This window comes from Actinomycetes bacterium (assembly GCA_022599915.1).
GTDB lineage: Bacteria > Actinomycetota > Actinomycetes > S36-B12.
Genome location: JAHZLH010000048.1, coordinates 1 through 94,928, shown reverse-complemented (window position 1 = coordinate 94,928; position 94,928 = coordinate 1). Strand labels below are relative to the sequence as shown.

Genomic DNA, 94,928 nt, shown 5'->3' with positions numbered 1-94,928 from the left:
TATTCAAACGGATGCTGCCATCAACCCCGGAAACTCCGGTGGCCCGTTGGTCGATGGCGCCGGTCGCGTGATCGGGGTGAACTCGGCGATCGCCAGCCTCGGAGGGGGGGCTGGCGGTCAAGCCGGTTCGATCGGTCTAGGCTTCGCTATTCCCATCGATACTGCGCAGCGGATTGCGGATGAACTCATCACCACGGGTAGTTCCAGCACTCCGATCATCGGGGCGCAGATCGATTCCGCCGGTGACACCGAAGGGGCCCGGATCGCTGAAGTTACGGCTGGTGGGCCAGCTGACGAAGCAGGGCTGCGTAGTGGCGATGTCATCACGGAGCTGGATGGCCGGGTGATCGCGGATTACACCGAACTGGTGGTAGCCATTCGAGATAAGGCAGTGGGCGAGGAAGTCGTGCTCACGGTGGAACGCGGATCGGGCACTGAGCAGGTCACCGTGACGCTGGGCGCTGCTGGCGAGTGACCAACCACATAGCTGGGTTGGGGAAAAGAGCCCCCGGGGGCATCGAAAGCCTCCGGGGGTTCCCTTACTCTGAGTGATCAGCCCAGGAACCGGCGGTGGGAAATGGGCTCAAACTCCGCGCTGTGCGGACTATCCTGGAGGAAAATCATGTCAGAAACCGTTCAGGCGACTCGGCTCCCGTTGATCGGGGATGAAGCGCCAGACTTCAATGTGGAGTCCACCCACGGACACATCAAGTTGTCGGACTATCGCGGCAAGTGGGTTGTACTGTTCAGCCACCCGGCCGACTTCACCCCGGTATGCACTACCGAGTTCATTGAGTTCGCTCGCCGTAACGATGAGTTCGAACAGCGCAACATTCAGTTGATCGGTAACTCGGTTGATTCAATCTTCAGCCACATCGGTTGGATCCGGTCCATCGAGGAGAACACTGGCCTGGAGGTCAAGTTCCCGGTCGTGGCTGATATCGAGATGGAGGTTGCCAGCGCCTACGGAATGATCCACACGGAGAGCAACGGCACTAACGCGGTTCGCGCTGTGTTCGTCATCGACGACAAGGGCATCATCCGCGCCCTGGTGTACTACCCGCTGAATGCCGGTCGCAATATCGACGAGATCCTGCGGTTGGTGGACGCGCTCCAAACGGTTGACCGCGAAGGGGTTTCTTGCCCGGCGAACTGGACCCCGGGTGACGACGTCGTCGTTGGTGCTCCCCGCACGACCGCTGACCTGCGTGCCCGTCTCGAGGACGACAATGTCAACCTGACTGACTGGTATTTGGCCAAGAAGCAACTGGCCAAGTAACGGGGCAGTAGGTCCGATACGAAGGGCGTCGCCAACTGTGGTGGCGCCCTTCGGGCATTTCTGCGCATGAGAGCGTCACCGTGGCTGAGGAAACTATTCGCTGGGTGGGACCACCGCTACTGCCCCATCTCGGCGAGAGTCGCCCACGGCAGTCACGCTGCCATCAGCATGCCGAGTCACGGCGTGGATGCCTCCGAAGAACAGATTGCGTTGGGTCCAACTGTTGACCTGAGCAACGTCAGCCAGAGCAGCCACCGTTTCGGCTGGCCAATCCGGCTCGAGTTGGATATCCCCCGGATTGGGGTGAATTCGGGGTGCGCCCACGGCCGTGACCACGTCTTGGTTGAGATCGATGAGGCGCAGCAAGGCCGCCAGCATTGCGGAGCGGATTCGTTCACTGCCGCCGCTACCGAGCCCCGTGACCGCGCCGTCGGCGTGAGTCACGATGGTGGGGTTCATCATCGATCCCAGCCGACTGCCTGCTGGCAGCGCGTGGAAACCACCGGGATGCAGGTCCTCTTCGCCCAGCATGTTGTTGAGGTAGATGCCGGTGCCGGGAATCACGATTCCGGAGCCGGAGCCGTTGGAGGTGGTCATCGTGGCGACCATGCCGTCACTGTCCACCACACTGATGTGCGTGGTTCCCTTGCTGACTTGGCCGATGCCAGCTGCTTCGTTTGCCCGCCGGACCTGCAGAGTTGCGTCGTTGAGCGCGGTTGCTGCGCGAACCCAGGAACCGGATGATTCATCCATGGGTGCCAGTTGTGCCAGGGCCGCAGCGACGATGGCACCGCCGAATGCCGGGGGTGAGTTGAGCGCGATACGGGCTCCCTGCCGTTCTACGACGAGCGGATCTCGTTCGGAGACCGTGTAACTGCTTAGATCTTCGGCGGTAATGTGCCCGGCCGTGTGTTCCATGAGGTCCAGCAGTGGGCTCGCATAAGCTGGCGAGTTGATTGAGGTAACGACTCCTTCACCGACTAAGTGCAAGAAGTCGCCCAGGGCGGGATTGTCGACGGTGTCGCCACTTGCAGCGTCCCCGTCGGCTGTGCGGATCAACTCATGACTCTCCGGCGTGAGTGACAGGATTTCGCGGACAAGATCCATGACCTCGGCCTGTACTGGCTCCACAACAGTGCCGCGCCGGGCCAATACTGTTGCTGGTGCAGTCACGGTCGCCAGCGGCGCGCGGCCATAGTCTTGGTGCGCAGTCAGGTAACCAGCAAGCGCTCCCGGTACCGCTACCGATCCAGGTCCCACGTGGAACTCCTGGGTGGCACCCAGGAACTCCACCACGACCGGGGTGAAATCAGCTGCTCCCGGTTCTTTCGATCCCAGTCCGGGTGCGTTTACGAAAAAGTCCAGAACTTTGACCGTCCCGTCGGGAAGTTGCAGATTGAGGAAGCCACCACCGCCGAGCGAAGTAAAGACCAGTTCGCTCACCGAGGCTGCCAACATGCCTCCGATGGCCGCGTCGACGGCGTTGCCGCCAGCCCGCAAAACCGCGACCGCAGCCAACGCGGTATCGCGGGAGCCGGCGGCCACTGCTGCACATCCGGGCGGCCCAGTGGCGATGGCCGGTTCGGCGGCCGCGGGGCTAGGCGACATTTCCGGAAGGCTGGTCACGAGCGCAAGGCTACTGACAAGAGCGCTTCGCTGCCCCGCACCACTCCCGTTGACCGACATCTACCTAGTACCGACCACTAGGCTGATCAGCGGCAGATTGATGCGGCGGGAGCTGTGATGGGATTCGAGTTCACGCCTTCGGCGGGGCGCAGCCGCGGAGTTGCGGTCAGGATCGCGGCTGGCAAGATCAGGGATCTCCGGATGGACAGGGTCGGTGGCTGAGATGACGGATTACGGTGATGTCCGCCCTCGGGGTAGCGACGACTCGGGGGCGCCAGCTCCACCTATTCCTGGCCATTCCGCACCACCCGAGATCTTGAGAGCCGTCGACGATATCTCTGCTGAGCACGAAGCCGAACTTGTCGCTTTGCGGCGACGGCTGCACGCTGAACCGGAGTTGTCGTTTGCGGAAACAGTCACGACCGAGGAAGTAGCTGAGCGGCTAATAGTGGAGGGGCTGACCCTAGAACGACTTCCTAGCGGAACGGGGCTGTCTTGCGACATCGGAGATCAAGGGGAACTGGTCGCGCTGCGAGCAGAACTCGACGCGTTGGCGATGCCCGACAGCAAAGATGTCCCTTACCGCTCGCGGCGGCGCGGCATTGCGCACGCGTGCGGTCACGATGTCCACGTGGCCATCGTTGTGGGGGCCGGCATCGTGCTCAATCGACTGCATCGCGATGGCCAGTTGCCCGGTCGAGTGCGATTAATTTTTGAACCGGGGGAAGAGCAAGTTCCCGGTGGCGCTGTTGAAGTAGTCGAACTCGGGCTACTACGTGACGTGTCGGCAATTTTTGCGGTGCACTGTGATCCCAAGTTGGAGGTCGGAGTAGCCGGAACGCGTATCGGTGCCATTACCTCGGCATCGGACAAAGTGGAGATCGAACTGACTGGACCGGGCGGTCACACCGCTCGGCCGCACCTCACTGTGGACCTCGTAGCGTTGGCCGCCCGATTGATTGAGCAACTTCCGGTGGAGCTAGAGCAGCGGATGGGTGGGCCGGAAAACTGCCGGATGGTCTTTGGTGCAGTGCACGCTGGTGCCGCCGCCAACGTCATTCCCGCCCGAGCGGAACTGGCAGGTTCGCTGCGTACTCCTGATGTCGCTGCGTGGAACGAGGCGCTGCCGGCCTTGACGGAGGCGCTGGCGGTCATTCTTGGCGATACCGGGGCCGCCTGGGATGTCAACTATGTCCGAGGGGTGCCGCCAGTCGTGAACGACGAATGGGCGGCTCGCACAGCCGCTCGATGTGTGCGCAATCTGCTCGGCGAAGAGGCATTGGTGGAGACCGAGCATTCGTGGGGTGGTGACTCGTTTGGCTGGATGACGGGTGAGGTGCCTGGCGCTTTTCTCCGGCTGGGGACGCATAACCCAGAACGTGGCGACATGCTGGATCTCCATCACAGTCGCTTCGACGTTGACGAGCGAGTAATCCTAATCGGAGTTCGGCTGTTGGTTCGTGCGGTGCTCGGCGCACTCGCTGATTTGCCCCGCTAGCGATGTCCTGAGAGCACCACCTAGGTGCGAAATAGTTAGACATCCAACATTTGGACATGCAATAGTTGGACCCAGAAGAGTCATTGGCTAGGGATAGTCGGCCGAGCTCCAGCTCCGGCTCCAGCAAGGCCAACGTCGGCACAGCTATCGCACTGCCCACGACAGCGGCCGTGAGTAGCGCGATGCAGGAGGTGGGTAGTGATGACGCTGCATCAGCCACGACAACCGATTCGAATTGTGACAGCGGCGAGCCTGTTTGACGGTCACGATGCCGCCATCAATGTCATGCGACGCATCCTGCAGGATCAGGGCGCGGAAGTGATTCATCTGGGTCACGATCGGTCAGTGCACGAGGTAGTAGTCGCTGCACTGCAGGAGGATGCGACTGCTGTTGCGATTTCCTCCTATCAGGGTGGCCATGTCGAATACTTCAGCTATCTGCGTGAGGAACTCAATCGCAGCGGTGCTGAGCACATTCGCGTCTACGGTGGCGGTGGTGGTGTCATCGTCCCGGCTGAAGTTGAGCTCCTCGCCAGCAAGGGGGTGCGCATCTTCACACCGGCGGATGGCCAGCAGTTGGGGCTACCGGTGATGATCAACAGCATCATCGTTGACTGCGACCACCCAACGAATCCTCACTTCGATCTGGAGTTGGTGCGGCAGAACCACCATCGAGACCTCGCCCGGGCCATTACTGCAGTGGAGCAGGGGCAGCCAGTCTCACTACCGCCAGCAGCTAACTCCGCTCCGGTAGTGGGCATCACTGGCACTGGCGGAGCTGGCAAGTCCTCGGTGACCGATGAACTGCTGCGTCGGCTTCAGATCGATGACGAAAACAAGTTACGGATCGCGGTGTTGGCGGTGGATCCCAGCCGACGCCGTGGCGGCGGAGCACTGTTGGGTGATCGAATCAGGTTCAACGCACTGCGGGATCAGCGGATCTACTTCCGATCAGTAGCGACTCGGAACTCAGGGGCCTCGGTGACTGACACCCTGCCAGACGTCATCGATCTGGTGAGTGGCTGTGGCTTCGATCTGGTGATCGTCGAAACACCTGGTCTCGGTCAAGGAGATACCGGGCTAGTTGATCTGGTTGACCTGTCGCTGTACGTGATGACGGCTGAATATGGTGCGGCCAGCCAACTAGAAAAGATTGGGATGTTGGACTGTGCTGATGCCGTACTGATTAACAAGTACGAGCGCTCCGGCTCTGAGGATGCCCGCCGTGACGTTGCGCGACAACTGGTGCGCAATCGCCAAGCGTTCGGTACCGACTGGCAAGAGATGCCAGTCTTTGGCACGAGCGCGGCGCAGTTCGATGATTCTGGCGTCACCCACGCTTATCGCTGGCTACGAGCAGCGCTGGTGGACCATGGCCTCCCCAGCGGGGCGGGCCTGCTGCCGACAACAACGGGTAGCGCGGCAACGGAGTTGATCCCACGTGATCGCCAGCGGTATCTCTCGCAGATCGCAACCGTCGTGCGCGGGTACCACATCAGGACGAACGAGGTTGCGGACCTGATTCGTCGGCGGGAGTCGGTGCGAACCGCAGCAGCGGAACTACCCGAGAACCCAGAGGTGCGCAACGCCCTGACCTCCCGAGCAGCTGATCTCGACTTGCAAATTCCGCAATCCGACCAGCAACTGCTCGACGGTTGGACTGATATCGAGCGGGATTACCGGCGAGATGAGTTGGTTACCTCCGCAGGCGCCCGCGAAAGTACCGTACCGCTCACCATTGAAACGTTGTCCGGCACTCGGGTGCCACGAGTGGCGCTGCCGCGGTTCAGTTCGCAAGCAGATATCTACCGCTGGCTGCGACGGGAAAACCTGCCTGGCCGATACCCGTTCACCGCCGCGGTTTTCCCTTTCCGTCGCACTGACGAGGATCCTGCCCGCATGTTTGCCGGTGAGGGAGATGCTTTTCGCACTAATCGTCGATTCCATCTCCTCGCTAGTGAACAGCCCGCCACGAGACTGTCCACCGCATTTGACTCGGTCACCCTGTACGGTCGCGATCCTGCCGAGCGGCCAGACATCTACGGCAAGGTAGGCACCGCCGGGGTGTCCATTGCGACGCTGGCTGATATGAAGGAGTTATACCGAGGCTTCGATCTCACCGACTCGGGAACAAGCGTCTCGATGACCATCAATGGGCCTGCGCCCGCGGTGCTCGCGATGTTCTTTAATACCGCGATTGATCAGCAAATCGATATTTTCCGTCAGGAGCAGGGTCGCGATCCTGATGATGACGAGCGATCTGAACTCGCAGCGCGGACGGTCAATCGGGTTCGCGGCACAGTGCAAGCCGACATTCTCAAAGAAGATCAGGGGCAGAACACCTGCCTGTTCTCCACGGAGTTCTCGCTGCGGTGCATGGCTGACGTGCAGCAGTGGTTCATTGACCACGCCGTACGGAACTTCTACTCGGTGTCGATCTCGGGCTATCATATCGCCGAAGCCGGAGCTAATCCCATTTCACAGTTGGCATTTACCTTGGCTAATGCCTTCACCTACCTCGAAATCTATCGAGCCCGTGGGATGTCAGCCGATGATGTGGCCGCGAACCTGTCCTTCTTTTTCAGCAACGGCATGGACGCCGAATATGCGGTACTGGGGCGAGTCGCGCGGCGGATTTGGGCCATCGCATTGCGTGAGGTGTACGGGGCTGATGAACGGTCGCAGCGTTTGAAGTATCACGTGCAAACGTCAGGACGATCGCTGCATGCGCAAGAGATGTCTTTCAACGATATTCGCACTACTTTGCAGGCGCTGTTAGCTAGCTATGACAACTGCAATTCGCTGCACACTAACGCTTACGATGAGGCGATTACCACCCCTACGCCGGAGTCGGTACGTCGTGCATTAGCCATCCAAATGATTATCAATCGTGAGTGGGGGTTGTCGGCGAATGAGAACCCACAACAGGGCTCATTCATCGTTGAGGAACTGACTGAGTTAGTGGAGGATGCCGTGCTTGCGGAGTTTGATCGTCTCTCCGATCGTGGCGGTGTGCTCGGTGCGATGGAGACGGGCTATCAGCGGGGCCGCATCCAAGACGAATCTTTGCGCTACGAGCAGCGCAAGCACAGTGGTGCCTTGCCGATCGTGGGTGTGAATACGTTCCTGGGTTCTGGGAGTGAGGAGGCGGAAGTTGTCCCGGAACTCATGCGGGCGACAGAAGCGGAGAAGCGCTCACAGTTGAACCGGCTGGCTACCTTCACTGACGACAACCGTGAGTCAGCGGCCCTGGCCTTGGCGGAGCTACGCCGGGTGGTCATCGCCGGCGAAAATGTCTTTGCTGAACTCATGCGTACGGTTCGGGTGTGCTCACTGGGGCAGATCACCGAGGCATTTTTCGATGTCGGCGGCCAGTATCGGCGCAACACATGAGTAATGGCGCTGGATCACCAGATCCGATCGAGCAAGCCCGCCAGAACTGGGAAGCGCACGGTTGGGAAGACGCCGCTGCTGGCATGGCGGCAACCACATCGATCATGCGTGCTCAGCAAATCATGATGGGCCGAGCTGACACGGTACTCCGCCGATTTGGCCTGACTTTTGCCCGATACGAGCTGCTGATGTTGTTGCAGTTCTCCCGCAAAGGTGAGCTGCCAATGGGTGTCATCGGCAAGCGATTGCAGGTGCACCCGGCAAGCGTTACCAGCGCGACGGATCGCCTAGAGCGGGACGGGTTGGCTCAGCGGCGACCGCATCCCCAAGATCGTCGGGCGGTGCTGGTGGCGATTACTCAGGAAGGCAAGCAGCGGGCTCGAAGCGCGACAACGGCGATAAACGAGGAAGTATTTACTGACCCGCGGCTAGTTGCTCAGGCTGAGCAGATCAGTGTTGCGTTATCAGACCTCCGCGATTCAGCAGAGGCCTGATAACGCAAAGTCGTTACGGGTTCACTGCCAACTCACGGCATCATCGCGCGCCGGCAGTTACAACTACTTGGCCTTCTTGGCGGATTTCTTCGACGCTTCCTTTGCGGACTGGCTCACGTTATCGGCGGCCTCTGCCACGGCTGACTTCGCGTCAGCGCTCATCTCGTTCCAGCCCTTTTTCGCATTGCCCATAGCTTCGTTGACACCGTCGACGGTGTCTTTCGCCGCTTGGGCAGACTTGAGCTTGGAGTTGGTCAAGAGTAGTTCGTTCTCCAAGGTGGCAACGTCTGATTCGGCTTCAGCGACGTAGGCATCCATTTTGTCCTGGACGGTCTCGGTGTAATCGCCGATGAGCGGCAGCTCGCCGATCATGTCGACCACCTTGTCGCTGGCTTGCAGCGCCTTCAACTTCGCTTTGGCTCCGGCCAACTCGGCTTCGAGTTTTTTCGATTCGGCGTACCAACTGGCAACTTTCTGCTTCGCCTTGGAGGCGGTTTCTTCAAAAGGCATGTTCCTAGGCTAGCGAATCATGATCACTTTGTTCGGTAGGAGTGGTCAACAACATTGGCTACTCTGAAAAACCTGAGGGGAAATGAACGGATTTCTGGCACATTTGGGTCATGGATTCAGCGGCCAAGGGCAACCTACTCATGTTCGCAGGTGGGATGCTGGTGTTGGGAACGTTTTGGTTGCTGCTCGCGGGGTGGGCAGAAAGCGACCCACTACGGCTAGCCCTAGGAGTGGCGTGCGGTATCGGTGCGGCTGTGGTGTTTCGCGCCTACGCCGCTCACATCAAGAAGTAATCGCAGCCATCAGGAGTTCCGGATAGCCCGGTAGGGGTCGGGTGCAACAGCACGCTCTGGGGTTACGACCTTCGGCACGACGGTGTGGTCCACGCCCCACTCCGCCAATGTCTCCCGTACTCGCTGCTCAGCCTTATCGAGGTTCTCGGCGACAACGCGTCGTTCCGCCCATTCAAGCTCTCGCTCACGTAGTGCTCGCTCGATACGTTCCATCTGGGCTGGCGGCACATCAAAACTGTAGGCCAGCCGAATCATCTCGGGGATGTCCTTGCGGTAGTCATGGGCGTACGCGTCGAACTCTCCAGGCGTGACGTTGTCCGCATTGAGCAAGTCGATCCCAACCAAAATGAAACTGAAGATTGGAAACCACCGCATGTCGGCGGGAACTCCAGCTGGCCGGGGCTGCTTATCCGACAGCCAGTAGGGGCGCTGAATGGTCAGGATTGGACCGAACTTCGGAATCGGGTCGTTGCCGTGGGTAAGGAGCACCACCCGGGCGCGCTCGGCCTGATCGCTGGGTAGTTGTTCGAATTCGGCAGCCGATTGGACCTCAACGACGATCCCTTGCGGATCCACTTCTTGCGGGTTCTTGAGCCAGTCCCGACGCCATTTGGAGGCATAGGGGGTGCCAAGGAACAGCGAACTACTGATGTCGAGGATGTCGAAACCCTCTGTACCCTCCTTACGGAAAACGTCCTGAGCGGCTTGGCTGCCCAGCGATTCGCCGAACAGTAGAATCTTGGGTCGCTTGTCCACCGGGATGGAGCGGACCCGCCAGGCCAGTGCTGTGAGCAGCGCCAACGTGCTTTCCCAGGCGGTGCCCACGCGATCAAGCGACAGGAACGACGGCCGTACCGAATACTGCAAGCACACCCCAGCCACATTGCCGCCGGTCATTAACTCCACTGACTCGCTGGCCACATAATTCACGTAACCGCTACCGGTAGCGGAGTAGACAGCGATGTAGGGACGGTCAAAGGCGCCGAATTCCTCTAGCTCCTGCATGGCTAGGAAGGCGCGCGAGTTGGGTGAGGGCGCCGATTGGTACCCGACGAACACCCGGATCGGATCGGTGGCTGGCTCACCAGTGATGTCTGCGATCTCATCGGCGGTCAGCGCCATATTCACGAAACGGCGTCCCTCCCGCCCGATTGTGCTCCAATCCACCTTGCTCCGAGGGCCACCGCTGACAACGTCAGATGAAGGGCGGGATCGGTAGGCCGGTTCTACCGCACTGCCCGCTCGTTCGGTGGCAGTAGTAGCTATCGCTATCGCTCGTTCCACTGCGAGCCCGAGGCCACCGAGGGCCACGACGTGCCCAATGGCTTTCGAGACTGGTCGGGCGCTGGGAACTGCGATAGCCACCACCTCACCTACGCCGCTGGCTACCGCATCTTCGATGCGGGATAGCCCGTAGAGCAGCAGTGATACTCCGGCACCGACTGCTAGTGCTTGAGTTGGTTGAACCATGCTGGCTTGTCGTACCGGCGTCCCGTACTGATCGGTCTCAGCGGCAGTGTCCAGCAGCCGACGAGAGCGAGCCAGATGCAAAGTCGTACCGATTGCGGCACCGGTTCCCAGCACCACCGGCAAACTGACTGTGCCGGAGTCGTGGCGACCGGTCACGCTGTCTACTGCCCCGTCAACACTGACCGCGATCGCGCCAGCTGCGGCACCCGTTGCTAGCCGGAACGAAGTTGTTCGTGCTGCCGCGCGGGTGATTCCTTCATTTGGGTGCTGGCGGAGCAGCCGTCGCGCGGCAACCGCCCCTGCCAGGGCTGCCAAGTCAGCGGTCAGAACCAGAGCGCGTCGTACATGTTCGCTACTGGAGCGATCACCGATGACGCGATCAGCTACTGCCTCCACGGTGGACTGCAAGGTGGCGGTCAATCCGTAGCTAATCGCACCAGCCAAACCGGTGGCAACCGCTTGTTGAATCGTGGTCCGAGGTAACAGTGACGATTCGAAGGAGGGGCCGATCGCGATCGTGCTGTGAACCAGCCCGGCGGCTTCCACCGTCGAGATTTTCGTTCCCAATAGTCGTCGCACTCCGCTGACCGCTACTTTGCCCGACTGACGCCACTGCATAGCATCATTGTGCACCACAGCGATTTCGCTGAGCCGGCGGTTCGCAGCGCCGCCGTTGAGTTGCGGAGGAAGAGAGGGATCGTGGCGATACTTTGCGGGTCGGCTTCCCACCGCTCAGGTGATTCGGCGTGAGCGGTTACGACCGACTGAGTCAGTGGTTGTTACCAGTGGGCGTCCTATTGGCGCTACTGGCGGGTCTGACCATTCCCGATCCGGGTGCGACACTGGCGGCCGTGTCGCTCGGTCCGCTGGACGTGACCAGTATGAGCGTGATCGTCATCTTCCTAATCAGCGGAATTGCCATTCACGGCGCCACACTGCACCTGACCGGTCTGGCTCGGGTAGCGGTGATCGTGTGTGTCCTGAATCTGGTCTTGGCTCCCACTCTGGCGGGTTTGCTGCTAACGGTGGTGACGCTGCCGACGGGCCTGGTTTTTGGCCTCGCAGTCATGATTTCGGTGCCAACAACGCTCAGTTCAGCGGCTGTCTTGACTCAGGTAGCTGGTGGCGATCAGGCCTGGGGCACCGCGTTGACGGTGGTATGTGTGTTTGCTGGCTCAATCACCGCTCCGCTGGCGGTTTCGTTGCTGCTCAGTGCAGAAGTCATCGTTCCAGCGGGTCCGCTCTTGCTGCGACTAGTGCTGTTAGTACTAGTGCCACTGGCAGTGGGTAACTTGCTGGCCCGAGTCTTGGGCTGGCGGGTCAACCGGTTCTGGCGGTTAATCCCGTCGCTCGGGGTGATTGTGCTGGCCTGGGTCACGGTGTCGGAATCGGCGGAAACGGTGCACAGCACCCCAGGTCAGCAACTGTTACTCGCCGCCATGCTGGTCATCGGGGGGCACGCGGTGATGTTGCTCCTCGCCCGTATCGCCAGCGCTGGCCTACCCGCCGAGCGCGCGATTCCCGCGTTCCTCGTCACCGCGCAAAAGACCCTGCCGCTCGCCCTGACCGTCATCGCGGCTGTGGCGGCGCTGGTGCCGGAACTGCAGCCTTATGCTGCTGATGCCGTCGTGGTCGCCGTGCTCTGGCATTTCCTGCAACTTCTCGTTGACGGCACCTTGGCAGCTCGTTGGGGGCACCGGGTGGTCAGCACCCCGACCGTGGCGCCCTAGGGTGTTCTCATGCGATCTTTCTCCCACGACCGATTGGTCTTCGAGGTCAAGGACGAGGGGCCCGAGGACGGCTACCCAGTGGTGCTGTTGCACGGCTTCCCGCAGGATGCCACCTGCTGGGACGCAATCGTGGGTCCGCTACAGGAAGCCGGTTTTCGCACCTTGGCGTTGAACCAGCGAGGATATTCACCCGACGCTCGCCCGCGGGGTGCTGGTAACTACACGTCAGCTGCCTTGGTTGAGGACGTCTTGGCGGTGATGGACGCTGCCGGCATCGGTAGTGCTCACATTGTCGGGCATGACTGGGGCGGCGCGGTTGCATGGAATCTGGCTGGGTCGCACCCGGAACGGGCCCGCACGCTGACGTCATTGTCGACTCCTCACCCGGCGGCCTTTCGAACCGTTGCCTTGCGCAGCACCCAGTTACTCAACTCGTGGTACATGGGGTTGTTCCAACTGCGCTGGGCGACAGAGCAGCTGTTGCACCCGGGAGGCCCATTGTGGGCGGCGTTGATGCGGGGTCTGCCCAAGCACCAGGCCCAGCACTACACCGAACGTATGCGAGCACCGGGAGCGTTGACTGCAGCGCTGAACTGGTACCGAGCTATGCCGCGGGAGTTGATCAAGCCAACCGTCAAGGCTGGTCGGATTGAAGTGCCCACCCTGTATATGTGGGGGGATCGGGATCCGGCACTCGGTAGAGCGGCGGCCATGGCTAGCGCCGATTTCGTAGACGCCGACTACACTTTTGTCGTGCTCAAAGACGTGGGCCACTGGATCCCAGAAACCGCCCCAGATTTGGTGGTATCAGGTCTGTTGGACTTCTGGTCCTACGAGGCCGAGCAGTCTGCGATGGCCAACCGGACTTGATGCTGGACGAACTGGAACAGTTCCGTGCGGTCATCAGCCGTTGTGCTGGCGACCGGCACCCGTCGGGTTTTTCGCCTGTTGCGGTCCAACCAAAAACCACCACTACCTAGCTCGGCGGGTGGACTGACTGCGAGCCAGATGAGAGTGTCAGCGCCCTCATCACCGTTGCGGAGTACCAATCGGGTCATGCGGTAGAAACCCGGCAGCGCAGTGCGCACTCCGGGAGTGTCCACCCAGCCGGGATGCATCGCGTGGAAACTGATCTCTCGGTCTTGCCACACAGTCGCCCATTCAGCGACGAGTTCCACCTGCGCCCGCTTGGCCCGCGCGTAGGCCTTCACGCCATCGAAGGTTGCTTCTGGGTATTCCATTTGGGTGGGCCGCAACGGCTCGGAATACATGCCACCCGAGGACATCACAATGACGCGGCCCCCCGATGCTAGTTGCGGTAGCAGGCGTTCAGTCATCAGCTGGGGAGCGAGCACCTGGGCGGTGTAGGTCTGCTCGTGGCCGCTGGCAGTTCCGTAGGAGTGGACCAAGGCACCAGCGTTGTGGATGAGCACGTCGATCTGCCCCAGAGGCTCAAGTTGGTCGCACAAATCGTTGACTGCACAAAGATCAGTGAGATCAGCGATGTGGGCTGTGACCGGTGAGCCACCTGCGGATTGGGAGATGTCCTCGGCAGCAGCATGAGTCCGCACCGGGTTTCGACCCACAATGTGAAGTTCTGCGCCGAGGCGGGCCAGGGTCCGCGCGGCCGACGCACCGAGTCCCGAGGTCGCCCCGGTCAAGACCACGCGGCTGCCAGCGAAGTGCTGTTGCCGCGCGATGTCAGCAAGCGATGGCCAGTCGTATAGCCGCCGCCTCGCCTCGTAGCCAATCCGGGTGAAACTGCCGACGATGCCCGTTTCGAGCAGGGCATCGGTGAGGTCAGCGGGTCCTTTCATGCGAACCGAGTTGGGTCCGCCAGTGCGGTGATCAAGCCGTTCTCCGCCCGCCGCCCGACGATGTTGAAGGCGAGTTGCATGAAGGGATCGGCGACTTGGCGGAGTCCAGCAAGTTCCAAGGTGGCGTCGTAGACAGCGACGCAACCAGTGTCGGCAGCTGATACTTCGATGATGTCGCGACTACTGAACTCGGAAGTGGTGGCTTCCAGCAGGATGCGGCCGGGTTGCCGTGGATGGGGTGGTTCAGCGAATAGCACCCGATAGTCGAGTGGAATCTTGCGCGGGCCAAAGGCTGCTACGACCCGGTACACAGCACCTTCGGTGGCTGGTGGTCCGCTGAGCAACTCAGCGGAAGTGACGCCCGGATCCCACTCGGCGATGGTGGTGAAGTTCGCCAGATAGTTGTAGACCCGTTCGGGGGCGGCGCCGGACGGCACCCGCGCCACGTAGCGGGCCATCAGACTTTGGTCGCGGAGTCAGTGCTTCCGCTTTCGACCTGGCGGGCGAACTTCTGCAGTGAGTAGCGAACTGCCCAATGGCTGAAGGGGCTGACCAGTAGCCAGAGCAAGCGTCCGGCTGGCCCTCCTGGAATCCGCAAGTTCTCGGTCCAAGCCAGTTCGCAAGATTCCTTGCTGCGCGGCGTGACCGCGAAAGTGCCGCTTCCCTGGACTACCCGGCCGGTGTGAACCACTGTGACGGAGCGACCAGGTACCCAGTCGGCGACCACCATGGTGTCGAGGAAACCCAAGCCGCCGAGAGGGGTTTTCACTCCGGTGAACGCTTCCAGCCGATCTCCCACGGCTTTTCGCTGTGGGCCCACTGGTCTGACCGTAGTGGCCAGCATCCACGACGACTGCCGAGCCCAGTCGGTCATAGCGTCGAAGACGGTAGCCGCAGGAGCATCGATGGGGACGGTAATGGTTACGTCAGTTGCTGCCACGTGACTAGAGTGCGGTGCTCAGGTGTCCCCGGCAAGTCGAAACGGCGCAAGAAAACAAACCGCGGAGCGCCCGGGGGAGAGTCCGGGAGCGCTCCGCGACATCTCTGAGCGTGCCAGAGCGGGTCAGACACCTGTTGACACCACGCCGCGATATTGGTGGGAACTTGTGGTCGGCAAAGGCCGGCCACCGGGGGAAATACTGCATTCCGTGGTCAAGATCACACTTGGTGACTGCATGATCCACATGTCTAGTGGGCATCACTACCTCCTAGCCAGGAAGAGGTGGTCAGATGTCGAGGATTCATTCGGAGTCAATGGGGTACGTCCTGTTGAGTTCCGCTGTGGTTGGCGGAGCACTTGTCTTGGTGCCACCGAACGCGGGTGGGGCTGATGCTGAGGGAATAACACCCGAGGACATTGATCGTCCGGCCAGCGTGGTGGAGGGGCAAACCCAGCGGGTCGGTGCTGACAATACTGCTGCGGAATCTCCGGAGTTGAAGCCAGGTGAGCGGACCTTCACCAACCAGCAAAACCACTTGGCGAAGCAACGCGCTAAGCGCATTTCTGCCCGATTCCCCTTCGGCAGGCTTAAGAGTGGCCTCGCGGTGCCACTCAAGAAGTTCCGGGTTGGGCCACTGTTCGGTCGCGTTGGTGGACCGCACACCGGTGGGGTGCACAGTGGTTTGGATCTGGGAGCACCTGCAAATACTCCCGTGCGCAGTGCTTCTGACGGTCGAGTTATTGTCGCTGCCTGGCAGGGGGCTGCCGGTAAAGCAGTGACTATCAAGACCGAGACTGGACATCAAGTGTTGTACGGGCACCTGAATCAGATTGATGTGAAGCAGGGTCAAAAGGTCGCCGCCGGTGACGTCATTGGCTTGGTGGGTTCCACCGGCAACTCGACTGGGCCGCATCTTCATATCGGTGTGCACCGCAAGGACGGCAAACTCATTGACCCGATGGTGTGGATGAAGACCTCGGTCCCCGAGCTAAGCACACAGGGTCGAAACTAGGCGATTTGAGTCGAGGCACGAGAGGTGCGAGGTCTCGTGCCGTTCCTTGCGGCTGGTGAGAAGAGTAGCGTGTCGACATGCGAAAGCGTCATCGGCGACTCGTTTCGACGGCCGCTGCGGTAGTCGTGTCAGTTCTAATGGTCGGATGCTCGGTGCAAGTCGGTGGCTCAGGTGACCTGAACACCAGCAAACTCGAGAATGAACTCACTGCAGACATCGAAGCAGCTCTGCCCGGCATTCCCCTTAGCGTGCAATGCCCTAGCGATATACCGATGGCCGCTGAAACCAGTTTCACCTGCGACGCTACCGTCGCCGGTCAGAGTCTGACCTTCGACATCACCCAAACAGATGATGAGGGCAATGTCGACTCGGAGCCAGAACAAGCAGTGTTGCTGATGTCCAAGATCGATGAACAAGTAGCGCCGCAACTTTCTGATCAGTTAGGTGGACAGTGGCAGGTGACCTGCAACCCGCCGGGCTCCCAAGACGGCGTGCTCGTCGCACCTCCGGGAGCGACTTTTGAGTGTTCCTTCAGTGGCGTCGGCAGTAATGGAACGGAACTGGTCGATCAACCGATGGAGATCACCGTCGACGACCTCGCTGGCAACGTTAGTTGGCGGGCGTAGCGAAAGTAATGTGGTCGGCTAGTAGCCATGGCAGCGTTGCGGTGTAGTAACAGCTAGTCGTTCGACTTGTTGTCTGAATCGGACTTCTCGGTGTCGGATTTCTCGGCGTTGTCCTTGTCCTTGTTGCCGAGTCCGAGATCTTCGAGTGCGTCGAGTGCCTCTTCGTCGAAGAGATCCTTCATCTTCGGCACTTTGAAAGTGAATTTCTTTTCCTTCTTCAGCTGCTTGGGCGTCTTCTCAACGTCGTCGACTTTCTTACCAGGGCAGGTGTGGGTGACGTCATGCCATTCCTCGGTGACACCGTCCGGCCCTTCTACTCGGATGTAGAGTTTGGCGGTCATGCTGGTGGGAATCCCACGGAGAAGATTCGAGAAGTCGCCCTGGACCTCATACAGCGGGTAGCTCCGGATTTTGCCCTCGGCCGGGATCGTCAACCGAGCCATGCCGCGGTCGACTTGCCCCTTGACGACGAAGACGTTGATGCTGAGTTCAAAGAAGTCAGGACATAGTCCCTGTTTGGTGTCAAAGATCTGAATCGCGACTTTGGGTGGCTTCCCCTGCTTCTCGGTCTTGACCTGTTCTTTCGTACTACCGGCGGAGTCTGCACCGGGCTCATCAGTTGTCGAGGAGTCTGCATCCTGAGCCTTGCGTTTCTTCGACGATGCTTCGCCTTTTTGCTGGGCAGGTGCATTTTCGGCGTCGGGAAGCTGTGCCGCGAGATCGGCATCACTTGCCCCATCTCCGGTCACCGATAGGCCGAGTCCCCAAGCGGCCATTGCGAAGACCGCGCAGGCGGCCACCAAGCCCCCGACAACTTTCCACCAGGAAGTGCGCCGAACGGCGAGCTCGTCCTGGTTGTCGAAATTCGCTTCGTCCTCGTGATCGAAATCCTCCTCGTCGCTGTCGACGTCATCCTCGTCGGCTAACGCTTCAGTACGAAAGAGCAGAATGTCGGTGTCGGTGTCGGTGTCGGTGTCGGTGTCGGTGTCGGTGTCGGTGTCATCGAGGTTCTGGTCATCCTCGTTGGCTGTGATGGCCGAGTTTTCGTCCTCGTGGTCCGCCGGCTCATCGGATTCGTCGGTTTCGCTAGCCGCTGATGCTGCATCGGCGGGTCGAATCGGGTCATCGGCAGCCGCAGTCGCCTCGTCGCTGTTGGCCTCAATGATTTCGGTGTGGCGCGCGTCTGAATCCGAGGTCGGCAGGTCACCGTTGGCTTCCTGATCGGATGTGTGATCGAGCCCCGCGTTGTCGAGCGGCTCCAGCTCCTGCTCATCATCGTTTCGCTCGCTCACGGGTCAACAGTAGGTCTTGGGTGAAGATCGTTTGGGCTTTCTTCCCAATTGGTGAAATTCGGATATCAGCGGCTAGTTGGCCGGCAAAAGGACGATCTTTCCCTGTACCTGACGTTCCGCCAACATGCGCAACGCATCGCCCCCGCGGCTCATCGGCAGTTCGGCGGCTACCGGTGGGCGCAAGGCACCTGATTCGATACCCGGCGCGAGTGCCTCCCACTGCTCTGTCAGATATCCGGGAGTCGCAAGTGCAAAGGTTCCCCAGGAGACCCCTACTACCGCGATGTTGTTTAGCAGCAGTCGGTTGATCTTGACCGTGGGAATCTCCCCCGCGGTGAAACCAATGACGAGCAGGCGACCTTCCGGCGCAAGGCAACGTAGCGAGTCAGTGAAGCGATCGCCACCGACCGGATCGAGTACCGCATCGACACCTCTACCGTCGGTGAGATCACGTACGGCATCCCGGAACCCGTCCGCCAACACGACCTGGTCAGCGCCGGCAGCGGTCGCCACGGCTACCTTTTCTTCGGTGGACACCACCGCGATGGAACGGGCACCTCGCCACTTCAGGAACTGCAGGGCGGCAGTCCCGATACCGCCGGCGGCACCGTGCACGAGCACCTGTTCGCCTGGGCGGAGGGCGGCTCGTCGATCAAAGGCAAACTGCACGGTGAGATAGTTCATCGGCAATGCCGCACCCTCAGCGAAGGAGACATCGTCGGGCAGTCGGTACACCGCCGATAGGGGTGCGACGGCTCGTTCAGCGAAACCGTTGAGCAGGGTGAGTGCTGCGACCCGATCGCCGGGTGCAAACCCGCTGTTATCAGGGGCCGACACGACGGTTCCCGCCACCTCGGAACCGGGCACGAACGGCGGCGGCGGCTTGAGTTGGTATAGCCCCCGGCTCAGCAGTAGATCCGGAAAAGCAACGCCAGCGGCTGCCACGTCGATCAGTACTTGGTCTGAACTCGGCTGTGGTTGGTCGACGTCAGCCATTCGCAGCCCGCCGGGACCGGTGAGTTCATGAATCTGCGCAACTCGCATCTGCTACTCCTTAACGGGTAATGCTGCGGTGAATGCCGCTGGTTTTCCCGGCAAACCGCTGTGATAGACAGTCTGCAACCTAGGAGGTTCAATGTGGCGTAAAGGCGCAGTTGTGGCGTTCTCCGCGATTCTTATCGTGGGAGTTTCTGCCTGCAGTTCCAGTGACAGTGATTCAGATCAGTCGGCGAGTCCCAGCCCAACCAGTAGCCCTACGGCAGCTGGTGGCAACTCAACAGCTGAGTTCAACAAGGAGATCCAGGAAGAACTCGACGCGGTCGGTTGTATGGCCGGCCCAGTCGACGGAATCCTCGGGCCGCAATCGGATGCAGCGATCGTTCGATTCCAGGAAGCAGCGGGTATCGAGGTAGATGGCGAACTTGGTCCGCAAACGGAATCTGAGTTGAAGCGGGCAGCGGCTGCGGGTGACACCGTTTGCACGACACCCACGGCATCTCCCACCACGACACCCACCCCCACCAAGTCCCCTGCTGGCAAACCACGTTGCAACGCGACCGCATTGGGGGCCGCACTTGACGCGGATGAGAGCGTCGTCGCGTACCAGTGTGAGGATCTTGGCGACGGTGAGCGTTGGGCCGGTGGCACGGCACGCGACAGTGGCGGCGTGGAGTACCCATTCTTCGCCAAATCCAAGGGAAGCCAGTGGGAGCGAGTGTCCCCCGATGAGGTCTGTGGCACAGCTGACGCTGGTCTAGGCCCGATCTTGGACTACTGCGATACCTCGTCGGCTAGCCCGACGAGTTCGACGAGTCCGACTGGTTAATCGGGGAAGCGCCAGCCGGCGCTAACTGGGCGTACCGGGTCCGGTGCGTTGCCGCGGATATACCGCGCGCAACGGGCCGGGCCCGTTCGCTTTTCATGCCTCACCGGGCAGGGCAGGAGGTCTACGGGAAACTGACTGTTCGGGGAGTCCGAAGTATCGAGGCCATTGCTCGGGTCGGTGGCGGTGCCGGGTGCGCTTGCCGCTGGTCTACTGCTGGTGGGCGTGGGCAGTGCAACTGCCGACCCGGCTGCTGATGGCACGTTCAGTGTCTCGGGGATCGGTGCCAACAACCAAATGGTCACCTGACCTGACGGCAGTATCTGGCTGACCCGGGAATCCGCTACCGCTGATCTGGCAAAGATCACTCCCAGCGGGACCCGACAACGCGGTGTGGACTGCCAGGGGCAATAAGGTCATCAAGATCCCAGTAGCAACCCCAGCGACTTTCACCAGTTTCGCGGCTACTTGTGTGGTCGGAGCGCGTGCAGTTACGCACGAAGGTCAAAAAGACCTACAAGAAGTCGAAGGCTGACAAGAAATACCGGGTCAAAGTCCGCGCGGTCAACGGGGTGGGACCCGGTCCAGTCGTCAAGAGAAAGTTCCGAACCTCCACGAAATCCTAGAGTTCGGCGCTGCGCCAACGATCGACGGCGGGAGAGCCCCAGTATTCGTTGCGCAGACAAAAAATGAAATTTTTGCAGATCTTGTGCATCTAACCAGGACACTTGCTGCGAAGTAGAGGGTAAGAACATCTGCTACTTAGGAGGCAGCAAGTGAGAAACAAGCGTTTGATGGGAGTGGCCGGACTAGCAATGGTGGCGGCCCTGGGGCTAGCAGCCTGCAGCACGGACTCCGATACCAGTGCTGAGGATTCAATGGCGACTGCCAGCGAAATGCCAGCACCCGAAGCCACAGGGACCAATACGATCCCTGAGGTCGCAGCAGCAGCTGGCGACTTTACGGTTCTGGTCGATGCAGTGACGGCAGCGGGGCTAGCGGAGACGCTCAGCACCGGTGAATACACCGTCTTCGCGCCGACCGATGAGGCTTTCCAGCCGCTGGTGGATGACGGGACCGTCACGGAACTGTTGAAGGACCCTGAAGGTCAGTTGACCCAGATCCTCACCTACCACGTTGTTGAGGGCAAGGTGACTGCCGAAGACGTCGTCAAGCTTGACGGCCAGAAGGTCACCACGGTGAATGGCGACACGCTCAAGGTGATGGTGAGCGATTCCGGTGAGGTCATGCTTAAAGACTCATCCGGCGGCACTGTGACGGTGGTGCAGACCGACGTGGAGGCCGACAACGGAGTGATCCACGTGATCGACGGAGTCCTGATTCCTAAGTCCTAAGGAAAGGCCCGTTGGCAGCAGCGCGGGATTCGCAACATGCGGATCCCGCGCTGTTTGCTGTCGTGGCGGCGTTTATGAGTCCTAGCGGTTTGTGGCTGGGTTTCGGCGTGGTGCCCGAATGAACACGAAGATCGCACCCAGGATCGCGAAGAACGCACCAACCCGTAACGCACCACTCGCCCCGGCCACGAATGCCTCGTTGGCCGCCGACAGCAGTTGCGCACCCTGCGGCCCCAACTGCTCGGTAATACCGGCGGCTGCAGCCACGGAGGATTCGATGGCATCTCGGGTTTTTTGCGGGAGGTCGCCGTCATATTGGCTGACCTCCGAGCGGTAGATATTGTTCAACACGCTGCCCAGCACGGCGATCCCCAGCGCGCTGCCGAACTCTCGGGACGTGTCGTTCATGGCCGATGCCACACCCTGCTTCTGACGCGGCAGCGAAGCAGTAATGGCGGCGGTTGCAGGAGCACCCGCCAACGCCATCCCGGCGCCGAAGACCAGTAGTCCTGCTAGGAACCGCCAGTAGTTGAAGTCAGTGGACAGGAATGACATCAACAGCAAGCCGGTGCCTAGGCACAGCAGGCCGAGGCTGCCAACCTTGTTGTAGCCGACTCGTGCCGCAATAACGGGTGCGACTCGCGCCAACGGTAGCGTCACGATGGCCATGGGCAAGATCGACAGGGAGGCCTGCAGTGGGGAGAAACCTATGACGATCTGCAGGTACTGGATGATGGTAAAGAAGAAGCCAAAGGCTGCGAAGAACTGCAGCATGAGTGACGCTGATCCCGTTGAGAACCCCCGTAGTCGGAACAGTCGCGGGTCCAGTAGCGGGGCATCGTTACGTGCCTCCCACCACAAGAACAGCGCCATGCTCAGCACGCCGATTGTCAGGGCTGCGATGACCTCGGTTGATCCCCAGCCCGCCACTGGTCCCTCGATGATGCCGAATACCAAAGCTGCGACAGCGAGGAAGGACAGCGCAGCGCCGAACGCATCCAGCGCTGGTGGTTCGTCATCCACTGAGTTCGGAATGACGGCAACTGTTCCGATCAGTGCCAGCACTGCCAGAACTACATTCAGCGCGAAGAAGGAGCTCCACGAGAAAAACTCCAGGAGAAGACCGGACATTACCAAGCCCAAGACAGCCCCTGCTCCAGCCACACCGACCCAGATGCCAACGGCATGGGGCCTTCTCTCCTCAGGGAAGGAAGTCGTAATGATGGATAGTGTGGTGGGCATAACTGCTGCGGCACCCACCCCCATGCCGGCGCGCAGGTAGATCAGCGTCGTCGGTTCGGTAACGAAGAAGGCGACTGCGGCCAGTGTTCCAAAAAGCACCAGACCGCTGATCAGTAATCGGCGACGGCCAAACCGATCGCCGATCGCTCCGGAGATGAAGAGCAACCCAGCAAGTGCAACCGTGTAGGCGTCAACGATCCACTGCAACTCGCTTTGGGTCGCCCCGGTAGTTTTCGCTAAGTCAGGCAACGCCACGTTGAGGCCGCTCACGCTGGAGATGACCATCATCAACGCCAGCGAGACGGTGATGAGGATAAGTCGCAGTCTGCGGGGATCGTCGACGACCCCTGCATCATTCGAACTCGCAAGTCCCGCGTCGTCCGCCGGTTGGGAAGCCATCGTCTGAGGCTAGCGATAGCGACGCTCTAGAACTAGCCGAGCCGCAGCCGTACCACCTCCGAACCGTGACTGCGTCGCCGGTGAAAGCAGGTGCTGCCGAAAGGAGCGCTGTGACAGCGGGGGCGTCACCATTGCCGGTATATGCTGGTCGAGGTGCGAACAATTCGCATTATGGTGATCTTGGCGGTATTCGCGTCCGATGAGAGACGCTGTGTCGAATCGACACTCCGCCTCAGACCATGAGTATTTGCCCGGAGACTGGCCCGAGACTGTGGAGCATGACGGCCACATTGATCATGTGCATGACGGATACCTCCATCACCAGCACGGTAATCATGTCCACGAACATGGCATCCCCGATGAGCCTGAATCAGATTAATCGCTACTAGCAAAGGCGGATCGCAGGAATTCGCACAGTGGATGCAACGCGGCGGATGAAGCGAAAGTGGCTATTCTTGGGGTATGAGCACCCGGCGAGATACTGCAGCCAGGCGGGCCATAGCTGCGGAGCTTGCGGAGCAACAAAACTTTCGGACTGCACAAGAAATACATGCCGACCTTAAACTCAAAGGTGCGTCAGCAAGCCTCGCGACCGTCTATCGCAACCTAGCCGCTATGGCGGGTACCGGTGATATTGATGTGGTCCTGAAAGCTGACGGGGAGGCGCTTTACCGTCACTGTAGTCAGCCTCACCATCACCACCTGATCTGTCGTAGCTGTGGCAAGACCATCGAGGTTCGTAGCCATCACATTGAGAATTGGCTGGAAGAGCAGGCGGCAGAGCATAACTTTTACGACACCGATCATCGAGTGGAGATGATTGGTCTGTGCCAAATCTGCCATGAGACGCACAGCAGTTAACTGAGCTGGACACCGGGAACTCGTCGCAAGTTATTTCTGTTTCCAGATCGGCAACAAGTTCCTTTCGGTCGCTGGGCTGCGTGACAGGTGTGCATTAGTCTGGGCCGGTTAGATCGCGGGGCGTCGGTTCGGTTGTATGTGGCACCGACGATCAAGGATGTTGACCCCACGACTGCGACAAACCTCGACTGCCGCGCGGCTGACGTATCGGGGAACCCCTACCTAATGCTGGGGGCATTAGGTGCGGTCCGGAGTTCAGGGGTTACGCGATGAACCGTCCGCCCCGGTGGTTACTGCCGAATCGCCGGAACGCATGAGTACCGCACGGCGACAAGAGTTGGGCCTAGTTCAGCTGCTGTCGAGGCAGTCGCCCGATCATGCCCGTACCTGGTCGTGGTGACTGGCGACACATCGAGCTAGGGATATGGCCAGGCATTCGGTTTGCAGGCACCGGTGCCTTTGGTTTGTTGCATCATCACTGGAGCTGGAGCTCCAGCGGTGGGGCAGAAGTGATGGCCGAAACCGAGGCCGTGGCCGACTTCATGGTTAATCACGTAGCGGCGGTAGGTGCCTAGAGAGGTGAAGTCGCTGGCTCCATTCTCCCACCGATAGAGATTGATCATGGCTCGCTGGCCGTCCCAGCAGGAAAAGATTCCGGCAGTATTTAGTCCCACGGTGGCACAGTGAGCATCCACCTTCCCCGGAGTTGCTAGCACCACTCTGATGGTGGCTTTGGTGGCTTCACCTACCCGCCGCAGAGTTCGATCGCCAGTTGCATTCCAGCCACGCTGGGTGTCTTGCAGGGCAGCATCAGCGATCTTGGCTAGTTGTCGGGCATGGGGGCGAAGGCCAGGTTCAAACTCCACTGAGTAGGGGATGGTCCAGCCAGCAGCTTTGCGTGCGCCGCGGCCGTTGCCGGAGTTAGCCACCGGCTGGATGACCACGAAACCATCACCGGACTTGCTGGTCTGCAGCGGTGGCGGTGCCGCGGGTTTGGTCACGATGACTGGCGATTTCATTGGCGGAGTTGCAGTTATCGGCGGGTCGTCGCCAGACATGGCGGAGATACTTGCTGCGCCCCCTGCCACAAGCACAACTGTCGCGACAGCAATCATTGGCCGTCGTCGGAACAGTCGCGCAGTCACCGGATGACGGTAGCGGTCGTTCATCGTTGATCTTGGTTAACACGCGGTGGATGTGAGGGTCAACACGAAAATCGACTCCCCCTCGTGGCCTGTGCCCAAGGTTTGGCAAACATCCGCTGTTGGTATCGCGCTGGCCATCGTCGCGGCAGAAAATGTGCCTGGTAGCCACCTCCGGCGCTGCTTGGGTCGCGATAACGCGTACTAATCGGTGTCATCTTGGGGCTTGAATCAGGTACGCGGATTTTCCTGACGGATGCGGTGAGGTGATTCCGGTGATTTACCGCATTTGCGGGCCGCTGGCAGCGGCCCGCGTTCGTGAGTGCCGGGTTGGGTGCTGTCAGCCACGCCAGGATGGCGATCGACGTGGCTCTTGACGTGCTGTCGCGGCTTGCCCTCCGGTAGGCAATCGGGCTGTTCCGCAGGCGTGTCTGTTGCCTATGCAGCGTGCTTGCAGGTTGTGCAGGTGCAGTCAGCGCATGCGCAGGTCGAGCACGAGCAGTCGTTGCAGTTCTGGCAGGTGCATGTCGCGTGGTTGCAGGTAGCGCAGGTGCAATCGGAACATTCGCACTTGGCGCAGTTGTCGGAGCAGTTACTACAAGAGCACTGTCCGCACTCGTCGTAGTGGCCGTCGTGCTCGCGGTGCGCGTGGCCGTCGTGGAGGTAGTCAACGTGGTCGTGGTGGATGATGGCCTCGTGCCCGCAGTAAGGGCCGTGGGTGTGGTTGTGTGTTTCGGCCTGGGTGTGTGTCGTCATGAGTGCTCCTTCGTATGTTCGATTGCGTCTCGGACGATGTGCGAGACGTGCTCATCGGCGAGTTGGTAAGTGTGGTACTGGCCGCGAGCAGTCGAACTCACGAGTTGATGCTGACGCAACACCCGCAGGTGCTGAGACATCAGTGGTTGGCTGACCTGCAGTCGTTCCGCCAGCTCGTTCACCGTTGACGGGCGCTGCGTCAACTGCCAGAGAATCGCCAATCGCACTGGCGAACCAAGTGCCTTGAACAACTCCGCGGCCTTGCTCACTTCCGCAATGTTCTCTTGTCCGGTCATTACATTCCTATATGCGCAGATGTTTATGCAATGTAGCGCATCAAATATGCCAAGTGGCACAGAACGAGGCTGGAACCCACTCGGAGTGAGTCCCAGCCTCGTTTACTGGGTCTGGCCAGGCGAGATCGTGACCGAGAGATGGAGACCTGTCTTTCGACGACAGCTTTGCTAGTTCCGAGAACTCTCGAGTAGCCGGATCGGGGTCACCCAATTCACAAATCTCTGGCCCTTCGATGCCCGAGTAGATGCGGCGCAGGTATCGTCGGTCTAGCAACACTGTTGCGGGGTGCTACCACGGCTTTCACCGTGTCCCCGGGCCTCTAGCTCAATTGGCAGAGCTGCGGACTTTTAATCCGTAGGTTGCGGGTTCGAGTCCCGCGGGGCCTACTTATGAGCGTGAAACTGGCGCTGCCTAGGTTTTTTGACACCAACCGTGACACCAACCAGGTTCGAAAACGTGTTCGGTCGACCCGGGTTTCATCCACAACCGGTCCCAGGCTCCGACCTTCCACACCAGTCGAAACCAGCACCACAACCCCGCCAAGATGCCTTCAACTAGATGCACCTAACGCAAGACACCCTCGCCCCACTCATCCACGACCACAATGGCGGCGCCCAACTCGACCCCCTACTCGCAGGCCTGGTCCACTGACTGACGCCGCCTACGGGATCAGGATTGTTCTCACAGCGCCAAACCGATGAGAAATCTGGGAGCATCGGCGAATGGTCGACTGGTTGCGCTTCGGTGCCGATATGGAGGACCTAGCGACCCAAACACTTCGCACTGGTAAGCAGGTCACCGGCTTGCTTCGTCCGACGGTGATTCAGCCGTATCGGGGATTCGTGGCTGACGGCGTGGCCAATATTCGAGCTCGGGTTATGGAGCAGCCCGTGTTTGACGCCACTCCCAAGGGCCTGCGGATCGATGCCACACTGGCGGCTAACTTGTTGCGCTGGGTCGTGCTGGATATCGCGGGTCTTGAGGTCACCGTCACCATAGGCGACCGGAGCACCACAGTGAACAGCGATGAGAACGGCTTCGTTATTGCCAAGATTCCCATCGAAGAGAAAATGCAGCCGGGTTGGCACGAAGTGCACTTCTCGGCCAAGGACCGTGGTGAGGAGATCACCGCCAGCGGCCGAGTTGTGGTGCCCGATCCGCGTTCACGGATCGGGTTCATCAGTGACATCGATGACACGATCCTGACCACTGGCATGACTGACGGTCTCAAAGCTTTGCAGCGCACTCTGCTTCGCGATGCAGGTGGCCGTAAGCCCGTCCCAGGAACGCCAAGCCTCTATCGAGGATTGGCGCGCGGGGCTAAGGGCAATCGATCTGATTCGACCTTCTTCTATGTGTCATCAGGCCCGTGGAACTTGTACGACATGCTGATTCAATTCCTTGGTGTCCGCGGTTTTCCACGAGGTCCCATCTTCCTCACTGATTGGCGTCCCGGCGCCCCACTGAGCGAGGAGGAGCAAGCGCAAGGCGAGAAGTTGTCGGTTCGGCACAAGCGCGCTCGAATCCGACGAATCCTCGATTCCTATCCCGATCTGACCTTCGTGTTGCTGGGTGACAGTGGCGAACATGACCCGCAGGTCTACCAGGAGTTTCTGGAGTCAGATCCGGATCGAATCAAAGTGGCGTTGATCATAGATGTGTGGGCGGAACCGACGGAACTGGATGATGACAGTCTCAAGGAGACGCTGGCGACGTCCGGACTGGTGACGGTGCGGAACTCCCTCGAGATGGCGCAAGTAGTGCAGCAGTTGGGGCTGATCGATGAGTTCACTGTTGATGAGGTCATCACCGAGATTGATGCCCGTCTCTAGTGACTGACCACAGCGCTCCGCCCGCCCCGACATCGGGGATGTGCCGGGGCGGGCGGCAGAACTAGTCATCGTGGTCAGTCTGTTTCTCAGCGAACGAAGCTGCGCATCGGGCGGTTAGCTCGCTATGTAGGTCGGATCCTAAATTGTCGAGCAGGTCGTCGGTCCCGAGATAGCTACGACCCAGTCGGTAGTACCGGGTTGCGTGTGTCATATTTCTTCCTCCCTGACACTTCGGTCGAAGCGCCTTGTCGAAATGATGTCCCGTTCGGCCAGTGTCAAACCGCAGGAGGACCCGAAGCGTTTCGGCAAGCAGATGTACTGGTAGTTGCAATCGTGGGGGAGGAGACCGATCGCGGAGGTAGTTAGCGTTTCAGTTCGGCGCAACCTCGCAGCGACTCCCAGTAGGCCAGTTGCGAGCGCTTGGTGAGGTAGTCGACGCGGAACGCTGATGCCAGCCCGCGCTTGTTTGGCCCAGCGGTCCACGTGTACTCCAAGTGAGGGTCGAGGACCTGACTGGCGGTGAAGAACGCAATCCGGTGGCCTCGGACTTCAGTAATCCACGGCTTGTACGCCGTGCGTTGATTTCGACCAATACTGACTGCTGGCTGATTGATCTGGCGCTTCGCCCGCAGGGACCGGTTAGAGCCTTCCCAGCCATAGTCCATATCGTGGTTGTTGGCCATGCTGACGACATCAACACTGCCAGATGCCAAGGCAGGCAGGATCCTGAGTGGGGCAGCAAAGTTGTATGCCTTCGGCTCCGGAGAGCCGGATGTCGCGATCACAGTGTCTAGGTTCACCATCACCACGTCGGCGCGCTGCAGCATGGGCGCAAATGGACCCACAAAGGGCTTGGGGTTGTTCGCCAGCCGTACTGCTAGCGAGCCTTCGGCATGGTTGTCGCCAGCGAATGCCAGCCGCACGATGGGAGGTTGCTCATCGGTGGTGGTGGCCGAGGACTGCGGCACCTTCATCGTCAGTGACGATGAAGGTGCAGGCATCTCGACTGCGTCACCCTGTTTTGACGCAGTACTTGGGGAGGTGGTTGATGTCTAACGTGGGGCGCAACCGACCAGCGCCAGAGTGGCAAGAAGCACAACAGTCACGGCGCTAGTTTCTCGCCGCATTCCGCCCCCACAACTCCCAGGCGCATTGGTGTCACAGCAGTCGACCCAGGCCAAAGCCATAGGGTATCTCGCTGGGCAGCGGCCTGGGTCGGCTAGCGCTAGCTCTTCTACTTGGTCTTGAACTTCTTCTTGACCGCCTTGCCGTTGCCGACCTCATTAACGGCACGCACCTTGACTGGGTACTTCCGATCTGGGTTCAACTTCTTGAAGATCTTGGTGTATTTGCCCTTCTTGTTGGTTACCGGTTCGACGGTTTTCCACTTCTTCCAGTTGCCATTCTTCTTGATCTTGGCTTGGTAGTTGGTGATCGCGGCGCCACCGTTGTCGTTTGGCTCTTTCCACTTCAGTTTCAGTTTCTTGGTGTACTTCTTGGCTTTGAGATCGGTGACCTTGTCAGGTGCTGTTGACCCAGGCAGCGGCGGTAGCGGCGGCGGTGGGTCGATCGGAGGGTCGCCTTGGAAGCGGGCGAGATAGCGGGAGGGAGTAGTGAAATCTCCCCCGACGACTACGGCGCCGTCAGGCTCTTCGGTAATCCACTGCACGAGCTTGTTGAACTCGTCAGCGGAAATCCGGTCGTTGTAGGCGTTGGCAGGTTCACCGTCGTAGGTGAACGCCGTTAGATAGGGGGTGGGGGCCTCGCCGGGCCGGAAGTCGCCGCCGAGCAGGATTCCGTTGGGTAAGGCGCGCACGCTGTACGCCTGCTCGTTGGCGATCAGGTGGGGAGTGACGGCGTTGTTGAAGTTTGCATCGGGAGTGCCGTCGCTGTTGTAGCGCGCCAGCATGGGGCTAGGAGTTGAGAAATGACCAGCGACCAAGATTTTCCCGTCCGGTTGCAGCGTCACTGACTCCGTGCTGTTGTTGAATGACTGTTGCACTCGAAATGAGAAGTTGACGTCCCTAGTCCCGTCTGGGTTCACCCGAGCTAAGTAGGACGAAGTTCCCGGATCTTGGAAGAACCCCGCGAGCAGAACGCTGCCGTTCTCCTGCACGGCTATCTCCTGCACCCAATCATTGAGATTGAGGCTGAAGTCCACGTTGGCGTTGAAGTTCAGGTCGGGGGTGCCATTGGAATTCAATCGGGCAAAATACTTCGATCCCAGGGCGCCGTTGAGATTCTCAAATGCACCACCAATCAGAATCTTGCCGCTGGGCAGTACTTTGATATCCCAGACACCGCCATCGATCAAACCCCGAGTACTCTCGCGGAAGTCCCGATCGAGGTTGCCGTCGGGATTCAGCCGCAGCAGGCCTGGAGGAGCGCCGAACTGTCCACCGAGCAAGATCTTGCCGTCCGCCTGGACCGCTACCGTGAACGCGGTGGAGTTGAGATTCAGTCGTCGAGCTTGGTTATTGAAGGCGACATCGGGAGTGCCGTCGGGGTTGTAGCGGGAGATGCCATTCCCTGGGCCAGTGGTATCGCGGCCTACGGCAATGACCTTCCCGTCCGGCTGCACCGCCGTCGATGCGACCCGCTGGGCGCCGTTTTGGTTTACCGCACTGACGTTTTCATTGAACGTGGTGTCGGGGTCGCCGGCGGCGGCGTTGGCGGGTGTGCCAGCAAAGGCCACAATGCCGCTGGCCAGCATGCCGACAGCAGCGATAGCTGCCACCTGTGATGTGAGGGGGCGCATTATTTTCTCCCAGTTCTTCATCGGGTCTTGGTCTTGACTGAGGTAACAGGTCCTGGGCCGGCTGGGCTGTAGTTGTAGGAAGGAGCGACGTGAGCGCGTTAGCGCAACGCTTTTTGCCGCGACTTTTTCGCTCGGCGAGATCGCGAGACCTCATATCTGTCCAGACAGGCGGAGTCGCAGTGAGTGGTAGCCGAGCTGCGGCCATGCCAATTCCTTCGACCAGTTGCATCGCAGCAGGTGATCAGCCCGCTGCATGGTGTGTATTTATTGGAGCAGCGCAGCGCAGAAAGGCGCTAGGACAAGTGCCTCAAAATTGAGATTGCCTTGAGGTTCTGTCGAGATGGCGCAGGGGCGCCATGGGTCAGCTATCTAGCCATGAAAGATGTCATCCGAGACGCTCGCCGCAACATTCCTGCCGCGGGCAGATCAGGGATGCCTTCCAGTACGACTGATATCGCAGCCAAACGCCGGGGTTGCCGCACTCGAATCTTGCGGGTTGCCTCAAGTACTCGCACATTCCCGGCAGCGAAATCGATCAGCAGCCCGGCAGGACCCACGACAGCAGGTCCGGCATCTGCTTCAGTGACATCGCGGGTTCGCCAGGCATTCTCGTGTGCTCCCGTTCCCATGACGCCTTCCGGCGTGATGGCTGTGATGGAGGCGGTTGCACCAAGGCGGCCAGCTACTGCGCCCGTACTATCCACCAGCGCAGTCAGACCGAGCCGTTCTAACTCAGGTTTCGGTTGATCGGGCGCGATATCTCGCCAGGTAGCGGCCATCTGAAAAGCTGCTGCCAGCACGAATGTCCCCACGGGAATCATTCCGAGTGGGCTAGGGGTGCTGAGCTCTGCGTCTTCGGCAGCCTCGCTGCTCGCGGCCCATTCGATGACGCTTGTAGCCGCGTACTGGACGGCTGAGCGCACGTCCTGCTCACTATCGTCACAGTGTGCTTCTCGCAGCCGATCGCGGGTTGCAGTGAAGGGTTCGATCGCGGTGACCCCGGCTCTGGCGTCGGCAACAATCTGATGAATCCCGCGGCTGTCCTCCCAATGCCCCATGGGAATGAGTTGTTCTTTCCTGGTGAGTTTCCGATCCCGACCGCGTTCGGATAAGTCGAGTTTGTTCAGGCCCTGCAAAAACAACTCCCAGGCTTGGCTTGCCAGTTCTAGGATGTGAGTGGGCCCTTCGGAGAGCAGGCCTCGCTCACCTGATTGGGGGCGCAGCACATCAGGGACAGTCGCGCTGTTGTCCTTGGGCACGCGTACTCCGGCAATCGAAGGTATGCCGTGAGTCTGGCAGATGGAACTCGGATGTGCCCAACCAGTTAGTCGGGTAACTCGGTGAGTTTCAGCAGCTTCGGCAAGATCTTCGCCGAATGGCCATCCGTGAAGGAAATGTGAATGTGGTCGAAGTGATTGGCGGTGGCTGAGCCACGATTGCGCAAGCCGGTCCAAGCCCCGGGTGGGCTGCTGCTCTTCCACATTTGCTGTCGCCAGATCATGTAGTAGATGCCGTAGTCAGCGGCGTGCTTCTGAAAGTACGCCGCTATCTCGTTGCCCAACTTCACATCAGAACCCACGCCACGGTTGGGCATCATGATGTCGATTGCCCGACCGCTCGGGTGATCCGGGTAGGCGTCGTAGGGGCGCCAGCCGCCCACATCTTTAATCTGCGGCCAGCGAACGTTCACGTAGCGGCCAGCAATGACCGCGTCTAGCGTTTGATTACGCTCAGTCCAGGACGGGTAGATGCAGATAGGTGACGCAGATTTCGCGGATTGGCAGCGCTGGTCCAGTTTGGCGGAACCGGGACCACCGGAATGGCTGCCAGCAGATTGGGCACTGAGAACGGCCCGAAAAGCAGCGAGAAGGTTGCGTTGCGCTTTCCTAGTAGCCGCGGTGGCACCCTCGGATTGGCTCTGCGCCTGGTCCAGCCTTTGCTCCGCAGCAACCCAGTCTGCCTTCCGGTCGGCTCCGAAGTCCGAAATAAGGGCTGCGTCCCGCATCGCCTGCTGCGGATCGTCCGCGCCAATGAGTAGCGCGAGTTCGGCGAGGTCACTCGAACCGCTGACGTACTGCTCCCGAGCAAGGCTGCCTAGCGCCGCTTCGGAATCGTTGGCTTGTTGACGGGCCTCTCGCTGAGCCTTCTCCAGTTTGGTCAAGCGGTTCTTGGCTTGCTCCAACTGCTGCTGGGCTCGCCGCAAGTCAGCTTTGCTGTAGAACTTGGTCTTGGCCGGTGCGGCGGCAGTGACGCTGCCAGCGGTTGAGGAGGCCGATGAGCCAGCAGCAGGAGCGGCCATCACGCTGGCGGCCACGATGAGCGCGCAGGCACCCCCGGCAAGTTGTCGCTGGATCATTAGTTCCCCTTGGGAATCGCTGACGGTTCTTGTTACGTCTCGGGCAAAGTCATTAAGGAGTCTGGCTCCTCATTAAAAAGGTATCTGGTTTTCTGAGACAAAACTGCGGCATTCCCATGACATACCTCTCATACGTTCGGTGTACCCCCCAAATGTCCTTATTGACGGTTTGTCACGGTTTGACCTGATTTGAATGGACTTTGTTTCAAAATGTCTGGTTGCCAAGCCAGACATGACGCAGCCCGAATCGCCGCGGCGAGTTCGCTAGATCGGCCGCTGGGGTATGTGGCGGCGATTGATTCAGCGAAAGATGTGGCACCCCTGCGGCAATGGCCTCGACAGCATGCCTAGCCCCCGCGTTTGTGCCAGATTAGGGGACGCCGCTGAACAGAGGAGTGTTGATGGTCGCCTACCGAATTGCTGGGGCAGTAAAGCGTCCGGTCGGATATGTGCTCGCGGGGGGAGCATCGTATGGGTCGGTTCAGGTCGGGATGCTGCGGGCGCTGGCGGATTCCGATCTGCGCCCTGACTTGGTGGTGGGGACTTCAGTCGGTTCGTTGAACGGAGCCGCGTTAGCGGAGAACCCGGAAGAAGCGCCGGAGCGGTTGACCCACCTATGGGCGAACGTGACCCGCGAACATATTTTTGGTGGGGTGCTGAAATCAGCGGTCGCCCTTGCCGCAGGTAAGAGCACGGTTGTTTCCAACGAGGGTCTGCAGAACTTCCTGGAGCAGGCAGTGTCCGCGCGGGACTTTTCGCAGTTGCGAGTGCCACATACCGCTATGACGACGGATTTTGACACCGCCGAATCGGTTCCGATTAGTGAAGGGGAGTTGATTCCAGCTCTGCTCGCGAGTGCGGCGATTCCGGGTGTCTTTCCCGAGGTGGAACGTGACGGCCGACGGCTGGTAGACGGAGGGCTGGTCGAGAACGTGCCGATCTCTGAAGCAGTGGCCCAAGGGGCGAAGACCATCGTGGTTTTGGATTGTGGCTTTAGTGTGCTTGCCCCCGAAAAAGACGACAGTTTTGTCTCGCGGATGACTCGTACGATCGCCATCATGACGTCGGCGCAAGTCAGATGGGGACTGGCGGCCGCCGGAGAGCACACTGTCATCTACATGCCGGGTCCGTGGCCAGTGGGCATTCGCCCAGATAGCTTCGCAAAATCCGCAGAACTAATTATGAAGACAGAGCAGATTTGCCGAGAGTGGCTGGCTGATCTCACGATCGATGGCCCGGGACAATACGGGTCCATCCCGCTCGATCTGACGTTGGAGACTGCTAACGCGGTGAAGGCCGAGAAGGAGGCCGAGGCGGCGGTGGCTGAAGCGGCCAAGGAGGCGGAGAAGGCCGCCAAGGAGGCAGAGAAGGCGGAGAAGGAAGCTGCCAAGGAGGTGGAGAAGGCGGAGAAGGAAGCTGCGAAGGAGGCGGAGAAGGCGGAGAAGGAAGCTGCGAAGGAGGCGACGGAAGCAGCCAGCTCCACCGGGAGCGAGGAATCGGGCGGCTACAAGCCCGGCAGCATAGTTGCGGGAGCCGGGAAGACTATTGTTGGCGCCGCCAAGTCGGTTGCCAGCGGAGCCACAGGTACTAGTGCTGCCCAACCTGAATCCGCGGAATCAGCTGAGCAGGGGAAGTCGACGTCGGACGGAGCGGTGGCTACCGAAGCAGCGAGTGCTCTCGCCGCCGATGACGTCGCCGAAGACGAGGTCCCAGAAGCACGCAAGCCCGTTGACACCGTGGTGGATGCGGGGAAGGCAGTTGTGGAAAAGGCCAAGTCGGTCGCCACAACCACGGCTGGCAATGGCGCCGGTAGCTCTGCTGCCGATGAAGCTGACGAAAGCTAGCCGAAGAACGCGGCAGCAGCGGCCAATAGCAAGACACCTAGGGACAGCGCTACCGGTTCCCAGGTGGCCACCCGATTCGACTTACGCAAGACCAACTGCCGTCGGTAGATCGGAATGGCACAGGCCAGACACAAGAGCGCGGCCAGTGTCGCTTCGACAATGTTGCCCTGGGCGATCATGTGGTACGAGCCAATGCCAGCCACGGTGATGAGCAGGATGAGAGTCCGTCGCCAGGACAGTCGGGTCCGATCGGGTTGACTCTCGGGGGCAGCAGAACTCATGGCCGGTCACTCAGGTAGGGACTGCAGGATGACGAGTGACAGACCGGCAGCTAGCGCTACCAACCCGATCGCTACCACGATGGCGGCTCGTTGCACCGGAAGCGGTTCACCCCGACGCATCGCTTGTTGGACTTTTCGCCAGTGCTGGAGCGAGATGATTGGCAGGATGCCGCCGAGAATGGTGGCGAGGATGCCGATCTCGCGAATCAGACGTAGTTCCGGAGGCAGCAGAGTTTGCAGGGCTGCCAGCGCAACACCGCCAGCGATGAGAGCTAGCGAGGTGCGAATCCAAGATAAGTAGGTGCGCTCGTTTGCCAAAGTGAACCGGTAGTCCGGTTCGACCTCTTCCACCTGGTTTGGGCTATCCGGCATGACGCGGCCCAGTCACAAACACTCCTCGGGCATAGGAATGCAGCCGAGACCCTGGTGAGGTCTGGCGTCGGGTGGGTACGAACATGCCTCCAGCATGCCGGGATTCGTCGATCGGTGCGCGGGTAATGCACCGATATGCGCCGGGTAGCCACAGTCCAGCTGGTAGTTGCTAGCTTCCGGGCAGCAGACCGCGACAACGTTGTTCCAAGTAGTCGCACAGTCGCCAGAACTCGGCGAACATTGGATTACTGGTCTGGCCTAGGTGGTAGCGGTAGTAAATCTGTTGCACGATGACAGCAAGTCGAAACAGTCCGTAGATCTCGTAGAAAACCCACCGGTCGGGTGACAAGCCCATGGCGTTGCAGTAGCGGTCAACGAACTCAGATCTGGTCAGCATTCCGGGTAGATTGCTGGGCTGGCGACGAGCTAGTTGCATCCCGGCATCGTCGTCGGCCTGCACCCAGTAGGCCATCGTGTTGCCCAGGTCCATCATCGGATCCCCGACCGTGGCCAACTCCCAATCCAGCAGCGCGACAATGTCGAGCGAAGTGCTGTCGAGGACTAAGTTGTCAAGCCGGTAGTCACCGTGAATTAGACAGGCACCCATATCGGCTGGCTGGTTTCGGTCTAACCAAGTCATGACTGTCTCGAAATCTGGCACGTTGTCGGTACGCGCCGTCCGATACCGACCCGACCAGCCAGCGATTTGCCGGGCAACATAGCCGGGGCCTTTGCCCAGTTCTGCAAGACCAGCCGAATCCACATCGACTTGGTGGAGACGCACCAGGGTGTCCACGGTCTGTTCGCTCAGCCTTCGGGTGGCCGTGGGCGCCAACTCCACGTCAGCCGGCGGGTCGCGCCGCAAGATGATGCCAGGTACGCGTTCCATGACGTAGAAATCACTGCCAACGATCTCGGAGTCAGTGCACAACGCCAACATCTGCGGGACCTGCGGGAAAGCCGGCCGCAACCGCTGCTGAATAGTGAATTCGCGAACCATGTCGTGCGCAGAGCGGGCCTTGGTGCCGACAGGTGGCCGACGCAAGATCAGGTTTCGATTCCCATAATTGAGTAGGTAAGTGAGATTCGACGCGCCACCGGGGAATTGCGTAACAGTCGGTGGTGGCCCGGAAAGGTCTGGCAGTTGATTACGCAGCCAAACGTGGGCTGCGGCGACATCGAACGCATCCTCGGCGCGGACTGCTTTCGTTGGGTCGTTCTTGCTGGCAGGTATCACGTTGCTGCCGGCCGGTATTTGTTGAGCTCCTCACGAGCCACCATGCCTAGGTGAACCTCATCGGGACCATCGGCTAGTCGCAGGGCTCGCGCTGCCGCGTAGCCGGCCGCTAGTGGGAAGTCGTCGCTCAAGCCAGCTCCGCCGTGTAGTTGGATGGCCATGTCGATGACATCAGCAGCCATCCGGGGTACGACTGCCTTGATTGCTGAAACCTCATAGCGAGCACCAGCGATACCGTGCTGGTCCAGCAGCCATGCGGTTCGCAGTACCAGAAGTCGTGCCTGGTCAATCGCCAGCCGCGCCTCCGCGATTCGCTCCCGATTACCGCCCAGGTTTGCCAATGGCTTTCCGAATGCGGTTCGCGACATCGACCGTTCGCAGGCCAGCTGCAGTGCCTGTTCTGCCAAACCAATCAGGCGCATGCAGTGATGCACTCGGCCGGGACCAAGCCGACCCTGTGCGATTTCGAAGCCGCGGCCCGGGCCCGCAATGATGCTGTCGGCGGGCAGTCGGACATCGGTGAATCGGACTTCACCATGGCCGTAGGGCTCGTCGTAAAGACCGAATACTGGTAGCAGCCGGACGACCTCGACCCCGGGAGTATCGCGGGGCACTAGGACCATGGAGTGACGCTGATATTTATGAGCTTGCGGATCAGTCAGCGCCATGACGATCAGGAAGTCGCAGTTTGGGTGGCCAATACCGGTACTCCACCATTTGGTGCCGTTCACTACGACTTCGTCACCAGTCACAATCGCCGTTGCCGCCATGTTGCTGGCGTCCGAGGAAGCTACGTCAGGTTCAGTCATGCAGAAAGCGGAACGAATGGTCCCTGCCAGCAGTGGCGTCAACCAGCGCTCTTGCTGCGCTTCGCTGCCGTACGCAACCAGTACTTCGGCGTTGCCGGTGTCGGGGGCATTGCAGTTGAAAACCTCTGGCGCTAGCGGCATTGCTCGGCCAGTCATCTCCGCTACCGGCGCATAGTCGGCATTGCTCAGTCCGGCGCCGAAACGACCATCAGGCAGAAACAAGTTCCACAGTCCGGCGCCTTTGGCGGATTCCTTCAACTGATCCACCAGCCTGAGGGCTGCGGGTTGGTCGCTCTGCAGCAGTTGGTGGTACTCCGGTTCGACTGGCCGGAGTTCGGCGGAGATAAACGCCGCAACTCTTTGCGTGTAATCGCGCGCTCTCTCAGTAGGTGCAAAGTCCACAGTTCTCCCTTGCCCGTTGCTGTAATGAGCCTACTCGCTGGTTTTCGGGTTGCCGATCTCGCGCGCTGTCAGTCGAGATGGCGGATTCGGCTACCGAATCAGAAGAAAAGTTGTGCACCGGCACCGCAAAGTTGGGCACTTGCGGCGAAAACTTGTGCATGGGCGGCGTTGCCGAGACCGTGAGACTAGAGTTACGGTCGTGGGAAATGTTGATTTAGCCCGGCTTCAGTTCGCGGTCACATCCATTTACCACTTCATTTTTGTGCCACTCACGATCGGCATGGCTTTCTTGGTGGCGATCCTGCAAACCAAATGGCATCGCAGCGGCAATGAAGACTACCGTCGGCTGACTCGATTCTTCGGTCATCTCCTGCTCATCAACATTGCCGTAGGTGTAGTGACCGGCTTGATTCAGGAGTTTCAGTTCGGAATGAACTGGTCGGCATATTCTCGATTCGTCGGTGATGTCTTCGGAGCGCCGTTGGCGATGGAAGGCCTGGCCGCCTTCTTCTTGGAATCCACCTTCCTCGGGCTGTGGCTCTTCGGCTGGGGCAGGCTGCCCAAGAAAGTTCACCTAGCCTGTATTTGGTTGGTAGCTCTGGGGGCGTCGCTCAGTGCAATGTTCATCATGGCCGCCAACTCTTGGATGCAAAATCCGGTGGGCTATGCCACGAATGCTGATACTGGTCGACCCGAACTGAATGACATCGGTGCGGTCTTTTCGAATCCAGTCTTCCTTTGGTCCTATGCCCACGTGTTGTTGGCGGCTGCGGTGACCGCATCAGTCATGATGCTGGGAATCTCGGCCTGGCAGATCCGCAAGCGGGGCGACGGTCAGATCTTCCAGCGCAGTGCCAAGGTCTCGCTGGCCGTGCTATTCCCATCGATCATTTTGGCCATGGGAGTGGGCAGTGAACTGGGTGTGCAAGAAGCGACCTATCAGCCCATGAAGATTGCGGCCGCGGAAGCGCAGTGGGAGACCTGCCAGCCATGCTCGTTCAGCGCTTTCCAAATCGGAGGTGGGAACAACGATCAGAACCCACAGAAGATCATTCAGATTCCTTACCTGCTGTCATTCCTCGCGACGAACTCCTTAGACGGTCAAGTCATCGGACTCAACGAGTTACAGGCGCAATATGAGCAGGAGTACGGGCCGGGTTACTACATTCCCAACGTCTTTGTGCAGTACTGGTCTATGCGTCTGATGGCCTACACCGCGACCTTGGTCATGCTGATGGGGCTGTGGGGGTTGTGGTTGTGGCGTCGTGGCAAGTTGCTGGAATCGAAGTGGTTCTTGCGCATCGCGCCGATCGCGATTGTCGCTCCCTACATCATGAATATCGCCGGCTGGTTGTTGACCGAGAACGGTCGACAACCATGGGTGGTGCAGGGCTTGATGCTGACGGAAGACGGCGTCTCTACTTCTGTGAGTTCCACTGAGATCATCATCTCGTTGGTCGTCTTCATCACAGTCTTCATCATCGTCGGTACGGTGTGGGCAGTTCTCATGAGTCGCGCCGCCCGATCAGAACTGCCGGAGGAAGTGCCGGAAGATCAAGAAGAAGCAGAAGAGCCCATCCCGACCCTGACCTACTGAGGGAGCAGTTGTGGACCTACCAGTCATCTGGTTCGCGATTATCGCGGTGCTGTGGACTGGTTTCTTCGTGCTCGAAGGTTTCGATTTTGGTGTTGGGGTGCTCCATCAATTTGTTGGGCGGAATGACACCGAACGCCGAGTAGCGATCAACACGATTGGACCGTTCTGGGACGGCAACGAGGTTTGGCTGGTCGTTGGTGGTGCTGGCATGTTTGCGGCCTTCCCGGGCTGGTACGCGACCATGTTTTCTTCGTTATATTTGGCGCTAGTGGTCATTCTGGTTGCGCTAATCGTGCGCGGCACCGCATTCGAGTTTCGAAGTAAGGGCAAGACGCAGCGCTGGCGTAGTTCCTGGAGCTGGGGCCTGGTGATTAGCAGTGCGTTCATTCCGCTGCTGCTCGGCCTTGGGCTCGGTGATCTGCTGGCTGGGTTGCCGATCGGGTCGGATGAGGAGTACGCGGGAACCTTCTGGGACTTGTTCACGCCCTACGGCTTGCTGACCGGCATTCTGTTCCTCTCCCTCTGTCTGCTGCACGGGTCCACCTTCTTGGCGCTGAAGACCACCGATCACATCAGACTGCGGTCACATCGGTTGGCCCGAATCTTTGGTGGCCTGTCACTGGTGCTGGGACTCGGTTGGGTTGTGGCTACCTACCTGGTCACGACTAGTTTGTCGGCTCTCGCTACCGGGTTCCTGGCGCTGGTGGTGCTGGGAGTGGTAGCGGCCGCAATGATGACCGCTCGGGAGCGGGACGGATGGGCCTTCGCTGCAAGCGCGGTCGCGATCGGCTCGGTTTCGGCGGCTATCTTTTCCTCGCTCTATCCAAACCTGATGGTGTCGAGTTTGGACCCGTCCTATTCGTTGACGATCGTTGACACTGCCTCCGGCGATTACGCGCTGGGCATCATGACTGTTGTCGCCGTGATCATGTTCCCGCTGGTACTGCTCTATCAAGGTTGGAACTACTACGTGTTTCGCCGCCGGGTATCCGCTCCACCCACCGAAGCCGGCGCGACGGCAGTGGGCGCAGACAACTAGTTCCCAACGACCAGCGCCAGCGGCATTGAGTTGCCGGCGAAAGGTCGGAAGTTAGATAAATCTGCCGTTTCGTCGTCGAGCAACTGCGACCATCATGAGCATGTTGCCCTCGGTCGTCTACAACGATCTGTATCTCGTTATGGACTTGATCGGGGTCTTCATCTTCGCTGTCTCGGGTGGATTGGCTGGGCGCCGGGCTGGGATGGATTTTTTTGGCGTCTTGGTAGTCGGGTCCCTCACCGGGATTGGTGGCGGGATCATGCGGGATCTCTTGATCGGTGACATCCCACCAGCATCGTTGACTGATTGGCGCTACATCCTGATTGCCATTCTGGGCGCCATGGTGCCATTGCTGTTTTCGCCATCTTCGCAGCGGGCGTTGACTTGGCTGCTGGTTTTGGATTCGTTCGGGCTGGCGTTATTCGCAGTGGCCAGTACCAGCAAGGCCTACCACTATGGCGTCACTCCGATTGCGGCCCCACTCATCGGGGTACTTGCGGCGACCGGCGGAGGGGCGCTGCGGGACGTCCTCTCCAACGAGATCCCCATCATTTTGCGCCGAGAGATCTACGCTCTCGCCGCGTTGGCTGGCGGAGCTATCGTCGCTTTAGCGCTCTACCTTGATTGGCCCATCATTCCCATCGGGATTGCTGCTTTTGTGCTGGTGGTGGCGATTCGCCTCGTCTCGCTTCGTTACAACTGGCGCTCGCCTATGCAACAGGAGGATCCAGAGTTGATCTGACTCAGAGGTTGTCGATGACCTCGTCGATGCGCCGGGCCAACTCGAGATCCAACGCGGTGACACCACCCGCTGAGTGGGTGCTCACGGTGAAGCTCAACGTACGCCAGCGAATATCAATATCCGGGTGGTGATCGATCTCCTCGGCAATGACCGCGATCCGGTCCACTGCGGTGATGGCGGCCGGAAAACTGGGGCATTCCGCGCTGCGGCGCAACGCCATCGAGTCGCCGCTCCAGTTCTGCAATTCAAAAAGCCCCACGGCCAACTCTTCTTCGGTCAGGGTGTCCATCTGCGTTCTACCGGCCTTCCTTAGATTTCTCGAGTAGTTATGGTCATTCCGGCTGCCTTCAGCTCTTCGATAAGCCGGAGGCCCATTCCGGTCGCTGGGGTGAGCACACCAGCGCGGCGCGGCAGTCGACGCTGATCCCCGGCCAAGACTAGGCCAGCGCGACCGAGCATCATGCTGGTTGCAACGTAACCGGGATCACCATCGGCTGCAACCGTTGCTCGATAGCGAACCCCAGCAGGGGTTCGAGTGTGGATCGTGATGCTGAACATGCCGTTCTGTCTCGTGCGTTCATCGGGGCCTTCACCCGGAGCTGGCAGAAAGCGGGATGCGAGCTTTCGGCCGGCATCGCTTTGCAGTGCGCCACCGATTGCCGCAATCCCGCCAGCCATCGCGGTTGCCCCCAGTCGCCCGGTCAAGCCGGGTCCGAAAGCGCTGCCTTCGTCATAGCGAAACCCATGACCGTAGGCATAGTGCAGCAGGGCGTTGCTGCGGCGCACTACCCGAGTGTTGATGGACGCCATTAGGAATGGCCCCACCCAGGATCCCGCCACCTCGTCGTAACGGACCTTCAAACTGTCTTTCGGGTCACCAGGTGTCGGCTCGGCAGATCGATCGGGGCTGAGCGAATACGGATCGGCCAACAGTTTGCGCGCGCCTTTCGTTCCGCGAGCGAGTTCGATCTCGTTGATCCCTGACGCCACGGTGCCGCCGCTGAAGCCACCGCGTACTTTGCGCACTAGGAAGTGGGTGTGGGTTAAATGCCCCTTGCCGTCGCTATCCTTTGCGCGCAGGTGAAGGGCCAGTACTCCCAGATCGCTGGGGATACTGTCGAAGCCGCAGGAGTGCACGATGCGAGCGCCGGTGGACTGGGCGAGGTCGTCAAACTGATCGATCGAGCGACGCATGAACAGCACCTCACCAGTGAGGTCGGCGTAGTGGGTGCCAGCTTGTGCGCAGGCCGCAACGAGTTCTGCCCCATATTTGTTGTAGGGGCCCACGGTGGAGATGATCGCCTTGCTCGAAGCTGCCAATGGCGTCAGTGAATCCGGATCTTGTGCGTCAGCTATCAGCAGTGGCCAGTCGTGACTGGGCCCGGACAATCTACTTCGGCTGGCAGCCAACTTCTCTTCGTTGCGACCGGCGAGTGCGATCCGGGTCCGCGGGGGTGCATTGCGAGCGAGGTAGTCGGCGACGAGATTCCCGGTGAATCCAGTTGCACCGAAGAGCACCAAGTCATGTTTGGGTCGCGGCTTGGTTCGGGCGCCATTCCGGCTTTTGCCCGATGCCTCGATGACAGATGTCGTTGCCGATCCCGATGATGATTGGTTTCCCACAGGCTTCACGTTAGCCCGCTGGCAAGATCGTGGCTCGAAGACGTACGAATCACGTACGGATCGCGAACTCCACTCCCAACTCCAAAAACAGGCACCACCGGAAAGCCCCTGTTTCCAGCATCCTCCTGAACATCCCCTGTCAGAAGTGACCGCCCCCTCCCCAAGACGACCCCTACCTCTCAAGCAGATAGCAACGTGGTTGCCAGTCAAAGGACGCTCGATCACCGATGCGAGGGAATCGCCTGAACCGCATCGGCCTAGTTGAAAGGGGAGGGGTGGGGCCACTCACCGTGCGCATCTGCGATGGGATGGGGCCAGCCCACCCTGACAAACTCAGTTGCCGTTCAGTGGTGAGATTAGGGCGCCAGACACTGCGCCCTCTAGAATCGGTTGGTGACTCTCAGACAGCGCGACGACCTGCGCAACATCGCGATCATCGCCCACGTCGACCATGGTAAGACCACTCTGGTCGATGCCATGTTGTGGCAATCAGGCGCCTTCCGCGAAAACGCGGACGTGGCTGATCGGGTGATGGATTCCATGGACTTGGAGCGAGAAAAGGGCATCACAATTCTCGCCAAGCACACCGCGGTGCGTTATTCGGGGTCCGCTGCCGCAACCGATGTCACCATCAACATCATTGATACTCCTGGTCACGCTGATTTCGGTGGCGAGGTTGAGCGGGGTCTAGAGATGGTTGATGGGGTACTGCTCTTGGTGGACGCCGCTGAAGGGCCGCTGCCCCAGACTCGCTTTGTCCTCGGCAAGGCGCTGGCAAAGCAGCTGCCGGTCGTGCTCGTCATCAACAAGGTCGATCGGTCCGACTCTCGCATCAGTGAGGTGCTCGACGAGGTCTACGAACTCTTTTTCGATCTGGATGCCGAGGACGACCAAATCGAATTCCCGATTGTCTACGCCAGCGCAAAGGCAGGTCGGGCAGCCATGGAACGTCCTGAGGACGGTGGGATGCCGGAAGGGGAAGATCTTGCGGCGCTCTTTTCCGCGATCCTCGACACCGTCCCGCCCCCCAGCTACGACGATGCCGATCCGCTGCAGGCGCAGGTCACCAACTTGGATGCCTCGCCCTATCTCGGCCGGCTAGCACTGTGCCGGGTCCGCTCCGGTCAAATCAGCAAGGGCGCAGCCGTGACTTGGTGCCGCGCTGATGGCATCCAGCAGCCCGCCAAGATCGGTGAACTGCTGATGACCGAAGCGCTCGACCGTACTCCAGTGGAGTCAGCCACAGCAGGAGATATCGTTGCGGTTGCTGGCCTGGCGGAGATCACGATCGGCGAGACGTTGGCTGACCCGGAGGATCCTCGGCCGCTGCCGGTGATAACTGTGGATGAACCCAGCATCTCGGTCACGATCGGCATCAATGATTCGCCGCTGGCTGGTCGCAGTGGCAGCAAAATGACCGCACGGCTGCTCAAGAACCGGCTAGATGCCGAGTTGATCGGTAACGTATCGCTGCGCGTCGCTGACACCGACCGCCCCGATGTCTGGGAAGTCCAAGGACGCGGCGAGCTGCAACTGGCCGTGCTGGTGGAAATGATGCGGCGCGAGGGTTACGAAATCACAGTGGGTAAACCGCAGGTGGTCACGCGGGAGATCGATGGTTCGCTGCACGAACCTATGGAAGATTTGGCTATCGACGTCCCCGAGGATTTCGTTGGCGTGGTGACCCAACTTCTAGGATTACGTCGGGGTCAGGTGCGATCCATGAAGAATCACGGAACTGGCTGGGTGCGAATGGATTACCGGGTTCCGGCTCGCGGGTTGATCGGGTTCCGCACCGAGTTCCTCACCGAAACTCGTGGTACTGGCTTGATGCATCATGTTTTCGGCGGCTACGAGAAATGGCATGGCGAATTGCGAACGCGTGCCAGTGGATCGTTGGTGGCTGATCGAACTGGCACGGTGACCTCTTATGCCTGCTTCGGATTGCAGGAACGGGGCGCTTTGTTTGTGGCGCCAGGGACGGACGTCTACGAGGGGATGATTGTGGGTGAGAATGCTCGCGCAGACGACATGGATGTCAACCCAACTAAGGAAAAGAAACTCACCAACATCCGTTCATCGACTGCGCAGGAGTTAGAACGACTAGTGCCGCCACGGCTGTTGTCGCTAGAGCAGTCGATGGAATTCTGTCGGGAAGACGAGTGCGTCGAAGTCACTCCCGATGCAGTGCGAATCCGCAAAGTAGAACTTAACGCCGTGACCCGAGCTCGTAGCCGCTCACGTCGCCGGGCAACGGAGTGAGCAAAAAGATAACTACGTATTCAGATTTCTGAGTGTGAATGCCACTGCCGACCCGTCGAGGGTGTGGTGTCGGGTGTGTTTACGACCATCGCTTCGGCAGCGAGATTTTCTCGGCTCTCGGTGATCTCTAGAAAATCTCTGGGCGTGGCTATTTCCGCAGCAAACTCAGTCGACCGAGACTGGCTCGCCATCGCGGATACTGGCGAACTCCGGTTCATCGGTCAGATCGCGCCAAATCGGCACTACCCCGATGAGCGATGCGGCGTTTAGGGCGAGTGAGAGCGGGATGCTTAGCAACAGCGTCGCTGAGAAGACCGCGCTTGCGGCGCCGGGGTCATTCTGGCCGGCGATTACTGATCCGATCAAAGCGGCCGGCAGTAGCGCAATGCCCATGAGGAACTGAATGATCACATAGGCAACTAAGCTCCACAGCGCGTAGCGGCCTAAGACTCCCCAGAACTTGCCACGAGTGGCCCGCCACGACCACCTAAGGGCGCCACGCTTGATCACAACCTGCACGGAGAGGGGAGTGAGCCGAGTGAATACCCACACCATCAGCACCATGAGCAGCAGCCCGGCGAATATGCCGATCAGGACGCTCAGCCAAACCGAGACAGCCGCAGCCAGGATGCAGATGACGGTGACAACGGTGACAACGACGGTCACGGCGAGGATGAAGATCAGCAGGTAGCCACATAACCGAAGACCACCTGGTAGACCACGGCGCAGCGAGTCGCTGATGCTCGCTGAGTCACCAGCGGCAGCCATCATTGCTGCGCGATTGACCGCAGCAATCTGCCAAGCCGAAGCGAAGGTCAGCACGACGGCGAGCAGGACTCCTCCGACAACCCACCCGACCCAGGAAGTCACTCGAGGCACCTGGGTAAAGGCATCTTCCAAGAGCTTGCCTTGGGCCTCGGGAGTTGTGGCACCGACTGGCTCGGAGGCCAACTCGCTGGTCAAGCGGATCGCGTCGCCCAGCGCGCCAAGATCTACCAGCGCTGCGGTAGTAGCTGCCAATGCTAGGGCGGAGACCACAGCAAAGATCAGGCTGACCGCAGTGAGCGGCCACCATGCGCGTTTACCGATCCGCACGATGTCGGAGAACAGAAAGCTGATGGGGCGCATCCCGCTGGGTGCCAGTGGGCTCTGCTGAGCTGCATAGCGGCCGTAGTCGGGAGCCGGTGCTGCCGCAGTTGGTTGCTCGGCCCCTGAGCCGGCGGTACCCCATTGCTGCGGCTCAGCGGCAGTCTGGGTGGTGGCGTCAGGCGCGGGGCTTGACGAGGTCGCGCTTTGGTCCGCAGTGTCTGGACTAAGGTCGGTCAAGGCCTTTGTGTGGTCTGTCCAAGTAGTGCCATCCCAAAAGCGCAATCTGCCGGAATCCGCTGGGTCTGGATACCAGCCAGCGGGTTGACTATCGCCGCTTGTAGATGATGTTGCCACGAGATCAGCCTAGGTGGCGGCTACCTGACCCGTTAGTGCGGGCTTGGACAGATTGTATTCACTCACACTATTTCGCTGGGCTGCCTCGTGGTGACAGCCTGTGGTTGATACGTATGACGGATGTCACGGGCTCTCTGCTTGGGATGGGTACCTGAACCAGCACTCCAGAGTTGACCGACGCATTGTCCCGCGCTGTATCTGTTTGAAATCGATACGGTAACCAGATGTCGGTAGATAGCGCGAAATCCGGGAAGCTGGGAAGCGACGTCGTCCTTGCTCTGGTAGCGATGTGTCTCTGCGTTTTTCTGATCGCCAATGACTTTGTAGCGATGAGCGTTGCGCTGCCAGCAATGGAGGCAGAGCTCAACACCGATGTCTCCGAACTGCAGTGGGTTATTAATGCTTACGCGGTGATCTTCGGTGTGATGATCGTTCCGGGGGGCCGACTGGCGGACATGTTTGGTCGGTTGCGGATCCTGTTCATCGGAACGGGAATCTTTGCTGTGTTTTCGTTGCTCGGCGGACTCGCCCCCGACATCTACACATTGATCGCTGCTCGCGGGCTGCAAGGGGTTGGCGGCGCGTTGATGTGGCCGGCCATCTTAGGTCTGATCTACCAGATCCTTCCAGCTGCCAAGGCGGGTCTGGCCGGTGGGCTAGTCATCGGCGTCGCTGGTATCGGCAACGCGACCGGACCGCTGCTGGGCGGTGCGCTGACCGAGTTAGCAAGCTGGCGCTGGATTTTACTTATCAACGTGCCCATCGCCCTCGTTGCGGTAGCGGTTACCTGGCGAACGGTTCACGTCAAATCGCCCGATGAGCATGGCAAGGTCGACTACTGGGGCTCCTTATTGCTGGGCGTCAGTCTGATTTCGCTGTTGGTCTCACTTACCGAGGCTCCGGATGTGGGCTGGAGTGACCCGTTCGTGTGGGGGCTACTGATTGTGGCTGCACTGGCCATGGTGGCGTTTGTTCTCCGCCAGCGAATGGCCGGCGACGACGCGTTGATCCCGGGGGCAGTGATAGGTCATCGCCCCTTGCTCTACGCGTGTCTCTCGGTGCTGATGACCTCCAGTATCTTCTTTAGTGCCCTGTTGTACCTGCCGCAGTACTTCGAGAAGGTCTTTGACCAGAATCCGCTACAAGCAGGTGCGTCACTGCTGCCCTTTATGGCGGTTTTCGCAGTAGCGTCCTTCAGCGAATCCTGGCTCATCAATCGAGTCGGGCTCAAGGCTGTCATCTCGGTTGGTGCCTTGTGCATGTTCGTCGGGCCTGCGTTGTTGGTTTTGCTGATTGAGCCAGAGTCAGGGTTCACCGCTTTCTTGCCTGGCATGATCGTGCTGGGAATTGGTGTCGGACTCTTCGCTTCTGCAGTAACTACTGCCGCGCTCACCGCTTTGGATCCGTCCATGTCCAGTCTTGCTGGCGGACTGGTCTATATGTTCCAGGTTGCTGGTGGTGCGGTTGGCCTTGGTATCACCACGACTATCTTCCTGGTCGCTGCTAATGCTGGGATCACCGACGGTTCACAGGCGATCGGGATAACGCTCAACTCTGCCGAGATTGAAGCCATCCGAGGCGTCATTGTCGGCACCGATAACTCGGCTACGGTGTTGCAGCAATATCCGGGGAAGACCGGTGAGCAGTTGGTCGAAGTGGTCCGAATCGCTTTTGCCGACGGCGTTAAGTGGGCATTTAGCTTCAATGCTGCGCTGTCCTTTATCGGGATGTTGATAGCCGTCTTTGCAGTGGGTGGACCCATCACTCGGTTTGGCAGAGATGTTGGCGAGTTTGAGGCAGCCGCGGCAGAACAGTCAGCGGGGGACTAGAACCAACTAGCCGGCTCGCCTACCGGTCTTGGCCGACTCTCGACCGCGCAGTGCTTCCCGCAGACGCTGCTCAAAATCGGTAACGGAGCCAGAGAGTTCAAGCTCTTGCGGCTCCAGCAGTACCTCCAGTGACCCGGAATCTGTCCGAGCCAGAACTAGTGGAGTTTCGTGATCGTCGAGAAGTTTTTGCACGTCCGAATCAACCTCGTTGCGGTGAAGGAGCCGGAACTCAACACCTAGCCGCTGCACCATGGCGTCCCAGGCCGGTTTCCGACGGAAGGGTGAGTGGGTGATGTCACAGAGCGCACAATGAGCCCGGCCCAGTAGATGACCGATCACGTAGGTTGCCTCGCCGACCAAGCCACCATCAGCGTGGTAGATGCCTATGAGTTCCGCGACCTCAGTCGTCGGTGCTGGCGTGGGTGACGATGTCATGTTTCTCCTCTCAGCCGGTTATCGCCCGACAAGTCCGCGGTGCCGGATCAGTGGACTCCGTGAGATTGGCCCGCGCAGCATCCTCTGCCTAACCCTAGGGTGGTTCCTTTTCCCGGTAACTGCATCTTCGATGTCGTGCCGAAGCCGACCACGCCGAGCGATCGAGGTCTGGGTGCGACTACCGCCAGATCGGTACGGCTAGTAGCGAAAACCCAGCCAACGCATCATCCCGTGCCACACGCCCGCGGGACGCGGTGGATGCCGCAGGCGGTTGCGTTCCAACTGAATGACTTGATCGTCGGCGGAAGTTAGTCGAACTCGGGGTGCTCGGGCGACTCGATTCATCTGGTCTCCAAGAGGTTGCAGTACACAGACGTTTCCCGATGTGGCCAAAGTTATTCATCAACAGACAATTTTCGCCCGGATGGCGCAACTGAACAGGGGGGTGGTCGCTGCGTTGCTAGTCGAGAAAGCGGACTCCGGTGAGGTCTTCGGAGAGCTTCCACAGACCCGCAGCGGTCTCATCGTTTTTGGCCGCATTGCTTGGTTCGACCAATACCGGTTTGCCGCGCATTTCCATGAAGCCGTCGGGGCCGTAGTACTGCCCGCTCTCAACTCCGGGGTCGGTGGCTGCTCGGACCTGCGGCCAAGAGCCGATCTCTGCGGACTGCCCAACAACGGCATTTACGGTGCGGGTGATAGTTCGCCCCACAACGTTTTGTGCCATGGCCGGTCCAGCGAATTGCAGGTTGGTGGCGGACCACCCCGGATGTGCGGCGACTGCCTTCAGTTTCAGGCCGGCCGACGTGGCCCGGCGGCTCAGTTCCCGGGTGAATAACAAGTTGGCGAGTTTGGTTTGTCCATAGGCTTGCCATGACTCGTAGCGCCGATTGCGGTAGTTGAGGTCATCGAGATCAACCTTGCCCATCCGATGTGCGCCGCTGGCCACTGTCACCACGCGAGCGTCGGCGGTTGCGTCGTCGGTGGGCATAGCAGGTAGCAGTAGTCCTGTAAGCGCGAAATGCCCGAGGTGGTTGGTTCCGATCTGTGATTCGAAGTCATCGACGGTGCGGCTGAGCGGCGGCGCCATAATGCCGGCATTGTTGATCAGAACGTGGATAGTGTCATGCAGCGCCATGATTTCCGCTGCTGCCGTTCGTACTGAGGACAGATCGGCAAGATCGAGTAGCACCTGATCGGGCTGCGGTCCTTGGCTAGCGGCCGAGACTTCTTCCCAAGCGCTCCGCAGTCGGTCGGGATCCCTGCCGGTAACCACGACCTGACCACCATGTCGCGCGAGTTGAGCGGCATTGGCTAAGCCGAGGCCACTGGTTGCGCCGGTCACGACAAAGACGCGGCCGGAAAGATTAGGAATATCAGCAGGAGTCCAGGATTGCGCCATATCGGAATTGTCTCACGCTGCGCCGGGCAGGGCATTGTCGTCTTGCGGGGCGACCTATTCGCCGATGTAGGGGCAGTGGCGGCAGCCGTTCCCGCAGCAGCGGCCTCGGTCGGCATGAGTGCGGGCGGTGAGGACGAACAGACCGGTAGCGGGATCGAGATAGCCGGGTTGCCCCTCACTCATGGCGATGGCATGTCGACTTAGTGCTTCCGCTCGGTGGGGATCGTCCACCGATAGTCGTTGTGGATGCGGTTCGGTCAGGGCGCGATCGGCCAGCGGCTCGCGTTGTGACGTGGCTATCCGCTCCATTCCGCCATTGTGCAGTCAATCGGGCTGAAGCACGAATGCGCCGGCAACATTCCCTTGTCGGACCCGGTTCAAAGCGGTTGCGGCGGCCGACAGCGGCATTACCTCGTAGTCGGTACGGATTCCAGCAGCGGCTACCGTTTGCAAGAAGTCAGCGACGTCTTGTCGAGTGACGTTCGCGACGGATCTGATACTGCGCTCCCACCACAGATCGTCGTAGTCCAATGCGGGAATCTGATCCAAATGAATCGCGTTAATCGCGACGGTGCCGCCGCGGTCTAGTGCTCGCAGCGCGTCGTTGACGACCCAGCCGACTGGCGCGAACGTGATCGCAGCATCGAATCGTTCCGGCGGCACGTCATCGTAGGTCCCCGCCCACTCCGCCCCGAGTTCGCGCGCCCGGGCTGCTTCAGCGATCGACCGGGTAACCACGAAACATCGAACTCCCCAATGCCGGGCAACTTGAATTGCGAGCAGGGCGCTGGCACCAAAGCCGAACAACCCCAATCGTGCCCCAGTTGACTCTGGTCCGATCCCGGCAGCCCGCAATGATCTGAAACCGATGACACCCCCGCAGAGCAGCGGTGCGATTGCTGCGTCACTTTCCTCGCTCGCGGCGAATTGGGCTCCGAGATCAGGTAGCGGGTGGGTGAAGTCTGCCCGCGCGTTGACGGCGGTTGCGTAACCACCGTCAACATCCCAACCAGTAAAGCGCGCCTCGGCGCACAAGTTTTCTCGACCACTGCCGCAGAAGCGACACTGGCCGCAGGCGCTAGCTAGCCACACCAAGCCGACGCGTTCGCCCAGTCGCGCTGCCGGTACCCCGGCTCCGAGTGCAATCACCCGACCAACTACCTGGTGTCCCGGAATGACCGGCAATCGGTGCGCGGGCAAATCGCCTGACACCAGCTGTAGATCGGTGCGACAGACCGCGCTGGCGGTGACTTGGATTTGTAGTTGGCCCGGCCCAGGCTCCGGAATTGGGTGCTGCTGCCACGACAGCGCAATGTCGAGATTGGCGCCCGGGGTCGTAAGGAGTTGGGCTCGCATGACTCCACTATGGCGGTAAACGCCCGCCACGTATGGCTGGAAGTGGGTCCAATCGGGACTCCGCGCAGCGCGAACACCGTTACCAGGTTGGGCCAACGCGGTGTACCGTCGTAGGAAGGCCCCGCAGCGAAACTCAATCGGGCGTGCAACAAGCGCAGCCATTCTTGCCGCCGGGCGGAGGAGCTAACCAGATGAACTGGGGAAAACTGGCGCGTGGGCCGCTGCTGTGGATTTTGCTGTCCCTGGGTCTGCTGCTCATCGCAACTAGCGTTCTCTCGGGACTGAATGGACCGGAAGAGACCAATACCGGCGCTGTCGTCGAGCAGATTCAGAATAAGAACGTATCCAGCGCGACCCTCGTTGACCGGGAACAGCGGATCGATATCACGTTGAAGGACGGCACTGAGCAAACCGCGAAGTTCATTGAGGGTCAGGGTCTGGAACTGCAGCAACTACTGCAAGAGCAGGTCGATAGTGGCAGTTTGCCCGAGGGCTACAACGTGGAGGTTCCCCAAGACAGCCTGTTTACGACGCTGCTGGTTTCTTTCCTCCCACTACTCATCATCTTAGGTCTGCTCTTCTTCTTCCTGAGCCAGATGCAAGGCGGCGGCCGCTTGATGTCGTTCGGCAAGTCCAAGGCCAAGGTGGTTACTAAGGACATGCCGCAAACGACTTTTGCCGATGTCGCTGGTGCTGAGGAAGCAGTCGAGGAACTGCACGAGATCAAAGATTTCCTGTCGGATCCGAGCCGGTTCCAATCGGTGGGCGCCAAAATCCCCAAGGGTGTGTTGTTGTACGGCCCACCAGGCACTGGCAAGACGCTGCTCGCACGGGCAGTTGCTGGCGAAGCGGCTGTCCCCTTCTTCTCGATCTCGGGTTCCGACTTCGTGGAGATGTTCGTTGGTGTCGGGGCCTCTCGGGTACGCGATCTTTTCGAACAAGCCAAGCAAAATGCCCCGGCCATCATCTTCATTGATGAGATCGACGCCGTTGGACGTCATCGTGGGGCGGGGCTAGGTGGTGGCCACGACGAACGTGAGCAAACGCTGAACCAGATGCTGGTCGAGATGGATGGCTTCGACGTAGCCGGTGGTGTCATTCTCATCGCCGCGACGAACCGACCCGACATTCTGGATCCCGCCCTGCTGCGACCCGGTCGATTCGATCGACAGATCGCGGTAGAGAGTCCCGACCTTAAGGGTCGGGAAGCGATCTTGAAGGTGCACGCCAGTGGCAAACCACTCGCGCCCGACGTCGATCTGGAGAGTATTGCCAAGCGCTCACCGGGCTTCACCGGCGCCGACCTGGCAAACGTTCTCAATGAGGCTGCGTTGCTCACCGCTCGCGGTGGCGACAAGCTGATTTCGAATGAGGCGCTAGATGAGGCCATTGACCGAGTAATCGCCGGTCCGCAAAAGCGAACGCGAGTGATGGGCGACGACGAGCGGAAAATCACGGCGTACCACGAGGGTGGTCACGCCATTGTTGCGGCAGCCTTGCCTGGCAACGATCCAGTGCACAAGATCACCATCCTGCCGCGGGGCCGGGCCTTGGGCTACACGATGGTGTTGCCCGACCAGGACAAGCACTCCCGCACCCGGTCAGAAATGCTCAACCAACTCGCCTACATGCTCGGCGGGCGGGCTGCGGAAGAACTGGTGTTTCACGACCCCACCACTGGGGCGTCCAACGACATCGAGAAGGCGACCAGTGTTGCTCGTGCAATGGTGACCCAGTTCGGCATGAGCGAACGCTTGGGCGCGATTCGCTATGGCCAAGAGCAGGGCGAAGTCTTCTTGGGCCGCGACTATGGCCACACTCGGGACTACTCCGAGCAGGTGGCCAGCGCGATCGATGAGGAAGTCCGCCGCCTGATCGAAGAGGCGCACCAAGAGGCCTACGACATCCTGGTGACCAACCGCGATGTCCTCGACCACCTCGTCTTGGAGTTGCTAGACAAAGAGACTTTGGACAAGGCCGCCGTCGGACGAATCTTTACCAACCTGCAGTTGCGTGAAGTGCGACCGGCCTGGACCGGCTCAGCGCGCCGGGCGCCGTCGGATCGCCCACCGGTCCTCACCCCGGCTGAGGTGTCTCAACTCAACGGAGATGCCCCATCCGCCAATGGCCACGGCTCAGAAAACGGAGCCGCACATGGTGCGACTGCCGATGAGAACCGTTGGGATCCGCCCAGTGACGAACAACTACGTCAGGACTAGACCAAAGCACCCCGGGAGAAGCCATGACTGAATTCGATGAAGCACGCGCCGAAGCCGCCGTGCGGGAACTTTTGTTGGCGATTGGAGAGGATCCCGATCGCGACGGGCTGCTGGAAACCCCCGGCAGAGTGGCACGGTCCTTCCAAGAGCTCACCGCCGGAATGTCCGCTGATGGTGGGGAAATCTTGGGCACCGTATTCGACATCGCCCACGATGAGATGGTCTTGGTCCGCGACATCGAGGTCTATTCGCTATGTGAGCACCATCTGGTTCCTTTTCACGGAGTCGCCCATGTCGGCTACATTCCCTCGGAGGCTGGCGGGGTCACTGGACTATCCAAACTTGCGCGGCTCGTCGATGTTCACGCCAAGCGACTGCAGGTGCAAGAGCGCATGACCACAGGCATCGCTGACGACCTCATGGACGTACTCAAAGCGCAGGGCGCGATTGTCGTCGTTGATTGTGAGCATCTGTGCATGGCCATGCGCGGTGTCCGCAAACCAGGGACGCGAACTGTGACGAGCGCCGTCCGTGGCCAGTTGCGGGATTCAGCTACCCGGGCTGAGGCCATGTCGCTCATCCTCGGTTCCTAGGGCGGAGCCGGAACGGTGCAGGCCGTCAGTCCACAACCCGGACCGCTGGGGCTGCCAACTTCGCTTCGTAGGCCCGGACGCTGTCTGGTGATCGGCATCGTCAACGTCACGCCTGATTCCTTCAGCGATGGTGGTCGCTGGGCGGACCCCGCGGCTGCGGTGGCCCGCGGGCGTGAACTTGTGTCCGCAGGTGCGGATCTCATCGACGTTGGAGGGGAGTCGACCCGGCCCGGGGCGCGGCGCGTAGATTCGGCCACTGAATCGGATCGAGTCCTCCCGGTCGTGACCGAACTAGTTGCCGCTGGCATTCCGGTGAGCATCGATACGATGCGAGCGAGCACAGCGGTGGCAGCGGTAGCGGCGGGTGCTTGCCTGGTCAACGACGTCTCGGGTGGTCTGGCCGATCCGGAGATGTTGGCGGCGGTGGCGCAGACCCCGGCTGGCTACATCGCTATGCATTGGCGCGCGCATTCCGATCAGATGGACCGCTGGGCGAATTACACCGAAGACGTGGTCGCCGACGTCAGTGCTGAACTTGCCGATCGAGTAGCTGCAGCGCGGGCCGCAGGTATTTCCGCCGATCGGATTGCTATCGACCCAGGCCTCGGCTTCGCTAAAGAGCCAGCCCACAATTGGGCGCTGCTGCGTGGACTGCCCCGATTGCGTGAGTTGGGCTATCCCGTTCTTGTCGGTGCCAGTCGTAAGCGCTTCCTGGGGGAGCTATTGGCCGACGGCGCACAGCAACGCCCTATGGCACAACGAGACGCCGCAACAGATGCGATCAGTGCGCTGGCTGCTGCCGAAGGTGCCTGGGCGGTGCGGGTGCACGATGTTCGGGGTAGCGCAGATGCAGTACGAGTAGTTGCGGCCCTAGCGCAGGAGGATGACTAATGCACGATCTGATTACGCTGACCGGTCTGGCGGCTACCGGATATCACGGTGTCTTGCCGGAAGAGCGGCGCAACGGCCAGACCTTCAAGGTTGACGTGGAAATGCGAACGGATATCCGTCCGGCCGCCGCGGCAGATGATTTGGCACTGACCATCGACTATTCGAAAGTCGCCGCCGCGGTCATTGCGATCATCGAGGGCGATCCAGTCGACTTGATCGAAACGCTCGCCGAGCGATTGGCAGCGAAATGTCTGACCTTCCCCGGAGTAGCGGGGGTGCGCATCGTCGTACATAAGCCGCAAGCGCCAGTCGGCGTTCCCTTCGGTGACGTTACCGTGACCGTTGAGCGTGACCAGTGAGAGCAGCCCTGGGCTTGGGTGCCAATCTCGGTGACCCGCGAGTGGCACTCACCATTGCGGTGGCGCACATCATGGCGGACTCGTGGGTGGTGCGGTTACAACGATCAAGTTTCTACGACACCACGCCCGTCGGCGGACCCGAGCAACCGGACTACCTGAATGCCGTGGTTGTTGTCGACCTGCAAACTGGCCATCCGGCTGAAGCGGCGGCCGAGCATCTGCTGGCATTGGCACACCGAATTGAGGAGGACCTTCATCGGGTTCGTGATGTGAGGTGGGGCCCGCGGACGGTGGACGTTGACGTCCTCGCGGTAGCGGGGCTGGTCACAACCGACCCCAGGCTCACCGTGCCGCACCCTCGGGCAACCGAGCGAGCCTTCGTCCTCATCCCTTGGGCAGAGATCGATCCTGATTTCGTCATTCCCGGGGTGGGCACTGTTGCTACAGCACTTGCCGCGCTGTCCGATCGTGACAAGAACGACGTGAGGCCAGCGGTCGCGGACCGTTGAATTGATCACGGCAGCGCTAGGGTGGGACTGTGACGCCGACCAAACTCCGAGTCTTGATCGCTGTCGCCGCGATTGCGGCAGTCGTAGCGTGGTGTATCGCTGCGCTCGTCGACTCATTCGCTGGTCGATACTTGCCGTTGCCCGCCACAGCAGCTGGTGCCCTTTGGTTGATGGCGATTGCCTTGGGAATGTGGGGATGGATCGTTCGACCGCGGTTGTTGTGTCGCCCCGGAGCGGAACCACTGCCTGCTGTCGTCGCTGCCCGGACGGCAGCCCTGGCGTTGGCAGGATCACGAGTGGGTGCCGGGGCGGTGGGCTTCTATCTGGGGGTGGGAGTGTTCCTGCTGCCGGACTCTCAGGTGGCAGCGGCCCGATCAGGTCTGCTGGTGTGTGCATTCAGCGCCCTGGGTGGGGCCGCTTTGGTGGCAGTTTCGCTCTGGCTGGAAAGTGTGTGTCGACTGCCGGCAGATGATGGGTCCGCAGACGAGGAAGATTCCGAAACCGGAATGGATGGGCTGGCCCGCGACGTCCAGCGGAGTAGGCCTAGGCTGGACTAATGACCGATCAACTAGCGGATCTGCCGTTCGATGAAGTTAAGCACCAGGCAATCGAGTTGGCGGAGAAGCGCCACGACGTCGGTTTCTTCTTCGATCTGATCAAACACACCCCCGCCGTAGCTGCGACTGCCGATGAGGGTGGCTCGCTGGGTGAATTCTCAGGAACTATCACTGAGCTGGTGGAGGCGGCCCGGGAACTGTTTGGCTCCGGAGACTTGGGTGAGTTGGAACCGCTGTTTCGGGCTCGGTTTGAAGACTATCTGCGCCAACACGGTCACGGCTAGCCAGTAGGTGACCAGTCGACCCGACTAGCTGGCACGCTCACTGCGTAGCAGTTTTCTGATTGATTCCAGGGTGAGGACGCGATCACCGGAGTTATTGTCACCGGGAACTCGGATCCGACCGTCAGGTGATGCCAAGATTGCGATGGTCGCTTGCCGAAGTGTCGCTTCAGGCTCGATCATCGGAGCGGCCCTATCGGCAATGTCCGCTGCTGGCAGTCGGTCGTCATCGACTCCGGTGACGCCCATCAGTTTGATTAGGCGATCCGCACCGAAGAAATCCGCCACGAAGTCATCGACTGGATGAGCGAGAATGTCGGCTGGTGAGTCGTACTGGGCCAGGATTCCCCCCTCCCGCAGTACAGCTATTCGATCACCGAGTCGTACCGCCTCGTCAATATCGTGGGTGACGATGACGACGGTCGTACCGAGTTCCTGCTGCAGGGCGTGAAATTCGGTTTGCAGTTTTTCGCGCGCGATGGGATCGACCGCCCCAAAAGGTTCGTCCATCAGCAGAACTGGTGGATCCGCGGCCAGTGCTCGGGCAACTCCCACCCGTTGCCGTTGCCCGCCAGAGAGCTGGCTGGGGTAGCGGTCGCCGTACTCAGCTGGATCCAAACCGACCAAGGCGAGCATCTCATCTGCTCGAGTAGCGATCCGCTCCTTGTCCCAGCCCAACAGTCGGCAAACGGTGCCAACATTTCGTCGCACGGTGTAGTGCGGGAACAAGCCAACGGCTTGAATCACGTAGCCGATCTTGCGTCGCAGCAGCTTCACGTCTGCTTCACGGATGTCCTCACCGTCGATGCGAATGGTGCCGCTAGTGGGCTCAATGAGTCGGTTGATCATCCGCATGGTGGTCGTCTTGCCGCAACCGGACGGTCCTACCAGCGCGCAGACTTCGCCACGTCCGACCGTGAGATCCAGATTGTCCACCGCTAACGTTCCATCTGGATATTGCTTTCGCAGTTGAGACAGGATGATTGCGGGATTTTCGCTAGTGTTCATGAGATGAAGCCTCTGGCCACAGTCGAAGAGGCGCCCAACCCTTGGTTTTCCTGGGACTACGTCGTTGAGAACTATGAATTGCTGCTTGACGCTGGTCGGCAGCACATCTTTCTGACGGTCTCTTCGGTACTGCTTGCTTTGGTTGTTGCCTTCCCGCTCGCTTTCTTGGTCCGACGCTATCGGAATCTGACCGGTCCTGTCTTGGGGCTGTCCGGTCTGCTTTACACCATTCCTTCGTTGGCGCTCATCTCGCTGCTGTGGCCAATCTTCGGCCTGACGCCGTGGACGGTGATTCTGGCTCTCGCGGTCTACGCGCTACTCGTCGTGTTGCGTAACACCGTGGTGGGACTCGATGCGGTACCCGAGAGCGCAGTAGATGCTGCCCGCGGTATGGGAATGGATGACCGTCAGTTGCTCACCCGAGTGCAGGTGCCGCTGGCGGTACCAACAATTTTGGCTGGGGTCAGGATCGCCACCGTATCCACAGTGGGAATGGTGACCATTGGCGCGTTGGTAGGTTACGGCGGATTTGGCACCTTGATCTTGTCGGGATTCCAGGCGAATTTTTACCATGCCCAAATCATGACCGCCACGATTGCCTGCGTGCTGTTGGCGCTGATTTTCGAGCTGTTGCTGACGCTAGTTGAGCGACTATTGGCGCCGTGGTCGAAATTGGAGTGGGCCGAATGAGCGTCTGGGAGTGGTTCACCGATCCGGCAAACTGGACCGGGGACAACGGGATTCCGATCCGAACCTGGGAACAGATCGTGATCAGTTTCTGGGCGATGATGATCGCGCTGATCGTGGCCATGCCGATTGCGCTCTATCTGGGGCACAAGCGGAAGGGAATCTTGCTGGCAACAAATGTTGGCAATATCGGCCGAGCAATCCCGACGCTGGGCTTGCTCACGATCTTGGCGTCAATCCCGGAAATCGGCATCGGCAACCTTGCGGCGATCTTGGCGCTGGCGCTCTTTGCGATCCCACCGTTGCTCACCAACACCTTTGCCGGTATGGCTGCCGTAGACGACAAGGTTATCGACGCAGCCCATGGGATGGGTATGGGAACAGGTCGAATTCTGACGCGGGTGGAACTGCCGCTGGCGTTGCCGCTGATTGCCGCCGGCGTCAGAACTGCAACGGTGCAGGTGATTGCGACGGCATCGCTAGCCGCATTGGTCGGTGGCGGTGGCTTGGGTCGCTACGTCGTGGACGGCTATGCCCTGCAGGACAATACCTTGATTGTGGCTGGTGCCATTCTGACTGCGGCAGTCGCCATGGTGGCGGAATTGATCTTGGCTTTCCTGCAGAAGCGGGTGACTCCCAAGGGTTTGCGCGAACAGTCGCTCGCCGAAGAAGAGGCCGCCGAAATTCCCACCCCAGCCCCTGCTTCCCCGTAAGCGCGTGCTGGCATGAGATCGCTGTGATTGGATGAGATTATGGGTCTGAGCGGGCACACCAGCAGCCAGCGCCGCGGCCGTCGCGCGTCCAGACTCTGGCTGCTGATGTTGTTGGCTGGCGCGGTGGTCCTCGCTGGTTGTGCGTCGACCGATGACGACGGCAACGCTGACGAACCGGCACCTGCCGACACTGTGATCATTGCCACGACGAACTTCACCGAGTCGCGGATCATTGCTTCGCTGTATTCCCAAGTCCTAGAAGCTAATGGTGTACCCACCCAAATCAAGGAACTCACGACACGTGAAGTGATCGTGCCAGCTTTGGAGAAGAATGAAATCCAGTTGACTCCGGAATATCTGGGCAGCCTCACCGAGTTCCTGAATAAGCAAGAGAATGGCACTGGGGCCGCTCAGTTGGCTAGTGACGACACCGCGAAGACCTTCAAGAAAGGTGAGCGGCTCGCTCGTAACCGCAGTATCGAACTATTGCCCCCGTCACCTGCTCAAGATCAAAACGCTTTCGCGGTGACTCGGGAGTTCGCCGCGGAGCATGATCTGAAAACGATGAGTGAGCTCGGCGAGTACTCACAGCAGTCACCCATCATTCTGGGCGGTGGTCCGGAATGCCCAGAGCGGCCGTTTTGCCTGCCGGGCATCGAGCGTGTTTACGACGTTCGAGTGGAGAAGTTCGTGCCGCTAGATTCGGGTGGTCCACTCACTATCCAGGGATTGAAACAGGGACTCATTGAGGTGGGCATTGTGTTCTCGTCTTCGGGGGCGGTGGCGTCGGATGAGATTGTGGTCCTCGAGGACGATCAGGGACTGCAGATTGCCGAGAACATAACGCCCACGATGGCAGCTGCCGCGGTCACCGATCGGATTATTGGACCGATCAATGAGTTATCGGCAGCCATGACGACCGAAGATCTGCAAATGCTGAACGCGGAGGTGGAACTAGGCCGACGTCCGGTCGAGGCGGTCGCGACAGAGTTCCTGCGACAGTCAGGTTTGATCGACAGTTAGGCTGATCTGAGTCGGTCCGAAGGGAAAGAGTCAGTGATCTCTGGGATTTTGCGGCGGTTGTTGCCCGCAGTCACGGTGATGTTGTGCGCGTCACTGGCACTGACTGCTGCGGGATGTTCCGTTAGCGATCCGGAGCCAACACCCTCGCCGGAACCGACCGTGTCGGATGAGGTCGTCGTTGCCTCGTACGGGCCTGGGGTGCCCGAAGTCATTGCAGCGCTGTACGTCGCCAGCCTCAATGCCAGTGGAATCCCGGCAAAAGGACTACCGCCGCAGGACCTCACAGCTGCCGTCGCAGCCATTCAGTCTGGTGAGGCGGATCTGTTGGCTGCTCCGGCCAGTCAACTGACCGCAGCGGTTCTCGCCACCGACGTGACCGTGACGCCGTCACCTAGCCCTTCGCCGACGGTGGCGGAATCACGCAGTCTCGATGATGAAGTGACGAAGTTGCAGACAGCACTGACGTCCGACGGTATCTCCGTGCTGGCACCAGCGGCTGCGGTAGATGGTGTGATGTTCGTGATGCGACGTGGCCGGGCCGGGGCAGACGACATTACGAACCTCAGCGATTTGGCCCGCAGCAGTGAAACTGATCCAGTGGTGCTGGCCGCCCCAACCGGGTGCGCGGATGAGTACACCTGTCTGGGAGTACTTACTGATGGATACGAAGTAGCGATCGATGAGGTCCTTGTCACGCCATGGGAGCAGGTGCCGAACGCATTGCTGGATCGCACGGCTGCGGTTGGCCAGTTGGACACGGTAGCCGACGACATTGTGGGTCTGCGCGTACTCGCGGACGATAGTTCTTTATTGCCGCCGGAGAACCTCGTCCCGCTGCTGACCGAGACTAAGGCAGCGGCCCAGGGTCCGGTGGACCGCGTACAAGCGGAAATCACCACTGCGGATCTTCGAGAGTTTGCTGGTGATCTAGCCACTGGTCAGGATCCGAATCAGATCGCGGATTCTTGGATCACCTTGCGATTCGGCGGCTAGCCACAACCCCCGCGCCGCCGACAGAGGTGGCCTCGGTCACCCGCCTACGCACCGCCGATATGGCTTGCTGGGGGACTGTTCTATGGTTCCGGAGTCCGATTCTGATGTGGGAAAAGGTCGGGGCAACGGCGATGAGTAGTAGAACTAGTGATGCCCGTGGTGGGGTCTCCAATGAGTCAGTTCGGCAGCTTTTCCTGCCATCTGGGCGAGACATAACCAACCGAGAAAAGCGTCCTCGGCGCCGACTTTGGCGGGGCGGAATTTCCGGGCGATCCCGTCGTTGGCTGTGGTGGGGCGGCCTCGTAGTGGCCGGCGAATGCCGATGAACTTTTCCCGGTGAAGCCGGCGAGCAAGGATGAGTCATTCACACGGTTCTTCCCGGAGAACGACTCATGATTCGGCATGTGTTTGTGTGTCTGGTCGCGGTGTCGCTGTGGTTCGGGGTTTTGGCCAACCCGGCCTGGTCTGACTTAGACAGTTGGGGCGGCGTTGCCCAGGCGAGTAAAGAAAATGCACTTGCAGTGTCTATGAGTGAGGACTGGATCGATCCACCACCACCGCCTAAGTCGGCGCCACAGCCGACCCCAGATCCCACCGCCAGTGCACCCGTTTCGCCAGCGCCTATCAGTCCATCGATTGAACCGCAGCCCCAGCCTGATGGCGCCTTGACGACGCCCCCGCAACTGTCGCTCTCACCGCCGGAGTCGCTGGCTGCCAGCGAACCGGAGCCAGCGCCGCGACTGCGACTGTTACGGACCCCGTTACGTCCGTATCGGACGCTGCCGTCACCGGCTGGACTGTCTGGTCGGTTCTGGCGAACGCCACTGCGTCCGGGGTAGGCGCTAGCCTAAAGACATGAGCGCTGGCGCAGAAAATCCTTTCGTACCACCTGGCGAAGCTTGGCAGCCGATCTCCCCCAAACTGACCCGGGTAAGGCGACTAGTCATGGTGTTCTGGCTGGTGGTTTTGGTGGGCGTCGCTGCAGTAGCGCTCGCAGTCAGCGGAGTTCCGCTCTGGAGCGGAGTAGTGGTGCTGGTTGCGCTGATCCTGCTGGTCTGGCTGTGGTGGTTGATTGGGCGGCAGGTGAAGGCGTACGGGTACGTGGAGCGCGAAGAGGATCTGCTCGTTCGTTCCGGAATCTTGTTTCGCCGAATGGTCATCGTCCCTTACGGTCGCATGCAGCTAGTAGATCTCGTCGCGGGTCCTATCGACCGGATGGCCGGACTTTCCACGGTGCAGCTCCACACCGCAGCTGCCGCTACCGATGCCAAGATTCCTGGGTTGCCGCCGGAAAACGCCGGGGCGCTCCGCGATCGATTGGCTGCCCGTGGTGAGGAGAGGTCAGCCGGGATATGAGCCAGGTCGAGACGGGTGCGGGGCTGGGAGCTACTGAGCCGAGACGTACCCACAAACTCACCCCCCTGGTTACCGGGGCACGATTTTTGCCGTTCGCGTTGTTTGTGGGCTTCATCACTATTGGCCAAAACACCGCAGGTGAAGGACTGTTTGTGGCCCTGGCAATCACCATTGGGGTGGTGGTGCTGATCGCATTGCTTATCGCCGGGTTTGCTTACGTGTCCTGGCGACGGTTGACGTTTTGGTTCGACGAGCAGGGAGACTTACGGGTCGCTTCCGGTGTGCTGACGCGAACCGAACGGCGGTTGCAACTATCGCGATTGCAAGGGGTGGACGTGGTCCAGCCCTTTATCCCCAGATTGTTTGGTCTGTCGCAGGTGACTGTGGAGGTCGCAGGAACTGGCGACTCTCGCGCCCAGATTCAATACCTCGGAAATGAGGATGCGCAGAACCTGCGTAACTCCGTTATCGCTCGTGCAGCGGGTCTGCATCCCGACGCCGGAGAAGCGCCACAACAAGCGCTGGTGGAGGTCCCCACCAAAGACTTGTTGGTATCGCTGCTGCTGCGCGGTGTCACAGTCGTGCTGTTTTTGGCAACGCTGTTGGTCGTGGTGGTCACCTGGTTCGCCACTGGCCCGGCCGGTCTGTTTTGGCTGCTCCTGGGTGGTGTGCCGTTGATCGCGGTGGCTTCCGAATACCTTGGGTTCCACGGCTTCACTGTGGCTAAGTCACCTGACGGGTTGCGGACTCGATCCGGACTCTTGCAGGTGCAGGCGCAAACGGTTCCACCGGGTCGACTGCAATCGGTGGAATTCGTGCAGTCCTGGCTCTGGCGTTCGCGGGACTGGGTACGGGTGCGAATCACCGTTGCCGGAATGGAGTCGGACAGCGATCAACAGCAGGGTGCCAATACGTTCAAGCAGGTACTGCTTCCCGTCGCGCCCTACGACGTTGCAGTTGCGGTTGTCAATGAGATTCTTCCCGGCGTGGACGCGCGCAAGACGCCGCTGCATCCGGCGCCCAAGCAGGCAAAGTGGCGCGCTCCGATTCAACACCGCCGGTTGGGGGTTGGTTGGGATGATCGGGTGCTGGTGACCTCGCGGGGGCGCTTTGTCTGGCATCTGGCGGTGGCCCCCCACGCTCGCACGCAATCGGTGCGGGTGACCCAGGGGCCGTGGCAGCGGCGACTGGGACTAGCGACCATGCACCTCGATTCACCACCGGGACCGGTGGAGGTGGTGGCACTCTACCGAGATGCCGCCGAGGCACGGGCCCTCGCAGATGCGCAAAATCAGCGAGCACAGCAGGCGTTGCAATCGGATCCGGCCGGGCGCTGGATGCAACAGCGAGATGAGAAGTCGTGACCAGTGAGGCTGCTCGCCTCAACGTGGGCGTCATCGGACCTGGTCGGGCTGGCTCGGTGCTGGCGGCGGCACTCGCTGGCGCAGGGCATCACGTCGTGGCGGCTTATGCCGTTTCCGACGACTCCAAGCAGCGAGCCGCCGACCTCTTGCCTGATGCAGTGCTACTCGGGATTGAGCATGTTTTCGAAAGGTCTGACCTGGTGTTGCTGACGGTTCCGGACGACACCTTGCCGTCACTGGCAGCAGCGATCGCCGAGAACGATTGGTGTCGACCAGGACAGTTCGTCGTGCATAGTTCCGGTCGCTACGGGATAGCTGTGTTGGCGCCACTGGCAGCCAAAGGCGCCATACCGCTGGCTTTGCATCCAGTCATGACCCTCAATGGCAGCAGCATGGATCTCGAGCGGTTAGCTGGTTGCCCGTTCGGTGTGACCGCTACGGAGGAGTTGCTACCGGTCGCTGCTGCTCTCGTGGTGGAGATGGGCGGCGAACCGATGTACGTCGCCGAAGATCGACGAGTGCAGTATCACGCGGCTATGGCCCACGGTGCCAACCATTTGGTGACGCTCATCGCTGATGCGATGGACCTATTGGCTGGTACCGGTGTCGAACAACCCGACAGGTTCTTGGCCCCACTGCTGAGCGCAGCATTAGACAATTCACTGCGATTCGGTGATCGGGCGCTCACTGGCCCGGTTTCCCGCGGCGATGCGGCCACGTTGGCTAGCCATCTAGCGGTACTCAGCGAGGAATCGCCCGAGGTTGCGGTGGCCTATCGAGTTATGGCCCGCCGGACCGCTGACCGCGCGGTGGCCGCTGGTCTGTTGGACCCGGTAAGCGCCGCCGAAGTAATCGCTGCGCTCGGCGAGTAACCCGTGGTGGGCGCGGTACCTGGTAGTTGCGGCATGCTTGGGCTATGGCTCCGGAAGTGATTGAAACTGTCGCTCAACTGCGGCAGTGGCCCGCGCATCCGCGTCGTGCTGTCGTGATGACTATGGGAGCTCTGCATGAGGGCCACCGACAGTTGATGAGGTCAGCGCGGGAATGGGCTGGGCCGGAAGGTCAGGTCTTGGTCACCATCTTCGTGAATCCGCTTCAGTTCGGTGAGGGTGAGGACTTCGAACGCTATCCCCGGACCTGGGAAGCGGACTTGGCGGTGTGTCAAGAGGAAGGGGTGGCTGCGGTCTTTGCCCCGCTGGCTGACGATGTCTACGGAGCCGGACGGGAGATCACCGTGGATCCTGGACCGCTCGGTGAGGAGTTGGAGGGCGCCAGTCGACCCGGACATTTTCGGGGAGTGCTGACGGTAGTAGCCAAGATTTTGCTGTTGGCCCACCCACAGGCGGCCTTCTTTGGTGAAAAGGACTATCAGCAGTTTGTGCTCATCCGGCGGATGACCGAACAGCTGCAGTTACCTTTTGAGGTGAGGTCGGTACCAACGGTTCGCGAAGAGGATGGGTTGGCGCGCTCGAGTCGCAATCGCTACCTGGATCCGCAGCAGCGGCAGGCCGCAGTGGCCATCTCGGCGGCACTTGCGACTGGAGCGGCACATGCGCGCGATGGCGCAACTGCGGCGCTCGCAGCTGCCCGGCAAGTGCTTGCCAGTGAGGCCTCGCTAGTGATCGATTATCTCGTTGTTCGGGACCCAGAGTTGGGTGCAGTCCCCGACGTTGGCTCGGCCCGAATGCTGATTGCTGCGTACCTCGGTGAGACCCGGTTGATTGACAACATCGCAATCAGTTTGGGGCAGTCGTGACTGGCATTGGCGATCGCTTGACCACGCCGGAGCCCGGGTGGTGGGAAAGCGCTGACGTGGTGATTGTCGGCTCGGGTATTGCTGGATTGACGCTGGCGCTCTCACTGCGGCAATCCGGACTTCGAGTACAGGTCGTCACCAAAGGTCGAGTCGATGAGGGCTCAACCCAATGGGCGCAAGGTGGTATCGCAGCAGCGTTAGACGATGACGATTCCCCACAGGAACACTTGCAGGACACTCTGGTCGCTGGCGCCGGACTCTGCGATGAACAGGCAGTGCGCGTCCTTGCCGAGCAGGGGCCGGACGCGGTTCGCGGTCTGGCCGCGCTCGGTACTCGATTCGATCGCGAGGCAGGGGGGGAACTATCCCTGACCAGGGAAGGTGGTCACCTACGAGATCGCATTGCCCATGCTGGCGGAGACGCGACCGGACGAGAGATTTCCCGGGCGCTGGTGGCCGCAGTGCGACGAGATGACGGGATCAGGCTCTACGAACGAGCGTTGGCGCTGGACCTGCTGCTGGATGATCGTGGCGCGGTGCAGGGGGTTAGCCTGCACGTGATCGGCCAAGGACAGCGAGACGGTGTTGGCGCAGTCGCTGCACCTGCGGTGGTCCTAGCGACCGGAGGGCTAGGGCAGGTGTTTGAGGCCAGCACCAATCCGCTGGTTGCTACCGGTGATGGTGTAGCCATGGCAGCCCGAGCCGGCGCGGTGCTGGCAGATCTAGAGTTCATTCAGTTTCACCCGACCGTATTGTGGCAAGGGCCGGGAGCGAAAGGGCAACAGCCGTTGATCTCTGAAGCCGTGCGTGGTGAGGGTGCAGTATTGCTCGATCCAGCCGGTCGGCAGTTGATGACCGGTATCCATCCGCTAGGAGATCTGGCTCCGCGGGACGTGGTAGCGAAGACGCTCATGAAGGCCATGCGATCGACTGGGGCACCACACGCATGGCTGGATGGCCGGAAGTTGGGCGAAGGCACGTGGCGACGACGTTTTCCGACGATCTTGCAGCGCTGCCGTGACATGGAAATCGATCCGGTGCAGCAGTTGATTCCAGTCGTGCCAGCGCAGCACTACGCCAGTGGTGGTGTCCGGGTGGACTTGGCTGGTCGGGCATCGATTCGTGGGCTCTTTGCCTGCGGCGAAGTGGCCTGCACCGGAGTGCATGGCGCCAATCGATTGGCGTCGAACTCGCTGCTTGAGGGATTGGTTTTTGCGGAACGCATTGCCGAGGTACTGCAGGCAGGTCTACCACCGCAACGAGACCCCATAGTGCGGACCGGCTCGCTGGGTGTGATCAGCAACGCTTCCCGACCACTGCTGCAACGCGCCATGTCGGAGGGTGCCGGGGTGCTCCGTACCGCCGATTCGCTGAAAGTTGCAGCAGCAGCTGTAGCTGAGCTACCGGCAGACTTCCCCGGTGAACCAGGTACCGCTGACTGGGAGGTGGCCAATCTGGCTGTGGTTGCCAGTGCGATCGCCCAACTAGCGCTGCTTCGGACCGAGACTCGCGGCTCGCATTGGCGTGATGACTTCCCCGCGGTGGATGACGAACATTGGCGACTGCATCTCGCCACCCAACTTGTTGATGGTGAGTGGCTGACCCGGCAGACACCCTGTCAGACACCACGATGGGAGACTTGGGCATGACTGATTGGCAGCCAATCTCCGCTGAATCGGCGGCTGGGCTGGAGCAGGCGGGGCTGTCGCCAGCGGCAGTCGCGGAACTAGTGGCGAACACCCTGACCGAAGACCTCGACGGCGGCGTCGACGTCACCACTGTGGCGACTGTGCCGAAAGAGCAGCGGGCCACCCTGGATCTGGTGGCGCGAGGCTCCGGGGTCGTAGCCGGCGCCGTGGTAGCCAGAGTCGTTTTCGATCTCGTGGCTGGTGCAGCGGCGGCGATCGAGGTGACCACTCCCGATGGCAATCCAGTAGCACCTGGGGATCGAATCTTGCGCGTCACCGGCCCAACGCGCGGACTGTTACTCGCGGAACGCACCTCGCTCAATGTGCTGTGCCACCTGTCTGGCGTAGCCACCGCTACCCAGGAATGGGTGGCAGCAATCGGTGATACTGGCGCGGTGGTCCGGGATACCCGCAAGACCACACCGGGAATGCGACAGCTGGAAAAGTACGCCGTGCGGTGTGGTGGTGGCCAGAACCATCGGATGTCGCTGTCAGATGCGGCGTTGGTCAAGGACAATCACGTTCTGGCTGCTGGTGGCGTGGCGGCGGCATTTGCAGCAGTCCGAGAGCGGTTCCCCGGCTTAGCGGTGGAGGTCGAGGTTGACTCGCTCGATCAACTGACCGAGGTGCTGGCTGCCGGCGTGGACCTGGTGCTGCTGGACAACTTCACTCCGGAGCAGATGCGGCTTGCAGTCAGGATCACCGCAGGTCGAGCCCGCCTCGAAGCATCAGGTGGGCTCACGGTGGCGGCTGCTGCCGAGGTCGCCGCTACTGGCGTGGACTACATCGCAGTCGGGGCATTGACACACTCGTCTCCGATTCTGGATATTGGGGCGGATCTGACGATGACCACCGGAGAGGACTGATCGTGCTACTCGCTATTGATGTGGGGAATACCAACACCGTGATTGGCTCCTTCCTAGGTGCTGAGCTCAGTGACTCTTGGCGGATTCCCACCGACAGCCGCACGACGGCAGATCAGATGATGCTGACCTACCGGGGCCTGCTGGAGGATCAGCCAGAACTAACTGGTTTGGCGCTGTGTGCGTCGGTACCGGCCGTGCTGCATGAGATGCGACTGATGTTCCAGCGCTACTTTCCCGACGTTCCGCGAGTGATTGTTGAGCCGGGCACTAAGACCGGGGTATCGGTTAAGACTGATAATCCGCGAGAGGTCGGAGCGGATCGAATCGTCAATACGCTGGCTGCTTTCCACCGCTACGGCGGCCCAGCGATCGTGGTGGACTTCGGGACTTCCACCAACCTCGACGTGGTGTCGGAAACGGGTGACTTCCTTGGTGGTGCGTTAGCGCCGGGAATTCAGATTTCCCTTGATGCGCTAGCGCAACGAGCCGCCCAGTTGCGCAAGGTGGAGCTCATTCGGCCGCGCTCAGCGATTGGTCGCAATACGGTGGAGGCGCTGCAATCTGGTGCGCTGTATGGCTTTGCCGGTCAGGTTGATGGTCTGGTGCGACGTATCACCGAGGAACTGGGCGAGGCGGAGGCGGTGGTGGCAACCGGAGGCTTGGCAGAGATCGTCGTAGCCGAATCCGACACCATCACTCACCATGATCCACACCTCACACTGCATGGCCTGAAATACGTCTTCGACCGCAACCTCTAACCTAGGTCGAGTGAGCAACGAAGCGCAGGACCTGTCAGAGCAACAGCAGATTCGGCTAGCGAAGCGCGACCGGATTCTGGCCGAGGGGCGGCAGGCCTACCCGGTGGCGGTCCCGATCAGTCACACCATCGAGCAGGTACGCCAGGAACACCCAGACGTTCCCGCTGGCGAGATGACCGGCGCGCAAGTGGCAGTGGCTGGCCGACTGCTATTCGTGCGCAATACCGGCAAACTATGCTTCGCTTCACTGCGCTCCGGCGCAGGCACCGCCATCCAGGCGATGCTCAGCCTGGATCGGGTCGGGGAAGAGTCGCTGGCTCGCTGGAAAGACGAGGTGGACCTCGGCGATCAGATTTGGGTCCGGGGCGAGGTTGGCGCCTCCCGCCGCGGGGAGCTGAGTATCTTCGCCGAGGAGTGGGGCTTTGCCGCCAAGTCATTGCGCCCGCTGCCGGTGGCGCACAAGGAGATGAGTGAGGAAGCGCGCGTACGGCAGCGCTACGTAGATCTCATCATGCGACCGGAGGCTCGGCAAACCGCCCGAGATCGGATCACTGCGCTGGCTAGTTTGCGGGAATCGCTAGCCAAACGGGACTTTTTGGAAGTGGAGACCCCGATCCTGCAGACGTTGCAGGGAGGCGCCACTGCGAAGCCATTCACGACGCATATGAACGCCTACAACATGGACTTATTCTTGCGAATCGCCCCGGAGTTGTTCCTCAAGCGCTGCGTGGTGGGTGGCATCGAGCGAGTCTTCGAGATCAATCGCAACTTTCGCAATGAGGGAGCGGACTCCACTCACTCGCCAGAGTTCGGCATGCTGGAGTACTACCAGGCATATTCGGACTACCGTGAGGCTGCCCGGCTAACTCGCGAGCTCATCCAAGAGGCCGCACAGGCAGTGTGCGGCACACTCCAGGTGGAGCATGTCGACGGTTCTGTGCATGATCTCGCAGGCGAATGGACCACGATTTCGCTGTATCCCGCGGTATCAGAAGCAGTCGGTCGGGAGGTCACGCCGCGAACCGCGCGGACTGAGTTGGAGCAGTTGTGCGCCGAGGCTGGGATCGACGTGAACCCCGCCTGGCTCGCAGGTCGGTTGGTAGAGGAGTTACTCGAGCACTACGTAACCCCGAGGTTCACGGGACCCACTTTCGTGTTCGACTATCCGGTTGACACTTCGCCGTTGGTTCGGGACCACCGGGAAACCGAAGGACTCGTCGAGAAATGGGATCTATACGTCGATGGTTTTGAGTTAGCTACCGGCTATTCGGAACTTGTGGATCCAGTCATTCAACGGGAGCGGCTGCAGGAGCAGGCCGCTCGCGCTGCGATTGACGATGAGGCAATGCCGTTGGACGAGGATTTTCTGGCCGCACTGGAACATGGCATGCCGCCTTCAGCGGGTGTCGGTATGGGAATTGATCGGTTGCTGATGGCGCTGACGGGTTTGGGGATTCGGGAGACCATCCTCTTCCCGTTGGTGAAGCCGTTGTCATGACTGGCGCTCATGGCCAGGTCGTCGTCAGGCCGGCTCGGACCAGCGATATCTTCCAGATTCGGGAACTCGTCAGTCACTATTCACCAGATCGCCGACTCTTGGCCAAGGAGAACGTCACGCTCTACGAGGATGTGCAGGAGTTTGTTGTAGCCGAACAGGGTGACCTGATCGTTGGCTGTGGCGCCCTGCATGTCATGTGGGATGACCTTGCGGAGGTTCGAACAATTGCGGTGCGACCGGACCTGCTTCGCCACGGAATTGGTGGTGTGGTGCTGCGGGAGCTCGTGGCCCATGCCGAGCAGTTAGGGGTCCGTCGAGTCTTTTGCCTGACGTTTGAAGTCGACTTCTTTCGCGCTCACGGATTCGAGGAACTCCATGGGCCAGGAGTGCAGCCGGATGTCTTCGCCGAATTACTGAAATCCGGCGATGAAGGGATCGCTGAGTTTTTGGATCTGGAACGAGTGAAGCCCAATACGTTGGGTAATCAGCGGATGATTCTTCGATTGTCCTGACCGACAGTTGTCATGCCAGCGAACAAGTCGGGTGAGGACAAACTGGCAAAGGAATCAGTCAATCTTCCCGATATTCCTCGACAAATACATTCTTTTGCATCGACCCTAATTGGCTGCTTTACTCAAATGTCCGTTCCTGCGTTTTGGAGTATTTGTGGCCCGCCGAGTGGAAATAGTCCTAGAAGATGACCTTGACGGCAGTACCGCGGACGAGACGGTGATCTTCGGACTGGACGGGAAAGAGTACGAGATTGACCTGTCTGCAACTCATGTCAAGCAACTTCGGGAGGCGCTAGCACCATTTGTCAGTAGTGCTCGGCGCCGGCCGGGGAAGAGGCGCAGCAGCCAGACCGCTGGTAGTTCAGCAGGTGCAGTGCGTGCATGGGCTCGGGAGAATGGGGTACCAGTTAACGAACGAGGTCGGATTCCGGCCGAGGTCATGGGAAAGTACAACGCCTCGCTGGGAAATGCCTGATCGAGATAATCAGTTATCGAGAACCTGTCGATAAATATCCATAGTCTTTTGGGCTATTGCGTCCCAAGAGAATTTGGTGCGTGCTCGTTCTCGTCCGGATATTCCCATGCGAGTTCGGCGTTCCGGATCAGCGACCAATGCGTTTACTTGTGCCGCTAAATCCAACGCAAATTGATCGGGAGTTGTGGGGTCGTAATGAACGAGAACTCCACTGGCTGAGTCGACCACCTCTGGAATGCCGCCGACGTCACTAGCCACCACCGCAGTCTCACAAGCCATCGCCTCTAGATTCACGATTCCCTGTGGTTCGTAGATGGAAGGACAGGTGAAGACGGCAGCGTGGCTGTAGAACTGCAATAACTTCGGTCGAGGTAGCTGCTCTTCGATCCAGATCACTGATTCCGAGCCTCGAGTGCGTTGCAGTTCGGCAATGCTTTCGGCTACCTCGTTGCCCAGTTCGGGGGTGTCGGGCGAGGACGCGCAAACCACCAACTGGATTGCGGGATCGAAATTAGCGGCGGCTTGCAGCAGGTGCGGTAAGCCTTTCTGTCGAGTGATCCGGCCCACGAACAGCGCAAACGGGCGATCCGGGGAGACCGCGTGTTCCAGCAGCGCGCTGTTTTCACTCGTGGGTCGGTAGACCTCGGTATCGATGCCGTTGGGGATCACGTGTACCCGGTCGGGATCGATGAATGGATAGCAGTCGAGAACATCCGCCCGCATCCCGGCGCTGACCGCAACGATCGCGGCCGCCGAGCGGTACGCTTCCTGTTCGATCCACGACGAGATTCGGTAGCCCCCACCTAGTTGCTCTTCCTTCCAGGGTCGACGCGGCTCTAGCGAATGAGCGGTAACGAGGTGTGGAATGTCTTGGAGTAGTCCGATGAGGATTCCAGCACCGTTCGCGTACCAGGTGTGCGAATGGACAATGTCCAGATCACCTGCGGCCGCCGTCATCTCTAGATCAACCCCGAGAGTCTGCAGTGCGAAGTTCTGCTCATTCAGTTCCATGGGCGGTTTGAAGGCGTGCGCGTCTTGGCGTTCTGGTCCAAAGCAGGACACGTCGACTTCGCCGTAGCGAGATAGATGGAGCGCCAACTGCTGGACGTGTACTCCGGCGCCGCCGTATATCTCCGGTGTCCATTCCCGGGTCAGCAGACCGATCTTCATCTAGGAAGACTAGTAGTGGCTGACTTGCTTTGGCCTGCCGGCAGCACGGGAAGCGAGCTGGAAATCGTTGATGCGATCGATCAGGCGTCTGATGGCCGCGTAGTTTCGTTTGGTGTGTTCGAACCTGATCCGGGGCAAATCGAGATGATCGGTCTCCTCCGGCAAAGCACCACTTTGCCGGATCCGACCGTCTGCAACTAGGAAACTGAACTCCTTCTGCAGTTCCTGTAGTTGCCAGGGCCGCAACGGTTCACGCACCCGCAGCACGTATTCGTTGCCGACGTAACGAGCCGAGTGGTAGTTGGCATAGAAGCGCCGCACGTGTTCGACGGCATCCCGGGGACTGGCAGCGATGTAGGCGAGTTGCAGATCATCGGCATCCGCCAGACCCGCAGCAACAAGGCCTCGGCTCATGAAGTCTGCCCATAGTTGCCAGTAGTCGCTGTTCTCGCCGGCCACGAGCACTACGGGTGCGATAGGTGCTTTTCCGGTCTGCATCAGTGTCAGGGTCTCCAACAACTCGTCCTGAGTCCCCAAACCACCTGGGAAAGCAGCCACGGCATCACTATGGCTGAGGAAGATAAGTTTGCGGGTGAAGAAGTAGTTGAAGTGAATGAGTTTGGCGTCACCGGTGATGATGGTGTTGGCCGTGTTTTCAAAGGGCAGTCGTATCGCTAGGCCGAAGGATGCTGAACTGCCTGGACCCTCGTGGCCTGCCTTCATGATTCCATCCCCTGCCCCGGTGATTGCCAGCCAGCCGAGATTTGCCATTTCGCGCGAAAATGAGACGGCGGCGGCATAGTCGGGGTGATCGGCGGGAGTTCGGGCGGACCCAAAAATACTGATTTTCCGGGTTTGTGGGTAGCCAGCAAAGATTCGATAGGCATGCCGGATTTCCTTGAGTGATCGAGTCATAAGTTTGCGCTCGCCGACCCCGGTCTGGTCAGTGAGTGACTTCAGCGCAGTACGAATCAAATCAATCGCTAGTTGTCCCTCACGACTGTTTGGGTTAGTACCACAGGATTCGACCAACATCTCTAGGCGTGGCGTCATCGAAGGTGAATCCACTGCTCGTCGTGGCAATGGTCGCGAGTCAGATCTGGTGATCCCGGTGACAGGTTGCCGCCCCTGCGGCATATCAATTTCTGGTGTCGTCATATGTGCAGCGTCGCGTGCTCACATAAACGCCACTGGCCTAAAAAGTCAGCCGGTAGATGGTCAAGTAGTGAATTCTTGCTGCTGCGGGTTCGGCAGCGGACCGGCTTCCGCCCCGAGACGTGGCTAGGGTGATGACGTGAGCACTCGGGTATTGGGAATAGTCCTAGCGGGCGGTGAGGGCAAGCGGTTGATGCCGCTAACTGCAGACCGCGCCAAGCCAGCCGTACCGTTTGGCGGTAACTACCGGCTTGTGGACTTCGTATTGTCCAACTTCGTCAACGCTGGGATGCGGCGAATCTGCGTATTGACGCAATATAAGTCGCATTCGCTAGACCGTCACATCACTACGGCTTGGCGGATGTCCTCCTTGGTTGGCGACTATGTGACTCCGGTACCTGCCCAGCAGCGGCTGGGGCCGCGTTGGTACACCGGCAGCGCTGATGCCATCCTGCAGAGCCTGAACTTGGTCTATGACGAACAGCCCGAGTATGTGGTGGTCTTCGGCGCGGACCATGTGTACCGCATGGATCCACGACAGATGTTGCAGCAACACATTGACACCGGCGCTGGCGTGACCGTGGCCGGTATTCCGATGCCAAGGCGGGAAGCTCACCAGTTCGGTGTCATTGAGGCTGCGGAAGCAGGAACTCAGATCACTGCTTTCCTTGAGAAGCCCGCTGATCCGCCTGGGATACCTGGCAAGCCCGAACAGTCATACGTATCGATGGGGAACTACGTCTTCACCACCGAAGCACTCATCGATGCACTCAAGATCGACGCCGATGACGCCGACTCGGTCCACGATATGGGCGGGAATATCATTCCGATGCTCACCGCCGCTGGTAACGCGCATGTTTACGACTTCCATGAGAACTCGGTGCCCGGCGCGACTGACCGGGACCACGCCTACTGGCGAGACGTCGGGACACTCGATGCGTACCACGACGCTCATATGGACCTGGTGAGCGTGCATCCAGTTTTCAACCTCTACAACCGGAAGTGGCCCATTCTGAGTTCGCCACCGCCGTTGGCGCCAGCCAAGTTTGTCCAAGGCGGTACGGCTAACGAGTCCATCGTCGCGGCTGGCTCGCTGATTGCCGGGGCACACGTGCGCTCATCGGTGATCTCCCATGACGTCCAAATTCGCGAGGGTGCACTGGTAGAGGAAAGTGTGCTGTGCTCCGGGGTCCGGGTTGGCCCCAATGCAGTACTGCGACGGGTGATCCTAGATAAGAACGTGATCGTCCCAGAAGGTGCCGTCATCGGGGTTGATCTAGAGCGCGACCGAGAGTTGTACACCGTGAGCGACGGTGGGGTCGTAGTTCTTGGCAAAGGCGAACAGGTTCGCTCACTGCCCTAGGCTGCGGCTATGGCAGTTGTGCTGATTACTGGAGCATCCGGCGGGCTGGGGTTGGAACTACAGCGCGCGTTTGGCAGCGCTGGCGACGAAGTGATCGCCACCGATATCCAAAACACAGAGCAGCTATTGGATGTGCGCGACCCAGCAGCTTGTTACGCAGCGGCCAACCAATATCAACCGGATGTGTGGATCAACAACGCCGGCGTGCTCGGTGCAAGCTCCGCTGTGGAGCAGGACGATCAGCAGATAAGGCAGGTCGTCGACGTTAACCTGCTCGGTTGCGTCAATGGCACCCGCGCGGCACTAAGAATCATGCGTCCCCGGCGCTCCGGTCGAATTATTAACATTGGCTCACTGGCCTCCTGGGTTCCGGTGCCAGGGGAGGCGCTCTACGGAGCGACCAAGGCGGCAGTACTGTCCTACAGCTTGGCGCTAATGGGTGAACTGCGCGCGGCGGGTGAAACTGACGTTGGCATAAGTGTGGTGTGCCCAGACGGGATGCTGACGCCGATGCTGACGCAGATCATCGATGATCCGCACGCCGCGCTGTCGTATAGCGCCCCACATCTGGCGGAGCCGGCCCAGGTTGCAGATCGAATAGTGCAGCTAGTGCGGCGGCCAAGGCGGGTAGTGAGCGTGCCTCGCTGGCGAGGGGCGATGGTGCGTGCCTTTGCTGGGATCCCGGATTATCTGCTGTTCGCATCTAAGTACTTCGAGGCCATGGGGCGACGCCATCAAGAGCGAACGCGGCGGCAGTTGCAGTCCAAGAACTGACTTCGGGGCGCTGCTGGGCATAGCGTGGGCAGTAGTGGCGTTGGAGCAGATATGACAAACACACTCGATCTCGATGTGGGGGGCATGAGTTGTGCCTCGTGTGCCAGTCGCATCCAGAAAAAAATCAACGAGATCCCCGGAGCCGCTGGGACGGTGAACTTTGCCACGCATTCCGCGCGAGTGGATCTTGATCCCGACTCTTGTAGTCCGGATGACGTGATCGGGGTGATTGACGGGCTGGGCTACCAGGCGAAAGTCCATGTCGATGAATTCGCACCTAGCGACGCTGAGCATGCGGAACATTCCGGACATGAGGAAGCCCAGATGTCCACCATGGCAGGCCATGAACATCACATGAGTTCGGCTGCAGATCTGCGCCGGCGGCTGATACTGGCGACTCCACTCACGGTCGTGGTCGCCGTATTGGGTATGACTCCGGGCCTCCATACCCAGAGTTGGGCCGCGTGGGTTGCAGTAGTGATCTCTGCACCAGTGGTGTGGTGGAGCGGCTGGCCCATCCATAGTTCTAATGTTCGTGGGCTGCGGCATCGCTCGGTGGGTATGGACACCCTGGTATCGCTGGGAGCGGGTGTGGCGTGGTTCTGGTCGCTGTATCAGGCCATCGTCGGTGGTTCGGAGGTCTATGCCGAGGTCTCGGCGGTAGTGATCACCTTCGTTTTACTCGGTCGATGGTTGGAAGCCCGCGCTACGGATACTTCCGTTGACGCAGTTGCGGCGTTGTCCCGCCTCCAGGTTGATCGAGTTACGCTTATCGATAACGCGGGGGTTGAGCAAGAGGTGCCGTTGTCCCAGTTACGCGTAGGCCAGCACTTTGTAGTTCGACCAGGGGAGCGGGTCGCCACCGATGGGCAAGTGACATCTGGCAACACTGCGCTGGACCTCAGTTTGGTGACCGGGGAATCCCTCCCAGTCGAGGTTTCCCCTGGCTCAGATATCGTTGGCGGCTCGGTCAACGGATCGGGACGAGTAGTCGCGGTGGCCACCGCAGTGGGATCTGACACGGTATTGGCCCGCATCGCAGCGTTGGTGAAACAAGCCCAAGCGAATAAGGCACCCGTAGAACGGTTAGTGGATCGGATTGCGGGCATCTTTGTACCGGTAGTGCTGCTGCTATCGCTGCTCACGCTGGTCGGCTGGCTATTTGTAGGAACCTACGGCACCGCCTTCGCGGTGGGGGCGGCAGTGGCGGTGTTAGTTATCGCTTGTCCCTGCGCCTTGGGTTTGGCAACGCCCACAGCACTCGTAGCCGGTACGGGGCGTGGCGCCCAGTTAGGAATCCTTATTCGGGGTCCACAGGTGTTGGAGGCTGCGCAGGCAGTGCGGTCAGTGGTTTTGGACAAGACCGGGACCGTGACCACGGGTTCGCTGCAGGTCACCGAAGTGGCCGGCGGTACTGCCGAGCAGCGGCTGGCAGTAGCAGCGGTCGAGTCCTACTCGGAACATCCGATCGCGCGAGCGGTGACTGCCGCGCTGCGGGGAGATGCAACGCTGCCAGTAGTGAACGATTTTCAAGCTCGACCCGGTATTGGTGCCGAGGGTCGGGTCGATGGGAGCAGGATCGAAGTAGGCAAAGTCCACGATGATCGGACGTTGTCGATGGAACTGAACGCGGTAGTAACGAACGCTACCGAGCGAGGCAATACCCCAGTGGTTGCCAGTTTCGACGGTGAGGCAGTCATGGTGATCGAGTTAGGGGATTCGATTAAGTCGTCTAGTCAGGCGGCCATCAGCAGACTCGTGGGGCAAGGATTGACTCCGATTCTGCTCACGGGTGATCGAACCAGCACTGCTACCGCCGTGGCCGAGCAGGTAGGTATCCAGCAGGTCATCGCCGATGTGGCACCGGCGGACAAGGTAGCTGAGATTCAGCGACTACAGCAGGGCGGCACCAGTGTTGCCATGGTGGGGGATGGCATCAATGATGCCGCAGCACTAGCCCAGGCAAATCTCGGGGTGGCGATGGGCACCGGAACCGATGCGGCCCGCGAAGCGGCGGACATTACTGTCGTTAATTCTGACCTGGAGTCAGTGGCCGACGCGATCGAACTGGCGCGACGGACGTGGCGCACCATCAAGCAGAACCTGGGCTGGGCTTTCGCCTATAACCTGGCGGCGATCCCGCTAGCTATGACAGGTCGACTTTCCCCGATGATCGCCAGCGCCGCGATGGCGCTGTCCAGCGTGCTGGTAGTTACCAACTCATTGCGGCTACGACATTTCGGTTCACGGCGATCCAGCGCCGCCACCCAGTAGTAGCAACCAGTTAGGGAGTCGGGACCAGCCCACCCAGGTCATCCAGATCAAGAATTTCGTCCTTGGCCGGCGGCTTCACGTTCACCTCGACACCAAAGTTGGAGAACTCAATGACTGAGGTCACACCTGCAGTAGCACCCTCGCTGGTCTTGCCGCTAATCTCTTGAGCCAGTTTCACGATGCGATCCTGATCATCGATCCACAAGTCGATCACCGCCTTGGAATCAAGGTCCTGCAGGGCGCCTTCGGCTCCGGCGAGTTGATCAGGGTCGAGGCCAAGACTTTGCAGGGCCTTCGCCAACTTTAGGGTGCCGCGATAATGCGTGGCGGTGGTGCCATCGATGGTCTCCTGGCCGACTTCCTCCACGTCAGCGATCTTGCGCAAGATGTCCAACTGGTCGGATGCCACTCCCAAGCCGACACCGCTGCCGGTGGGGGCTTCGATCCAGCTGTCGCCGAGGAGCGGAACTTGGGCGTAGGCATTCCCGTCGACAAGTCGGATTTGCACCTCAGTGCCCGTGCCGAATAGGTCGGATGCCAAGGTGCCTTGGAAGTTCCCCGACTTGAAGTCGATGGCACCAGAAAGGGATAGCGACGTGTCAGTCCCAACGCCTACTGCTTCAACGTCACCGGAGACCCGAGCAGTTTCGGCGGCTTCGGTGGCGGCGGCCGCTTGTTTGACAGTCGCCTCGTAGTTGCCGGTGCTGGCCGTTGTTTCAATCGGCGCTGGTTCGGGTGCCTCAGCGGAAGTGCAGCCCACGAGCAGCAGTCCGCCTGCAAGGACTGTGCCAACGACTAGGGCGGATTGACGATTCATGGTTCCTCCTCGGTCCCCCTGCGAGGCCCCATTTTCGACCTGCAAGTCTCCAGTCTACGACGCGCTGGCGTAACGGCAGGTTCCGCAGCCGGATCGTGATGCGCTACAGATCGTCGGTATCGACGACCGCTCGGTCGGTGATCCGATCCGCCAGCCACTCCGCCACCTCGACATGTACCGGATGGGACGCGTAGGACTTCAGTGCAGCCCGATCCTCGTGTTCGGTAATCAGGATGACGTCGAAGGCATGGGGGCCGCGGTTGTGGTCTATTCCGGCTCGGATGGCGGTAAGCCCGGGAATCCGACCGTCCATACCGCGTAGCCGTTCGACCGCCGCAGCAGCGTCATCAGATTTGGCGAAACGAAACATCACGACGTGAGTAGTCATTGCGGCAGTCTACGGCGATGTTGCCTACCCGCTGGCAGCAGTGGTCAGAGCACGTGCCGCTCGACGGCAGTCAATCGCCAGCCCTTCTTTTTCATCTCGCGGTGAACCACCAGCATCCCGCCAGCAGGAAGTGGCTCCAGTACCAGCCGCTGTTGCTTCTCATTGAGAAGTGGCAGCAGTGGCTCGATCATCAATGGCAGTACCGGCCGGTGGGAGCAGATCACGGTGGAACGCTTGCTAGCGAGGAGTGCCGAGATTTCCGCTAGTGCCCGATCAGGCCGGCGGGCTGCTGACTCTTCACTGAACGCAGGCTCGGTGACGATCTTGCGATGGGACTGCTTGGCCAGCGGAGTCACTGTTCTGGTGCAGCGCACCGCAGGTGAAGAAACGATCCGATCGCAACCGAAGGCGGCAAGGAGCGTGGCCAGCGTTTTGGCTTGGGTACGACCCCGACCGGATAGTGGCCGACGTCGATCCTTGCCAGAAAAGTTGCGACGCTTTTCCGCCAGCGCGTGTCTAAGAATTACCAGCGGCGAAGTGATTGGCAGCGTGAGCGCTCGATCGAGAAACTCGGCATCACGGTCGTAGGTAAGCATCTTTCGGGCGCGACCGGGCGACACCCAAGCGATCTCGTCCACCTCATTGTCGGGTACGAACCCGTTGTCGACACCAGCGGATGCGCGCCAGTAATCAACGATCTTGTCCCCACCCGGTATTTGGTACTCCTGCCGTCCGAGTGGCGCATGCAGAATCGGTACTACCCCGGTTTCCTCGTCACATTCCCGGACGGCCGCTGCCACCGCGTGTTCAGAACTGTCCAACTTGCCTTTGGGTAGTGACCAGTCGCGGTGTCGAGGCCGATGGACAAGCAGCACCTTGGTGGACTTCTTCCCCTCGTTTAGCAGTACTACGCCCGCGGCATGGACCGCGCGACTGCCCATTACTGGCTGCCCAACGTCGTCTTGTTCTTCGTCTTGACCACGCGTGGCCATAGCCGGCGGAATCGATTGCGCAGTCTCATTTCGTGCTCCACCTCGAGGCGGAAGAGCAGCCCGAGTGCAAAGCCCGCCTGACCATTAACTTGGTCGGCGGCAGCCATTTCTACCAGCGTCTTTTGAGCGACATGTGCGTCTTGATGATCACCGAGTAGTTCGGTGACTTCGGCGAGTGCCTTCGTCAGTGGCCGGACGCCCTTGCCGAAGACTGGCTGTACTACTTCGGTGGCATACCGCGCGCGTTTGGCCATGATGCGGGACTCATGCCAAGGCTCGGCTGGTCCATCGACATGGAGTTGCGCCACGTCGTCGGCCAGTCGCTGCCAGGCCTTGTCCACAAGTTTCGGCAGGACCTCCTGGCAAGAGCGAGCTGCCTTTGCGGTCAGCCGGGGTCGTTCGACTGCATCGATGAGCTCAAGTAGTAGATCCTGATACCGCTCGGAACGCAGCGCCGCCAGCGCCTCTGCTCTGGCGCCTACTATCTTGGTGCCGAGGACTTCGTGGACGGCAGCACGGGCCAACTCGGCCTCATCAGGCTGCAACTCCTCGATCCGCTCATCGAGACGATCAATCATCACCTCCGTGTCGCGCACTCCGCCCAGTTCTCGGGCGATCCAGCCCAACTCGCGGCGTAGGTGCTTCGACCAATCCTTGTCCACGAGCGAACCAAAGGCCTGCAAGCCACTGCGTAGCCGCCGGGCTGCGACGCGCATCTGGTGTACCGAGTCAGGTAGGTCGCGACGGACACGGACATCTTGTAGCAGGAACCGACGAGTGTGCCGGGCCAAGTGCGCGATCAATGCTGCGGCGGCCGGATCGTTGGGATGGACCGGTCTCGGGTCTGGGATATCCGGCGGGTCGCTAGCCCGCGGTCCCACTGCTGATGCCGCCTTAGACATCGTCCCTGGGATTGCTTCCGCGGCGAGCATGGCGTTGCACACGGATGTGATGAGAGCACCGGAACCCCACTCCGGGCTGAGCGCCTCAACTTCGATCTCACGGAAGCGGGCGGCGATCTGCTTGCCGTCCATGATTGAGACCACGTCATCCACGACCTCAAGAGCCGGAGTTCCTGCTTCGTCCAGCAAGATTTGTGGGGACCTCACGGTGCGCAGGGTGGCGAGCGGTACCAGCGGCTGATCGCGGACCAGTGCAGTCACGAGATCGCTGATCGCAGCTGGGACGTGACCCGGTTCGCCGGCCGAAAGCGGCAGTTGCAACTCGTCTCGAGCACCTTCCTCGCCCGTGACCGGCAGTTTGAGGTGCCAGCCTTCATCGGGCCCACCCTCACGCCGACGCAACGTGATTTTCCAACGAAACAAGGTGAGATCTGCAGTGTCGTAGTAGACCGCAGTCATATCCCGATCTGGCTCAGCAGCGACACCGCCCACGCCGGGGATTGCCGCAAGATCGGGTAGCTGGAACATTGCGTGCACCCGAAACTTTCGCTCCAGCTCTCTGTGGGTGTGAGGAATCTCGTTCATTGACCAGCCCGGCTCGTGGTTATCCGAGCCTACGCGTCCCGCTTCGTATTCTGTTGCTCAATGAGGTACTGCTGCAGGTCGAGGAGCGGATCGCCCTCGGCGTCCCGGCTGCTACGAGACCAGGATCCGTCCGAGTTGAGATCCCACGCGGAGGTGCCCTCGTCCATCGCTAGGTCGAATACGTCGCTGATCTCGGCCACGTGCTTGTCTGATTCCAGTCGCACGAGGGTTTCCACCCGCCGGTCTAGGTTGCGGTGCATGAGGTCGGCAGAGCCGATCCAGGTCTCAGTATCGCCGCCGTTGCGGAACTCGTAGGCCCGGGAGTGCTCCAGGAATCTTCCGAGAATGCTGCGTACCCGGAAATTTCCTTCAGTTCCGGGGATTCCCGGTCGAGCTGCACAGATCCCGCGAACCCAAAGGCTGACCGGAACACCGACCTGGGCGGCACGGTACAGCGCATCGATGATGCGTTCGTCCACGATGGAGTTGCATTTGAATCGAATCCGAGCGGGCCGACCAGCCTCGTGATGGGCTACCTCGCGCTCGATTCGATCGAGTAGTCCGGTTCGGATAGAGCGAGGCGCCACTAGCAGTCGGTCGTAACTGGTGTTCATCGAGTAGCCGGAAAGCACATTGAACAACCGGCTGATGTCCTCACCGACGACCGGATCAGTGGTGAGCAGCCCGTAGTCCTCATACAGCCGCGCGGTCTTGGAGTGATAGTTGCCGGTGCCGAGGTGACAGTACCGTCGCAAAGTGCCGCCGTCGTCGCGCACCACCATGCTGAGTTTGCAGTGGGTCTTGAGGCCGACCAGCCCGTACACAACGTGTACTCCCGCCCGCTCAAGTTTGCGTCCCCATTTGATGTTCGCCTGTTCATCGAAGCGCGCCTTAATTTCCACGAGGGCGAGAACCTGTTTGCCAGCTTCGGCAGCATCGACCAGTGCATCGATTATCGGTGAATCGCCGCTGGTGCGATAGAGAGTTTGTTTGATTGCTAGCACTTTGGGATCGGCAGCGGCCTGTTCGAGGAAGCGCTGTACCGAGGTGGAGAAGGAATCGTAGGGATGGTGCAGCAGCACTTCCTTCTCTCGCATCGCCTCCAGCACGTCCGGGGGTGCGGCGGATTCGACTTTGCTCAGTTCCTGAGAAGTCTTGGGCACATGAGGTGCTTCCTTCAGGTCGCCACGGTCCAGGCCGACGAGGCGCCATAGACACGTAAGGTCCAGGGGACCCGGTAACCGCACGACCTCCTCTTCCGAGATACCCAACTCGCTGACTAGGAGATCTTGGACGTGTTCATCGATCGACTCCTCGACCTCTAGTCGAACGGGTGGACCGAATCGGCGGCGCATCAATTCCCGCTCAAGCGCTTTGAGGAGGTTCTCGGCGTCGTCCTCTTCCACTTCAAGATCCTCATTGCGGGTAACTCGGAAGGTGTGGTGCTGCAGTACCTCCATGCCAGGAAAGAGTTGGTCGAGATGCTCCGCCATCACATCTTCCAGTGGGATGAAGCGCTGTGGGCCGACGGACACCAATCGCGGCAACAGTGGCGGAACCTTGACCCGGGCAAACAGTTCGTTGCCAGTTTCAGGATTTCGTACTACAACAGCGAGGTTGAGGGACAGACCGGAGATGTAGGGGAATGGGTGCGAGGGGTCTACCGCTAACGGAGTGAGCACTGGGAAGACCCGTTTGCGGAAGAACTCGTGGAGCTCGTCGCGCTCCGGCTCGGTGAGATCGTCCCAATGCAGCAGGTCAATGCTCTCGGTTTCCAACGCGGGAAGGACGTCGGTGCGGAAGCAGGCGGCCTGTCGCTCCATCTGACTCCGGGACTGCACTCGGATGGCTTCCAGAACCTCATTAGGCAGTAGCCCGCTCGCCGCCTTGACCGCAATGCCAGTAGCAATCCGTCGCTTCAAGCCGGCTACCCGGACCATAAAGAACTCGTCCAAGTTGGACGCAAAGATGGCCAGAAACTTGGCGCGCTCCAGTAGCGGCAGACTCTCGTCCTCAGCTAGTTCGAGGACTCGATCATTGAATTCCAGCCAGGACAACTCCCGGTCTAGGAAGCGATCGGCAGGTAGCTCAGGTAGGGAACTTTCTGCCGTCACTTCGGAGGCTGTTTCGGTGGGAGTGCTCATGTCCGCGATATTGCCACAGCGCTACCTATGTTGCGCTAGAAGTCGCAAGTTATTGGCTGAACGCGAGTCGACTACCAGCTGAATTGTCGATCGGTATCGATGTGTGCAAAGCCAGCACGCAGGTACAGGTCAATCGCAGACTGGTTTGCGCCGTCAACAAACAGGTGAACCGCGCGTGCCCCCTGCTGGTGAAGGTAATCCAGACCTGTGGTGAGTAGCGAGTCAGCAAGGCCTGAACCGCGATGTGATGCTGCTACTCCGAGTACATACACCTCACCAGCAGGGGGTTGCGGTTGCTGGCGCTCAAGTTTGGTCCAGTGGAAGCCCACGAGCTCGCCGGAACGCTCGGCGAGAATGAGTCCGGCAGGATCAAACCAGGGTGCGTCCAGACGGAGCTGTAGTTCGGCTGGACCCCAACTTCCCTGATCTGGCAAGTCAACGAAGATCTCGCGGTTGAGAGCTAGCAGCATCTCGCTATCCCGATTCGCGTTGAAGGTTCGGAACTGGACATCGGTCGGTGGCTTACTTGCCGCTGTTGTGCTGAGTTCTCGCTGCATGAGCCACAACTCGCGCTCCTGATGCAGCTGCAGCGCAACAGCAGCCTGCCTGCCAGCAGCCAGATCGCCATGCGTCCACAGCACGCCAGTGCTGAGCCCTTGGGTGATAGTTGCCAGCAGCTCCGTCGCTGGCTCGGGCTGGCGGGGATCTGCCGTGAGCTCCAGCTGCCGTGGTGTGCTCCCAGGCAACATCCCGGCGTAGGCTCGGCCGGCCGGTGCGCACCATAGCCAGGTGTAAGAGGGGTCGTCGCTGGCCAATGCGAGTCGGAGTTCCTCCCCCAGCGGCCGCCTGGCGGTGTATCGCTGCTCGACTGAAAATACCGTGGCAAGCTCTTGTGGCGGCCGCGAGCCAGCGGTTTGCTGCAAGATGCTGACGGCGGCCATGGCCTAGGTGGTGGTTTGGGGTTCCGGGGTGGGCGGGGCTGCGTCGGCCACGAATCGGTAGCCGACATTGCGCACCGTCCCGATGAGTGCTTCATACTCCAAACCGAGTTTTGCGCGCAGTCGGCGGACGTGGACATCGACGGTACGAGTGCCGCCGTAGTAGTCGTAGCCCCATACCTCTTGCAGCAGTTGAGCCCGGGTGAAGACCCGGCCGGAGTTGCTAGCCAGGTAGCGCAGCAACTCGAACTCTTTGAAGGTCAAATCCAGTTGTTCGCCTGCGAGTGTCGCGGTGTACGCAGATTCGTCTATCACCAACGCACCTTGGTGGATTTGGTCGGCGGGAGTCTCTTGTTCCCCTGATTCATCAGTAGCGGAGCGAGAAGCCGCCACCCGCAACCGGGCCTCAATTTCGGCCGGGCTAGCGGTAGCAAGAAGGAAATCGTCCACACCCCAGTCCGCCTGGATCGCTGCTAGCCCGCCTTCAGTAATGACAATCAGCAGCGGTGCTGCTACTCCGGTGTTTCGGATGAACCGAGTCAGCGATCGCGCCTGTGGCAGGGATTCTCGGCCATCGACCAGGATCGCGTCATGAGCGGGTGCATCAATCAGCATGGAGCTTTCGGCGGGCAGTACCCGCAGCGTGTGGGGGAGTAATTCGATAGCGGGTAGCACGCTAGCGGCGGGGCCGGGCTGCGAGGTGAGCAACAAAATCCTCATCAGCAGACCTCCGGGAACTCTGATGAGAGAATAGCCGACCGTGGAGCATACTGGCCGATCCCAGCCGACTCATCGTCGGCTGCTGACCAGCGACGGGCAACGAATCGCGGCTCAGTTGCTGCCTGCTGCAGTAAGTCCAGCCAGCGCAACCGACACCGTAATCGTGGTCGCGCACGGCTTTTCCGGGCACATTGCCACGGAGCAAAATCGTCGGGTGATGCGACGGCTGTCTCGCCGACTACCTGTTGTGGGTCTGGATATGCGGGGTCATGGTCGCAGTAGCGGTGAATGCACCTTGGGGAGCCAGGAAGTACATGATGTAGCGGCCGCCGTCGGTTGGGCCCGGACCTTGGGATTCCGGCGCGTCGTGGTGATCGGATTCTCCATGGGGGCTGCAGTTGCGGTGCGGTATGCAGGATTGTTTGGCGGCTGTGCGGGGGTAGTGGCAGTTAGCGGCCCGGCCTATTGGAACTATCGCGGAACAGCCGTCATGCGTTGGCTGCATTTTGGGGTGGAGCATCCGGTAGGCCGGACTTACGTTCGACGAGTAATGCGTACCCGCGTTGCGCCACCGCCCTGGTCAAAACCGTGGCCGATGTCACCGACGGAGGCTGCCATGCTCATCCCGCCAACGCCGTTCCTGGTAGTTCACGGGCGCGATGATCTGTTCTTTCCGGAGGAACACCCTCGTGGACTCATCCGGGCTGCTCGGAATGGCGCAGAACAGCGAGATGTCGTGGGATATCAGCCGGAGTTATGGCTAGAAGATTTTGGTCACGCCGAAGCTAGCATCCCCGATGAGTTACTGGATCGGATCGCGGACTGGGCTAGTTCACTGACTGTGAGAGCGAATCCTCCAACTCCGCGGCAGAGCGGTCGACGGCCATCATCAGATCAGACGTCCACACCATGATCGCCGGTGAAGCGTCGGCAATTGCATCGTTATGCTCCGTATTATTACCGAGCCACGTGGTCAATGAATCGCGGAAATCGTTGAGCTTCGCCCCAGCAATGTTTCTAGGCTCCTGCTGATCCACCTCCTGGGGTCCTTCCGGCGACGACACGGCTACGCTGATCACTCGCATGCGATCGCGAAGGGCTCGTGCTTCAGCCAGTAGCGGTACCACCAGCACTTCCGGGATCCGGCCACCGGTTTCGGGACGGTAGTGCGCGATGAGGTTAGAGCAAGAAGTAATCAGGTCCCCGGAAATGATGGTTATTCGGGCGGTGCCGAGTACCGACTCCCATTGCTGCAACTCGACCGGATCCGGGGGATGCTGAGACAGCACCAGCTCCAGCGAGTCTCGTGCTCGTAACAGCTGGGTGGTTGCCTGCTTTCGGCCCGCGTCCAGCATCTGCTCATCGACTGCGCCACCGGCCGCGCGATCCAGTGACAGCACCATGTGATCCGTTGCTGCAGACAATGCGTCTCCGCATCGCGGCGCCAGCACTTGCGTCAAGCCCCGAGGCCACATCACCAAACTGATGACTACTCCGATCGCCAGCCCTAGCGCAACGTCTTCTAATCGGATTTCAGCGGTCTCAACATCGACCGGAAACAGCAAAGAAAACAGCACGATGACGGCGACCGTGAAGGCCGCCTGTCCGATACCCAGGGAAAAGGTCGACGGGGTAAAGGCGGCGAGAAAGAGCCCGATGGGCAAAAGGATCGCCCACGCGGTGGGATTGTCCCCGATGAGCAGGATGAGGCCTGCGCTGATGGCAGCGCCCACAGCCGTACCCCACAACGCTTGCCAAGCGGTGCGGCCAGTACCCGAAGCGTCGAAACGAAGCGCCACCAAGGTTCCGAGCACGACCCAGAACGAGTGTTCCGGCTTCAACATATTGGCAACCCCGACACTCAACGCCAGCGCGACCGCCGTGCGCAGCGCTAGCCGAAGCCAGGGTGAATCGAAGGAAAGCTGCATGCCTATCCGCTCCCACCACCGCTGCTGTTGCTGCTCGGCCATCTGCCTCAAGATCGGATCCTGGACCCTTGCCTCGCCAGCCATGCCGGCGAGTTCGGCGTGAACGGAAATGAATCGTAACGGCGAGCATTCGTCCAGATGATCGCGTAGCGCTGCTGGATCCAGGTGGGTACGGCGTTGGGCGAACCAACTGTTCACCTGCCGCAGATGTTCGACGCGACTCTCGTACATGGCTGCCGCATCAATCCCGGTAGTAGTTCCGTATTGCAGCTTGTCCGCAAGGTGGTCTAGTTGTTGCGCGGTGACGTTGGCAAGTTGTGTATTCGCAGCCGTCAGCAGCGGCTCCTGCTCCGCAGGCGGTGGTACGCGCAGCGCAGCGTCCTCATGAGACTGAATTTGATCTGCACAATGGACCCGTACGCCCAGATCGGGATCGGGGGAAGCGAGGCCGGAGGGCCGTTGCAGATTCCCATCCAGCAATGCATGAATCTGGCTCAGGTCTTGGGTTGCTTGCTCGCCTGCGGATACGGCCGCGGCGACAGCGGCGTCCCCCGACCATCTTTCTCGCAGCATGGTGGCGAAATTGCGGTAGACGCCAGCCAGCCGCTCGGTGATTTCGACGTACGGATGAGCCGGTAGCAGGACTACTGCTGCCGCCGTGGCGATCAGGCCACCGATCGTCCAGGCCAGCAAAATCTGCGGGGTTTGCTGCGGCTCCGCGCTAGTTAACGCCAGCACGGCTGCGAGGAGCACCACGTTTTGTGCGGCAGCCAAGTAGCCGCGCAACATTGCGAACATGCTGATGAATAAGGCAACGACGGCCATGGCCATCATCGCCGGCCACAGTGTCCGGGCCAGTAGACTGCACAGCGCCACCACCACCCCGCCGACGACCGTAGCTGTGAGATAGGCAGCCGCCCGCAGTTTCCACTTACCGGCAAAGTTGCCGAAGAGCAGTAGTGCCAGACAGGCAAAAACACCAAATAATGCGGTCTCCGTAGTGGCCGGAATATTGACCAGCACCAGAATGGAAACGGGTACGGCGACTGCGACTCGGATGGCGCGACGCAACGCAATCAGGTTCGGGTCCCGCCGTCGCAGGTCCGTCAGCAGCATGACTGCACCCTAGTCAACGCAAGATTGTCTTTGCAGCAGTTTTGGATTCCACCAGTTTTCGGGGACAATTGGGAGGACCGTCTAGGTGTTCGCGAGGATTTTCACCAACGTGTCCGCCGGGACGTCCGCCAAGGTCGCTGGTGCGTGCCACGTCGTCGGGAGGCAGAAATGAACTCCATCTGGGTGCTCGTTCTCGTGCTTGCTGCCGCCGTCGCGTTCGGAGTCTGGCGTCGCTATAGCGACGGTCGAATGCGCGATACCGTTCCCAAGGCTGTTCCTGCGGGCGCGTCAAAAGTCTCGGTAGACACCGCGGGAGTTCGTTCCCACGGTGGGGAGCGGCTGGAGTTGTCGAGTTTGGGGCTGCAGCCGGGCGACAAAGCAACACTGGTGCAGTTTTCCTCGGCTTTCTGTCAGCCCTGCAAGTCGGCAAGGCTGCTGTTGTCCCTGATCGCAGATGAAAATCCGCAGGTGCGTTTTGTGGACATTGACGCCGAGCAGCACATGGATTTGGTGCGCAAGTTTGATGTGCGTCGCACCCCTACGATCTTCGTATTGGATAGTTCGGGAACGATCCGCAAGCGTGCAGTTGGGTTGCCCCGTCGGGTGGACGTGGTGGCCGCGTTGGCAACGCTGGAAGCTACCGATGAACGTCAGCTACCAGCGGACTGAAGAGGAAGAGTAAAAGAAATGACAGATGACCTGAGCGGCGACGTGCAGCAAGAGGCAACTCAAGCCGCAAAGTCCGCGACGATCGATCCTCGTGGCCCCCGGTTTGGTGCGGGAATCACGACTCTGGTGCTAGCTGGTGCGCTGCTCGCGATCCCCAGCGATGACTCGAGTTCAGTCACACTAGCGGCGGTATTGCTGGGATTTCAGGCGCTAGTTTTCGGCGCAGCCACTTTTGTCGGCATGCGGGCACAGTTATACGGCCTGATTTACCGTGCGCTGGTCGCCCCGCGTCTTGCCCCGCCAACTGAGCGAGAAGACCCGGCACCGCCGAGGTTTGCGCAACTAGTTGGCTTCATCTTCGTGGTGGTCGGGTTGATCGGGCTAGCGGTCGGTTCGCTGGGTTTGGCGCAGATCGCAACGGGTCTAGCTCTGGCAGCATCGTTCCTCAACGCCGTTTTCGGGTTCTGCCTTGGGTGTGAGATTTACCTGCTGCTGCGGCGACTGCGTGGCGGTGCCGCAGCAGCGTAGCTGGGGCACGAACTAGTAGACCAAGGCCTGCACCTCAGGCCTGGTGACTGCGGCGACAAAGGTAGTTGCGCCAGCGATAGTGATGCCCGGCAGCAGGTCCTCCTCGGCCAAAGCACGGCGGGCGGCGCATTGTTGGCAGACCGTCACAGATCCCGTGGCCAGCACCTCGGCGATCAATTCGGGCAACGGGGCTGAGTGCGGCAGTCGGAACTCTTCGGCTCGGCCAGGTACCGCTAACCAGCTCGCTTCACCGGTAAGCCACAGCGAAATATCGACTCCGGAGACAGCAGCGGCGGCAGCCACAGTGAAGGCTTGGGCGCATCGTTCCGGGTCGTCTGAGCCGGCGGTTGCTTTCACAACGAGGGATCTGGTCACAGCACGACCTTAGCGCCGCAGGTATTCTCTTTCCGTGGAGCTTTTCTTTGAGGGCCTGTTGGTCCTGGCAACAATCGCGATCGTGTGGTTCTCGATCTACGTGATCGTAGAACTGTTCAAGGGTCAGAGCTAGGTTATGGACCTGCCAGAACAGGTATTGCCGCTGTCCTGGCTCATTGGCCGGTGGGTAGGCGTGGGAACTGGTCAGTACCCGACCGTTTCTGACTTCCGCTTCGGGCAAGAAGTGCAGTTCAGTTGTGATGGGCGGCCATTCCTCACCTACTGGTCGCGATCCTGGGAACTCGACGATGAGGGTGAGCGAATCCGAGTTACCGCCACCGAGTCGGGTTTTCTGCGGCCGCAGCCTGATCAGGGGGTGGAAATGTTGTTGACTCACCCCACTGGCTACTCCGAGATTTGGGAAGGTCAGATCCAGGTCACTGCGATGGATCAGCAGCAAATCCTTGGCGCCAAGATGGAACTACGCACCGACGTAGTGGCGCGCGCTCCTAGCGCTAAGCCTTACACCGCTGGACACCGGCTCTACGGCTTGGTCGAGGGGGACTTGTTGTGGACCTTCGATATGGCGGCGATGGATTTACCGCTGCAAAATCACCTGGCGGCTAGGTTGCAGTCCGCGCCTTCCGATTCGCCGGGCTAATGCCAGAGTCCGACTGGGCAGCCGCGCTGCGGGCACAAGGGCATCGCGTGACCGCGCAGCGATTGGCAATCCTGCGGGCGGTTGCCGAAGAGCGCCACCCGACTGCCGAGTCCATCTACGAGGAGTTGCGCGACAGCGACCCGCCACTCAATCTGTCCACGGTCTACCGGAACCTGTCCTTGCTGCAGCAAGCGGGGTTGATCACACACGCGCACATCGACGCGGGAGCCCCGGTATATCACCTCGCGGAGGAGCCCAGTCACATTCACTTGTCCTGCTTGGAGTGTGGTGCGGTCACCAGCGTCGAACCGGATACCGCTGCTGCTTTTGCACGACGGATCGCGACCGATACCGGTTTCGTGATCGAGCCCGGTCATTCGGCGGTCTACGGTCGGTGCGCTGACTGTTCTCAACCAAAACAGTTGGGTGATTCCCCAGGCTGACCTGGCCGTTCTTGCTGCTCGACCCGCTGCACCGGATACTGGCCACATGTCGCAACCAGTACCGCCCACACCGGAGGTCTTTGACCAGGGCATTCCCTGGCATTACGGCGAGCCGATGCGCGAACAGCGCTGGCTGCAGGCTGGGGAGGCATTCGCTGACCTCTCCAACCGCGGCGTTGTCTCGGTGTCGGGGCCGGATCGATTGTCGTGGCTCAACGATCTAACGACGGCATTGCTCTTGGACTTAGCCCCAGGCGACTCCCGTACGGCGTTGATCTTGGATCCCAACGGCCGGGTGGAGCACGAACTACACCTCGTCGATGATGGAGAAACCTGCTGGATCATTGTGGCTCCGGGGGCTGCTGAATCGGTTGTGCACTATCTGCGTTCCATGCAATTCATGCTGCGAGTGGAGGTCCTAGACCGAAGCGATGAGGTGGCGGTGGTGGGATCGCTCGCCGGGCCCACCCCGGCCGCGGCGCTGGTCAGCTGGCACGCTGCCGCAGAGTTCGCTGGTACCGGAACTACACCAGCGGGCGCCGATCGTGGCGGTGAAGCGGGAAAATACGTGCCAGCCCGGCCAGACAACTTCCCGGCGGTGGAAGCGATCGTTTTGCGCGAGGAACTGGCATCGACCTTGGCAGCTCGTCCGCACCGTGCCGGATCGTGGGCTTGGGAGGCGCTGCGTGTGGCGGCGGCCGTCCCGCGCGTGGGTATCGACACCGACGAGCGTTCACTGCCGCACGAACTTGGTTGGATCGGCCCGGCTGTGCACCTAGCGAAGGGTTGCTACCGGGGTCAAGAGGCGGTTGCGCGGACCCATAACATGGGGCGGCCGCCCCGGCGGTTGGTGCTCTTGCACTTGGATGGCTCGGCCGAGGCTTTGCCCCAGCCTGGTGATGACGTCCAGCTAGCTGATGCTCGGGTGGGTCGAGTGGGCACCGTGGTGGTTCACCACGAACTCGGTCCGATTGCGCTGGCAGTAGTGAAGAGTCGGACAGATCCGACCGAAGCCTTTCAGGTGAGCGGAGTCGCTGCCGGGCAGCAGCCGGTCGTTGTCGTTACCTAGAAACCGATATTCGGATATTCGGTAGGAGTTCGCTAGCCGCCCGTTCGCGGGCCACTCGGGGGTGGTGGGGTCTTTTTTTCGGGCTTCGACTCCTCCTGCCCCAACGAGTGGAGTTCACTGAGCAGGTCGGGTCGCATCGCCGGAGTACCCGCTTGGCTGGTGGTTAAGCGTTGTTGCTGCGTAGGTGCTGGCGCAGTTGCAGGCGCGGCCTTCGGAGTTGACGCGGGTGAGTCGGCGGCGGGCTGGGCAAGTCCAGCCAGCATCGAGGCAACTCCTTGCCGGTCGATCGTTTCGTCGGCGATCCGATGCAGCGGCGCCTCCTCATGCTCCGGGATATCTGCCCCTTCCGGTAGTCCAGGGGCGAGTTCCGCAGCCATTTGATGGAGTTCGGCGGGTGCCTCGAGCGCTCCGGGTGCTGCTGAGCTGGCACCAGTGGTTTTGGTCGGCGACTCGGGGATGTGTGCGGGTTGGTACGGAGCACTTACCAGTTCTTCGTTGACGGGTTCATCCGATGGCGCCGCTGGTATCTCGGCGGGTGGTGGCAAATCCAGCAGCGGGCTTGCGCTGGTCGGTGGTGGCGCCGCAGTTGCCGAATCGGCAAAAGGTGGCGGCAGCATCTCGTCGGGTGCCGGCGAGGCGATTGCTCGTGGATCCAACAGATAGACGGCTTTGCTGGCTAATAGTTGGTGTAGCAATGACACAGTTTCGTCAAGAGTTAACCCCAGTTGATCAGCAAGTTGGCCGGGGCGACGATGGCCATCGCAGACGTTCACGAAAGATTGTTCGATGCCTGGCGTAAGGGTTACTCCTGGCTGAGTAGCAACCGCCAGGTCGGCGATGTCGGCAGGGATCTGGTGCAGGCCGGAGCGTGCGCCAGCGATGACATCGCGCAGATCTACGAGTAGCGGTGAAATTCGGCGCGCTTCGCCAGTTCGGAAACTGGTCTCCCGTATCCCGGCCTCTTCGATCTGCGCTAACTGCTCGGACATGGTGGCGGCCAAAAAGTCGCGCAGAAATGCTTCCGGCGCTGCCTGTTCAGTCAGAATGATGTCCATCAGCCGGGTCCCTGGGGTCTCTCGAGCTGCTGTAAGCGCCTTGTCCACGGACTGCTGGGTCATGACGTTAAATGCCACTAGTCGCTGTGCGAGCAGCGGGCGGCGAGCCGGCGCAGAAACTCCAGTGACTTGCCCGTCTCGGAACCACAACCAGTTGTGATCCCCGGTGGGGCTCACAATGATGAGTTGACCGGTGGCCTCTTGTACGGCCAAATCTAGGGCGTGGTCCAGCCAGGGTTGCCGTTGCGACTGCGGGCCCATGGCTGTCTCTACACCACTTTTCCAGTTCCGAGTAAACGAGAACTCACGGTTGCCAGTTGAGTAGTTGGCCTCCTACCTGCACAATGGAGGAAACCTTTAGTTGGCGCAAGGGGTTGTCATGATTCTAGTTATGCCCGGTGGGCGGCGACAGATCGATCAAGTACTCGATCCAAAGTTCACAGCGGCGTTGGATGGTTTGTCGCTTGACGAAGTGCGGGAGCGACGAAGTCAGGCGATGCAGGAAGAGTCGGATCTTTCGTATCTGCGACGGATGCTGCAGGGGCGATTGGAGATCCTGCGTAGTCGAGGGGATGAGTCGCCCGTCTCAGACGAAGAGTTGGTGGCCCAACTCGTAGCGGCGCTTTCTAATAGTTCCATGAGCGGAAATTCCATTCCGCAGCATGGGTTTGTGGAACCGAGTCGCATGGGGGAGCGGCGGCGCTATGTTGAGCGGCTTATCAGTGACGTGGCCATTTCGGATGCAACAGATATGGGTCCGGACATGCTCGATGACGTTCTGGCGCGGCTGACTGACTACGAACGGCAGGTGTCCGAGGCCAGGCGGCACCTTCACTCGGTGATCGACGTCTTGACTGTCGAGTTGGCTGCTCGCTATCAGAACGCCGGACCGGCGTAGCTGCGCAGGAGCAGCAAGGACTGTTGACCCCCGGATTTGGGTTTCGAGAGATCCTGTCTCACAATGGCTAGGTCTGCGGGTGGGGTTCAGTCGTGGACCTAGGGGAAGTTACTTACATCAGGGAGAAATCGTGACTGCTACTGCGTCAACGAGCAAGGCAAGTGGAACAAAGTCCGCTTCGAAGAAGACTGCAACCGCCAAGCGCACCACCAGCGCCAAGGCCGCTCCGAAGAAGCCCGCCGCCAAGCGCACCACCAGCGCCAAGGCTGCCCCGAAGAAGCCCGCCGCCAAGCGCACCACCAGCGCCAAGGCCGCTCCGAAGAAGCCCGCCGCCAAGCGCACCACCAGCGCCAAGGCTGCCCCGAAGAAGCCCGCCGCCAAGCG

Annotated in this window: 96 protein-coding genes and 1 tRNA gene; 56 read left to right on the top strand and 41 right to left on the bottom strand. The window is 60.3% G+C overall.

Annotated elements, in window-relative coordinates:
- Both K0U62_08095 and K0U62_08090 read left to right on the top strand, forming a co-directional pair.
- Positions 1-475 (top strand): PDZ domain-containing protein (locus K0U62_08095; GenBank protein ID MCH9801474.1); only part of this gene is annotated, 475 nt, incomplete at its 5' end.
- Between the two features lie 147 nt (positions 476-622).
- A complete protein-coding gene (locus K0U62_08090; GenBank protein ID MCH9801473.1) occupies positions 623-1,279 on the top strand; it encodes a peroxiredoxin in 657 nt (218 codons plus the stop codon).
- Between the two features lie 93 nt (positions 1,280-1,372).
- Here the strand turns inward: K0U62_08090 and K0U62_08085 are convergent, their stop codons facing one another.
- The gene (locus K0U62_08085) at positions 1,373-2,905 is read right to left on the bottom strand and encodes a gamma-glutamyltransferase family protein (GenBank protein MCH9801472.1); all 1,533 of its coding nucleotides are present in this window, start codon (positions 2,903-2,905) and stop codon (positions 1,373-1,375) included.
- Positions 2,906-3,128: 223 nt separating this feature from the next.
- Between K0U62_08085 and K0U62_08080 the strand changes: the two genes are divergently transcribed.
- The 3 genes from K0U62_08080 (at position 3,129) to K0U62_08070 (ending at position 8,290) form a co-directional block, all read left to right on the top strand.
- On the top strand, positions 3,129-4,403 hold the full coding sequence (locus tag K0U62_08080; protein MCH9801471.1) for an amidohydrolase: 1,275 nt from the start codon (positions 3,129-3,131) through the stop codon (positions 4,401-4,403).
- A gap of 201 nt (positions 4,404-4,604) precedes the next feature.
- Positions 4,605-7,796, top strand: a complete 3,192-nt coding sequence (locus K0U62_08075) for a cobalamin-dependent protein (GenBank protein ID MCH9801470.1) — start codon at positions 4,605-4,607, stop codon at positions 7,794-7,796.
- Positions 7,793-8,290, top strand: coding sequence for a MarR family transcriptional regulator (locus K0U62_08070; protein ID MCH9801469.1), 498 nt, complete (start codon positions 7,793-7,795; stop codon positions 8,288-8,290). Before K0U62_08075 ends, K0U62_08070 begins: the two co-directional genes overlap by 4 nt.
- Positions 8,291-8,353: 63 nt before the next feature.
- Here the strand turns inward: K0U62_08070 and K0U62_08065 are convergent, their stop codons facing one another.
- Positions 8,354-8,800: a hypothetical protein gene (locus K0U62_08065; protein ID MCH9801468.1), complete on the bottom strand. Its 447-nt coding sequence runs from the start codon at positions 8,798-8,800 to the stop codon at positions 8,354-8,356.
- Between the two features lie 110 nt (positions 8,801-8,910).
- On the opposite strand from K0U62_08065, the gene K0U62_08060 reads away from it, so the two are divergent.
- A complete protein-coding gene (locus K0U62_08060; GenBank protein ID MCH9801467.1) occupies positions 8,911-9,093 on the top strand; it encodes a hypothetical protein in 183 nt (60 codons plus the stop codon).
- A gap of 9 nt (positions 9,094-9,102) precedes the next feature.
- Here the strand turns inward: K0U62_08060 and K0U62_08055 are convergent, their stop codons facing one another.
- Positions 9,103-11,181, bottom strand: a complete 2,079-nt coding sequence (locus K0U62_08055; GenBank protein MCH9801466.1) for an alpha/beta hydrolase — start codon at positions 11,179-11,181, stop codon at positions 9,103-9,105.
- 128 nt (positions 11,182-11,309) lie between these two features.
- Here K0U62_08055 and K0U62_08050 point away from each other — a divergent pair, with 128 nt between their 5' ends.
- Both K0U62_08050 and K0U62_08045 read left to right on the top strand, forming a co-directional pair.
- Entirely contained in the window at positions 11,310-12,293 is a 984-nt protein-coding gene (locus tag K0U62_08050) for a bile acid:sodium symporter (GenBank protein MCH9801465.1), read from the top strand.
- A 9-nt stretch (positions 12,294-12,302) separates the two neighbouring features.
- The gene (locus K0U62_08045) at positions 12,303-13,163 is read left to right on the top strand and encodes an alpha/beta hydrolase (protein ID MCH9801464.1); all 861 of its coding nucleotides are present in this window, start codon (positions 12,303-12,305) and stop codon (positions 13,161-13,163) included.
- On the opposite strand, the gene K0U62_08040 is transcribed toward K0U62_08045, so the two are convergent.
- The 3 genes from K0U62_08040 to K0U62_08030 are packed head-to-tail and all read right to left on the bottom strand — an operon-like array spanning position 13,124 to position 15,050.
- On the bottom strand, positions 13,124-14,110 hold the full coding sequence (locus tag K0U62_08040; GenBank protein ID MCH9801463.1) for an SDR family NAD(P)-dependent oxidoreductase: 987 nt from the start codon (positions 14,108-14,110) through the stop codon (positions 13,124-13,126). The genes K0U62_08045 and K0U62_08040 overlap by 40 nt on opposite strands.
- Entirely contained in the window at positions 14,107-14,568 is a 462-nt protein-coding gene (locus K0U62_08035; protein MCH9801462.1) for an SRPBCC family protein, read from the bottom strand. The genes K0U62_08040 and K0U62_08035 overlap by 4 nt, the downstream gene beginning before the upstream one ends.
- Positions 14,568-15,050, bottom strand: coding sequence for an SRPBCC family protein (locus K0U62_08030; protein MCH9801461.1), 483 nt, complete (start codon positions 15,048-15,050; stop codon positions 14,568-14,570). Before K0U62_08030 ends, K0U62_08035 begins: the two co-directional genes overlap by 1 nt.
- A gap of 290 nt (positions 15,051-15,340) precedes the next feature.
- Here K0U62_08030 and K0U62_08025 point away from each other — a divergent pair, with 290 nt between their 5' ends.
- Both K0U62_08025 and K0U62_08020 read left to right on the top strand, forming a co-directional pair.
- Positions 15,341-16,063: a M23 family metallopeptidase gene (locus tag K0U62_08025; protein ID MCH9801460.1), complete on the top strand. Its 723-nt coding sequence runs from the start codon at positions 15,341-15,343 to the stop codon at positions 16,061-16,063.
- Between the two features lie 77 nt (positions 16,064-16,140).
- On the top strand, positions 16,141-16,689 hold the full coding sequence (locus tag K0U62_08020; protein ID MCH9801459.1) for a DUF4333 domain-containing protein: 549 nt from the start codon (positions 16,141-16,143) through the stop codon (positions 16,687-16,689).
- A 53-nt stretch (positions 16,690-16,742) separates the two neighbouring features.
- Here K0U62_08020 and K0U62_08015 read toward each other — a convergent pair whose 3' ends face one another.
- Positions 16,743-17,981 (bottom strand): hypothetical protein, encoded by a 1,239-nt coding sequence (locus K0U62_08015; protein MCH9801458.1) that lies wholly within the window; start codon positions 17,979-17,981, stop codon positions 16,743-16,745.
- 72 nt (positions 17,982-18,053) lie between these two features.
- Positions 18,054-19,025 (bottom strand): NADPH:quinone oxidoreductase family protein, encoded by a 972-nt coding sequence (locus tag K0U62_08010; GenBank protein MCH9801457.1) that lies wholly within the window; start codon positions 19,023-19,025, stop codon positions 18,054-18,056.
- Between the two features lie 91 nt (positions 19,026-19,116).
- On the opposite strand from K0U62_08010, the gene K0U62_08005 reads away from it, so the two are divergent.
- The 4 genes from K0U62_08005 (at position 19,117) to K0U62_07990 (ending at position 21,158) form a co-directional block, all read left to right on the top strand.
- Positions 19,117-19,806, top strand: a complete 690-nt coding sequence (locus tag K0U62_08005; GenBank protein MCH9801456.1) for a peptidoglycan-binding protein — start codon at positions 19,117-19,119, stop codon at positions 19,804-19,806.
- 165 nt (positions 19,807-19,971) lie between these two features.
- A complete protein-coding gene (locus K0U62_08000; protein ID MCH9801455.1) occupies positions 19,972-20,112 on the top strand; it encodes a hypothetical protein in 141 nt (46 codons plus the stop codon).
- A 176-nt stretch (positions 20,113-20,288) separates the two neighbouring features.
- The gene (locus K0U62_07995) at positions 20,289-20,429 is read left to right on the top strand and encodes a hypothetical protein (GenBank protein ID MCH9801454.1); all 141 of its coding nucleotides are present in this window, start codon (positions 20,289-20,291) and stop codon (positions 20,427-20,429) included.
- A 168-nt stretch (positions 20,430-20,597) separates the two neighbouring features.
- Entirely contained in the window at positions 20,598-21,158 is a 561-nt protein-coding gene (locus K0U62_07990) for a fasciclin domain-containing protein (protein MCH9801453.1), read from the top strand.
- A gap of 81 nt (positions 21,159-21,239) precedes the next feature.
- Here K0U62_07990 and K0U62_07985 read toward each other — a convergent pair whose 3' ends face one another.
- Entirely contained in the window at positions 21,240-22,799 is a 1,560-nt protein-coding gene (locus tag K0U62_07985; GenBank protein ID MCH9801452.1) for an MFS transporter, read from the bottom strand.
- Between the two features lie 462 nt (positions 22,800-23,261).
- Between K0U62_07985 and K0U62_07980 the strand changes: the two genes are divergently transcribed.
- Positions 23,262-23,660, top strand: a complete 399-nt coding sequence (locus K0U62_07980) for a transcriptional repressor (protein MCH9801451.1) — start codon at positions 23,262-23,264, stop codon at positions 23,658-23,660.
- 416 nt (positions 23,661-24,076) lie between these two features.
- Here the strand turns inward: K0U62_07980 and K0U62_07975 are convergent, their stop codons facing one another.
- Positions 24,077-24,805, bottom strand: a complete 729-nt coding sequence (locus K0U62_07975; GenBank protein ID MCH9801450.1) for a DUF3152 domain-containing protein — start codon at positions 24,803-24,805, stop codon at positions 24,077-24,079.
- A 463-nt stretch (positions 24,806-25,268) separates the two neighbouring features.
- On the opposite strand from K0U62_07975, the gene K0U62_07970 reads away from it, so the two are divergent.
- Positions 25,269-25,427: a hypothetical protein gene (locus tag K0U62_07970; protein ID MCH9801449.1), complete on the top strand. Its 159-nt coding sequence runs from the start codon at positions 25,269-25,271 to the stop codon at positions 25,425-25,427.
- Between the two features lie 127 nt (positions 25,428-25,554).
- Here the strand turns inward: K0U62_07970 and K0U62_07965 are convergent, their stop codons facing one another.
- Positions 25,555-25,854 carry a metalloregulator ArsR/SmtB family transcription factor gene (locus tag K0U62_07965; protein ID MCH9801448.1) on the bottom strand — a complete coding sequence of 100 codons (300 nt, stop codon included), beginning with the start codon at positions 25,852-25,854 and terminating at the stop codon, positions 25,555-25,557.
- A 314-nt stretch (positions 25,855-26,168) separates the two neighbouring features.
- Here K0U62_07965 and K0U62_07960 point away from each other — a divergent pair.
- Positions 26,169-26,241: transfer RNA gene (locus tag K0U62_07960), tRNA-Lys, on the top strand.
- A gap of 336 nt (positions 26,242-26,577) precedes the next feature.
- Positions 26,578-27,687 (top strand): DUF2183 domain-containing protein, encoded by a 1,110-nt coding sequence (locus K0U62_07955; protein MCH9801447.1) that lies wholly within the window; start codon positions 26,578-26,580, stop codon positions 27,685-27,687.
- A 362-nt stretch (positions 27,688-28,049) separates the two neighbouring features.
- Here K0U62_07955 and K0U62_07950 read toward each other — a convergent pair whose 3' ends face one another.
- The 4 genes from K0U62_07950 to K0U62_07935 form a co-directional block, all read right to left on the bottom strand.
- Complete coding sequence (locus K0U62_07950) at positions 28,050-28,688, bottom strand: CapA family protein (GenBank protein ID MCH9801446.1); 639 nt, start codon at positions 28,686-28,688, stop codon at positions 28,050-28,052.
- A 233-nt stretch (positions 28,689-28,921) separates the two neighbouring features.
- Positions 28,922-30,445, bottom strand: coding sequence for a fibronectin type III domain-containing protein (locus tag K0U62_07945; GenBank protein MCH9801445.1), 1,524 nt, complete (start codon positions 30,443-30,445; stop codon positions 28,922-28,924).
- Between the two features lie 365 nt (positions 30,446-30,810).
- Positions 30,811-31,704 (bottom strand): hypothetical protein, encoded by an 894-nt coding sequence (locus K0U62_07940; protein ID MCH9801444.1) that lies wholly within the window; start codon positions 31,702-31,704, stop codon positions 30,811-30,813.
- A 65-nt stretch (positions 31,705-31,769) separates the two neighbouring features.
- Entirely contained in the window at positions 31,770-32,801 is a 1,032-nt protein-coding gene (locus K0U62_07935; GenBank protein ID MCH9801443.1) for a hypothetical protein, read from the bottom strand.
- A 401-nt stretch (positions 32,802-33,202) separates the two neighbouring features.
- Between K0U62_07935 and K0U62_07930 the strand changes: the two genes are divergently transcribed.
- Positions 33,203-34,645 carry a patatin-like phospholipase family protein gene (locus K0U62_07930; protein MCH9801442.1) on the top strand — a complete coding sequence of 481 codons (1,443 nt, stop codon included), beginning with the start codon at positions 33,203-33,205 and terminating at the stop codon, positions 34,643-34,645.
- Here K0U62_07930 and K0U62_07925 read toward each other — a convergent pair.
- The 4 genes from K0U62_07925 to K0U62_07910 all read right to left on the bottom strand — a co-directional run bounded on the left by K0U62_07925 (position 34,642) and on the right by K0U62_07910 (position 37,746).
- The gene (locus tag K0U62_07925) at positions 34,642-34,926 is read right to left on the bottom strand and encodes a hypothetical protein (GenBank protein ID MCH9801441.1); all 285 of its coding nucleotides are present in this window, start codon (positions 34,924-34,926) and stop codon (positions 34,642-34,644) included. The two genes, K0U62_07930 and K0U62_07925, sit on opposite strands and share 4 nt — an antisense overlap.
- A gap of 6 nt (positions 34,927-34,932) precedes the next feature.
- Positions 34,933-35,298, bottom strand: coding sequence for a DUF202 domain-containing protein (locus tag K0U62_07920; protein ID MCH9801440.1), 366 nt, complete (start codon positions 35,296-35,298; stop codon positions 34,933-34,935).
- Positions 35,299-35,467: 169 nt separating this feature from the next.
- Positions 35,468-36,532, bottom strand: coding sequence for a phosphotransferase family protein (locus tag K0U62_07915; GenBank protein ID MCH9801439.1), 1,065 nt, complete (start codon positions 36,530-36,532; stop codon positions 35,468-35,470).
- On the bottom strand, positions 36,532-37,746 hold the full coding sequence (locus tag K0U62_07910; protein ID MCH9801438.1) for an acyl-CoA dehydrogenase family protein: 1,215 nt from the start codon (positions 37,744-37,746) through the stop codon (positions 36,532-36,534). The genes K0U62_07915 and K0U62_07910 overlap by 1 nt, the downstream gene beginning before the upstream one ends.
- 199 nt (positions 37,747-37,945) lie before the next feature.
- Between K0U62_07910 and K0U62_07905 the strand changes: the two genes are divergently transcribed.
- From K0U62_07905 to K0U62_07895, 3 genes are all read left to right on the top strand, one after another.
- The gene (locus K0U62_07905; protein MCH9801437.1) at positions 37,946-39,343 is read left to right on the top strand and encodes a cytochrome ubiquinol oxidase subunit I; all 1,398 of its coding nucleotides are present in this window, start codon (positions 37,946-37,948) and stop codon (positions 39,341-39,343) included.
- 10 nt (positions 39,344-39,353) lie between these two features.
- A complete protein-coding gene (gene cydB / locus K0U62_07900; GenBank protein MCH9801436.1) occupies positions 39,354-40,382 on the top strand; it encodes a cytochrome d ubiquinol oxidase subunit II in 1,029 nt (342 codons plus the stop codon).
- Positions 40,383-40,482: 100 nt separating this feature from the next.
- Positions 40,483-41,124 (top strand): trimeric intracellular cation channel family protein, encoded by a 642-nt coding sequence (locus K0U62_07895; protein ID MCH9801435.1) that lies wholly within the window; start codon positions 40,483-40,485, stop codon positions 41,122-41,124.
- A 1-nt stretch (position 41,125) separates the two neighbouring features.
- On the opposite strand, the gene K0U62_07890 is transcribed toward K0U62_07895, so the two are convergent.
- Both K0U62_07890 and K0U62_07885 read right to left on the bottom strand, forming a co-directional pair.
- Positions 41,126-41,413 (bottom strand): 4a-hydroxytetrahydrobiopterin dehydratase, encoded by a 288-nt coding sequence (locus tag K0U62_07890; protein MCH9801434.1) that lies wholly within the window; start codon positions 41,411-41,413, stop codon positions 41,126-41,128.
- A 20-nt stretch (positions 41,414-41,433) separates the two neighbouring features.
- Positions 41,434-42,705 (bottom strand): saccharopine dehydrogenase NADP-binding domain-containing protein, encoded by a 1,272-nt coding sequence (locus K0U62_07885; protein MCH9801433.1) that lies wholly within the window; start codon positions 42,703-42,705, stop codon positions 41,434-41,436.
- A gap of 435 nt (positions 42,706-43,140) precedes the next feature.
- Here K0U62_07885 and typA point away from each other — a divergent pair, with 435 nt between their 5' ends.
- Entirely contained in the window at positions 43,141-45,009 is a 1,869-nt protein-coding gene (typA, locus tag K0U62_07880) for a translational GTPase TypA (protein ID MCH9801432.1), read from the top strand.
- Positions 45,010-45,174: 165 nt separating this feature from the next.
- Here typA and K0U62_07875 read toward each other — a convergent pair whose 3' ends face one another.
- A complete protein-coding gene (locus tag K0U62_07875; protein ID MCH9801431.1) occupies positions 45,175-46,452 on the bottom strand; it encodes a DUF2510 domain-containing protein in 1,278 nt (425 codons plus the stop codon).
- A 224-nt stretch (positions 46,453-46,676) separates the two neighbouring features.
- Between K0U62_07875 and K0U62_07870 the strand changes: the two genes are divergently transcribed.
- Positions 46,677-48,281, top strand: a complete 1,605-nt coding sequence (locus K0U62_07870; protein MCH9801430.1) for a DHA2 family efflux MFS transporter permease subunit — start codon at positions 46,677-46,679, stop codon at positions 48,279-48,281.
- 6 nt (positions 48,282-48,287) lie between these two features.
- On the opposite strand, the gene K0U62_07865 is transcribed toward K0U62_07870, so the two are convergent.
- The 5 genes from K0U62_07865 to K0U62_07845 all read right to left on the bottom strand — a co-directional run bounded on the left by K0U62_07865 (position 48,288) and on the right by K0U62_07845 (position 51,474).
- Positions 48,288-48,716, bottom strand: a complete 429-nt coding sequence (locus K0U62_07865) for a hypothetical protein (protein MCH9801429.1) — start codon at positions 48,714-48,716, stop codon at positions 48,288-48,290.
- A gap of 198 nt (positions 48,717-48,914) precedes the next feature.
- A complete protein-coding gene (locus K0U62_07860; GenBank protein ID MCH9801428.1) occupies positions 48,915-49,061 on the bottom strand; it encodes a hypothetical protein in 147 nt (48 codons plus the stop codon).
- A gap of 115 nt (positions 49,062-49,176) precedes the next feature.
- Positions 49,177-50,118, bottom strand: coding sequence for an SDR family NAD(P)-dependent oxidoreductase (locus tag K0U62_07855; GenBank protein ID MCH9801427.1), 942 nt, complete (start codon positions 50,116-50,118; stop codon positions 49,177-49,179).
- A gap of 54 nt (positions 50,119-50,172) precedes the next feature.
- Complete coding sequence (locus K0U62_07850) at positions 50,173-50,427, bottom strand: hypothetical protein (protein MCH9801426.1); 255 nt, start codon at positions 50,425-50,427, stop codon at positions 50,173-50,175.
- Positions 50,428-50,442: 15 nt separating this feature from the next.
- Complete coding sequence (locus K0U62_07845) at positions 50,443-51,474, bottom strand: zinc-binding alcohol dehydrogenase family protein (GenBank protein ID MCH9801425.1); 1,032 nt, start codon at positions 51,472-51,474, stop codon at positions 50,443-50,445.
- A 191-nt stretch (positions 51,475-51,665) separates the two neighbouring features.
- Here K0U62_07845 and ftsH point away from each other — a divergent pair, with 191 nt between their 5' ends.
- From ftsH to K0U62_07810, 7 genes are read left to right on the top strand one after another with little or no spacing between them, the layout of a single operon-like run.
- Entirely contained in the window at positions 51,666-53,693 is a 2,028-nt protein-coding gene (gene ftsH, locus K0U62_07840) for an ATP-dependent zinc metalloprotease FtsH (protein MCH9801424.1), read from the top strand.
- Between the two features lie 23 nt (positions 53,694-53,716).
- Positions 53,717-54,286, top strand: coding sequence for a GTP cyclohydrolase I FolE (gene folE, locus K0U62_07835; protein MCH9801423.1), 570 nt, complete (start codon positions 53,717-53,719; stop codon positions 54,284-54,286).
- Between the two features lie 45 nt (positions 54,287-54,331).
- The gene (gene folP / locus K0U62_07830) at positions 54,332-55,177 is read left to right on the top strand and encodes a dihydropteroate synthase (protein MCH9801422.1); all 846 of its coding nucleotides are present in this window, start codon (positions 54,332-54,334) and stop codon (positions 55,175-55,177) included.
- Positions 55,177-55,536, top strand: coding sequence for a dihydroneopterin aldolase (folB, locus tag K0U62_07825; protein MCH9801421.1), 360 nt, complete (start codon positions 55,177-55,179; stop codon positions 55,534-55,536). Before folP ends, folB begins: the two co-directional genes overlap by 1 nt.
- Positions 55,533-56,045, top strand: a complete 513-nt coding sequence (folK, locus tag K0U62_07820) for a 2-amino-4-hydroxy-6-hydroxymethyldihydropteridine diphosphokinase (protein ID MCH9801420.1) — start codon at positions 55,533-55,535, stop codon at positions 56,043-56,045. Before folB ends, folK begins: the two co-directional genes overlap by 4 nt.
- Before the next feature lie 29 nt (positions 56,046-56,074).
- Positions 56,075-56,602, top strand: a complete 528-nt coding sequence (locus K0U62_07815; protein MCH9801419.1) for a DUF3180 domain-containing protein — start codon at positions 56,075-56,077, stop codon at positions 56,600-56,602.
- A complete protein-coding gene (locus K0U62_07810) occupies positions 56,602-56,886 on the top strand; it encodes a hypothetical protein (protein ID MCH9801418.1) in 285 nt (94 codons plus the stop codon). Before K0U62_07815 ends, K0U62_07810 begins: the two co-directional genes overlap by 1 nt.
- Before the next feature lie 24 nt (positions 56,887-56,910).
- Here the strand turns inward: K0U62_07810 and K0U62_07805 are convergent, their stop codons facing one another.
- Positions 56,911-57,891, bottom strand: a complete 981-nt coding sequence (locus K0U62_07805) for an ATP-binding cassette domain-containing protein (protein ID MCH9801417.1) — start codon at positions 57,889-57,891, stop codon at positions 56,911-56,913.
- 3 nt (positions 57,892-57,894) lie between these two features.
- Here K0U62_07805 and K0U62_07800 point away from each other — a divergent pair, with 3 nt between their 5' ends.
- The 15 genes from K0U62_07800 (at position 57,895) to K0U62_07730 (ending at position 71,580) form a co-directional block, all read left to right on the top strand.
- Complete coding sequence (locus tag K0U62_07800) at positions 57,895-58,581, top strand: ABC transporter permease (protein ID MCH9801416.1); 687 nt, start codon at positions 57,895-57,897, stop codon at positions 58,579-58,581.
- Entirely contained in the window at positions 58,578-59,291 is a 714-nt protein-coding gene (locus K0U62_07795) for an ABC transporter permease (GenBank protein MCH9801415.1), read from the top strand. The genes K0U62_07800 and K0U62_07795 overlap by 4 nt, the downstream gene beginning before the upstream one ends.
- Before the next feature lie 39 nt (positions 59,292-59,330).
- Positions 59,331-60,314 (top strand): ABC transporter substrate-binding protein, encoded by a 984-nt coding sequence (locus tag K0U62_07790; GenBank protein MCH9801414.1) that lies wholly within the window; start codon positions 59,331-59,333, stop codon positions 60,312-60,314.
- Positions 60,315-60,347: 33 nt separating this feature from the next.
- Positions 60,348-61,307, top strand: a complete 960-nt coding sequence (locus K0U62_07785; protein MCH9801413.1) for a hypothetical protein — start codon at positions 60,348-60,350, stop codon at positions 61,305-61,307.
- Positions 61,308-61,699: 392 nt separating this feature from the next.
- Positions 61,700-62,146 carry a hypothetical protein gene (locus K0U62_07780; protein MCH9801412.1) on the top strand — a complete coding sequence of 149 codons (447 nt, stop codon included), beginning with the start codon at positions 61,700-61,702 and terminating at the stop codon, positions 62,144-62,146.
- 16 nt (positions 62,147-62,162) lie between these two features.
- Positions 62,163-62,663 carry a PH domain-containing protein gene (locus K0U62_07775; GenBank protein ID MCH9801411.1) on the top strand — a complete coding sequence of 167 codons (501 nt, stop codon included), beginning with the start codon at positions 62,163-62,165 and terminating at the stop codon, positions 62,661-62,663.
- Positions 62,660-64,027, top strand: coding sequence for a PH domain-containing protein (locus tag K0U62_07770; protein ID MCH9801410.1), 1,368 nt, complete (start codon positions 62,660-62,662; stop codon positions 64,025-64,027). The genes K0U62_07775 and K0U62_07770 overlap by 4 nt, the downstream gene beginning before the upstream one ends.
- The gene (locus K0U62_07765; GenBank protein MCH9801409.1) at positions 64,024-64,899 is read left to right on the top strand and encodes a DUF2520 domain-containing protein; all 876 of its coding nucleotides are present in this window, start codon (positions 64,024-64,026) and stop codon (positions 64,897-64,899) included. Before K0U62_07770 ends, K0U62_07765 begins: the two co-directional genes overlap by 4 nt.
- Before the next feature lie 44 nt (positions 64,900-64,943).
- Positions 64,944-65,783: a pantoate--beta-alanine ligase gene (gene panC / locus K0U62_07760; GenBank protein ID MCH9801408.1), complete on the top strand. Its 840-nt coding sequence runs from the start codon at positions 64,944-64,946 to the stop codon at positions 65,781-65,783.
- Entirely contained in the window at positions 65,780-67,432 is a 1,653-nt protein-coding gene (locus tag K0U62_07755; protein ID MCH9801407.1) for an L-aspartate oxidase, read from the top strand. Before panC ends, K0U62_07755 begins: the two co-directional genes overlap by 4 nt.
- A complete protein-coding gene (nadC, locus tag K0U62_07750; protein ID MCH9801406.1) occupies positions 67,429-68,337 on the top strand; it encodes a carboxylating nicotinate-nucleotide diphosphorylase in 909 nt (302 codons plus the stop codon). Before K0U62_07755 ends, nadC begins: the two co-directional genes overlap by 4 nt.
- A 2-nt stretch (positions 68,338-68,339) precedes the next feature.
- Positions 68,340-69,095 carry a type III pantothenate kinase gene (locus K0U62_07745; GenBank protein MCH9801405.1) on the top strand — a complete coding sequence of 252 codons (756 nt, stop codon included), beginning with the start codon at positions 68,340-68,342 and terminating at the stop codon, positions 69,093-69,095.
- Positions 69,096-69,105: 10 nt separating this feature from the next.
- Positions 69,106-70,593 carry a lysine--tRNA ligase gene (gene lysS / locus K0U62_07740; protein MCH9801404.1) on the top strand — a complete coding sequence of 496 codons (1,488 nt, stop codon included), beginning with the start codon at positions 69,106-69,108 and terminating at the stop codon, positions 70,591-70,593.
- On the top strand, positions 70,590-71,105 hold the full coding sequence (locus K0U62_07735) for an amino-acid N-acetyltransferase (protein MCH9801403.1): 516 nt from the start codon (positions 70,590-70,592) through the stop codon (positions 71,103-71,105). Before lysS ends, K0U62_07735 begins: the two co-directional genes overlap by 4 nt.
- 154 nt (positions 71,106-71,259) lie before the next feature.
- On the top strand, positions 71,260-71,580 hold the full coding sequence (locus tag K0U62_07730; GenBank protein MCH9801402.1) for an Lsr2 family protein: 321 nt from the start codon (positions 71,260-71,262) through the stop codon (positions 71,578-71,580).
- A 9-nt stretch (positions 71,581-71,589) separates the two neighbouring features.
- Here K0U62_07730 and glgA read toward each other — a convergent pair whose 3' ends face one another.
- Both glgA and K0U62_07720 read right to left on the bottom strand, forming a co-directional pair.
- Complete coding sequence (gene glgA, locus K0U62_07725; GenBank protein ID MCH9801401.1) at positions 71,590-72,750, bottom strand: glycogen synthase; 1,161 nt, start codon at positions 72,748-72,750, stop codon at positions 71,590-71,592.
- A gap of 9 nt (positions 72,751-72,759) precedes the next feature.
- Positions 72,760-73,908, bottom strand: a complete 1,149-nt coding sequence (locus K0U62_07720) for an LOG family protein (GenBank protein MCH9801400.1) — start codon at positions 73,906-73,908, stop codon at positions 72,760-72,762.
- Positions 73,909-74,044: 136 nt separating this feature from the next.
- Between K0U62_07720 and glgC the strand changes: the two genes are divergently transcribed.
- Genes glgC through cadA form a run of 3 tightly spaced genes read left to right on the top strand, consistent with a single transcriptional unit; the run spans position 74,045 to position 78,316 of the window.
- Entirely contained in the window at positions 74,045-75,268 is a 1,224-nt protein-coding gene (glgC, locus tag K0U62_07715) for a glucose-1-phosphate adenylyltransferase (GenBank protein ID MCH9801399.1), read from the top strand.
- A 9-nt stretch (positions 75,269-75,277) separates the two neighbouring features.
- On the top strand, positions 75,278-76,042 hold the full coding sequence (locus K0U62_07710) for an SDR family oxidoreductase (protein ID MCH9801398.1): 765 nt from the start codon (positions 75,278-75,280) through the stop codon (positions 76,040-76,042).
- 51 nt (positions 76,043-76,093) lie between these two features.
- Positions 76,094-78,316 (top strand): cadmium-translocating P-type ATPase, encoded by a 2,223-nt coding sequence (cadA, locus tag K0U62_07705; protein ID MCH9801397.1) that lies wholly within the window; start codon positions 76,094-76,096, stop codon positions 78,314-78,316.
- Positions 78,317-78,326: 10 nt separating this feature from the next.
- On the opposite strand, the gene K0U62_07700 is transcribed toward cadA, so the two are convergent.
- The 7 genes from K0U62_07700 to K0U62_07670 all read right to left on the bottom strand — a co-directional run bounded on the left by K0U62_07700 (position 78,327) and on the right by K0U62_07670 (position 85,805).
- Positions 78,327-79,133 carry an LppX_LprAFG lipoprotein gene (locus tag K0U62_07700; GenBank protein ID MCH9801396.1) on the bottom strand — a complete coding sequence of 269 codons (807 nt, stop codon included), beginning with the start codon at positions 79,131-79,133 and terminating at the stop codon, positions 78,327-78,329.
- 103 nt (positions 79,134-79,236) lie between these two features.
- Complete coding sequence (locus tag K0U62_07695; protein ID MCH9801395.1) at positions 79,237-79,521, bottom strand: Dabb family protein; 285 nt, start codon at positions 79,519-79,521, stop codon at positions 79,237-79,239.
- Positions 79,522-79,565: 44 nt separating this feature from the next.
- Positions 79,566-80,513 (bottom strand): NUDIX hydrolase, encoded by a 948-nt coding sequence (locus K0U62_07690; GenBank protein ID MCH9801394.1) that lies wholly within the window; start codon positions 80,511-80,513, stop codon positions 79,566-79,568.
- Positions 80,462-81,943: a CYTH and CHAD domain-containing protein gene (locus K0U62_07685; protein ID MCH9801393.1), complete on the bottom strand. Its 1,482-nt coding sequence runs from the start codon at positions 81,941-81,943 to the stop codon at positions 80,462-80,464. Before K0U62_07685 ends, K0U62_07690 begins: the two co-directional genes overlap by 52 nt.
- A gap of 86 nt (positions 81,944-82,029) precedes the next feature.
- Positions 82,030-84,144 carry an RNA degradosome polyphosphate kinase gene (locus tag K0U62_07680; GenBank protein ID MCH9801392.1) on the bottom strand — a complete coding sequence of 705 codons (2,115 nt, stop codon included), beginning with the start codon at positions 84,142-84,144 and terminating at the stop codon, positions 82,030-82,032.
- 71 nt (positions 84,145-84,215) lie between these two features.
- Positions 84,216-85,085 carry a mycothiol synthase gene (gene mshD / locus K0U62_07675; GenBank protein ID MCH9801391.1) on the bottom strand — a complete coding sequence of 290 codons (870 nt, stop codon included), beginning with the start codon at positions 85,083-85,085 and terminating at the stop codon, positions 84,216-84,218.
- 3 nt (positions 85,086-85,088) lie between these two features.
- Entirely contained in the window at positions 85,089-85,805 is a 717-nt protein-coding gene (locus tag K0U62_07670) for a response regulator transcription factor (GenBank protein ID MCH9801390.1), read from the bottom strand.
- 76 nt (positions 85,806-85,881) lie between these two features.
- Between K0U62_07670 and K0U62_07665 the strand changes: the two genes are divergently transcribed.
- Entirely contained in the window at positions 85,882-86,715 is an 834-nt protein-coding gene (locus K0U62_07665; GenBank protein MCH9801389.1) for an alpha/beta hydrolase, read from the top strand.
- Here the strand turns inward: K0U62_07665 and K0U62_07660 are convergent.
- Positions 86,630-88,846 (bottom strand): FUSC family protein, encoded by a 2,217-nt coding sequence (locus K0U62_07660; GenBank protein MCH9801388.1) that lies wholly within the window; start codon positions 88,844-88,846, stop codon positions 86,630-86,632. The two genes, K0U62_07665 and K0U62_07660, sit on opposite strands and share 86 nt — an antisense overlap.
- A gap of 168 nt (positions 88,847-89,014) precedes the next feature.
- On the opposite strand from K0U62_07660, the gene K0U62_07655 reads away from it, so the two are divergent.
- Together K0U62_07655 and K0U62_07650 are read left to right on the top strand one after the other, a co-directional pair.
- Entirely contained in the window at positions 89,015-89,515 is a 501-nt protein-coding gene (locus tag K0U62_07655) for a thioredoxin family protein (protein ID MCH9801387.1), read from the top strand.
- 18 nt (positions 89,516-89,533) lie between these two features.
- On the top strand, positions 89,534-90,043 hold the full coding sequence (locus tag K0U62_07650) for a DUF4395 domain-containing protein (protein MCH9801386.1): 510 nt from the start codon (positions 89,534-89,536) through the stop codon (positions 90,041-90,043).
- A gap of 12 nt (positions 90,044-90,055) precedes the next feature.
- On the opposite strand, the gene K0U62_07645 is transcribed toward K0U62_07650, so the two are convergent.
- The gene (locus K0U62_07645; GenBank protein MCH9801385.1) at positions 90,056-90,418 is read right to left on the bottom strand and encodes a DsrE family protein; all 363 of its coding nucleotides are present in this window, start codon (positions 90,416-90,418) and stop codon (positions 90,056-90,058) included.
- Positions 90,419-90,554: 136 nt separating this feature from the next.
- Here K0U62_07645 and K0U62_07640 point away from each other — a divergent pair, with 136 nt between their 5' ends.
- Genes K0U62_07640 through K0U62_07630 form a run of 3 tightly spaced genes read left to right on the top strand, consistent with a single transcriptional unit; the run spans position 90,555 to position 92,591 of the window.
- A complete protein-coding gene (locus K0U62_07640) occupies positions 90,555-91,079 on the top strand; it encodes an FABP family protein (protein MCH9801384.1) in 525 nt (174 codons plus the stop codon).
- The gene (locus K0U62_07635; protein MCH9801383.1) at positions 91,079-91,522 is read left to right on the top strand and encodes a transcriptional repressor; all 444 of its coding nucleotides are present in this window, start codon (positions 91,079-91,081) and stop codon (positions 91,520-91,522) included. Before K0U62_07640 ends, K0U62_07635 begins: the two co-directional genes overlap by 1 nt.
- Before the next feature lie 46 nt (positions 91,523-91,568).
- On the top strand, positions 91,569-92,591 hold the full coding sequence (locus tag K0U62_07630; GenBank protein MCH9801382.1) for a folate-binding protein: 1,023 nt from the start codon (positions 91,569-91,571) through the stop codon (positions 92,589-92,591).
- Between the two features lie 32 nt (positions 92,592-92,623).
- On the opposite strand, the gene K0U62_07625 is transcribed toward K0U62_07630, so the two are convergent.
- Complete coding sequence (locus K0U62_07625; protein ID MCH9801381.1) at positions 92,624-93,907, bottom strand: hypothetical protein; 1,284 nt, start codon at positions 93,905-93,907, stop codon at positions 92,624-92,626.
- A gap of 118 nt (positions 93,908-94,025) precedes the next feature.
- On the opposite strand from K0U62_07625, the gene K0U62_07620 reads away from it, so the two are divergent.
- The gene (locus K0U62_07620) at positions 94,026-94,544 is read left to right on the top strand and encodes an aerial mycelium formation protein (protein ID MCH9801380.1); all 519 of its coding nucleotides are present in this window, start codon (positions 94,026-94,028) and stop codon (positions 94,542-94,544) included.
- Between the two features lie 117 nt (positions 94,545-94,661).
- On the opposite strand, the gene K0U62_07615 is transcribed toward K0U62_07620, so the two are convergent.
- Positions 94,662-94,928 (bottom strand): hypothetical protein (locus K0U62_07615; protein ID MCH9801379.1); only part of this gene is annotated, 267 nt, incomplete at its 5' end.

What these genes read in the sequence shown, in the direction of transcription:
- K0U62_08090 (MCH9801473.1), top strand. Translation starts at nt 623, where the DNA reads ATGTCAGAAACCGTTCAGGCGACTCGGCTCCCGTTGATCGGGGATGAA.
- K0U62_08080 (MCH9801471.1), top strand. Translation starts at nt 3,129, where the DNA reads ATGACGGATTACGGTGATGTCCGCCCTCGGGGTAGCGACGACTCGGGG.
- K0U62_08075 (MCH9801470.1), top strand. Translation starts at nt 4,605, where the DNA reads ATGACGCTGCATCAGCCACGACAACCGATTCGAATTGTGACAGCGGCG.
- K0U62_08070 (MCH9801469.1), top strand. Translation starts at nt 7,793, where the DNA reads ATGAGTAATGGCGCTGGATCACCAGATCCGATCGAGCAAGCCCGCCAG.
- K0U62_08065 (MCH9801468.1), bottom strand. Translation starts at nt 8,800, where the DNA reads ATGCCTTTTGAAGAAACCGCCTCCAAGGCGAAGCAGAAAGTTGCCAGT.
- K0U62_08060 (MCH9801467.1), top strand. Translation starts at nt 8,911, where the DNA reads ATGGATTCAGCGGCCAAGGGCAACCTACTCATGTTCGCAGGTGGGATG.
- K0U62_08055 (MCH9801466.1), bottom strand. Translation starts at nt 11,181, where the DNA reads ATGCAGTGGCGTCAGTCGGGCAAAGTAGCGGTCAGCGGAGTGCGACGA.
- K0U62_08045 (MCH9801464.1), top strand. Translation starts at nt 12,303, where the DNA reads ATGCGATCTTTCTCCCACGACCGATTGGTCTTCGAGGTCAAGGACGAG.
- K0U62_08040 (MCH9801463.1), bottom strand. Translation starts at nt 14,110, where the DNA reads ATGAAAGGACCCGCTGACCTCACCGATGCCCTGCTCGAAACGGGCATC.
- K0U62_08035 (MCH9801462.1), bottom strand. Translation starts at nt 14,568, where the DNA reads ATGGCCCGCTACGTGGCGCGGGTGCCGTCCGGCGCCGCCCCCGAACGG.
- K0U62_08025 (MCH9801460.1), top strand. Translation starts at nt 15,341, where the DNA reads ATGTCGAGGATTCATTCGGAGTCAATGGGGTACGTCCTGTTGAGTTCC.
- K0U62_08020 (MCH9801459.1), top strand. Translation starts at nt 16,141, where the DNA reads ATGCGAAAGCGTCATCGGCGACTCGTTTCGACGGCCGCTGCGGTAGTC.
- K0U62_08010 (MCH9801457.1), bottom strand. Translation starts at nt 19,025, where the DNA reads ATGCGAGTTGCGCAGATTCATGAACTCACCGGTCCCGGCGGGCTGCGA.
- K0U62_08005 (MCH9801456.1), top strand. Translation starts at nt 19,117, where the DNA reads ATGTGGCGTAAAGGCGCAGTTGTGGCGTTCTCCGCGATTCTTATCGTG.
- K0U62_07990 (MCH9801453.1), top strand. Translation starts at nt 20,598, where the DNA reads ATGGGAGTGGCCGGACTAGCAATGGTGGCGGCCCTGGGGCTAGCAGCC.
- K0U62_07985 (MCH9801452.1), bottom strand. Translation starts at nt 22,799, where the DNA reads ATGGCTTCCCAACCGGCGGACGACGCGGGACTTGCGAGTTCGAATGAT.
- K0U62_07980 (MCH9801451.1), top strand. Translation starts at nt 23,262, where the DNA reads ATGAGCACCCGGCGAGATACTGCAGCCAGGCGGGCCATAGCTGCGGAG.
- K0U62_07965 (MCH9801448.1), bottom strand. Translation starts at nt 25,854, where the DNA reads ATGACCGGACAAGAGAACATTGCGGAAGTGAGCAAGGCCGCGGAGTTG.
- K0U62_07955 (MCH9801447.1), top strand. Translation starts at nt 26,578, where the DNA reads ATGGTCGACTGGTTGCGCTTCGGTGCCGATATGGAGGACCTAGCGACC.
- K0U62_07950 (MCH9801446.1), bottom strand. Translation starts at nt 28,688, where the DNA reads ATGCCTGCACCTTCATCGTCACTGACGATGAAGGTGCCGCAGTCCTCG.
- K0U62_07945 (MCH9801445.1), bottom strand. Translation starts at nt 30,445, where the DNA reads ATGCGCCCCCTCACATCACAGGTGGCAGCTATCGCTGCTGTCGGCATG.
- K0U62_07935 (MCH9801443.1), bottom strand. Translation starts at nt 32,801, where the DNA reads ATGATCCAGCGACAACTTGCCGGGGGTGCCTGCGCGCTCATCGTGGCC.
- K0U62_07930 (MCH9801442.1), top strand. Translation starts at nt 33,203, where the DNA reads ATGGTCGCCTACCGAATTGCTGGGGCAGTAAAGCGTCCGGTCGGATAT.
- K0U62_07925 (MCH9801441.1), bottom strand. Translation starts at nt 34,926, where the DNA reads ATGAGTTCTGCTGCCCCCGAGAGTCAACCCGATCGGACCCGACTGTCC.
- K0U62_07920 (MCH9801440.1), bottom strand. Translation starts at nt 35,298, where the DNA reads ATGCCGGATAGCCCAAACCAGGTGGAAGAGGTCGAACCGGACTACCGG.
- K0U62_07895 (MCH9801435.1), top strand. Translation starts at nt 40,483, where the DNA reads ATGTTGCCCTCGGTCGTCTACAACGATCTGTATCTCGTTATGGACTTG.
- K0U62_07890 (MCH9801434.1), bottom strand. Translation starts at nt 41,413, where the DNA reads ATGGACACCCTGACCGAAGAAGAGTTGGCCGTGGGGCTTTTTGAATTG.
- K0U62_07870 (MCH9801430.1), top strand. Translation starts at nt 46,677, where the DNA reads ATGTCGGTAGATAGCGCGAAATCCGGGAAGCTGGGAAGCGACGTCGTC.
- K0U62_07865 (MCH9801429.1), bottom strand. Translation starts at nt 48,716, where the DNA reads ATGACATCGTCACCCACGCCAGCACCGACGACTGAGGTCGCGGAACTC.
- K0U62_07860 (MCH9801428.1), bottom strand. Translation starts at nt 49,061, where the DNA reads ATGAATCGAGTCGCCCGAGCACCCCGAGTTCGACTAACTTCCGCCGAC.
- K0U62_07855 (MCH9801427.1), bottom strand. Translation starts at nt 50,118, where the DNA reads ATGGCGCAATCCTGGACTCCTGCTGATATTCCTAATCTTTCCGGCCGC.
- K0U62_07850 (MCH9801426.1), bottom strand. Translation starts at nt 50,427, where the DNA reads ATGGAGCGGATAGCCACGTCACAACGCGAGCCGCTGGCCGATCGCGCC.
- K0U62_07845 (MCH9801425.1), bottom strand. Translation starts at nt 51,474, where the DNA reads ATGCGAGCCCAACTCCTTACGACCCCGGGCGCCAATCTCGACATTGCG.
- ftsH (MCH9801424.1), top strand. Translation starts at nt 51,666, where the DNA reads ATGAACTGGGGAAAACTGGCGCGTGGGCCGCTGCTGTGGATTTTGCTG.
- folE (MCH9801423.1), top strand. Translation starts at nt 53,717, where the DNA reads ATGACTGAATTCGATGAAGCACGCGCCGAAGCCGCCGTGCGGGAACTT.
- folB (MCH9801421.1), top strand. Translation starts at nt 55,177, where the DNA reads ATGCACGATCTGATTACGCTGACCGGTCTGGCGGCTACCGGATATCAC.
- K0U62_07810 (MCH9801418.1), top strand. Translation starts at nt 56,602, where the DNA reads ATGACCGATCAACTAGCGGATCTGCCGTTCGATGAAGTTAAGCACCAG.
- K0U62_07805 (MCH9801417.1), bottom strand. Translation starts at nt 57,891, where the DNA reads ATGAACACTAGCGAAAATCCCGCAATCATCCTGTCTCAACTGCGAAAG.
- K0U62_07800 (MCH9801416.1), top strand. Translation starts at nt 57,895, where the DNA reads ATGAAGCCTCTGGCCACAGTCGAAGAGGCGCCCAACCCTTGGTTTTCC.
- K0U62_07795 (MCH9801415.1), top strand. Translation starts at nt 58,578, where the DNA reads ATGAGCGTCTGGGAGTGGTTCACCGATCCGGCAAACTGGACCGGGGAC.
- K0U62_07790 (MCH9801414.1), top strand. Translation starts at nt 59,331, where the DNA reads ATGGGTCTGAGCGGGCACACCAGCAGCCAGCGCCGCGGCCGTCGCGCG.
- K0U62_07780 (MCH9801412.1), top strand. Translation starts at nt 61,700, where the DNA reads ATGATTCGGCATGTGTTTGTGTGTCTGGTCGCGGTGTCGCTGTGGTTC.
- K0U62_07775 (MCH9801411.1), top strand. Translation starts at nt 62,163, where the DNA reads ATGAGCGCTGGCGCAGAAAATCCTTTCGTACCACCTGGCGAAGCTTGG.
- K0U62_07770 (MCH9801410.1), top strand. Translation starts at nt 62,660, where the DNA reads ATGAGCCAGGTCGAGACGGGTGCGGGGCTGGGAGCTACTGAGCCGAGA.
- panC (MCH9801408.1), top strand. Translation starts at nt 64,944, where the DNA reads ATGGCTCCGGAAGTGATTGAAACTGTCGCTCAACTGCGGCAGTGGCCC.
- nadC (MCH9801406.1), top strand. Translation starts at nt 67,429, where the DNA reads ATGACTGATTGGCAGCCAATCTCCGCTGAATCGGCGGCTGGGCTGGAG.
- K0U62_07735 (MCH9801403.1), top strand. Translation starts at nt 70,590, where the DNA reads ATGACTGGCGCTCATGGCCAGGTCGTCGTCAGGCCGGCTCGGACCAGC.
- glgA (MCH9801401.1), bottom strand. Translation starts at nt 72,750, where the DNA reads ATGAAGATCGGTCTGCTGACCCGGGAATGGACACCGGAGATATACGGC.
- K0U62_07720 (MCH9801400.1), bottom strand. Translation starts at nt 73,908, where the DNA reads ATGACGACACCAGAAATTGATATGCCGCAGGGGCGGCAACCTGTCACC.
- K0U62_07710 (MCH9801398.1), top strand. Translation starts at nt 75,278, where the DNA reads ATGGCAGTTGTGCTGATTACTGGAGCATCCGGCGGGCTGGGGTTGGAA.
- cadA (MCH9801397.1), top strand. Translation starts at nt 76,094, where the DNA reads ATGACAAACACACTCGATCTCGATGTGGGGGGCATGAGTTGTGCCTCG.
- K0U62_07700 (MCH9801396.1), bottom strand. Translation starts at nt 79,133, where the DNA reads ATGAATCGTCAATCCGCCCTAGTCGTTGGCACAGTCCTTGCAGGCGGA.
- K0U62_07695 (MCH9801395.1), bottom strand. Translation starts at nt 79,521, where the DNA reads ATGACTACTCACGTCGTGATGTTTCGTTTCGCCAAATCTGATGACGCT.
- K0U62_07690 (MCH9801394.1), bottom strand. Translation starts at nt 80,513, where the DNA reads ATGGCCACGCGTGGTCAAGACGAAGAACAAGACGACGTTGGGCAGCCA.
- K0U62_07685 (MCH9801393.1), bottom strand. Translation starts at nt 81,943, where the DNA reads ATGTTCCAGCTACCCGATCTTGCGGCAATCCCCGGCGTGGGCGGTGTC.
- K0U62_07680 (MCH9801392.1), bottom strand. Translation starts at nt 84,144, where the DNA reads ATGAGCACTCCCACCGAAACAGCCTCCGAAGTGACGGCAGAAAGTTCC.
- mshD (MCH9801391.1), bottom strand. Translation starts at nt 85,085, where the DNA reads ATGGCCGCCGTCAGCATCTTGCAGCAAACCGCTGGCTCGCGGCCGCCA.
- K0U62_07660 (MCH9801388.1), bottom strand. Translation starts at nt 88,846, where the DNA reads ATGCTGCTGACGGACCTGCGACGGCGGGACCCGAACCTGATTGCGTTG.
- K0U62_07655 (MCH9801387.1), top strand. Translation starts at nt 89,015, where the DNA reads ATGAACTCCATCTGGGTGCTCGTTCTCGTGCTTGCTGCCGCCGTCGCG.
- K0U62_07650 (MCH9801386.1), top strand. Translation starts at nt 89,534, where the DNA reads ATGACAGATGACCTGAGCGGCGACGTGCAGCAAGAGGCAACTCAAGCC.
- K0U62_07640 (MCH9801384.1), top strand. Translation starts at nt 90,555, where the DNA reads ATGGACCTGCCAGAACAGGTATTGCCGCTGTCCTGGCTCATTGGCCGG.
- K0U62_07635 (MCH9801383.1), top strand. Translation starts at nt 91,079, where the DNA reads ATGCCAGAGTCCGACTGGGCAGCCGCGCTGCGGGCACAAGGGCATCGC.
- K0U62_07630 (MCH9801382.1), top strand. Translation starts at nt 91,569, where the DNA reads ATGTCGCAACCAGTACCGCCCACACCGGAGGTCTTTGACCAGGGCATT.
- K0U62_07625 (MCH9801381.1), bottom strand. Translation starts at nt 93,907, where the DNA reads ATGGGCCCGCAGTCGCAACGGCAACCCTGGCTGGACCACGCCCTAGAT.
- K0U62_07620 (MCH9801380.1), top strand. Translation starts at nt 94,026, where the DNA reads ATGATTCTAGTTATGCCCGGTGGGCGGCGACAGATCGATCAAGTACTC.